This window comes from Streptomyces sp. NPDC058683, assembly GCF_042716195.1.
In the GTDB taxonomy this organism is placed as follows: Bacteria; Actinomycetota; Actinomycetes; order Streptomycetales; family Streptomycetaceae; genus Streptomyces.
Genome location: NZ_JBHXSK010000033.1, coordinates 1 through 111168 on the forward strand (window position 1 = coordinate 1; position 111168 = coordinate 111168).

At 70.4% G+C, this 111168-nt stretch carries 114 protein-coding genes, 1 rRNA gene and 2 pseudogenes (1 of these 117 only partly in view); 68 read left to right on the plus strand and 49 right to left on the minus strand.

The genetic code is table 11. The features are described from left to right. Positions 1 to 163 precede the first annotated feature (163 nt). A 5S ribosomal RNA gene (gene rrf / locus ACFWXC_RS31815) occupies positions 164 to 280 on the plus strand. A gap of 63 nt (positions 281 to 343) precedes the next feature. Here rrf and ACFWXC_RS31820 read toward each other — a convergent pair. Next, a complete protein-coding gene (locus ACFWXC_RS31820) occupies positions 344 to 895 on the minus strand; it encodes an isochorismatase family protein (RefSeq protein WP_384483884.1) in 552 nt (183 codons plus the stop codon). Between the two features lie 103 nt (positions 896 to 998). Here ACFWXC_RS31820 and ACFWXC_RS31825 point away from each other — a divergent pair, with 103 nt between their 5' ends. Then, complete coding sequence (locus ACFWXC_RS31825; protein ID WP_384484130.1) at positions 999 to 1568, plus strand: GNAT family N-acetyltransferase; 570 nt, start codon at positions 999 to 1001, stop codon at positions 1566 to 1568. Here ACFWXC_RS31825 and ACFWXC_RS31830 read toward each other — a convergent pair. From ACFWXC_RS31830 to ACFWXC_RS31870, 9 genes are all read right to left on the minus strand, one after another. Then, positions 1565 to 3091, minus strand: a complete 1527-nt coding sequence (locus ACFWXC_RS31830) for a type VI secretion protein (protein ID WP_384483886.1) — start codon at positions 3089 to 3091, stop codon at positions 1565 to 1567. The two genes, ACFWXC_RS31825 and ACFWXC_RS31830, sit on opposite strands and share 4 nt — an antisense overlap. A 13-nt stretch (positions 3092 to 3104) precedes the next feature. Continuing rightward, positions 3105 to 4523, minus strand: a complete 1419-nt coding sequence (locus ACFWXC_RS31835) for an ATP-binding protein (RefSeq protein WP_384483888.1) — start codon at positions 4521 to 4523, stop codon at positions 3105 to 3107. 14 nt (positions 4524 to 4537) lie between these two features. Next, positions 4538 to 6097, minus strand: coding sequence for an SCO6880 family protein (locus tag ACFWXC_RS31840; protein ID WP_384483890.1), 1560 nt, complete (start codon positions 6095 to 6097; stop codon positions 4538 to 4540). Continuing rightward, the gene (locus ACFWXC_RS31845; protein ID WP_384483892.1) at positions 6094 to 7452 is read right to left on the minus strand and encodes a hypothetical protein; all 1359 of its coding nucleotides are present in this window, start codon (positions 7450 to 7452) and stop codon (positions 6094 to 6096) included. Before ACFWXC_RS31845 ends, ACFWXC_RS31840 begins: the two co-directional genes overlap by 4 nt. Then, a complete protein-coding gene (locus ACFWXC_RS31850; RefSeq protein WP_384483894.1) occupies positions 7442 to 8281 on the minus strand; it encodes a hypothetical protein in 840 nt (279 codons plus the stop codon). The genes ACFWXC_RS31845 and ACFWXC_RS31850 overlap by 11 nt, the downstream gene beginning before the upstream one ends. A 141-nt stretch (positions 8282 to 8422) precedes the next feature. After that, entirely contained in the window at positions 8423 to 8731 is a 309-nt protein-coding gene (locus ACFWXC_RS31855) for a hypothetical protein (RefSeq protein WP_351328461.1), read from the minus strand. Positions 8732 to 9080: 349 nt separating this feature from the next. Continuing rightward, positions 9081 to 10391: a peptidase S8 gene (locus ACFWXC_RS31860; RefSeq protein ID WP_384483896.1), complete on the minus strand. Its 1311-nt coding sequence runs from the start codon at positions 10389 to 10391 to the stop codon at positions 9081 to 9083. 370 nt (positions 10392 to 10761) lie between these two features. Next, positions 10762 to 12129 carry a peptidase S8 gene (locus ACFWXC_RS31865; RefSeq protein WP_384483898.1) on the minus strand — a complete coding sequence of 456 codons (1368 nt, stop codon included), beginning with the start codon at positions 12127 to 12129 and terminating at the stop codon, positions 10762 to 10764. A 268-nt stretch (positions 12130 to 12397) separates the two neighbouring features. After that, positions 12398 to 13000, minus strand: coding sequence for a TetR/AcrR family transcriptional regulator (locus ACFWXC_RS31870; protein ID WP_384483900.1), 603 nt, complete (start codon positions 12998 to 13000; stop codon positions 12398 to 12400). 91 nt (positions 13001 to 13091) lie between these two features. Between ACFWXC_RS31870 and ACFWXC_RS31875 the strand changes: the two genes are divergently transcribed. The 5 genes from ACFWXC_RS31875 (at position 13092) to ACFWXC_RS31895 (ending at position 17766) form a co-directional block, all read left to right on the plus strand. Continuing rightward, the gene (locus ACFWXC_RS31875) at positions 13092 to 14000 is read left to right on the plus strand and encodes an oxidoreductase (RefSeq protein ID WP_384483902.1); all 909 of its coding nucleotides are present in this window, start codon (positions 13092 to 13094) and stop codon (positions 13998 to 14000) included. A gap of 130 nt (positions 14001 to 14130) precedes the next feature. Further along, on the plus strand, positions 14131 to 14892 hold the full coding sequence (locus ACFWXC_RS31880; RefSeq protein WP_384483904.1) for an SDR family oxidoreductase: 762 nt from the start codon (positions 14131 to 14133) through the stop codon (positions 14890 to 14892). Between the two features lie 124 nt (positions 14893 to 15016). Then, complete coding sequence (locus ACFWXC_RS31885) at positions 15017 to 15787, plus strand: trypsin-like serine peptidase (protein WP_384483906.1); 771 nt, start codon at positions 15017 to 15019, stop codon at positions 15785 to 15787. A 73-nt stretch (positions 15788 to 15860) separates the two neighbouring features. Then, on the plus strand, positions 15861 to 16880 hold the full coding sequence (locus ACFWXC_RS31890; RefSeq protein ID WP_384484132.1) for an NlpC/P60 family protein: 1020 nt from the start codon (positions 15861 to 15863) through the stop codon (positions 16878 to 16880). Positions 16881 to 17073: 193 nt separating this feature from the next. Continuing rightward, entirely contained in the window at positions 17074 to 17766 is a 693-nt protein-coding gene (locus tag ACFWXC_RS31895; protein WP_384483908.1) for a phosphatase PAP2 family protein, read from the plus strand. Between the two features lie 170 nt (positions 17767 to 17936). Here the strand turns inward: ACFWXC_RS31895 and ACFWXC_RS31900 are convergent, their stop codons facing one another. After that, positions 17937 to 19499: an FAD-binding oxidoreductase gene (locus ACFWXC_RS31900; RefSeq protein WP_384483910.1), complete on the minus strand. Its 1563-nt coding sequence runs from the start codon at positions 19497 to 19499 to the stop codon at positions 17937 to 17939. A gap of 364 nt (positions 19500 to 19863) precedes the next feature. Between ACFWXC_RS31900 and pstS the strand changes: the two genes are divergently transcribed. The 4 genes from pstS (at position 19864) to pstB (ending at position 24041) form a co-directional block, all read left to right on the plus strand. Then, complete coding sequence (gene pstS / locus ACFWXC_RS31905) at positions 19864 to 20994, plus strand: phosphate ABC transporter substrate-binding protein PstS (protein ID WP_384484134.1); 1131 nt, start codon at positions 19864 to 19866, stop codon at positions 20992 to 20994. 143 nt (positions 20995 to 21137) lie between these two features. Next, positions 21138 to 22145: a phosphate ABC transporter permease subunit PstC gene (pstC, locus tag ACFWXC_RS31910; protein WP_384483912.1), complete on the plus strand. Its 1008-nt coding sequence runs from the start codon at positions 21138 to 21140 to the stop codon at positions 22143 to 22145. Beyond that, positions 22142 to 23197 (plus strand): phosphate ABC transporter permease PstA, encoded by a 1056-nt coding sequence (gene pstA, locus ACFWXC_RS31915; RefSeq protein ID WP_384483914.1) that lies wholly within the window; start codon positions 22142 to 22144, stop codon positions 23195 to 23197. The genes pstC and pstA overlap by 4 nt, the downstream gene beginning before the upstream one ends. Positions 23198 to 23264: 67 nt before the next feature. Beyond that, a complete protein-coding gene (gene pstB, locus ACFWXC_RS31920; RefSeq protein WP_384483916.1) occupies positions 23265 to 24041 on the plus strand; it encodes a phosphate ABC transporter ATP-binding protein PstB in 777 nt (258 codons plus the stop codon). Between the two features lie 127 nt (positions 24042 to 24168). Here pstB and ACFWXC_RS31925 read toward each other — a convergent pair whose 3' ends face one another. The 3 genes from ACFWXC_RS31925 to ACFWXC_RS31935 form a co-directional block, all read right to left on the minus strand. Then, on the minus strand, positions 24169 to 25068 hold the full coding sequence (locus tag ACFWXC_RS31925) for a hypothetical protein (RefSeq protein ID WP_384483918.1): 900 nt from the start codon (positions 25066 to 25068) through the stop codon (positions 24169 to 24171). Between the two features lie 487 nt (positions 25069 to 25555). Next, positions 25556 to 26554 carry an anion permease gene (locus ACFWXC_RS31930; protein ID WP_384483920.1) on the minus strand — a complete coding sequence of 333 codons (999 nt, stop codon included), beginning with the start codon at positions 26552 to 26554 and terminating at the stop codon, positions 25556 to 25558. A 7-nt stretch (positions 26555 to 26561) separates the two neighbouring features. Continuing rightward, on the minus strand, positions 26562 to 27182 hold the full coding sequence (locus ACFWXC_RS31935; protein ID WP_351708843.1) for a DUF47 family protein: 621 nt from the start codon (positions 27180 to 27182) through the stop codon (positions 26562 to 26564). Between the two features lie 197 nt (positions 27183 to 27379). Between ACFWXC_RS31935 and ACFWXC_RS31940 the strand changes: the two genes are divergently transcribed. After that, on the plus strand, positions 27380 to 27718 hold the full coding sequence (locus ACFWXC_RS31940; protein ID WP_351708846.1) for a metal-sensitive transcriptional regulator: 339 nt from the start codon (positions 27380 to 27382) through the stop codon (positions 27716 to 27718). Between the two features lie 75 nt (positions 27719 to 27793). On the opposite strand, the gene ACFWXC_RS31945 is transcribed toward ACFWXC_RS31940, so the two are convergent. The 10 genes from ACFWXC_RS31945 to ACFWXC_RS31990 all read right to left on the minus strand — a co-directional run bounded on the left by ACFWXC_RS31945 (position 27794) and on the right by ACFWXC_RS31990 (position 37336). Continuing rightward, positions 27794 to 27961 (minus strand): hypothetical protein, encoded by a 168-nt coding sequence (locus ACFWXC_RS31945; protein WP_351747093.1) that lies wholly within the window; start codon positions 27959 to 27961, stop codon positions 27794 to 27796. 104 nt (positions 27962 to 28065) lie between these two features. Next, positions 28066 to 28920 carry a hypothetical protein gene (locus tag ACFWXC_RS31950; RefSeq protein WP_384483923.1) on the minus strand — a complete coding sequence of 285 codons (855 nt, stop codon included), beginning with the start codon at positions 28918 to 28920 and terminating at the stop codon, positions 28066 to 28068. 376 nt (positions 28921 to 29296) lie between these two features. Beyond that, positions 29297 to 30220, minus strand: a complete 924-nt coding sequence (locus tag ACFWXC_RS31955; protein ID WP_384483925.1) for a S41 family peptidase — start codon at positions 30218 to 30220, stop codon at positions 29297 to 29299. Positions 30221 to 30387: 167 nt separating this feature from the next. Then, positions 30388 to 30804, minus strand: coding sequence for an NUDIX hydrolase (locus ACFWXC_RS31960; protein ID WP_384483927.1), 417 nt, complete (start codon positions 30802 to 30804; stop codon positions 30388 to 30390). Beyond that, positions 30801 to 31823 carry a CHAD domain-containing protein gene (locus tag ACFWXC_RS31965; protein ID WP_384483929.1) on the minus strand — a complete coding sequence of 341 codons (1023 nt, stop codon included), beginning with the start codon at positions 31821 to 31823 and terminating at the stop codon, positions 30801 to 30803. The genes ACFWXC_RS31960 and ACFWXC_RS31965 overlap by 4 nt, the downstream gene beginning before the upstream one ends. Beyond that, positions 31804 to 34161 carry an RNA degradosome polyphosphate kinase gene (locus ACFWXC_RS31970; RefSeq protein WP_384483931.1) on the minus strand — a complete coding sequence of 786 codons (2358 nt, stop codon included), beginning with the start codon at positions 34159 to 34161 and terminating at the stop codon, positions 31804 to 31806. The genes ACFWXC_RS31965 and ACFWXC_RS31970 overlap by 20 nt, the downstream gene beginning before the upstream one ends. Before the next feature lie 196 nt (positions 34162 to 34357). Then, positions 34358 to 35149, minus strand: a complete 792-nt coding sequence (locus tag ACFWXC_RS31975; RefSeq protein ID WP_384483933.1) for a hypothetical protein — start codon at positions 35147 to 35149, stop codon at positions 34358 to 34360. Further along, positions 35149 to 36057 (minus strand): ABC transporter permease, encoded by a 909-nt coding sequence (locus ACFWXC_RS31980; protein ID WP_384483935.1) that lies wholly within the window; start codon positions 36055 to 36057, stop codon positions 35149 to 35151. The genes ACFWXC_RS31975 and ACFWXC_RS31980 overlap by 1 nt, the downstream gene beginning before the upstream one ends. Continuing rightward, positions 36054 to 36932, minus strand: a complete 879-nt coding sequence (locus ACFWXC_RS31985; protein WP_384483937.1) for an ABC transporter ATP-binding protein — start codon at positions 36930 to 36932, stop codon at positions 36054 to 36056. Before ACFWXC_RS31985 ends, ACFWXC_RS31980 begins: the two co-directional genes overlap by 4 nt. Further along, positions 36929 to 37336 carry a GntR family transcriptional regulator gene (locus tag ACFWXC_RS31990; protein WP_384483939.1) on the minus strand — a complete coding sequence of 136 codons (408 nt, stop codon included), beginning with the start codon at positions 37334 to 37336 and terminating at the stop codon, positions 36929 to 36931. Before ACFWXC_RS31990 ends, ACFWXC_RS31985 begins: the two co-directional genes overlap by 4 nt. A gap of 134 nt (positions 37337 to 37470) precedes the next feature. Between ACFWXC_RS31990 and ACFWXC_RS31995 the strand changes: the two genes are divergently transcribed. The 4 genes from ACFWXC_RS31995 to ACFWXC_RS32010 are packed head-to-tail and all read left to right on the plus strand — an operon-like array spanning position 37471 to position 41245. Next, positions 37471 to 38013 (plus strand): RNA polymerase sigma factor, encoded by a 543-nt coding sequence (locus ACFWXC_RS31995; RefSeq protein WP_351747072.1) that lies wholly within the window; start codon positions 37471 to 37473, stop codon positions 38011 to 38013. Beyond that, the gene (locus tag ACFWXC_RS32000) at positions 38010 to 38819 is read left to right on the plus strand and encodes a zf-HC2 domain-containing protein (protein ID WP_384483941.1); all 810 of its coding nucleotides are present in this window, start codon (positions 38010 to 38012) and stop codon (positions 38817 to 38819) included. The genes ACFWXC_RS31995 and ACFWXC_RS32000 overlap by 4 nt, the downstream gene beginning before the upstream one ends. Before the next feature lie 30 nt (positions 38820 to 38849). After that, the gene (locus tag ACFWXC_RS32005; RefSeq protein WP_384483943.1) at positions 38850 to 39713 is read left to right on the plus strand and encodes an ABC transporter ATP-binding protein; all 864 of its coding nucleotides are present in this window, start codon (positions 38850 to 38852) and stop codon (positions 39711 to 39713) included. Beyond that, the gene (locus ACFWXC_RS32010) at positions 39710 to 41245 is read left to right on the plus strand and encodes an ABC transporter permease (RefSeq protein ID WP_384483945.1); all 1536 of its coding nucleotides are present in this window, start codon (positions 39710 to 39712) and stop codon (positions 41243 to 41245) included. The genes ACFWXC_RS32005 and ACFWXC_RS32010 overlap by 4 nt, the downstream gene beginning before the upstream one ends. A gap of 87 nt (positions 41246 to 41332) precedes the next feature. Here the strand turns inward: ACFWXC_RS32010 and mshD are convergent, their stop codons facing one another. Beyond that, positions 41333 to 42262, minus strand: a complete 930-nt coding sequence (gene mshD / locus ACFWXC_RS32015) for a mycothiol synthase (RefSeq protein ID WP_384483947.1) — start codon at positions 42260 to 42262, stop codon at positions 41333 to 41335. Positions 42263 to 42431: 169 nt separating this feature from the next. Here mshD and ACFWXC_RS32020 point away from each other — a divergent pair, with 169 nt between their 5' ends. Together ACFWXC_RS32020 and ACFWXC_RS32025 are read left to right on the plus strand one after the other, a co-directional pair. Further along, positions 42432 to 44228, plus strand: coding sequence for a bifunctional metallophosphatase/5'-nucleotidase (locus ACFWXC_RS32020; protein WP_384483949.1), 1797 nt, complete (start codon positions 42432 to 42434; stop codon positions 44226 to 44228). A gap of 726 nt (positions 44229 to 44954) precedes the next feature. Then, positions 44955 to 46742: an ABC transporter ATP-binding protein gene (locus ACFWXC_RS32025; RefSeq protein WP_384483951.1), complete on the plus strand. Its 1788-nt coding sequence runs from the start codon at positions 44955 to 44957 to the stop codon at positions 46740 to 46742. Here ACFWXC_RS32025 and ACFWXC_RS32030 read toward each other — a convergent pair. From ACFWXC_RS32030 to ACFWXC_RS32045, 4 genes and pseudogenes are all read right to left on the minus strand, one after another. Beyond that, entirely contained in the window at positions 46732 to 47457 is a 726-nt protein-coding gene (locus tag ACFWXC_RS32030) for a response regulator transcription factor (protein ID WP_384483953.1), read from the minus strand. The two genes, ACFWXC_RS32025 and ACFWXC_RS32030, sit on opposite strands and share 11 nt — an antisense overlap. A 76-nt stretch (positions 47458 to 47533) precedes the next feature. Further along, positions 47534 to 48136, minus strand: a complete 603-nt coding sequence (locus ACFWXC_RS32035) for a PH domain-containing protein (RefSeq protein ID WP_384483955.1) — start codon at positions 48134 to 48136, stop codon at positions 47534 to 47536. Positions 48137 to 48209: 73 nt separating this feature from the next. After that, positions 48210 to 48728, minus strand: a pseudogene (locus ACFWXC_RS32040) (PH domain-containing protein); the annotation flags it as partial. A gap of 12 nt (positions 48729 to 48740) precedes the next feature. Further along, on the minus strand, positions 48741 to 48947 hold the full coding sequence (locus ACFWXC_RS32045) for a hypothetical protein (RefSeq protein ID WP_384483957.1): 207 nt from the start codon (positions 48945 to 48947) through the stop codon (positions 48741 to 48743). 200 nt (positions 48948 to 49147) lie between these two features. On the opposite strand from ACFWXC_RS32045, the gene ACFWXC_RS32050 reads away from it, so the two are divergent. From ACFWXC_RS32050 to ACFWXC_RS32065, 4 genes are all read left to right on the plus strand, one after another. Beyond that, entirely contained in the window at positions 49148 to 49438 is a 291-nt protein-coding gene (locus ACFWXC_RS32050) for a hypothetical protein (RefSeq protein ID WP_384483959.1), read from the plus strand. Next, positions 49435 to 49833: a hypothetical protein gene (locus ACFWXC_RS32055; RefSeq protein WP_384483961.1), complete on the plus strand. Its 399-nt coding sequence runs from the start codon at positions 49435 to 49437 to the stop codon at positions 49831 to 49833. Before ACFWXC_RS32050 ends, ACFWXC_RS32055 begins: the two co-directional genes overlap by 4 nt. A 182-nt stretch (positions 49834 to 50015) precedes the next feature. After that, positions 50016 to 50363, plus strand: a complete 348-nt coding sequence (locus ACFWXC_RS32060) for a DUF6247 family protein (protein WP_384483963.1) — start codon at positions 50016 to 50018, stop codon at positions 50361 to 50363. Further along, positions 50360 to 50722 carry a hypothetical protein gene (locus ACFWXC_RS32065; protein WP_384483965.1) on the plus strand — a complete coding sequence of 121 codons (363 nt, stop codon included), beginning with the start codon at positions 50360 to 50362 and terminating at the stop codon, positions 50720 to 50722. The genes ACFWXC_RS32060 and ACFWXC_RS32065 overlap by 4 nt, the downstream gene beginning before the upstream one ends. Here the strand turns inward: ACFWXC_RS32065 and ACFWXC_RS32070 are convergent. The 6 genes from ACFWXC_RS32070 to ACFWXC_RS32095 form a co-directional block, all read right to left on the minus strand. After that, positions 50697 to 52187 (minus strand): ATP-binding protein, encoded by a 1491-nt coding sequence (locus ACFWXC_RS32070; protein ID WP_384483967.1) that lies wholly within the window; start codon positions 52185 to 52187, stop codon positions 50697 to 50699. The genes ACFWXC_RS32065 and ACFWXC_RS32070 overlap by 26 nt on opposite strands. Then, positions 52184 to 52918 carry a response regulator transcription factor gene (locus ACFWXC_RS32075; RefSeq protein ID WP_384483969.1) on the minus strand — a complete coding sequence of 245 codons (735 nt, stop codon included), beginning with the start codon at positions 52916 to 52918 and terminating at the stop codon, positions 52184 to 52186. The genes ACFWXC_RS32070 and ACFWXC_RS32075 overlap by 4 nt, the downstream gene beginning before the upstream one ends. 118 nt (positions 52919 to 53036) lie before the next feature. Continuing rightward, complete coding sequence (locus ACFWXC_RS32080) at positions 53037 to 53264, minus strand: hypothetical protein (RefSeq protein ID WP_384483971.1); 228 nt, start codon at positions 53262 to 53264, stop codon at positions 53037 to 53039. Positions 53265 to 53305: 41 nt separating this feature from the next. Further along, complete coding sequence (locus ACFWXC_RS32085; protein ID WP_384483973.1) at positions 53306 to 54463, minus strand: S1C family serine protease; 1158 nt, start codon at positions 54461 to 54463, stop codon at positions 53306 to 53308. A 301-nt stretch (positions 54464 to 54764) separates the two neighbouring features. Then, on the minus strand, positions 54765 to 55787 hold the full coding sequence (locus ACFWXC_RS32090) for a LacI family DNA-binding transcriptional regulator (RefSeq protein WP_384483975.1): 1023 nt from the start codon (positions 55785 to 55787) through the stop codon (positions 54765 to 54767). A gap of 107 nt (positions 55788 to 55894) precedes the next feature. After that, positions 55895 to 56683, minus strand: coding sequence for a response regulator transcription factor (locus ACFWXC_RS32095; protein WP_384483977.1), 789 nt, complete (start codon positions 56681 to 56683; stop codon positions 55895 to 55897). A 179-nt stretch (positions 56684 to 56862) separates the two neighbouring features. Here ACFWXC_RS32095 and ACFWXC_RS32100 point away from each other — a divergent pair, with 179 nt between their 5' ends. The 8 genes from ACFWXC_RS32100 (at position 56863) to ACFWXC_RS32135 (ending at position 62092) form a co-directional block, all read left to right on the plus strand. Beyond that, positions 56863 to 57699, plus strand: coding sequence for an alpha/beta hydrolase (locus ACFWXC_RS32100; protein WP_384483979.1), 837 nt, complete (start codon positions 56863 to 56865; stop codon positions 57697 to 57699). Between the two features lie 89 nt (positions 57700 to 57788). Next, on the plus strand, positions 57789 to 58043 hold the full coding sequence (locus ACFWXC_RS32105; RefSeq protein WP_351708925.1) for a MoaD/ThiS family protein: 255 nt from the start codon (positions 57789 to 57791) through the stop codon (positions 58041 to 58043). 9 nt (positions 58044 to 58052) lie between these two features. Beyond that, positions 58053 to 59249: a hypothetical protein gene (locus tag ACFWXC_RS32110; protein ID WP_384483981.1), complete on the plus strand. Its 1197-nt coding sequence runs from the start codon at positions 58053 to 58055 to the stop codon at positions 59247 to 59249. 139 nt (positions 59250 to 59388) lie between these two features. Next, a complete protein-coding gene (locus ACFWXC_RS32115) occupies positions 59389 to 60126 on the plus strand; it encodes a DUF2993 domain-containing protein (RefSeq protein WP_384483983.1) in 738 nt (245 codons plus the stop codon). 213 nt (positions 60127 to 60339) lie between these two features. Then, positions 60340 to 60420, plus strand: a complete 81-nt coding sequence (locus ACFWXC_RS32120; protein ID WP_350751515.1) for an Ms5788A family Cys-rich leader peptide — start codon at positions 60340 to 60342, stop codon at positions 60418 to 60420. A 120-nt stretch (positions 60421 to 60540) separates the two neighbouring features. Further along, entirely contained in the window at positions 60541 to 61380 is an 840-nt protein-coding gene (locus ACFWXC_RS32125) for a sulfurtransferase (RefSeq protein ID WP_384483985.1), read from the plus strand. 73 nt (positions 61381 to 61453) lie between these two features. Beyond that, on the plus strand, positions 61454 to 61741 hold the full coding sequence (locus ACFWXC_RS32130; RefSeq protein WP_384483987.1) for a DUF1416 domain-containing protein: 288 nt from the start codon (positions 61454 to 61456) through the stop codon (positions 61739 to 61741). An 87-nt stretch (positions 61742 to 61828) separates the two neighbouring features. After that, complete coding sequence (locus tag ACFWXC_RS32135) at positions 61829 to 62092, plus strand: DUF3099 domain-containing protein (RefSeq protein ID WP_351708939.1); 264 nt, start codon at positions 61829 to 61831, stop codon at positions 62090 to 62092. Positions 62093 to 62109: 17 nt separating this feature from the next. On the opposite strand, the gene ACFWXC_RS32140 is transcribed toward ACFWXC_RS32135, so the two are convergent. Continuing rightward, positions 62110 to 62955 (minus strand): SDR family oxidoreductase, encoded by an 846-nt coding sequence (locus ACFWXC_RS32140; protein ID WP_384483990.1) that lies wholly within the window; start codon positions 62953 to 62955, stop codon positions 62110 to 62112. Between the two features lie 107 nt (positions 62956 to 63062). On the opposite strand from ACFWXC_RS32140, the gene ACFWXC_RS32145 reads away from it, so the two are divergent. Then, positions 63063 to 63455, plus strand: a complete 393-nt coding sequence (locus ACFWXC_RS32145) for a winged helix-turn-helix transcriptional regulator (protein WP_384483992.1) — start codon at positions 63063 to 63065, stop codon at positions 63453 to 63455. Here the strand turns inward: ACFWXC_RS32145 and ACFWXC_RS32150 are convergent. Together ACFWXC_RS32150 and ACFWXC_RS32155 are read right to left on the minus strand one after the other, a co-directional pair. Beyond that, positions 63452 to 63814, minus strand: a complete 363-nt coding sequence (locus tag ACFWXC_RS32150) for a DsrE family protein (protein WP_384483994.1) — start codon at positions 63812 to 63814, stop codon at positions 63452 to 63454. The two genes, ACFWXC_RS32145 and ACFWXC_RS32150, sit on opposite strands and share 4 nt — an antisense overlap. Positions 63815 to 63837: 23 nt before the next feature. Further along, positions 63838 to 64212 (minus strand): hypothetical protein, encoded by a 375-nt coding sequence (locus tag ACFWXC_RS32155; RefSeq protein WP_384483996.1) that lies wholly within the window; start codon positions 64210 to 64212, stop codon positions 63838 to 63840. A gap of 176 nt (positions 64213 to 64388) precedes the next feature. On the opposite strand from ACFWXC_RS32155, the gene ACFWXC_RS32160 reads away from it, so the two are divergent. Next, positions 64389 to 65231: a helix-turn-helix domain-containing protein gene (locus ACFWXC_RS32160; protein ID WP_384483998.1), complete on the plus strand. Its 843-nt coding sequence runs from the start codon at positions 64389 to 64391 to the stop codon at positions 65229 to 65231. Beyond that, complete coding sequence (locus ACFWXC_RS32165; protein ID WP_384484000.1) at positions 65213 to 65488, plus strand: DUF397 domain-containing protein; 276 nt, start codon at positions 65213 to 65215, stop codon at positions 65486 to 65488. Before ACFWXC_RS32160 ends, ACFWXC_RS32165 begins: the two co-directional genes overlap by 19 nt. Here ACFWXC_RS32165 and ACFWXC_RS32170 read toward each other — a convergent pair. Next, positions 65478 to 66026 carry a TetR/AcrR family transcriptional regulator gene (locus ACFWXC_RS32170; protein WP_384484002.1) on the minus strand — a complete coding sequence of 183 codons (549 nt, stop codon included), beginning with the start codon at positions 66024 to 66026 and terminating at the stop codon, positions 65478 to 65480. The genes ACFWXC_RS32165 and ACFWXC_RS32170 overlap by 11 nt on opposite strands. 126 nt (positions 66027 to 66152) lie before the next feature. On the opposite strand from ACFWXC_RS32170, the gene ACFWXC_RS32175 reads away from it, so the two are divergent. Continuing rightward, entirely contained in the window at positions 66153 to 66893 is a 741-nt protein-coding gene (locus ACFWXC_RS32175; RefSeq protein WP_384484004.1) for an SDR family oxidoreductase, read from the plus strand. A 19-nt stretch (positions 66894 to 66912) separates the two neighbouring features. On the opposite strand, the gene ACFWXC_RS32180 is transcribed toward ACFWXC_RS32175, so the two are convergent. Together ACFWXC_RS32180 and ACFWXC_RS32185 are read right to left on the minus strand one after the other, a co-directional pair. Beyond that, entirely contained in the window at positions 66913 to 68079 is a 1167-nt protein-coding gene (locus ACFWXC_RS32180) for a serine hydrolase domain-containing protein (protein WP_384484006.1), read from the minus strand. Between the two features lie 9 nt (positions 68080 to 68088). Then, the gene (locus tag ACFWXC_RS32185) at positions 68089 to 69033 is read right to left on the minus strand and encodes a LysR substrate-binding domain-containing protein (RefSeq protein WP_384484136.1); all 945 of its coding nucleotides are present in this window, start codon (positions 69031 to 69033) and stop codon (positions 68089 to 68091) included. Between the two features lie 98 nt (positions 69034 to 69131). Here ACFWXC_RS32185 and ACFWXC_RS32190 point away from each other — a divergent pair, with 98 nt between their 5' ends. The 9 genes from ACFWXC_RS32190 to ACFWXC_RS32230 all read left to right on the plus strand — a co-directional run bounded on the left by ACFWXC_RS32190 (position 69132) and on the right by ACFWXC_RS32230 (position 76833). Next, positions 69132 to 69617 carry a cupin domain-containing protein gene (locus ACFWXC_RS32190; protein ID WP_362561582.1) on the plus strand — a complete coding sequence of 162 codons (486 nt, stop codon included), beginning with the start codon at positions 69132 to 69134 and terminating at the stop codon, positions 69615 to 69617. Continuing rightward, the gene (locus tag ACFWXC_RS32195) at positions 69614 to 69973 is read left to right on the plus strand and encodes a DoxX family protein (protein WP_384484008.1); all 360 of its coding nucleotides are present in this window, start codon (positions 69614 to 69616) and stop codon (positions 69971 to 69973) included. The genes ACFWXC_RS32190 and ACFWXC_RS32195 overlap by 4 nt, the downstream gene beginning before the upstream one ends. Before the next feature lie 160 nt (positions 69974 to 70133). Further along, the gene (locus tag ACFWXC_RS32200; protein ID WP_384484010.1) at positions 70134 to 70826 is read left to right on the plus strand and encodes a hypothetical protein; all 693 of its coding nucleotides are present in this window, start codon (positions 70134 to 70136) and stop codon (positions 70824 to 70826) included. Next, on the plus strand, positions 70823 to 71659 hold the full coding sequence (locus ACFWXC_RS32205; protein WP_384484012.1) for a hypothetical protein: 837 nt from the start codon (positions 70823 to 70825) through the stop codon (positions 71657 to 71659). The genes ACFWXC_RS32200 and ACFWXC_RS32205 overlap by 4 nt, the downstream gene beginning before the upstream one ends. Next, positions 71656 to 72624: a hypothetical protein gene (locus ACFWXC_RS32210; RefSeq protein WP_384484014.1), complete on the plus strand. Its 969-nt coding sequence runs from the start codon at positions 71656 to 71658 to the stop codon at positions 72622 to 72624. Before ACFWXC_RS32205 ends, ACFWXC_RS32210 begins: the two co-directional genes overlap by 4 nt. 208 nt (positions 72625 to 72832) lie before the next feature. After that, a complete protein-coding gene (locus ACFWXC_RS32215; protein WP_362561570.1) occupies positions 72833 to 73408 on the plus strand; it encodes an FABP family protein in 576 nt (191 codons plus the stop codon). A gap of 29 nt (positions 73409 to 73437) precedes the next feature. Continuing rightward, entirely contained in the window at positions 73438 to 73899 is a 462-nt protein-coding gene (locus ACFWXC_RS32220; RefSeq protein ID WP_384484017.1) for a Fur family transcriptional regulator, read from the plus strand. Positions 73900 to 73909: 10 nt separating this feature from the next. Then, entirely contained in the window at positions 73910 to 74875 is a 966-nt protein-coding gene (locus ACFWXC_RS32225) for a YgfZ/GcvT domain-containing protein (protein ID WP_384484019.1), read from the plus strand. 158 nt (positions 74876 to 75033) lie between these two features. Then, positions 75034 to 76833: a helix-turn-helix domain-containing protein gene (locus ACFWXC_RS32230; RefSeq protein WP_384484021.1), complete on the plus strand. Its 1800-nt coding sequence runs from the start codon at positions 75034 to 75036 to the stop codon at positions 76831 to 76833. Here ACFWXC_RS32230 and dtd read toward each other — a convergent pair. Further along, positions 76811 to 77236, minus strand: coding sequence for a D-aminoacyl-tRNA deacylase (dtd, locus tag ACFWXC_RS32235; RefSeq protein WP_351708993.1), 426 nt, complete (start codon positions 77234 to 77236; stop codon positions 76811 to 76813). The genes ACFWXC_RS32230 and dtd overlap by 23 nt on opposite strands. Positions 77237 to 77394: 158 nt before the next feature. Between dtd and ACFWXC_RS32240 the strand changes: the two genes are divergently transcribed. The 3 genes from ACFWXC_RS32240 (at position 77395) to ACFWXC_RS32250 (ending at position 80622) form a co-directional block, all read left to right on the plus strand. Further along, positions 77395 to 77988 carry an aerial mycelium formation protein gene (locus tag ACFWXC_RS32240; RefSeq protein ID WP_384484024.1) on the plus strand — a complete coding sequence of 198 codons (594 nt, stop codon included), beginning with the start codon at positions 77395 to 77397 and terminating at the stop codon, positions 77986 to 77988. A 129-nt stretch (positions 77989 to 78117) separates the two neighbouring features. Continuing rightward, entirely contained in the window at positions 78118 to 79362 is a 1245-nt protein-coding gene (locus ACFWXC_RS32245) for a GNAT family N-acetyltransferase (protein WP_384484026.1), read from the plus strand. A 345-nt stretch (positions 79363 to 79707) separates the two neighbouring features. Next, positions 79708 to 80622, plus strand: a complete 915-nt coding sequence (locus ACFWXC_RS32250; RefSeq protein WP_384484028.1) for a GntR family transcriptional regulator — start codon at positions 79708 to 79710, stop codon at positions 80620 to 80622. A 3-nt stretch (positions 80623 to 80625) separates the two neighbouring features. On the opposite strand, the gene ACFWXC_RS32255 is transcribed toward ACFWXC_RS32250, so the two are convergent. Continuing rightward, complete coding sequence (locus ACFWXC_RS32255) at positions 80626 to 80817, minus strand: hypothetical protein (RefSeq protein WP_351746974.1); 192 nt, start codon at positions 80815 to 80817, stop codon at positions 80626 to 80628. 143 nt (positions 80818 to 80960) lie between these two features. Here ACFWXC_RS32255 and ACFWXC_RS32260 point away from each other — a divergent pair, with 143 nt between their 5' ends. The 8 genes from ACFWXC_RS32260 to ACFWXC_RS32295 all read left to right on the plus strand — a co-directional run bounded on the left by ACFWXC_RS32260 (position 80961) and on the right by ACFWXC_RS32295 (position 90087). Beyond that, positions 80961 to 81836 (plus strand): GntR family transcriptional regulator, encoded by an 876-nt coding sequence (locus tag ACFWXC_RS32260; protein WP_384484030.1) that lies wholly within the window; start codon positions 80961 to 80963, stop codon positions 81834 to 81836. 29 nt (positions 81837 to 81865) lie between these two features. Then, complete coding sequence (locus ACFWXC_RS32265; RefSeq protein ID WP_384484032.1) at positions 81866 to 82579, plus strand: HAD family hydrolase; 714 nt, start codon at positions 81866 to 81868, stop codon at positions 82577 to 82579. A gap of 317 nt (positions 82580 to 82896) precedes the next feature. Then, a complete protein-coding gene (locus ACFWXC_RS32270; protein WP_384484034.1) occupies positions 82897 to 83763 on the plus strand; it encodes a winged helix-turn-helix domain-containing protein in 867 nt (288 codons plus the stop codon). Positions 83764 to 84009: 246 nt separating this feature from the next. Beyond that, positions 84010 to 86229: a phosphotransferase gene (locus ACFWXC_RS32275; RefSeq protein WP_384484036.1), complete on the plus strand. Its 2220-nt coding sequence runs from the start codon at positions 84010 to 84012 to the stop codon at positions 86227 to 86229. Between the two features lie 24 nt (positions 86230 to 86253). Further along, a complete protein-coding gene (locus ACFWXC_RS32280) occupies positions 86254 to 86868 on the plus strand; it encodes a TetR family transcriptional regulator (RefSeq protein WP_384484038.1) in 615 nt (204 codons plus the stop codon). 40 nt (positions 86869 to 86908) lie between these two features. Next, on the plus strand, positions 86909 to 88912 hold the full coding sequence (locus ACFWXC_RS32285) for a HelD family protein (RefSeq protein WP_384484040.1): 2004 nt from the start codon (positions 86909 to 86911) through the stop codon (positions 88910 to 88912). Between the two features lie 15 nt (positions 88913 to 88927). After that, on the plus strand, positions 88928 to 89404 hold the full coding sequence (locus ACFWXC_RS32290; RefSeq protein WP_384484042.1) for an HAD domain-containing protein: 477 nt from the start codon (positions 88928 to 88930) through the stop codon (positions 89402 to 89404). Positions 89405 to 89532: 128 nt separating this feature from the next. Further along, positions 89533 to 90087, plus strand: a complete 555-nt coding sequence (locus ACFWXC_RS32295; protein WP_384484044.1) for a DUF6817 domain-containing protein — start codon at positions 89533 to 89535, stop codon at positions 90085 to 90087. Between the two features lie 13 nt (positions 90088 to 90100). Here the strand turns inward: ACFWXC_RS32295 and ACFWXC_RS32300 are convergent, their stop codons facing one another. Further along, a complete protein-coding gene (locus ACFWXC_RS32300) occupies positions 90101 to 92317 on the minus strand; it encodes an MMPL family transporter (protein ID WP_384484046.1) in 2217 nt (738 codons plus the stop codon). 49 nt (positions 92318 to 92366) lie between these two features. Beyond that, entirely contained in the window at positions 92367 to 93284 is a 918-nt protein-coding gene (locus tag ACFWXC_RS32305) for an oxidoreductase (RefSeq protein ID WP_384484048.1), read from the minus strand. 101 nt (positions 93285 to 93385) lie between these two features. Between ACFWXC_RS32305 and ACFWXC_RS32310 the strand changes: the two genes are divergently transcribed. Next, positions 93386 to 93994 carry a TetR/AcrR family transcriptional regulator gene (locus ACFWXC_RS32310; RefSeq protein ID WP_384484050.1) on the plus strand — a complete coding sequence of 203 codons (609 nt, stop codon included), beginning with the start codon at positions 93386 to 93388 and terminating at the stop codon, positions 93992 to 93994. Between the two features lie 106 nt (positions 93995 to 94100). Next, the gene (locus tag ACFWXC_RS32315) at positions 94101 to 94472 is read left to right on the plus strand and encodes a VOC family protein (RefSeq protein WP_384484052.1); all 372 of its coding nucleotides are present in this window, start codon (positions 94101 to 94103) and stop codon (positions 94470 to 94472) included. 151 nt (positions 94473 to 94623) lie between these two features. On the opposite strand, the gene ACFWXC_RS32320 is transcribed toward ACFWXC_RS32315, so the two are convergent. Further along, a complete protein-coding gene (locus tag ACFWXC_RS32320) occupies positions 94624 to 95313 on the minus strand; it encodes a TetR/AcrR family transcriptional regulator (protein WP_384484054.1) in 690 nt (229 codons plus the stop codon). 132 nt (positions 95314 to 95445) lie between these two features. Between ACFWXC_RS32320 and ACFWXC_RS32325 the strand changes: the two genes are divergently transcribed. The 9 genes and pseudogenes from ACFWXC_RS32325 (at position 95446) to ACFWXC_RS32365 (ending at position 105559) form a co-directional block, all read left to right on the plus strand. Next, positions 95446 to 96477 (plus strand): NAD(P)-dependent alcohol dehydrogenase, encoded by a 1032-nt coding sequence (locus ACFWXC_RS32325; protein WP_384484056.1) that lies wholly within the window; start codon positions 95446 to 95448, stop codon positions 96475 to 96477. Between the two features lie 66 nt (positions 96478 to 96543). Then, entirely contained in the window at positions 96544 to 97269 is a 726-nt protein-coding gene (locus ACFWXC_RS32330) for a class I SAM-dependent methyltransferase (protein WP_384484058.1), read from the plus strand. A gap of 265 nt (positions 97270 to 97534) precedes the next feature. Beyond that, the gene (locus ACFWXC_RS32335) at positions 97535 to 98335 is read left to right on the plus strand and encodes an aminoglycoside phosphotransferase family protein (protein ID WP_384484060.1); all 801 of its coding nucleotides are present in this window, start codon (positions 97535 to 97537) and stop codon (positions 98333 to 98335) included. A gap of 428 nt (positions 98336 to 98763) precedes the next feature. Further along, positions 98764 to 99582 (plus strand): TnsA-like heteromeric transposase endonuclease subunit, encoded by an 819-nt coding sequence (locus tag ACFWXC_RS32340; RefSeq protein WP_384484062.1) that lies wholly within the window; start codon positions 98764 to 98766, stop codon positions 99580 to 99582. Next, positions 99579 to 101876 (plus strand): transposase, encoded by a 2298-nt coding sequence (locus ACFWXC_RS32345; RefSeq protein ID WP_384484064.1) that lies wholly within the window; start codon positions 99579 to 99581, stop codon positions 101874 to 101876. Before ACFWXC_RS32340 ends, ACFWXC_RS32345 begins: the two co-directional genes overlap by 4 nt. A 1-nt stretch (position 101877) precedes the next feature. Next, a complete protein-coding gene (locus ACFWXC_RS32350; RefSeq protein ID WP_384484066.1) occupies positions 101878 to 103164 on the plus strand; it encodes an ATP-binding protein in 1287 nt (428 codons plus the stop codon). Next, complete coding sequence (locus tag ACFWXC_RS32355; RefSeq protein ID WP_384484068.1) at positions 103161 to 104390, plus strand: TniQ family protein; 1230 nt, start codon at positions 103161 to 103163, stop codon at positions 104388 to 104390. The genes ACFWXC_RS32350 and ACFWXC_RS32355 overlap by 4 nt, the downstream gene beginning before the upstream one ends. Positions 104391 to 104392: 2 nt before the next feature. Further along, positions 104393 to 104836 (plus strand): annotated as a pseudogene (locus tag ACFWXC_RS32360) (TniQ family protein); the annotation flags it as partial. A gap of 282 nt (positions 104837 to 105118) precedes the next feature. Next, positions 105119 to 105559, plus strand: coding sequence for a hypothetical protein (locus tag ACFWXC_RS32365; protein WP_384484144.1), 441 nt, complete (start codon positions 105119 to 105121; stop codon positions 105557 to 105559). A 171-nt stretch (positions 105560 to 105730) separates the two neighbouring features. Here ACFWXC_RS32365 and ACFWXC_RS32370 read toward each other — a convergent pair whose 3' ends face one another. The 3 genes from ACFWXC_RS32370 to ACFWXC_RS32380 are packed head-to-tail and all read right to left on the minus strand — an operon-like array spanning position 105731 to position 108312. Then, positions 105731 to 106162: a hypothetical protein gene (locus ACFWXC_RS32370; protein WP_384484070.1), complete on the minus strand. Its 432-nt coding sequence runs from the start codon at positions 106160 to 106162 to the stop codon at positions 105731 to 105733. Then, positions 106134 to 107303, minus strand: coding sequence for a cyclic GMP-AMP synthase DncV-like nucleotidyltransferase (locus tag ACFWXC_RS32375; RefSeq protein WP_384484072.1), 1170 nt, complete (start codon positions 107301 to 107303; stop codon positions 106134 to 106136). Before ACFWXC_RS32375 ends, ACFWXC_RS32370 begins: the two co-directional genes overlap by 29 nt. A gap of 1 nt (position 107304) precedes the next feature. Next, a complete protein-coding gene (locus ACFWXC_RS32380; protein ID WP_384484074.1) occupies positions 107305 to 108312 on the minus strand; it encodes a CBASS cGAMP-activated phospholipase in 1008 nt (335 codons plus the stop codon). Positions 108313 to 108468: 156 nt separating this feature from the next. On the opposite strand from ACFWXC_RS32380, the gene ACFWXC_RS32385 reads away from it, so the two are divergent. From ACFWXC_RS32385 to ACFWXC_RS32395, 3 genes are all read left to right on the plus strand, one after another. Continuing rightward, positions 108469 to 109494, plus strand: a complete 1026-nt coding sequence (locus ACFWXC_RS32385; RefSeq protein ID WP_384484076.1) for an ImmA/IrrE family metallo-endopeptidase — start codon at positions 108469 to 108471, stop codon at positions 109492 to 109494. 337 nt (positions 109495 to 109831) lie between these two features. Beyond that, complete coding sequence (locus ACFWXC_RS32390) at positions 109832 to 110737, plus strand: hypothetical protein (RefSeq protein WP_384484078.1); 906 nt, start codon at positions 109832 to 109834, stop codon at positions 110735 to 110737. Then, on the plus strand, positions 110737 to 111168 hold the beginning of the coding sequence (locus tag ACFWXC_RS32395; RefSeq protein WP_384484080.1) for a caspase family protein. It continues 4233 nt past the right edge of the window; only the first 432 of its 4665 coding nucleotides appear in the window; the start codon lies at positions 110737 to 110739; its stop codon lies off the right edge, out of view. The genes ACFWXC_RS32390 and ACFWXC_RS32395 overlap by 1 nt, the downstream gene beginning before the upstream one ends.

Below are 111168 nucleotides of genomic sequence, written 5' to 3' on the forward strand. Positions count from 1 at the left end.
GTTGATAGGCCGGATCTGGAAGCACCGTGAGGTGTGGAGGTGACCGGTACTAATAGGCCGAGGGCTTGTCCTCAGTTGCTCGCGTCCACTGTGTTGGTTCTGAAACCACGAACAGCCCCATGCCAGGTCACGGCATGGTGCGGCTGAAACAGTTTCATAGTGTTTCGGTGGTCATAGCGTGAGGGAAACGCCCGGTTACATTCCGAACCCGGAAGCTAAGCCTTACAGCGCCGATGGTACTGCAGGGGGGACCCTGTGGGAGAGTAGGACACCGCCGAACAAATTTTAGGAAAGGCCCACGCCATATGGCGTGGGCCTTTCTGCATTTACGGGCATGGTTCGGCTAGAACGTCACGTCCGCTGTGCCGACCGTGCCGCCCTTTCGGCCGGGGGCTTCCTGCCACTGCCAGTACAGGTTCGTGTGCGAGATGACCAGTTCCGGGGCCGGCGCGCCGTACGCGGTGAGGTCCTCCGTGGTGTGGGCGTCGCCGACCAGGGTCGCGTCGTACCCGCGGACCATCGCTCCGTGCAGGGTGGAGCGGATGCAGGCGTCGGTCTGGGCGCCCGTGACGACCACGCGGCCCACGCCGTGTTCGGCCAGGACGGACTCCAGCTCGGTGTCCTCGAAGGAGTCACCGTAGCGCTTGTGGATGAGGGGCTCGGTGGCCTCCTCGCGGGTGAGCTCCGGAACGTACTGCCAAGCGGCACTGTCCGGCTTCAGCTCGTCGCTGGCGTGCTGGACCCAGACCACCGGGACCGCCTCGGAACGGGCCTTGGCGATCAGGGTGTTGATGTTGGCGATGACCTCGTCGCGGTTGTGGGAGCTGTCCACCACCCCGTTCTGCACATCCACGATCAGCAGGGCGGTGTTCGGTCGGTTCGGCAGAGTCGTCATGGCGTCCACAGTAGGCGGGAGCACTGACAACAGGCCTTGTGTGAGCGTCGTAAACGAGGTGAGGGGGGCGGTCGGTGGCGGCTACCGTGGCCGTATGAGTGCGATGACCAGCGGTGATTACGTTGTTCGTGCGATACGGGCCGAGGAGTGGGAGGACGTGAAGCGGCTGCGGCTCGTCGCGTTGCGGGACCCGGTGGCGCGTATCGCGTTCCTGGAGAGCTATGAGGACGCCGCGGCCCGGCCGGACTCCTTCTATCAGGAGCGGGCCGCGCGGTCGGCCCAGGAGCCGAGCGGTGCGCGGCAGTTCATCGCCGAGACGGCGGACGGGGTGTGGGCCGGGAGTGTGACCGTGCTCGTCGAGGAGGCCGGGTCGACGGACTGGGCCGGAGCTCCGGTCGAGCGGCGGCAAGGGCATGTGGTCGGGGTGTTCGTGCGGCCCGAGCACCGGGGGAGCGGGCTGATCAAGGCGCTGTTCGACGCCGGTGTGGCGTGGGCGCGGGAACAGGGTGCCGAGCGGGTGCGGCTGCTGGTGCACGAGGAGAACGCGCGGGCCCAAGGGGCATACCGCAAGGCGGGGTTCGTGCCGAGCGGTGTCCTCGTGCCGTTCGTCAAGGACGAGGCGGAGAACGAGGTGGAGTTCGTTCTGGAGTGGCCGGCCCACGGGCGCGGTTAGACCGGCAGTTCCCGGTGTGGCCAGCGGGAGCGGGCCTGTTCGTGGGAGCGGAGCAGGGCGAGGGTCGGCAGGCCCCGGTCGACGCCGGTGGCGAGCAGGTCGGGGAGCTGGGGGAGTGGAGCCACTGCCGCGACGTCGTCCAGGACCAGGGTCAGTGGTGGGTCGAGCCGACCGGAGGATGACCGTTCGGCCATGCGCCGGCCGCGCTCGACCACGCTGGAGACGAGGGCCGTCAGGAGGGGCATCGCGCCGGGGTTGGTCCTGGGGTCCTCGATGGATTCACCGACCACATAAAGCGTGCCCCCTTCGGCCACGAAGGAATCCAGGGCGAGGGCGTCGGATCGGTTGGGTGTGCAGGCCTCGCGGATGTTGACCGTGAAGAGGGCGGCGAGTGCCCGGGCCGTCAGCTCCTGGGCGATGTCCCGGCGTTCGGGGTGCGAGGTGAGTGCGGCTTCGAGTTCGCCGGCCGCGCCGGGGGCCGCCTTCGGGTGGGTGCGGAGGGTGCGTACGGCGTCCTGGACGCCGGTGCCCTGGGCCCAGCGGTGGACGTGGCGGATCGTGCGGTTCTCCAGGGCGGCGGCGTGCAGGTAGCTGCGCAGGAGCGTTTCGGCCGTGTCGGTGACCGCCTGGTCGATCTTGGCGGTGGGTTTCACGGGGGTCAGGAGTGCCTGGGCGCGCAGGACCGCGGTCTGCTTGTCCTCGCAGTCGGCCGTGGGGGACCAGTGGAAGCGGGCCGGGGTGTCGCAGAGGTGGTTCGGGTCGTAGAGGAGGACCGGGCCGAGTTTGGCCCGGGCGTCCTTGGTGTCGGACCAGAGGGCGGGGTTCGAGGTGACGGTGAGGGTGGGGCCGGCCGCGTCGCGGATGGCCTGGGCCGCGGTGGTGTGGCGGGTGTCTCTGGGGGCGATGTGGATTTTCGTCCACCCGCCCACCTGGTCACCGTTGGCAGCGGGGTGGGCGTAGAAGCCGGCGGGGGCCACGACGGTGTGAACTCCGGCCGCGTGTTCGACTTCCGGTTCGGGGACCGTTGACTCGAGGACGGTCGTCTGCGGGGCGGTCGTCTCGTGGGCGGTCGGCGTCGGCGTCGGCCTCGGTTCCGGTTCTGTGCGTGGTTCCGGAACCGGCGTTGTCGTAGGCGCGTGCTTCTCCGCCGTCCGTCTTCTTCTCCCCGCGCGCCATCTCGCCACCGTCCCCATCACGAAGACCGTCAGGACCAGCAGGATCATCAGCTGGCCGATGAACAGGCCCCAGAACAGGCCCCATCCCGACAGCTGGGCCGCAGGTGTGTCCGGCCAGGCGCCCGTGATGTCGTGCGGTTCGCCGATGAGGTGGCGCATCGCGGGCGGGGTGTGGGACAGGTTGACGGTCGGCGGCCAGGTGCCGTGGGAGAACCAGGCCGCCAGGCCGGTCGCCGTCCACACCATGACCGTGATGCCGAGCAGGAACGCGAGTATGCCGACCAGCAGGCCGTCGGGGATGCCGCCGCCGCTCTGCTGTTCGCGCTCCTGCCGGGGGTCCGGTCTCACGATCGGGTCCTCCCTACGCCACCGTGGATTCCGAGTCGCCGAGGTGCTGTTCGACGAAGGCCGCCGCCCGTTCCTCCGCCTCCAGTTCGGCGGCGCGCAGGGCGTCGTCGGCGGCGGCGAGGTGGTCGGCGGACGACTCGGTCATCGCGCGGTCGGTGAAGACGAGCGGGCGTTCCGTCTCGGTGATCAGGTGTTTGACCACCTGGACGTTGCCGTTGACGTCCCAGACGGCGATGCCGGGGGTGAGGGTGGGGATGATCTCCACCGCCCAGCGTGGGAGGCCCAGCACCCGGCCGGTGGCGCGGGCCTCGTCCGCCTTCTGGGCGTAGATCGTCCGTGTCGACGCCATCTTCAGGATCGCCGCCGCCTCCTTCGCCGCCGCGCCGTCGACGACGTCGGAGAGGTGGTGGACGACCGCGACGAAGGAGAGGCCGAGGCGGCGGCCGAACTTCAGCAGGCGCTGGAAGAGCTGGGCCACGAAGGGGCTGTTGATGATGTGCCAGGCCTCCTCGACCAGGAAGATGCGCTTCTTCCGGTCGGGGCGGATCCAGGTGTGCTCCAGCCACACGCCGACGATCGCCATCAGGATGGGCATGGCGATGGAGTTGCGGTCGATGTGGGAGAGGTCGAAGACGATGAGGGGCGCGTCGAGGTCGATGCCGACCGTGGTCGGGCCGTCGAACATGCCGCGCAGGTCACCGTCGACCAGGCGGTCCAGGACCAGGGCGACGTCCAGGCCCCAGGCGCGTACGTCGTCTATGGCGACGTTCATCGCTTCCGCGGACTCCGGCTCGGGGTGCCGTAGCTGCTCGACGATGTCCGTCAGGACCGGCTGGCGGTCCAGGATCGTCTCGTTGACGTAGGAGTGGGCGACCTTCAGGGCGAAGCCCGAGCGTTCGTCGAGGCCGTGGCCCATCGCCACTTCGATGATGGTGCGGAGCAGCGCGAGCTGGCCCGTCGTCGTGATCGACGGGTCCAGGGGGTTCAGGCGGATGCCGTGGTTCAGGGCCGCCGTCGGGTCGAGCCGGATGGGTGTTATCCCCAGCTCTTCCGCGATGAGGTTCCACTCGCCGACGCCGTCCTCGCCCTGGGCGTCCAGGACGACGACCTGGCGGTCGCGGAAGCGCAGCTGCCGCAGGACGTAGGTCTTCTCCAGGGCCGACTTGCCGTTTCCGGACTCGCCGAGGACCAGCCAGTGCGGGGCCGGGAGCTGCTGGCCGTAGAGCTGGAACGGGTCGTAGATGTAGCCCTTGCCGGAGTACACCTCGCGGCCGATGATCACGCCCGAGTCGCCCAGGCCGGGGGCGGCCGTGGGGAGGTAGACCGCCTGGGCCTGGCCGGTGGAGGTGCGGACCGGGGAGCGGGTCGTCTCGACCTTCCCGAACAGGAAGGACGTGAAGGCTTCGGTGAGGACGGACAGCGGGTCCCTCATCAGCGCATCAGCCTCTACCTTCGGATTCCGGTGGCGAAGGGAAGTGTGTTCACGAAGGCGCGGTGGTGCTCACGGTCGCACCACTCCAGTTTCAGGTACGACTTTCCGGCGGACGCCCTTATCGTGCGCTTGTCGCGGTTGAGGGCTTCCGGGTTACGGGAGGAGACGGTGATGTAGCCGACCAGGTTGACGCCGGCCGCGCCGCTGGCCAGGTCCTCGCCGCGCTGGTCGAGGCGGTTGTGGGCGGCGATGTCGCGGGGGTCGACGGTCCGGTTCATCTTGGCGGCGCGGGATGCCTCCGCCTCGTCGTTGGTCTTCTCCGTGAGCATGCGCTCGATGGCGACCTCGGTGGGTTCGAGGTCCATGGTGACCGCCACCGTGCGGATGACGTCGGGGGTGTGGACGAGGAGGGGCGCGAGGAAGTTGACGCCGACGGGGGTCATCGGCCACTCCTTCACCCAGGCCGTGGCGTGGCACCAGGGCTCGCGGGTGCTCGACTCGCGGGTCTTCGCCTGGAGGAACGTCGGCTCCATGGCGTCCAGTTCGGCCGGCCAGGCGTTGCGCTGGGTCATCGCCTGGATGTGGTCGATGGGGTGGTCCGGGTCGTACATGGAGTGGATGAGGGAGGAGAGACGGCCCTGGCCGAGGGGCTGGCGGACGCGGATGTCCGCTTCCTGGAGGCGGGAGCAGATGTCGGTGAGCTCGCGGGCCATGACGACCGCGAGACCGGCGTCGCGGTCCAGCTTGCGGCCGGCCTGGGGACGGGCCGCGCGGGCCATCGCCTGGGCCTCGGCGGCCAGTTCGCGGGAGTAGTGCATGCAGGCGACGAGGTAGGCGCGGTGCTGCTCGCTGCTGGTGGACACCATGGACTGCAGCTGGTCGTACGACTGCGACAGCCAGCCCGGGGCCTTCTCGTCGCCGCGCTGGGCGACGTCCTTGGCGTGGGCGTCGGGGTCGGCGGGGAGGGTGCGGGCGAGCATCTGGAGGCGGGTGACGAAGCCGTCGCCGTTGGCCACGTGCTTGAGGAGGGTGCCGAAGCGGTCGACGAGGGCTTCCTGGTCCTCGGAGTCGCGCAGGCCGACGCCGGGTCCCTCGATCTCGATGGCGGCGGTGACGGTCTTGCGGTCGGCGTGGAGCAGGACGGCGATCTCGTCCGGGCCGAACGGGGCGGCGAGCCAGCTGATCCGGCCGATGCCGGGCGGCGGGCCGACCTCGACCTCGCGGCCGTCGATCCGGGTGCCGGCCTCGGCGGCGGTGGAGCGGTAGACCGTGCCCTGGCGCAGGGTGCGCTTGAAACTGCGGTTGATCTCGAACCACTTGTAGAACGTGCGGCGCTTGTACGGCACGTAGACCGCGGCCAGCGCGAGCAGTGGGAAGCCCATGAGGAGCACGATCCGCAGGGAGAGGACCGGGACGAGGAGCCCGCACATCATGCCGAGGAACGCGCCCGCGATGATCAGCACGATCTCGCCGGATTCACGGTTCCGGCCGACGATCGCGTTCGGCCGGGCGCGGCCGATCAGATACGTACGGCGGGGCGTGATCGGATGGGACAGATGGGACTCGGTCGTCAACGCCCTTCACCTCCCGAGCTGTTGTTGCGGGTGTTGCCGGCGTGCGGGGTGTTCATCGGGCTGGGCGCGCGGGGTGCGGGTGCGGCGGAGGGGACAGATCCGCCGCCACCACTGTTCGGGGTGCGCGTGCTGTGCGCGGCGACGCCGCCGGAGGCCGGGTTGGACGGGCGGGCACCGGAGGAGGCGGAACCGCCGCCCCCGCCCCCGCCGCCGTTGTTGTCGGCGCGGGCGCTGTGCGTCCTGATGCCCTGGGCGACCAGGTTGGCGGGGCTGCTGATGACGGCGGCGGCCTTGCCCTCGGCGCCCTGCATGATGCGGTTGTTGCGGCCGGCCGCGATCTCGTCGCCGAAGCCGGGGACGAAGCGGTAGATCATCGCGCTGGCGAAGATGGCGAGCAGGATGATGGCGAGGCCGGAGACGACGGCGGAGAAGGCGTCGGGGCCGCCGTCGGAGGACAGGGCGCCGGCGAGGCCGAGCACTATCACGATGACCGGTTTGACGAGGATGACGGCGATCATGATGCCGGCCCAGCGGCGGACGTGGCCCCACAGGTTCTTGTCGACGAGGCCGGCGTAGACGACGGTGCCGAGGAGGGCGCCGACGTAGAGCAGGGCGGCCCGGATGACGAGCTCCAGCCAGAGGACGCCGGCGGCGAGGATGCTGACCAGGGAGACGACGATCAGCATGATCGGGCCGCCGCCGATGTCGTCGCCCTTGCTGAGGGCGCCGGAGAAGGTACCGAAGAACGTGTCCGTCTGGTTGCCGGTGGTCTTGGCGAGGACGTCGGTGACGCCGTCGGCGGCCGATACGACGGTGTAGAGGATGAGGGGCGTGAAGGCGGACGCCAGCACCGTCAGCCAGAGGAAGCCGACGGCTTCGGAGATGGCGGTGCTGAGGGGGACCCCGCGTACGGCCCGCTTGGCCACGGCCAGCAGCCACAGGAGGAGGGTGAGGATCGTCGACGCGGCGAAGACGACGGCGTACTGCTGGAGGAACTTCTCGTTGGTGAAGTCGACGTTCGCGGTCTCCTTCACGGCGTCGCTGAGCTTGTCGACGGTCCAGGAGGCGGCCTTGGCACAGCCCTGGGCGAGCGAGGAGAGGGGGTCGAGGGTGGAGGTGAGGGGGTCGGTGGTGGAGCCGCCGGTGCTGCCGCCGGAGCCGCTTTCGCAGAGCTGCAGGGACGGACCGGTCATTCCCGCGCAGTTGCCGCCGCTCTCCGTGGGAGAGGGGCTAGCGGAAGGCGAGGCGCCCGGTGAGGGGTCCGCGAAGGCGCTGGTGGCCAGGAGGACGACGGAGGCCTGCACGGAGGCCACCAGGGCGGTGAGTTTGAGCGCGCGGTGCTGGCTAGCGAGCATAGGTGAACCCTCCGAACTCCTGGACCGCCTTGCTGATCTCGTCGGACCCGGACACGGGGTTGTCGCCGGTGACCGGGGTCGGGCCGGTCTTCTGGCTGGATTCCAGGACCTTCCAGTCCCCACCGCTCCAGTTGAGCTTCATGGTGACGGTGAACCAGTTGCTGGTCACGGGGCTGGTCGAGCCGGTGCCCGCGATGCCGAACAGACCGTTGCACCAGACCTCGACGGTGGCCGCGTCGTCGCTGTACGACGTGGCCTCGGTGCCGACCGGCAGCGTGCGGCTGACGAACGTGCTGCCGGAGGGCGCGGTGCCGTCGGCGGTGAGGCCGGCTTTCTTGAGGAAGTCGGCAGAGTAGTCGGAGTCGAATCCGGACTGCTGGCTGTTCATGGTGGCGGGGTCGGCGATGGTCTGCACGATCGCATGCCGCTTGGCCGTGTTGAACATGCTGTCGGAGCCGAGCACCGTCGCGTAGTTCGCCGCCGCGCTCTGCGCCCCCTGCGAGCTGTGTGCGAACCCGGTCGGGATTCCCTCTCCGCTCTTCGTCTCCACCGGCTTCGTGCCGCTCGCCGCCGTTGACGACGTTTTCGGCTGGCCCCCGCTGCCGCTGCCGCTTCCGGTGCCCGTGGCCGACGAGGAGTTGTCGTCCCCGCCCCTGTTCGCGAAGGCGATCGCTGCGATGAGGAGGACGACCACGCCGACGACGGTGACCAGGCTTCTGGAGGAGGAGCGGCCGCCGCGGCGGGACGCGCCGCCGTACGGGTCGCTCTCGGGCAGGCGGGTGCGGGTGTGGCCCGTATCCGGGTAGCCGGGCTCGTCTCCGAGGCTCATGCCGCGTACTCCCCCTCCACGTCGTACCGGAACGCGTAGTAGTACGACGGTAGCCGTGCTGGTTCCCGCGCGGGCGCGGTGTGGTGACTCGACATCAGGGAAACGCAACCTCGGAGCGGGGGAAAGGGAGGTGCAGATTGGCTAGACGGCCATGCCGTACACGATCGTGAACAGGGTGCCGAGTGAGCCGATGATGAAGACTCCGGTCAGTCCGGCGATGATGAGGCCCTTGCCCTGTTCGGCACTGAAGGTGTCGCGGAGGGCCGTGGCGCCGATGCGCTGTTTGGCGGCGCCCCAGACGGCGATGCCGAGGCAGAGCAGGATGGCGACGGCCATGACCACCTGGATCATCGTCTTCGCCTCGTTGCCCAGGCTGCCGAAGGGGCCCCAGTCCGGAGCGATCCCGCCGATGATGGTGTTGATGTCTCCCTTGTCGGCCGCATAGAACACGTAAGTCACCGCCCCTGGTGGGTAGTTCCGTTCGCCCCTGCCGGGTGCAGAGGTCACGCATCATTCTCGCCGAAAACGTCGCCGGAGTATGTCGACTTGACGTCATCGATTGGCGGGTTTCGTACGAAGGGCTCGTACGGTCACTCTGTGTATCACGGCAGGTCACGCCGGGCAATGAGGCCTGAGCGGAACCTGTCGTGTGGTTCCGTCGTTGACCCCTTCTATGACCTGGCACGTTTGATGGCGGCCGGTCGGGTGAGGGGTCGAGACGATGTTCTCACGGTAGTCATGGGGAAATGGCCAGTGGGCCCCGGCACCGGCCGGGGCCCACTGGCTTCCTGAGGTCGTGTCAGCCCGTGAAGGCCGTGGTGCCCTCCGGGGTGCCCCAGCCGGTCGGACCGTCGTAGCCGGTCGTGGCGGTGCAGTAGTACGAGGTGGTGCAGGTGCCGTTGTTGCCGCTGGTCACGTCGTTGAGGTACGAGGTGCCGGCGTAGCTGTACGGGAACTTGGCCGGGTAGGAGCCGCTGGACGGGGTGCCGGCCAGGGCGTAGACGCCGGCGATGATCGGCGCGGAGACGCTGGTGCCGCCGAAGGTGTACCAGCCGGCGGTGACGCCGTAGGAGTCGTAGACGGAGACGCCGGTCGCCGGGTCGGCCGCCGCGGAGACGTCCGAGATCATGCGCTTGGTGCAGGTGGTGTCGGTCTGCCAGGTGGGCTTGGCGTCGTAGGAGGAGCAGCCGGAGCCGGTGCCCTCGGTGCTCGACGTCTTCCACACCGTCTCGGTCCAGCCACGGGTGGTGGAGGAGGTGGCGAGCTTGGTGCCGCCGACGGAGGTGACGTACTTGGAGGCGGCCGGGTATTCGGCGCCGTAGCCGCTGTCACCGGCGGAGACGGTGATGGCGACACCGGTGTGGTTGAAGTACGAGGAGTCGTACGAGGTGTCGGACGAGGACTCGCTGCCGCCGTAGCTGTTGGAGACGAACTTGGCGCCCAGGGTGACCGCCTCGTTCACCGCGGTGCCCAGGTTGGCCATGGTGGCGCTGGTCGCCTCGACGAGCAGGATGTTGCAGTTCGGGCAGATCGCGGAGGCCATGTCGAGGTCGAGGGAGATCTCCTCGGACCAGCCGGCGTCGGACGAGGGCAGCGAGGTCGTCGAGCCGGTCTGGCTGACCTTCTTGAAGCAGCCGTTGGCCGTCGTGCAGGCGGAGAGGCCGTAGTACGAGCGGTAGGTCGCGAGGTCGGTCTCGGCGTTGGGGTCGTTGTACGCGTCGACGATCGCGATGGTCTCGCCCGAGCCGTTGGAGGCGGCTGCGGAGGTCAGGCCGTAGGCCGCCCGGAGGTTGGTCGGGCTGTAGCCGGAGGGGGTGGACGCGTCGGCGGCCTTGGGGGTGATGCCGGTCTTCGCGGCCTGCTGCTTCTGGGCGGCGGTGAGGCCGCCGGTGACGCGGTAGGAGTTGCAGGCGAGTTCGCCCGTGTGCTTGGGGGTGGCACAGGGGGTTGCGGCGTAGGTCACCTTGGCGGAGGAGACGGAAGGTGCCGCGTCGGCCTGGACGGCGGTGCCGAATCCGGTGAGCAGCAGTGCGGCCGTGGCCGCCGCCGCTGTGCCGAGTCGGCGCCAGCTACCGCGTATGGAGGGTCTGTTGGGGGGAGTGGAACGCATGCGTGCAGCCTCCTGAGTTCCGGTATGGGGGAGGAACAGGGGCGGTGCGGGTGCGATCTGGTGCGTGGTGGTGCGCGATGAGAATCCTTTGTTGAGTACGCGACAACAAGAGGCTTCAGGAATCATGACTTCCGCATTGCCGAACGGGGCGTTCGCGTGACCCGTCGATGGCCGCCCGTTGTCCTGTGGGTGACGGGTGGTTGACCCAACGCACAGGATTTTCACGGGCGTTGCCAAGGTGCCCGGGGCGCGAAAAACGGGTCACGGCCGGCTGCCGTGACCCGTTTTCCTTTCTGTGCCGCCGAGGGGACCCCACGTCCCCCTCACGGTGGCGGCTCCCCGTGACCCGACGGGGAGGTCCTGCCGGGGCCTAGCCGGTGAAGGCGTCGGTCCCTTCCGGGGTGCCCCAGCCGGTCGGGCCGTCGTAGCCCGACCTGGCGGTGCAGAAGTACGACGTGGAGCACGAGCCGTTGGATCCACTCGTCACGTCGTTCAGGGCGGAGGTGCCGGCCGCCGCGTACGGGTACTGGGCCGGGTAGTCGCTGCTGCCCGGGGTGCCGGCCAGGGCGTAGACCGAGGCGATGATCGGCGAGGAGGCGCTGGTGCCGCCGTAGGTGTTCCAGCCGGTGCCGTCGGAGCCGTAGCTGTCGTAGACGGAGACGCCGGTGGCCGGGTCGGCGACCGCGGAGACGTCGGCGATCATGCGCTTGGTGCAGGTGGTGTCGGTCTGCCAGGTGGGCTTGGCGTCGTAGGCGGAGCAGCCGGAGCCGGTGCCCTCGGTGGAGCTGGTCTTCCAGACGCTCTCGGTCCAGCCGCGGCTGGTGGAGGAGGTCTTGAGGGCGGTGCCGCCGACGGCGGTCACGTAGCGGGAGCCGGCCGGGTACTCGGCGCCGTAGCCCTCGTCACCGGCGCTCGCGGTGATGGCCACGCCCGCGTGCTTGTAGTACGAGGTGTCGTACGACGTGTCCGACGACGACTCGGCGCCGCCGTAGCTGTTGGAGACGAACTTGGCGCCCAGCTTGACGGCCTCGTTCACCGCGGTGCCCAGGTTGGCGTCGGAGGCCGACTTGGCCTCGACGAGCAGGATGTTGCAGTTCGGGCAGGTCGCGCTGACCATGTCGAGGTCCAGGGACTCCTCACCGGCCCAGCCGCTGTCGGCGGTGGGGAGGGAGGTGGTGGAGCCTGTCTGGCTGACCTTCTTGAAGCAGCCGTTGTCGGTGGTGCAGTTCGACAGGCCGTAGTACGACCGGTAGGTGGCCAGGTCCTCCTCGGCGTTCGGGTCGTCGTACGCGTCGACGATCGCGACCGTCTCGCCCGAGCCGTTCGAGGCGGCGGCGGAGGCCAGGCCGTAGGCCGACTGGAGGTCCGAAGGGCCGTATCCGGTGGGGGAGTCGGAGGCGGCGTCCGGCTTGACGGTCTTCGGCGTCACGCCCTTGAGCGCGGCCTGCTTCTCCATGAAGGCGGTGGTGCCGCCGGTGACCCGCAGGGCGTCGCACGCGGCGAAGCCCTTCTTCGGGGTGGCGCCGCAGCCGGCCTTCTCGTACTGGACATGGGCCTTGGCGACCTGGGCGGCGACGGCCTTGGCGCTGACCTTGTGGGTCGTGGTGGCGGTGGCCGCGGTGGCGTGCGCCGCGGTGCCGAGTCCGGCGACGAGCAGGGCGGCGGTGGCCGCGGCTGCCGAGCCGACGCGGCGCCATCTGCCGCGTATGTGGGGGGTGTCGGGGGTGGTCGTACGCAACGTACAGCCTCCTGGAAGAGGGGGGGGAGAGGCCTGCGGGTGGGGGCCACCGGTGTGATTGCCGGTGGGGGCGGCGGCCCGCGACGACCATCGCGTTGTTGGGTACGCGACAACAAGACGGGTTTCGGAATCCTGACTTCCGCGTTACTGAAGGGCGGCCTGGGGTTACTGATCATTGGGCCGCGGATGGCCGGAAGTTGGGGTTCGGTTGACCTGGGGGCGCCGGCGGCGGTGGGTCAATGCGCGTTGATCGGGGCGTACCGAGCGGTCAGCGGGGCTTCAGGCCGTGCAGCAGGAGATGGACGTGATCGTCCAGGCCGGCCAGTGCCTCGTCCGCCGGGAGCGTGCAGTTGGCGACCAGGGCGGCCAGGCCGTGGATGGTGGACGCGGCGACGAGCGTGATGCGCTCCGGGTCGCCGTCGACGATCTCGCCGCGCCGCTGCGCGTCGGCGAGCAGCCGCACGAAGGAGCCCAGGGAGCGGTCGACCGCCTCGGCCAGCGGCGTGGAGATGTCCGGGTCGTGCTTGCGGGAGAACATCAGCTCCAGCAGTTCCGGGTTCTCGACGGCGAAGGTCAGATAGGTCCGGGCGAGCGTGACGATGCGCGATTCCAGGGGGGCGTCCGGATCGTCCGCCGACTCCAGGCCCTGGTTGAGGCGGCCGTACCCGTTGAGCGCGAGCGCGTCCAGCAGGGCCTGCTTGTCCTTGAAGTGCCGGCCGGGGGCGGCGTGGCTCACCCCGATGTCGCGGGCCAGTTCGCGCAGGGACAGCGCGGCGGCACCTTTCTCGCGCAGGGTGCGTTCGGCGCTGGCGAGCAGGGCGGCGCGCAGGTCTCCGTGGTGGTAGGGGCGGCTTTGCGGCATGGGCGTCATCGTAACCCGGATGTTGGCGCCGTCAGCTTTGTTGGCGTTGCCATCTTTGTTGTCATTGACAGCATTGTAGGCGGCGCCTACATTGGCGGGCATGGCTGAGAAAACTGGCACATGGAACGCGTCCCGTCTCCCCGACCTCTCCGGCCGTACGGCCGTGGTCACCGGTGCCAACAGCGGCATCGGCTTCACCGCCGCGGACGCGCTGGCCCGGTCCGGCGCGCACGTGGTGTTCGCGGTACGGGACCCGGAGCGCGGGCGCGCGGCCGCGGCGAAGGTGTCCGGCAGCACGGAGGTGCGCCGCCTGGACCTGGCGGACCTGGCCTCGGTACGGGAGTTCGCGGCGGGCTGGGACCGGCCGCTGGACCTCCTGATCAACAACGCCGGCGTGATGATGCTCCCGGAGCAGTCCACCAAGGACGGCTTCGAGATGCAGTTCGGCACGAACCACCTGGGGCACTTCGCGCTGACGAACCTGCTGCTGCCGTATCTCACGGACCGGGTGGTGACGGTCTCCTCCGGGCTGCACCGCGGCGGCGACGGCGTGATCCACTTCGCCGACGTCAACCTGCGCGGCACCTACAGCCCGACCCGCGCCTACGCCCAGTCCAAACTGGCGAACCTCCTGTTCACCCTGGAGCTCCAGCGCCGTCTGACGGAGGCCGGCTCCCCGGTCCGCGCACTGGCCGCCCACCCCGGCTACGCGGCCACCAACCTCCAGAGCCACACCGCCAACCCGCTCGCCCGGCTCGGCATGCGCCTCGGCAACCTGCTCGTCGCCCAGGACGACCGCGGGGGCACCCTCCCCACGCTGTACGCGGCGACCCAGGACCTGCCCGGCGCCAGCTACGTCGGCCCGAGCGGCCTCGGCGAGATGCGGGGCGCACCGGCGCTGGCCGGCCGGAGCGCGGCGGCGAGCGACCCGGTGGCGGCCCGCAGGCTGTGGACGCTGTCGGAGGAGATGACGGGGGTGACCTGGCCGCTCGGGGTCGAAGCCGTGTGACCGGGACTCGGTGCACCACGGCCCGGCACACCTTCTTCCAGTACTTCTTCCAGTACCCGGACGCCCGTCGGTCCGTCCGCGCCCGCCGGATACGGTGAGCGGATACGACGGTTCTCCGGGAGGTGGCCGGATGAGCGGGGGCGTGGACTTCGCGCTCGACGGGCGTACGGCCCTGGTGACCGGCTCCGTGCGCGGACTGGGCCTGGAGATGGCCCGGGGACTGGCGGGCGCCGGTGCGCGGGTGATCCTCAACGGCCGTGACCCGGCGGCGCTGGAGGCGGCGGCCGGGGCGCTCCGCGACGAGGGGCTCGACGCGGTGGGCGCGGCGTTCGACGTGACCGACCGGGAGGCCGCCGAGGCCGCGGTGACCGGTCTCGGCGCGATCGACATCCTGGTCAACAACGTGGGCCACCGCGACCGGCGCGGGGTCCACGAGATGACCCCGGACGAGCTGTCCGCGCTGCTCGACGTCCACCTGACCTCGGCGTACGCGCTGAGCCAGACAGTCGCCCGGGGCCTGGCGGCCCGTGACACCCCGGGCCGCATCGTCAACGTCTCGTCGGTCGTCGGCCAGTTGGGCCGCACCGGGGACGTCGCCTACGCCACGGCGAAGGCGGGCCTCGACGGTCTGACCCGGGCCCTGGCGGCCGACCTCGGACCCAGCGGCACGACGGTGAACTCGGTGGCACCGGGCACGTTCGCGACGGACGTCAACGCGGAGCTGGCGCAGGACCCGGAGTGGGCGCGGTGGCTGCGCACCCGCACGGCCCTGGGCCGCTGGGGCCGCCCGGCCGAGATCGCCGGCATCGTCGTCTTCCTGGCGAGCGACGCGGCATCCTTCATCACGGGCCAGACGATCGCGGTGGACGGCGGGATGACTACGACGTTCTGAGCGGGGTGAGGGTTTTCTTGTCCTCCGGGTGACGGCGGCGGTGAGTGCGGTGAGGGCGGTTCACAGGTAAATCTCAGTGAAGCGGGGAACCGTTTCTCACCTTTGTGGGACACAGTGGGGCCCGATGAAGCGCACCTCACGCATCTCTTCGGCCTCGCGGCGTGTCGCGCTCGGCGCGGCGGTCGTGCTGGCCGCCACCTCGGCCTCCGTGGCGGCCGCCGATGACGGGCCCGGGCCGTTCGGGGTGACCGCGGTGGTCGGGCCGACCGCGGAGAGCGCGAGGGTCGGCGCGCTGTTCACCGCCGACGAGGCCGGGAGCCTGGCCGGCCACCACTTCTGCACCGCCTCCGTCGTGCACAGCCCGCAGCGGGACCTGATCGTCAGCGCCGCGCACTGCGTCGACGGGGACGACACCACGGGGCTCGTCTTCGTGCCGGGGTACCGGGACGGGCAGGCGCCGTACGGGGTGTGGAAGGTGGGCAGGCGGTATCTGCCCGACGGGTGGGCGAAGGGCCAGGACGAGGACAGTGACGTCGCCTTCGCCGTCGTGGACGAACTGGGCGGCAAGCGGGTCGAGGAGGTGACCGGCGCCAACCGGTTCGTCAGCGGCATGGCCACGGGGGCCACCGCCGTCACCGTCACCGGGTATCCCGACTCCCGTGAGGTGCCCATCAGTTGCACCAACAAGCCCGTCGCCCACAGCGCCACTCAGCAGCGCATCGACTGCCCCGAGTTCACGGGGGGCACCAGCGGGAGCCCCTGGGTGAACGGCGACCATCAGGTGGTCGGGGTGCTGGGCGGGCACGAGCAGGGCGGTTCGACCGCCGACACGTCCTACAGCGTCGTGCTCGGGAGCGAGGCCGGCGAGCTGTACCAGGACGCCGCAGGCAGGTGAGACGGCGTCATGTGCGCCGTCTTGCTGTGAAATAGCGCCACTCTCGGCCGAAATGGCGTTGAACAGCCCTGACATGGGGGAGGGTTGGGGCGTGCGGAAAGTATGGGTGATCGGCGGCGCGGCGGTCGGGCTCGGGCTGAGCTTCGTCATGCTGCTCGTCGTCGGGGTGTACGTCGTCGCCGGGAACCTGCTGGGCGGCGCCGGCGGTGCCGGCAAGGCGCTGGCCAAGGGAGCCGTGCCGGCCGCCTACTCCACGCTCGTGCAGAAGTGGGGCAACCTCTGCTCCGCCATCAACCCCGCCCTGCTCGCCGCCCAGCTGTACCAGGAGAGCGGGTTCAACCCGAAGGCGCAGAGCGCGGCGGCCGCGCAGGGGATAGCTCAGTTCATCCCGGGGACCTGGGCCACCCACGGCATCGACGGCGACGGCGACGGCGACCGCGACGTCTGGGACCCGAATGACGCGATTCCGTCGGCCGCCTCCTACGACTGCCAGCTCGCCTCGTACGTCAAGGACGTCCCCGGCGACATCTCCGACAACATGCTCGCCGCCTACAACGCGGGCGCGTACGCGGTCATCAAGTACAAGGGTGTGCCGCCGTACAAGGAGACCCAGAACTACGTCAAGACGATCACCACGCTCGAGGACAGCTTCGCCGCGCCCGTCAGCCGGCTCTCCCCGACCAAGCAGGCCGCCGGCGCCATCGAGTACGCCCAGAACAAGCTCGGCACCCCCTACCTCTGGGGCGGTAACGGCACAGCTCAGGACGGCGGCCGGTTCGACTGCTCGGGGCTGACCAAGGCGGCGTACGCGCACGTGGGGATCACGCTGCCGCGCGTCGCCAACGACCAGTACAACGCCGGTCCGCACCCCTCGCGCAAGGAACTGCTCCCGGGGGACCTGGTCTTCTTCTCCACCGACCTCACCAACTCCCGCGCCATCCACCACGTGGGGATCTATGTCGGTGGCGGGTACATGATCGACGCGCCGTACACCGGGGCGGTCATCCGGTTCGACCCCATCGACAGCGCCGACTACTTCGGAGCCACCCGGGTCACCGAGGATGGCGCGAAAGCGCTGCCCACCTCGGTGTGAACGGAGCGTATAACCCACCCCCTGAGCTGGGGCTTTGTGTCTCTCTTCGATAACGTCTGCGTGATCATTCGGTGGAACCTGGAACGTAGTGATGGGGACCGTGCGTTCCTGTTGACGAAGCCGACCACGGGGGTGGCAGCGAGCGGCGCACACGAGGTGCGTTCGGGACGACGACGAAGGGGCCGCAGGCACGATGGCTGTACTCGCCGAATCCGGATCCAACCCCGACGTCGACCTGCTCTACGACATCAACGGCCTGGCCAAGGACGCACCGCACTGGTTCGACCGGGCCGTGGAGTTCGTCGGGGAGTACGGGCTGCTGGTCGCGATGGTGCTGCTGGTGGTGTGGTGCTGGTGGTCCGTGCGGCGCCGCGGGGACGAGGACGCCGCGGCCACGACGGCCGCGCTGGTGTGGACGCCGCTCGCCGGCGCGATCGCCGTCCTCGTGAACATCCCCATCCGCGGGTTCGTCGAGCGGCCCCGGCCGTTCCTCACCCACCAGGGGCTCGACGTCCTGGTCTCCGGGAAGACCGACTACTCGTTCGTGAGCGACCACGCGACGATCACCATGGCCCTGGGGGTCGGACTCTTCATCGCGAACCGGAGGTTCGGGCTCGCGGGGATAGGGCTGGCGCTGGTCGAGGGGTTCTGCCGGGTGTACATGGGCGTGCACTACCCGACGGACGTGGTGGGCGGCTTCGCGCTGGGCACGGCGGTCGTCCTGCTCCTCTCCCCGTTGGCCACGGCTGTGCTGACTCCGGTGATGAAGGCGGTGGAGGGGTCGCCGAGGGTGGGGTGGATCGTGCGGGGGCGGTCGGTGACGGTGGGGTTGGTGCCGGGGTCACGTACGCCGATGGACCCGGAGGAACGCGACCTGGCAGCGTAGCCGGGGCGGGGGTTTCGCTTACCGGCGCTGGCAGGGTGCCGCCGCGCCCACCCGTGCCGCCGTGCGGCACGATTGCCCGCAGCTGAGTAGGGCGCGGCTGGGCAGCGCCCCGTAAGGGGCGCGGGGAACTGCGCGATCAGCCCCCACGCACCCGCGGACAAAACGACTCCCTACAACCCCTGCGGAGAAGAGAAGAACCGCTTCGGGTCGTACTGCGACTTCACCTTGCCCAGACGCGTCGCCGCATCCCCGTAGTACGCCTTCTTCCAGTCGGCCAGCGTCGGGTCCGTGTAGTTCTGGTACGCCGCGCCGGAGGCGTACGGCTTCATCGCCGCGTGCGCCCCGTTCAGCCACGTCTGGCCCGCACCGCCGGAGGCCCCCGCTCCCCACGACACTATGTACTGCGCCAGCATCCGCGACCGCCGGTGCACGAACGCCGTCGCGGTCGGGGAGACCCGGTTCACCGCACCGCCGAGCGCCGTGAAGGCGATGCTGCCGGCGCCGCCCCGCACCGCGCCGATCTGCCGCAGGGCCGTCTGGATGCCGGCCGCCGAGAGCGAGCGGTCGAAGAAGTCGGAGCGGGCCGCGTAGGTCTCCCGGCCCAGCTTGCCCGACGTGGAGCGGCCCGGCGTGGACCCGGGCAGGTGGCACTGGGGCTCGGTGGCGAAGGAGGAGCAGCCGGCGTAGCTCTCCATCGCCTCCTCGTAGCCGTGGCGGCGCAGCGAGACGGAGGAGGCGTTGGCGCCCGCCTTGTGGGCGAGGGCGTCCACCGCGTTCTGGAGTTCGCCGTACGTGCCCATCGAGAAGCAGGCGACGGAGACGCGCGGGCCGCTGCCCGAGTTCTCCAGGTGCAGGGAGGACCAGATCTCGTCCGGCTGGGAGGGGCCCCACTCCTGCCAGGCCTTGAGGACCTGCGCCGCCTTCGCCCAGGGCCAGGTCAGGTACGCGGTCACGGCCTGCGGGGTGGGGTGGGTCTTGAACTGGAGTTCGGTGACGACGCCGAAGTTGCCGTTGCCGGCTCCGCGCAGTGCCCAGAAGAGGTCCTTGTTGGTGCTCGCGTTGGCGACCACCTGCGTGCCGTCCGCCGTGATCAGCGTCGCCTGGGTGAGGCTGTCGCAGGTCAGGCCGTACGCGCGGGACGCGACCCCGTGGCCGCCGCCGAGGACCAGGCCGGAAACACCCACGGTGGGGCAGGAGCCCGCCGGGATGGTCACGCCCTTGGCCGCGAGGCCGCGGTAGACGTCGATCAGCTTGGAGCCGGCGCCGACGACCGCCGTGCCGCCGCTGACCCGGATGCGGTTGAGCTTGGAGACGTCGAGGATCAGGCGGCCGTCGCCCGAGGAGTAGCCGGCGTAGGAGTGGCCGCCGTTGCGGATCGAGATCTTCAGCCCGTGGGCCTGGGCGTACGACAGCGTGGTGCGGATGTCGTCGGCGTGGGCCACGTACGCCACCGCCGACGGCTTCAGTCCGTCGAAGCGGGTGTTGTAGAGCTGGTGGGCCGTCGTCCAGTTCGCGTCGCCGGGGCGGACCAGGGTGCCGTCCAGGGCATGGGCCAGGGCGGTCCAGTTGGCCGCGGCCGCTGCGCTGGTGGTCTTCAGCGGCGTACGAGAGGATGTGGACGCGAGTGGCGCGCCGGTCGTGTGGGATGCGGTGGTGCCGCCGGAGCTGCACCCCGTCAGTGCGGTCGCCGCGAGGGCGGCCGCCCCGCCCGATATGAAGGTACGCCGTTCCATGCCCGTGCCTTTCGTCGGCTTTCGTGGGACGAGACGGCGTCCGTCGCACACGGGTTCCCGTGCGGTGTAACGAACGCTGTGACGTCGTAACGACTGCGATGGCGAACGGCGAATAAATGTTCGCGTAACCCGGAGGTTGGAACCGGCGCGTGCCCTCACCGTAAGCGTTCCGTGACCTAACCGGGTTGACGGCAGGGGTTCACCCTCCGTTTACCTATGGCCATCGGCGGCTTCACCTGTTCTGCCTAATTTCGGCCGTACCCGATGCGGTGAGCGGTCCTAAATGCCCAGTCAGGAGGCCCTCACCCATCACGACTACTTCGCACGCCGCCGAAGGTGGCGCCTCTGGAAGGAACTCCCGAAAGTGAAGCTTCAGCGCAAGAACCGGCTGCGCGCCCTGTCTCTCGGTGCTGTCGCTGTCTCCGGCGCCCTGGCCCTGACGGCGTGCGGCTCGGACGACAACGGTGGCGGCAGCGGTTCGAGCACTCCCTCGTCCTCTGCGAACGCCAGCTCCATCAAGTGCGACGACGCCAAGGGCCAGCTGCTCGCCGACGGCTCCTCCGCGCAGAAGAACGCGATCGACGCCTGGGTGAAGACCTTCTCCCAGGAATGTGGTGTGCAGATCAATTACAAGGGCTCCGGCTCCGGCGCCGGTGTGACCGCCTTCACGCAGGGCCAGGTCGCCTTCGCCGGTTCCGACTCCGCGCTGAAGCCGGAAGAGGTCACCGCCTCCAAGAAGATCTGCTCCGGCGGCCAGGGCATCGACCTCCCGATGGTCGGCGGCGCGATCGCGATCGGTTACAACGTCCCGGGTGTCGACAACCTGGTTCTGGACGCGCCGACCCTCGCCAAGATCTTCGACAGCAAGATCACCAACTGGAACGACGCGGCGATCAAGAAGCTGAACCCCGACGCGAAGCTTCCCGACCTGAAGATCCAGGCGTTCCACCGCTCGGACGAGTCCGGTACGACGGACAACCTCACCAAGTACCTGATCGCCACCACCCCGAGCAACTGGAACTACTCCGGCGGCAAGGCCTGGCAGGCCAAGGGCGGCCAGTCCGCTCCGCAGTCCGCGGGCGTCGCCCAGCAGGTCAAGCAGACCTCCGGTGCCATCGGCTACTTCGAGCTCTCCTACGTCTCGGACGGCATCAAGGCCGCCTCCATCGACACGGGCGCCAGCAAGCCGGTCGCCCCGTCCACCGAGTCCGCCACCGCCGACATCGCGGCCGCCAAGGTCGTCGGCACCGGCAGCGACCTGGCGCTCCAGCTCGACTACAAGACCAAGGCCGAGGGCGCGTACCCGATCAGCCTGGTCACGTACGAGATCGTCTGCGACAAGGGCAACAAGGCCGACACCCTCCCGGCGACCAAGGCGTTCCTGCGCTACATCGCCTCCGAGGACGGCCAGAAGGTCCTCTCCACGATCGACTACGCCCCCGTCCCCGACGAGATCATCACCAAGGTCCGCTCCACCATCGAGGGCCTGAGCTAAAGATCCGCGAGTGCGGCCGAGTTCCGTAAGGAGCCCGGCCGCACCGTCCGGTGCACCGCCGCCCGGAGCCGTACGCCCACAAGCCGGGGCGTGCGGCTCCTCCGAGCCGCCCCTCAGGACGGCTCCGCAGACCGGAGAACCCGATGGACATATCTACGCAGACAACAGACGCATCTCCCCCCACCCCACAGCCTGGCGCGACCGAGCGGAAGCGCAACGCGCGCGGTACCACCCGGGCAGGTGACCGGGTCTTCCTCGGTCTCTCCCGTGGGTCCGGCATCCTGCTGCTGGTGATCATGGCCGCGATCGCGGTCTTCCTCACCTACCGTGCCTCCCTCGCGATCAGCCGCGACCACGGCAACTTCCTCACCACTTTCGAGTGGAACACCAACCTCGTCCCGCCGACCTTCGGCATCGCGGTCCTGGCCTTCGGCACGATCGTCTCCTCGATCATCGCCATGGCCATCGCCGTCCCGATCGCCGTCGCGATCGCGCTGTTCATCACGCACTACTCGCCGCGCAGGCTCGGCGGCACCATCGGCTATGTGATCGACCTGCTCGCCGCGGTGCCGTCCATCGTGTACGGCCTGTGGGGCGCGCTGGTCCTGGTACCGCACATGACCGGCCTGTTCGGCTGGCTCGACAAGTACTTCGGCTGGACCGGGATCTTCTCCTGGGACGGCGGTGCGCCGCGCACGATGCTCACCGTCGGCATCCTGCTCGCGATCATGATCCTGCCGGTCATCACCAACGTGAGCCGCGAGGTCTTCCGCCAGGTCCCGCAGATGCACGAGGAAGCGGCCCTGGCCCTCGGCGCCACGCGCTGGGAGGTCATCCGCATGTCGGTGCTGCCCTTCGGGCGCTCCGGCGTGATCTCCGCCTCGATGCTCGGCCTCGGCCGCGCGCTCGGCGAGACGATGGCCGTCGCCACCGTGCTCTCCCCGGACTTCGACATCCACGCCAGCCTGCTCAACCCGGGCGGCGGCACCTTCGCCCAGAACATCGCCAGCAAGTTCGGTGAGGCGACCCCGGACGCCCGTGACGCGCTCATCGCCTCCGGTCTGGTCCTCTTCGTCATCACCCTGCTGGTCAACGGCGCGGCCCGCATCATCATCCAGCGCCGCGCGGAGTACTCGGGGGCCAACGCATGAGCACCGCAGCAGTCGAGCGCCAGAGCACCCTGCGCGGCGCCAGCCTCCCCAAGTGGTCCCCCTACGCCATCGTCGGCGGGTCCATCGTGCTGGGCATCGTCATCGGCCTGGTCGGTGGCCTGGACAGCAAGATCCAGTGGGGCCTGATCGCCGGCCTCCTCTACGTCTTCGGCACCTACGGCATCGCCGCCAAGATCGAGGGCCGGCGCCAGGCCAAGGACCGCGTCGCCACCTCCCTGGTCTGGGTCGCCTTCGTCGTCGCCGTGATCCCGCTGGTCTCCCTGATCTGGGTGACCATCTCCCGCGGTGTCAAGGTCCTGGACCCCTACTTCCTCAGCCACTCCATGGGCGTCGTCCAGGACTCCGAGCCCGGCGGTGGTGCCTACGCCGCCATCATCGGCTCCCTGGAGCAGGTCGGTCTGGCCACCGTGATCGGTGCCCCGATCGGCATCCTCACCGCGGTCTACCTCGTCGAGTACGGGCGCGGTCGCCTCGCCAAGGCCGTCACCTTCTTCGTGGACGTGATGACGGGTATCCCGTCGATCGTCGCGGGTCTGTTCATCCTCAGCCTCATGCTGATCTTCGACATGCAGCCCTTCGGCTTCGCCGGATCCCTCGCCCTGGCCATCCTGATGATGCCGGTCGTGGTCCGCTCCACCGAGGAGATGCTCAAGCTCGTCCCCAACGAGCTGCGCGAGGCCTCGCTGGCCCTCGGCGTGCCGAAGTGGCGCACGATCCTGAAGGTGGTCCTGCCGACCTCCATCGGCGGTATCACGACCGGTGTCATGCTGGCCATCGCCCGTATCGCGGGCGAGACCGCCCCGGTGCTGCTGCTGGTGTTCGGCAACCCGTTCATCAACAACAACCCCTTCGAGGGTGCGCAGTCGTCGCTGCCGCTGTTCATCTACCAGCAGTACTCGAACAGCGCCGGCTCCAACGCGGCGTACGACCGTGCCTGGGCGGCATCGCTCACGCTGATCGCCTTTGTGATGATCCTGAACCTGGTGGCCCGCGGCATCGCCCGCTGGAAGGCCCCGAAGACCGGTCGCTAAGCATTGATGTGCGGCTACCGCCGCGTGGGGCCTACAGCGACCCCCAGACTTTGGAAGTGAAGAAGCAATGTCCAAGCGAATCGACGTAAGCGGGCTCACCGCCTACTACGGCTCCCACAAGGCCATCGAAGACATCTCGATGAACATCGAGCCGCGCACCGTCACGGCGTTCATCGGCCCCTCCGGCTGCGGCAAGTCGACGTTCCTGCGCACGCTCAACCGCATGCACGAGGTCACTCCCGGCGGCCGCGTCGAGGGCAAGGTCCTCCTGGACGACGAGAACCTCTACGGCGCCGGTATCGACCCCGTGTCGGTGCGCCGTGAGATCGGCATGGTGTTCCAGCGTCCGAACCCCTTCCCCACGATGTCGATCTTCGACAACGTGGCCGCGGGTCTGAAGCTGAACGGCAACTACAAGAAGAGCCAGCTCAACGACGTCGTCGAGAAGTCGCTCAAGGGCGCGAACCTCTGGAACGAGGTCAAGGACCGCCTGAACAGGCCGGGCTCCGGCCTCTCCGGTGGTCAGCAGCAGCGTCTGTGCATCGCCCGCGCGATCGCGGTCGAGCCGAAGGTGCTGCTCATGGACGAGCCCTGCTCCGCCCTCGACCCGATCTCCACCCTCGCCATCGAGGACCTGATCGGTGAGCTCAAGGAGCGCTTCACGATCGTCATCGTGACGCACAATATGCAGCAGGCCGCGCGTGTCTCCGACCGCACCGCCTTCTTCAACCTGGCCGCCGTCGGCCAGCCCGGCCGGCTGATCGAGATCGACGACACGGAGCGCATCTTCTCCAACCCGTCGGTCCAGGCGACCGAGGACTACATCTCCGGCCGCTTCGGCTGAGCCGGAACCGACCCCTCGCGGTGCTGCATGGCGGTGCCACCGCGAGGATGCAAAAGGGCCCGCCCCTGGCTCCCGGGGGCGGGCCCGTCCGCGTGTTCCGGCGGCGGGGCGGTGGTCACACCTTTGTTCACATCCTGTGGACGGGGAAGACGACCGGTTCCGCTCCCGACCCCAGCAGCTTGTCCACAGCCTGCTCGACCACCCGGGGGCCGGTCAGCCCCATGGTCTGCGCCAGCCGCCGCCAGGTCACCGCGTCCGGCCGGCCGCCGGTTTCGCCCGGGTACGGCCGCCCGGGCGCCGGCTCGGGGGCGCACTTGTGGGGCACCAGGGCGAGGGGCTCGTCCGCCGCGGCGAACCGGACCACCGCGGCCGCACTCCGGTCCACCGGCGCGATCTCCCCGTCCGGAAAGGTCGCCACGTCGCCCTCGAAGCCCAGCGCCGCCGCGCAGACCAGCGCCAGGGCGTCCGAGCAGTCGTGCACGACACACGTGCCGAACTCCCGGGCGACGCCCTCCTCGACCCGCGTCCCCTCGGCCGAGGTCAGCCCGGACACGAACGCCCAGTAGTCCCCGGCCGACCCGCACCCCACCAGGCAGACGGTGAAGTGCTCCAGCGGCGCGAGCAGCGCCTGCACGGCGTCCCCGGCGGGGCCGGGCGGCATCAACCGCACCGCCGACCCGCAGGAACACCGGAACGGTCCGCCGACGGACACCACCTCGACCACCGGGTCGCCGAGCTCCCGCCGGAGCGCGGCCAGCACGTCGAGGACGGCGGCGGTCGGCAGCTCCTGATCCACCAGCACCAGCTCGACGGGCGCCTCGTACGCCGCCCGGACCCAGTCCAGGTCCTGCGGGAGCGTGCCGAGCAGAGCGGGGGTGAGGCGTACGACGCCCTCCTCGCCGCCGGCCGGCTCGCGCACGGCCTTGCCCTCGGCGCCGACGAGCACGACGGTCGGCACCCGCTCCGCCGCGTCCGGCCGCCGCGCCATCGCCGCGGCCACGAAGTCTCCGAGGCCGTTGCCGGCCATGACATGAATCGTCCCTGCCCTCAGACCCACCGAAGCCTCACTGCTCCCGTTCCAAAGCCGCACAGGTCGCACGACTTCCCACCAGCCATGATCACACCGAACCCCCGAAGGAGAGCCCCACGACGGGGCGAGGGGCGCACGTCGGAGAGATGGGGGGGCCGGGGGGCCGGGGGGACGGGGGCAGGTCGGAGGGTGGGGCGAGGGAGACCCGAGCGCAGGGCGAGGGGCGCAGGTCGGAGGGCTGAGGGCGGGCAGGCCAGAGCGGAAGGTGAGGGGTGAGGTCGGCGGGCGCAGGGCGCAGGGCGCAGAGCGAGGGGCGAGGGGTGAGAGGTGGGGGCGAGGGAAACCCGAGCGCAGGGCCGAGGGGCGCAGGTCGGAGGGCGGAGGGCGAGGAGCGGGCACGCCGGAGCGCAGGGTGAGGGGGGAGGTCGGTGGGCGCGGGGTGTGGGCGCCGGGGAGTTGAGGGGCGGCGGGGCGGTGGTGGGCGCTACAGGAATGCCAGGTGTACGAGGCCGAAGGCCGCCGCTGCCACCAGGGCCGCCGCCGGCATCGTGATGAACCAGCCCAGGACGATGTTCTTGGCCACGCCCCAGCGGACCGCGTTCACGCGCTTCGTCGCGCCGACGCCCATGATGGCCGAGGTGATGACGTGGGTCGTGGAGATCGGCGCCTTGAAGAGGAACGCCGTGGTGAACATGATCGACGCACCCGTCGCCTCGGCCGCGAAGCCCTGCGGGGGGTCCAGCTCGATGATCTTGCGGCCCAGCGTGCGCATGATGCGCCAGCCGCCCGCGTAGGTGCCCAGGGAGAGCATCACCGCGCAGATGATCTTGACCCAGACCGGGATCGAGTCGCCGTACGACGCATGGCCGGAAATCACCAGTGCCATGAAGACGACGCCCATCGTCTTCTGGGCGTCCTGGAGGCCGTGACCGAGGGCCATGCCGGCCGCGGAGACGGTCTGCGCTATGCGGAAGCCGTGCTTCGCCTTGTGCGGGTTGGCCCGGCGGAACAGCCACATGATGGCCGTCATGACCAGGTAGCCGAGGATCAGGCCGACCACCGGCGACAGGAACATCGGGATGATGATCTTGTCGAGAACGCCGTTCCAGAGGACCTCCGTGCCGCCGGCCAGGGCCGCGCCCACCAGGCCGCCGAACAGTGCGTGGGAGGAGGACGAGGGCAGGCCGAAGTACCAGGTGACGAGGTTCCAGACGATCGCGCCGACCAGTGCCGCGAAGAGGATGCCCATGCCCTTGGAGCCCTCGGGCGTCTCGATCAGGCCCTCGCTGACGGTCTTGGCGACCCCGGTGCCGAAGAACGCGCCGGCCAGGTTCATCACCGCGGCCATGGCGAGCGCCGCCCGCGGGGTGAGCGCACGCGTCGACACGGACGTCGCGATCGCGTTCGCCGAGTCGTGGAAGCCGTTCGTGTACGTGAAGAAGAGCGCGACCAGGATGGTCACGACGAGCGCGAAGGTGTCCATCGACGCTTCAGGACTCCTTGACGGCGATGGTCTCCACCGTGTTCGCCACGTGCTCGAACGCGTCCGCCGCCTCTTCCAGGACGTCCACGATCTGCTTGAGCTTCAGCACCTCGATCGCGTCGTACTTGCCGTTGAAGAGGTGGGCGAGAAGCTTGCGGTGGATCTGGTCGGCCTGGTTCTCCAGGCGGTTGACCTCGATCCAGTACTCGGTGAGGTTCTCCATCGTGCGCAGGTTGGGCATCGCCTCGGCGGTCAGGTCGGCGGCCCGCGCCAGCACCTCGATCTGCTGCTCGACGCCCTTCGGCAGCTCCTCGACGTTGTAGAGGACGACCAGGTCGACGGCCTCCTCCATGAAGTCCATGATGTCGTCGAGGGAGGACGCGAGGGAGTAGATGTCCTCGCGGTCGAAGGGCGTGATGAACGAGGAGTTCAACTGGTGGAAGATCGCGTGCGTGGCGTCGTCACCCGCGTGTTCCGCTGCCCGCATACGCTCTGCGATCTCGGCCCGGGCAGACGCGTCCGCCCCGAGCAGTTCCATCAGGAGTTTCGAGCCCGTGACGATGTTGTCCGCGGACGCGGCGAACATGTCGTAGAAGCTCGTCTCCCTGGGGGTCAGACGAAAGCGCACGTGGGGTCCTCGGTATGCATGGGTTTCGGTCAGGCTGATGCTAGGCGCATCATCCGGCCACGGCTAATGGGCCGTCCTCCAGTGTCGCCCATCGGGCATGGTGATCAGTACGGGGGCGTCCCGAGGGCCCTATACCCAGCAAAGTTCGTTACCATATACCCACTAGGGGTATATGTATCGGCAATGCGGAGGACGCGATGACGACCACCGAGGCCGGCGCCACGAAGCCCTCCGGAAACGGGGCTCCGGCGACCACGCACGGTTACCACAAACAGAAGGACGAACACCTCAAACGGCTGCGCCGGATCGAGGGCCAGATCCGCGGGCTGCAGCGCATGGTCGACGAGGACACCTACTGCATCGACATACTCACCCAGGTCTCCGCCTCCACCAAGGCCCTGCAGTCCTTCGCCCTGCAACTCCTCGAGGAACACCTGCGGCACTGCGTCGCCGACGCCGCCGTCAAGGGTGGTACGGAGATCGACGCGAAGGTGGAAGAGGCCACCCAGGCCATCGCCCGGCTGCTGCGGACCTGAACCGGCGGACCTGAACCGGCGGACCTGAACCGGCGGACCCGGTCCGCGGACGCTGACGTGCGGACCTGGCCGAAGTCAGCCGTCCTCGCGCTCCTCGGCCACGCGCAGCACCTCGTCGATGCTCTCCAGGCTGAGCCGCTCCTCGGCGGCCGACGCCGCGATGATCAGCTCTCCGCACAGCTCGATCTCGGCGAGGGCCACGTGGTCCTGAACTGCCGTACCGCCGACCGGAGCCACGTGCATCACCTCTTCTCTGCCGTCACCGACTTCCTAGAGTAGGGAGCGGTCTACACAACGCGCATGGCACGGACGGGCTAGTTCACAGGTTGTACAGAGCCGTTCCCGGACTAGTGCGCTGGCTGGTTTTCGGCGATCCGGCCCGCGTAGATGTCCCGGGAACGCGGCAACTTTACGTCCACCGGAGTGCCGAAGTCGTACAGCAGGGTCGTCGAGGCGACCGCGACCGTGCCCTTGCTGCTGTCGTTGACGAAGCTGAACCGCTGCCGCAGCTTGCGGATCCGGCCCTGGTGGTCGAGATACGCGTCGAACGGAACCTCGGCCGTGGCGAACCCTTTCGCCGCGGCGGCGAGGGCCTGCCGGTTGCCGGCGGACGCGGCGCGGGCGGCGGCCGCGAGGTCGGCGGTGCCCCGGTAGTGCCGGACCTCGGCCCCGGCGACCTCGGTCTTGCCCAGGTAGTCCGCGGTGCGGGTGCCGAGGAGCAGCTCGGCCGCGGCGAACGGGTCGGTCACGCCGCCGGTGACCAGGTTGCCGTCGGAGAGGCTCGCGGTCTCCACGCGGACCCATTTGTCGGAGGGCACCCCGGCGCCCCTGTTCTTCATGAACAGCGCGCCCGGGGCGAGGAGTTCGGTGATCGGGCGGTGCTCGGGGGTGCCGGCGGGGTCCTGCGGGAGGACGACCGTGAGTTCGCCGAGCTGGTTGCGGTAGTCGTAGCGGCCCTTGCCGCGGATGGTGACCCGGGTGCCGCCGGTCGCCATCTCCATCGACGTCGTCGCTCTGGAGGTGGCGGCGGCGCGCAGGGTGTCCGCCGCGCGCTTGAGGACGGTGACCGTGTTGTCGCCGGGGTCGCCGCCCGCGCCTTCGGCGGTGGCGCCGCCGCAGGCGGTGGCGCATGCGCCGAGGCCGACCAAGAGTCCTACGGTGACGGCCGTTTTTCCAGCGCGCCTGTGCTGCCGCCGATCCATCGCCTGCCTACCCCCAGCCGGTACGTCCGTCACGGGCCCCCTGTCGTTCCGCTTAACGAGGGGTAGGTGGGGCCGTCACGCACACCAGCTCTTTACCGAGCGTGGGTAACGTTGTCAGGGTGGTGGAGAAGGACGGTTCCGAGCGGGGCTTGCAGGGGCAGAAGCACGATACGAGCCTGGTGGAGCACGGGCCGTTCTGCTACGCCCGGTGCACGTGCGGGTGGCGGGGACCGGCGCGCAGGGCGAGAAGCCTCGCGCGGACGGACGGGGCAGGACACAGAGCCGAGGGGTGAGCGGCGGCCGTACGGTGACTACGGCCCGGCGGTCCGCGCCATCGACGGACCTTTCCACGAGGGCCACCCCCTGACGGCCGGTCTCACCGACACGCGGCCTGCTTGACCAGCCACTTCTTCGCTGCCTGCAGAACCTGGTCGGTGTGGGTTCCGCTCCCGAGCCCCCGGGTGGGGATCTCCTCGTCGGGCGGGATCGGCCCGTCGTAGCTCCGGCCGGTACGGTCCGCGTCCCTGATCTCGGCGAGCCCCAGCACGGCGCCGTCGGACAGGCGATGGTCGTTCTTGCCGGTGGGGACGCCGAAGGTGTCCTCACCGAACGACCGCGTCCGCGGCCGTCCCCGGAAGGCGACCAGCACGGCCTCGCCCGAGCTGGCGGTTATCCCGTCGGTCAGGACCGCGACCGGGGCGTGGGCGTCGGCCACGGAAGTGCTGTCTCCCCAGGTGTGGGGTGTGCCGTTCTCGCGCGGGTTGCCGTTCCGGATCGTCCACGGAGAGGTCTTGCCGTCGGAATCCACGAACATGCCGACCTTGCCGTCCCCCAGGATCGGGCCCGCGACCGCGAGCATCGGCCACATGTTCCCGCCGTGGTTTTGGCGAAGGTCCACGACCCAGCCGCAGGCCCCCGTGCGGTCGGCCTTCGCCACCGCCGCGCGGCCTTGCCGCACGTACCGCTCGTACAACGCGTCAGATCCGTTGACAGCGGGGATCGAGACGTAACCGACGTGATCTCCCAGCGATCTGCCCTCCGGCCCCCGGAAGGAAGCGTCGGGCGAAGCCTTGAGCGCCTCTTCGACCTGCTGGGGGTCGAAGAAGGAACTGTGCCCATGGCCTACTTCCCGGAGGACGAAGCGAATCGTGTCGTAGGTGTCCGACGGCTTCTGTGCGTCCCCGGCCTGCGCGAAGGCCTGGCGGCGTGTCTTTTCCCAGTCGACCTCATGGCGGACGAGCGCGTTCCTCTCCATGATGTCCAGCACCCTCGTCAGGTAGGACCGGGCCGCGACCGACATGGCCGGACCCGCTGTCCTGTCCGAGCGGTCCGTGCATCCGGTCCCCGCGACAAGCACACCCACCAGTCCGGCGCACACGGCCAGACGCAGCGACGGTCCCCGTCTCATCCATCCCCCAGCCCCGCGACCATGGGCAACACTAACCCGGCCGTCAACCGCCCTGACGGCTAAGGGGTGTTGTGCAGCGAGGCCAGCAGTTCGTCCACCAACTCGGCGTCTCTCGGCTGGGTGAGCCGTTGCCGGGCCTCCGGCGGGCGGAGCCAGAGGATCCTGTCCACCTCGTGGTTCGGGGTGAAGTGACCCTCTGTTGCTTCTCCGGACCAGTAACGGACCTGCTTGGGGCGGTCGTTGGCGTAGTAGTGCGCCGTGGAGAGTTCGTTGCCGGGGAGAGCCGTGTAGCCGGTCTCCTCGGCCACCTCGCGCAGGGCGCCCGTGATCGCGTCCTCGCCGCGCTTGAGCTTGCCCTTCGGGTGGGACCAGTCGTCGTACTTGGGGCGGTGGACGAGGCAGACCTCCAGGTCCCCGTCCACCGGCGAGCGGCGCCACAGGATGCAGCCGGCCGCCAGGACCGGGGCGTCGTTCACACCGCCTCCAGCCGCTGTTTCTGCCACGCCTGCTGGAACGCGAACCGGGCCGCCTCCACCTCGTGCCGCTGGTCGGCGTGGAGGACGCCGAGGGCGTAGGCGGTCGCCGGGGCGATACGCGGGGTGCGGGCGGCGGCCGCGGCGGCCGCCGCCGCTTCGGAGGCGTCGCGGTGCCGGTTCAGGGCCTGGCCCGCCGAGAACAGCCGTACGTCCACGGGCGCGCCCTCGCCGCACAGCACCTCACGGGCGTAGCGGTGCAGGCGCAGCAGGAGGCGGACCTGGTGCCAGGGGCCGTCCTGGGGGTGCGGGGCCGGGTCCGGGGACAGGCCGTGGACCAGGGCCTCCGCGTTGTAGGGGTGGCCGGCGGTGACCAGAGGGAGGGCCGCGATGGCGTCGGTGAGGCGTTCCTCGGCCGCCGCGGCGAGCGGGCGCAGGACGGTGGTGGGCGCCGCGGGGGTGAGCGGGACCTCGCTGGCCAGCACCGCGACCTTGTCGGCGACCGCGTGGAAGCGGGAGGAGCCGAGCGCCTGGAGGGCCGTGGAGTGGGCCCTGGTCCGGGCGAGGGTGAGCTGGCGGTCGAGGAGGGCGCCCGCCTTGGCCGCGCCGACGGTGAGGTTGCCGCGTTCGGGCGTGGCCTCCGAAGTGGCCTGGCTCGGCAGGGTCGTCGAGCCGGAGAGCCGGTGGAGGGCCAGCAACAGGCGCTCCAGTCTTGCCTCGTAGGCGTGCTCAAGCCCCAACGTGCCCGACAGCCAAGCCAGTTCGGGGCGGATCTCCTCCGACCAGTCGGTCTCGAGCAGGGGGCGGAAGGTGTGCAGGCTGCCGCTGATGCGCCGGGCCGAGCGGCGCAGCGCGCGGGCCGCGTCGACGGACTCCTCCGCCGCGCTCGCCGTCCCGGTCTCCCGGTGCAGGCGCAGCGCGCGGAGGAACTCCGTGGCCTGGGCGCGCAGGTAGCCCGCGAGGGCGTCCCCGGTCACCACCAGGGCCGTCGGGTCCGTCGGTTCAAGGTGTTGCTGTGCCACGCCGGCGCCTCCGGGCGTCTATGAGCATCTCCTGGATGTTGCGCAGGGGCTGTCCGTCCGCGTCGGTCGCGTGCCGGGTCCACTCACCGTCCGCACCCAGGTGCCAGGAGGAGGTGGAGTCGGACATACCGGTTTCGAAGAGCCGGGTGAGCGCGGCCCGGTGGGCCGGGTCGGTGACCCGGACCAAGGCCTCTATCCGGCGGTCGAGGTTGCGGTGCATCATGTCGGCGCTGCCTATCCACACCTCGGGCTCGCCGCCGTTGCCGAAGGCGAAGACCCGGGAGTGTTCCAGGAAGCGGCCGAGGATCGAGCGGACCCGGACGTTCTCCGACAGGCCCGCGACGCCCGGCCGGATCGCGCAGATGCCGCGGACCCAGATGTCGACCGGTACGCCCGCCATGGACGCGCGGTACAGGGCGTCGATGATCGCTTCGTCGACCATCGAGTTGACCTTGATGCGGATGAACGCGGGACGGCCGGCCCGGTGGTGCTGTACTTCCTTGTTGATCCGCGCGATCAGTCCGTCGCGCAGCGACTTGGGTGCCACCAGCAGGCGGCGGTAGGTCTCCCGGCGCGAGTAGCCGGAGAGCCGGTTGAACAGGTCGGACAGGTCCGCGCCGACCTGGGTGTCGGCGGTGAGCAGGCCGAGGTCCTCGTAGAGCCGCGCCGTCTTCGGGTGGTAGTTGCCGGTGCCGACGTGGCTGTAGCGGCGGAGTGTCTCGCCCTCCTGGCGGACCACCAGGGACAGCTTGCAGTGCGTCTTCAGGCCGACCAGGCCGTAGACGACGTGGCAGCCGGCCTCTTCCAGGCGCTTGGCCCACTTGATGTTGGCGTGCTCGTCGAAGCGGGCCTTGATCTCGACCAGGACGAGGACCTGCTTGCCGGCCTCGGCGGCGTCGACGAGCGCGTTGACGATCGGGGAGTCGCCGGAGGTGCGGTACAGGGTCTGCTTGATGGCGAGGACGTCCGGGTCCTCGGCGGCCTGCTCGATGAAGGCCTGCACGGAGGTGGAGAAGCTGTCGTACGGGTGGTGCAGCAGGACGTCCCGCTCGCGCAGGGCCGCGAAGATGTCGGGCGCGGACGCCGACTCGACCTCGGCGAGATCGCGGTGGGTGCCCGCGATGAACTTGCGGTACTTCAGCTCCGGCCGGTCCAGACGGTGGATGCGGAACAGGCCGGTCAGGTCGAGCGGTCCGGGCAGCGGGTAGACCTCGGCCTCGGAGACCTTCAGCTCGCGGACCAGCAGGTCGAGGACCTCGCGGTCGATGGACTCCTCGACCTCCAGGCGCACCGGCGGCCCGAAGCGGCGGCGCATGAGTTCCTTCTCCAGGGCCTGGAGCAGGTTCTCGGCGTCGTCCTCCTCGACCTCCAGGTCCTCGTTCCGGGTGAGGCGGAAGGCGTGGTGCTCCACGACCTCCATGCCCGGGAAGAGCTCCTCCAGGTGGGCGCCGATGACGTCCTCGATGGGGACGTACCGGCCCGGGCTGCTCTCCAGGAAGCGGGACAGCGACGGCGGCACCTTGACCCGGGCGAAGTGCTTGTGGCCGCTGACGGGGTTGCGTACGACCACGGCCAGGTTCAGGGAGAGGCCGGAGATGTACGGGAAGGGGTGCGCCGGGTCGACCGCCAGCGGGGTCAGGACCGGGAAGATCTGGTGCCGGAAGAGCGTGAAGAGCCGCGCCTGCTCCTTCTCGGTCAGCTCGGCCCAGCGGACCAGGTGGATGCCCTCCTCCGCGAGCGAGGGGGCGATGTCCTCGTGGTAGCAGGCGGCGTGCCGGGCCATCAGCTCACGGGAGCGGGCCCAGATCATCTCCAGCACCTCGCGGGGCTGGAGGCCGGAGGCGGACCGCGTGGCCACGCCGGTGGCGATACGGCGCTTCAGCCCTGCCACCCGGACCATGAAGAACTCGTCCAGGTTGCTCGCGAAGATCGCCAGGAAGTTGGCCCGCTCCAGCAGTGGCGTGTTCGGGTCCTCGGCGAGTTCGAGCACCCGCTCGTTGAACGCGAGCCAGCTGCGCTCCCGGTCGAGGAAGCGTCCCTGGGGCAGTTGGGGCCCGTCGTACGGTGACTCCTCGTAGGCGTCGAGGTCGGCATCGATGTCGGGTTCGAGGTCGGAGACCGCGGCGGCCACGGTGTGCGGGCGGTGCGCGGCTATGGAGCCTACGGAGGGCTGTGCGTGCTGGACCTCGGCTGCCTGGGCGTTCTGCTGACTCATGACCCCATTCTTCCGCGCCCGGGGCGTGACAGGCGCGTCGGAACGTGCGGGCGGGAGCTGAACGACCCCGTTTCCCGCGAACCCGCGAAGGGGCGGCGAGGGCTCTGGCACGGCGGGCTTCATTGGCTGAGCGTCGCAAGACAGCCTGAACCAATGGTTACGAAGACATGGCGTATGGGATAGCTGCGGGAGGCTCGCGGACGTCGAAGATCAGGCCGCGGCGCCGTTCGGGATCACGAAAGCGACGTTCGTGTACGACCTTCCCACGGATCCCGTACGCCCTTCCGCCGACAGGGGGACGCACGGGTCCGACGGTTCCTCAGCGGGTCCGGTGGCGCAAGAGGGAAAACGCGCCGACGACGGCCGCCGCGGCGAGGGCGAGCACCATGGCGGTGGCCGTGAGGTGGAGGGCCCAGAAGCCGTGCAGGGGGCCGTCCAGCGGCTTCCACGCCGCACGCAGATACAGCCTGATCACCAGGGTCACGGCGGCGGCCACGGCCAGCGCGGGCAGGGTGCGGCGCAGGGCGATCCCGGCGAGCGCGCCGACGGCGAGGCCGAGCAGCAGCAGGGCCGGCAGCAGCGGGCCGCGGGGGATGAAGACGCGGTCCCAGGTCCAGTTGGTGACCAGGTCATCCTTGTCCGAGGTCCACACCCAGCCGAAGACAAGGGCCAGCAGTCCGCCCCCGGCGAGCAGCGGTACGGCGGCGGCGATCAGCTTCCCGGCCAGCCAGCGGGCCGGGGAGACCGACTGGGTCCAGGCCAGCTTGGCGGTCCCGGACTCCAGCTCCCGGCCGATCAGCGCGCCGCCCGCCCAGGCGGCGACGGCGACGGCGGAGTAGCCGAGGGCCTCGCCGAGGAAGTTGAAGACGTTGTTGGCGTCCGTGAACGCCGAGTAGCCGCAGGTGGGGAGGTTGCCGTCGGCGGAGTAGCGGAAGCCCAGGCAGGCCCGCTCGGCGGGCACCCTGGAGAAGTGCAGCCAGAGCAGCCAGCCCGTCACCAGCAGCCCGAACGCGGTCCAGACGAGCAGTGCCGGGCGGTGCAGCCGGCGCAGGGAGCGCTGGGCGGCCGCAGGACCGGGGGCGGTACCGGCCGCGGGGGACAGGGCGGTCATCAGGCGGTCGTCTTTCCGGTCAGGCGGCGCAGCGCCAGGAAGCAGCCCAGGGTCAGCAGCGCGGCCACGGCGAGGAGCAGGGCGGTGGTGGTCAGCTGGAGCGGCCAGTAGTGCGAGGCGGGGTGGTAGTCGCCGTAGGGGACGTCGGCGTGCTTGCCCGTCCGCACCGTCCAGGAGCTGTTGGGGAGGGCGAAGAAGGCCTTTCCGGTGCTGGTCCTCGTCGGCCACAGGAGGGGCATGAGCAGCTGGGCGGCGACCCAGACCACGCCGGTGACGAGCAGGCCGAGGCCCAGGGCGGGCAGCGTGCGGCGGGACAGCAGGCCCGCCAGCGCGCCCGCGGCCAGGCCGCACAGGGCCAGGGCGACGAGGGTGGGGCCGTTGGTGTGGAAGGTCCAGACGTCGTACCACTGCTTGGCGGTGTCGATACGGCCGTTGCCCGCGGCCCAGGCCAGATGGTGCAGCCAGACCAGCAGCGCGGTCCCGGCGGCGACGGCGGCGGCCGGTACCGCGAGCCGGACGGCCAGCCAGCGCACCGGGGTGCTGGACTGGGTCCAGGCCAGCCGGGCGGTGCCGGACTCCAGCTCCTTGCCGAACGCGCCGCCCGCCCAGCCGGCCGCCAGGAGGGGTACCGCGGCCACGGCCAGGGTGGCGTAGGTGTACCAGTCCTTGTAGCGCAGGATCGCGTTCTGGTCGTACGAACAGTTCCGCCAGTCCGTGCAGCTGTCGTACTGGTGCCAGGCGTCGGCCGCCGCGTCGGCCAGCGGGCCGTGCAGGAGCAGGAGCAGGGCGGCGGTCACGAGGACGAGGGCCGCCCAGACGGACAGCGCGGGGCGGTGCAGGCGCAGCAGCCAGCGGGTCAGGCGCGGCCGGCCCGGTGCGGTCGGTGCGGTCAGGGCGATGGTGGTCATACGGCGGCCTCCGCGGCGGTCAGGACCGGGGCTTCGGGGTTGCGGAGATGGGCGAGGACCAGCTCCTCCAGGGAGGGGGCGCCGGTGCGCCAGTCGGCGGGCAGCGGGCCCGCCGGGCGGATCAGGGCGCTGAGCTGCCGGCCGGTGGTCCGGGAGTCCACGACGGTGTGCGGGGCGAGGTCGGCGTCGGCGTCGGTGCCGATCCGGGTGTGGGCGGCGAGCAGGTCGTCGATCTCGCCGGCCAGCCGGACCCGGCCGCCGCCGATCAGCAGCAGGTGGTCGCAGGAGTCCTCCAGTTCGGCGACCACGTGCGAGGACATCGCGATGGTGGTGCCGTGCTGGGCGGCCTCCACCATCAGCAGGGCCATCAGCTCGTGCCGGGCCAGCGGGTCCAGGTCGGCCATCGGCTCGTCCAGGAGCAGCAGTTCGGGCCGCTTGCCGAGCGCCAGGGCGAGCGCGACCCGGGTGCGCTGGCCGCCGGAGAGCGAACGGATGCGGGACTTCGGGTCCAGACCGCCGCCGGCCACGACGTGCTCGGCGGCGCCCGCGTCCCAGCGCTCCGGGTTGAGGTCGGCGCCCATTTGGAGCGTCTCGGCGACCGTGAGCTGCGGGTACAGCGGCTTGTCCTGGGCGACGTAACCGACCCGGCCGCGTGCCTCGGCCGGGGTGGCGCCGAGGACGGTCAGCTCGCCCTCGGTCGGGCCCAGCAGACCGGCGGCGAGGGCGAGGAGCGTGGACTTGCCCGCCCCGTTGGGGCCCACCACGGCACACACCCGGCCGGCCGGCAGCCGGAAGCTGCACTCGCGCAGCGCCCAGCCCCCGCGCCGGCCGAAGCGCTTGCCGAGCGCGGACGCCGCTATCGCGGTGTCGGTCATGAACTCTCTCCTTGCAGGTGCTTTTCGTCGACGGCGAAGTGTGTTTCGAGTACGGCGGTGAAGAGTGCGGCCACGTCGTCCCGGTCCAGGCCGGACGCACGGGCCCGGACGGCCCAGTCGTCCAGCTCCCCGTGCAGGGGGGACTCGGCCGGTGCGGTGCCCAGGGCGCGTTTCACGAACGTGCCGAGGCCGCGCCGGGCCTCCACCAGGCCCTCCCGCTCCAGCTCCCGGTAGGCCTTGAGCACGGTGTTGGGGTTGATGGCGGTGGCCTCGACCACCTCGCGCGCGGTGGGCAGTTTGTCCCCCGGCCGCAGATGGCCCAGCCGCAGGGCCTGCTTGGTCTGCTGGACTATCTGGACGTAGGTGGCGACGCCGGAGCGCCGGTCGATGCGGTACTCGACCACCCGTACAACCACCCTTTCACTAATTGAGTAGTGAAAGGGTGGTGCAAGGGTGGGCCGAAAGTCAATCCCGGAAGATTTCCGGACCGGCCCCCGAGTCCGTGAACCGATCGGCCGGGCTCGTGCGATGAGGAGACGTGAGCGGAACGAGAAGCGACGGGGAGCTGCTGCGGGCGATCGCGGCGGACTCCGACCGGCGCGCCTTCGAGGAGCTGTACCGGCGGTACGCGCCGTGGCTGACCGCGCGGCTGCGCGGCCGGTGCGCGGATCCCGCGGTCGTCGACGACGTCGTGCAGGAGACGTTCCTCGCGGTCTGGCGGGGCAGCGCCCGCTACCACGAGGAGGGTGACGCCGCCGGCTGGCTGTGGCGGATCGGGTCACGGCGGCTGGTCGACGCGCTGCGCGGCGACGGCGCCCGGGGCCGGCTGCGGCAGGCGCTGGCGCGGCTGCGGCACCGGGACGAGGCCTCGGCGGAGGAACGCGTGCTCGCGGGGGTGGAGCACGGGGACCTCGCCGGGGCCCTGGTCCGGCTCTCGCCGGAGCTGCGGGCGGTGCTCCAGGCGACGGTGATCGACGGGCTGACCACCCGGGAGGCGGCCGTCCTGCTCGGCATCCCGCCGGGGACGGTCAAGACACGGGCGATGCGGGCCCGCAAGCAGCTGCGGGAGGAGTTGGCATGACCTGGCATGTTGCCGAAGAGGATCTACGGGCCTACGCGCGCGGCGAGCTGGCGGCGCCGCTGCTGTGGTCGGCCGACACCCACGTCGGCTCCTGCGCACTCTGCCGGGAGGTGCTCGCGTCGGTGTCCGACCCGGTCGCGCTGGACGCCGGCTGGGACCGCCTGGACGCCGAACTGGACGCGCCCCGGCCCAGGTTGGGCGAACGGCTGCTGACCCGCCTCGGGGTCGCCGAGCACACCGCACGGCTGCTCACCGCGACCCCGGTGCTGAGCCGTTCCTGGCTGGCGTCGGTCGTGTTCGTGCTGGCGGCGACGGTGCTGGTGGTGCACGAGGTGGACGCCCCGGCCCTGTTCCTGGCACTGGCCCCGCTGCTCCCGCTGGCCGCGGTGGCGCTGTCGTACGGACCGGCCCTCGACCCCGTCCACGAGATCGCCGCGGTCGCCCCGACGCACGGCTTCCGGCTGCTGATGATCCGCACGGTCGCCGCGCTGACCGCCTCCCTCGGTCTCAACTGCCTGGCCGCGCTGGCCCTCCCGGGCTACGGGCTGCTCGCCTTCGGCTGGCTGCTGCCGGCCCTCGCGCTCACCGCGGCCGGTCTCGCGCTCTCCGCCCGGCTGGGCCCGCTGCTGGGCCCCGGCCTGGTCGGCGGCGCCTGGACGCTGCTGATGGCGATGGCCGCGCTGCACCCCGCGGACACGCCGGTCGCGTTCACGACGGCGGGACAGTCGGTGGCCGCGGCACTGGCCGCGCTGGCGACCTTCCTGCTGCACCAGGCGCGCGACCGCTTCGACGCCAAGCCCTTCTGACCTGCTGATCCTGATCGCTGGAGCCCTTACGTGAACACCACTGTCTCCGCCGCAGGCCTCACCGTGCGCTACGGCGGCACCCGGGCCCTGGACGGCGTCTCCCTGCGCCTGACGGACGGCGTGACGGGCCTGCTGGGCCCGAACGGCGCCGGCAAGACCACCCTGCTGAAGGTCCTGGCCACGGCCGTGCCGCCGGACAGCGGCGGCTTCACGGTCCGCGGCGAGGACCCGTCGGCGCAGGCGGGCCGCCTGGCCGTCCGCCGCACGCTCGGCTACCTGCCCCAGACCCCCGGGTTCCACCCGGACTTCACGGCCTTCGAGTTCGTCGACTACGTGGCCGTACTCAAGGAGCTGACCGGCCGGGCCGAACGCCACCGCGAGGTGCGGCGCGTCTTGGACCAGGTCGGGCTCGCGGACGTACGCGGCCTGCGCATCAAGCGGCTGTCCGGCGGGATGCGCCAGCGGGTCGCCCTGGCGGCGGCCCTCGTCGGGGACCCCGGCTTCCTGGTCCTGGACGAGCCGACCGTCCACCTGGACCCCGAACAGCGCATGCGGTTCCGGGAGTTGATCGCGGAGGCGGGGGAGGGCCGCACGGTGCTGCTCTCCACCCACCAGACCGAGGACGTGGCGATGCTCTGCCATCACGTGATCGTCCTGGCGGGCGGCCGGGTCCGCTTCGACGGCACCCCCGCCGAGCTGACGGCGCGGGCGGCCGGCCGGGTGTGGAGCAGTACCGAACGCGCCCCGGGCGCCCGGGCGGGCTGGCGCACCGGCACCGGCGCCTTCCGCAACGTCGGCGACCCGCCGGCCCGCGCCGACCTGCTCGAACCGACCCTGGAGGACGGCTACCTGCTCGTTCTCGACGACGAGACCACGGAGGTGGCGGCGGCATGACGACGACGCTCGTGAAGCCGGAGGTGCCGGTGGCGCCCGAGAACAGCCGCCGCAGCGCGTCGGTGCTGGCCCTGGCGCTCTTCGAGGCCCGCCAACTGGCCCTGCAGATACCGATGCTGGTCTTCTCCCTTCTCTATCTCGTCTTCGTCGGCTACGAGTTGTTCGGCCGGGACGAGGGTATGGACGCCTACCCGGTCCTGCACGACGCCGACCGGGCCACCCAGGGCGGCCCGGTGCTGCTCTGCATCGCCCTGCTGGTGTGCGTGAACCGGGCGGTGCTGCTGAACCGGCGGCGCGGGCTGGAGGAGCAGTTCTCGGTGCTGGTCATGTCGGTGCCGCGGCGCACGCTGGCGCACGCCCTGTCGGTGGTGCCGTTCGCCGCGGGTGTGGCCCTGGTGGTGGGCGTCCAGTTCGGCTGGGCGGCGCTGCGGCCGGGCGCGGTCGGACACGGCTCGCTCGCCGAACTGGCCGTCGCCCCGCTGACGGTGCTGCTCTCCGGGGCGGTCGGGGTGCTCCTGGCCCGGGTCCTGCCGTACCCGGCGGTCCCGCTGCTGTTCGTGGTCCTCCTGGCGGTCGTGGTCAGCCTCGTCGGCGGGATCACGGGCGGTGTGCACGGCGTCCAGTGGCTCTGGCCGGCGGTGATCGAGAACGGCGGCACCCCCGTCCCGGGCGAACTGCTGGGCCGGCCGGCGGGCTGGCACGCGCTGTACCTGACCGGTCTGACGGTGCTGGCGGCGGGCGTCGCGGTGCTGGTGGCCGGCGGCCGGACGCGCGCGCTCAAGGCCGTGACGGTCCTGGCCCTGGCCGCCACGGTGGCCGGCGCGGCCGGGCAGGCCCCGGGCGACTCCGCCGCGCTGCGGGCCGCGCGCACGGCGGAGGCGGACAGCCCGCAGAAGTTCCAGGTGTGCGCCGAGCGCGACGGCTCCCGGTACTGCGCCTACCCCGACTGGAAGGGCTGGACGGTCGACTGGGCGGGAGTGGTGCACCGGGTGCGGTCGGAGGCGGGCGGCGAGGCCGCGACCACCCGTCTCACCGTCCGCCAGCGCATCGAGGCGGTCACCGACCTGACCACGGACGCCACCCTGCCGTCCAGTCCGACCCGGGGCACGGTCACGGTCGGCACCCAGTGGGGCGGCAACCGGGTCCCCGAGTTCGCGGTCGGGGTCGCCAGGGTCCTCGTGGCGGGCAGCGAACAGGCGTCCTTCGAGATGTGCGACGCCCGGGCGGTCACGACGATGTGGCTGGCCCTCGCCACCGACCCCACCCCGACGGACACCTTCCGCCGCCTCCGCATCGACGACAGCCTCACCGGCCCGGCCGCGGTCCTCACCTCGGACGGCGGCAGCATGAGCGTCTCGGCCCAGGAGACCCAGGTCGTACGCGAACTGCTCCGCGCACCGCACGACACGATCGCGGCCCGGGTGAAGGCCCACTGGGCGGAACTGACATCGGCACGGACGACCGCCGCGGAGGCGGCCCGGCTGCTCGGCGTGACGGTCCCGAAGGGGGCGGACGACTGCGGGGAGGGCTGACCGGGGTCCCCCTCCGACCGGCGGGAGGGCGGCCGGCTGGAGTCTCCCTCCCCGGCTGCCTGCCCTGCCTTCAGCCCTGCCCGGTCCTCACGTCTCCGTCCGGTACATCAGGTCCGTCTCGTGGGTCGTGAAGCCCAGGCGTTCGTAGACCGCCACCGCCGCCGTGTTGTCGGCGTCGACGTAGAGCATCGCCGTCGGCAGGCCCAGGTCGGACAGATGGCGCAGGCCGATGGTGGTGAGGGACTTGCCGAGGCCGCCGCCCTGGGCGGCGGGGGAGACGCCGAGCACGTAGACCTCGCCCAGGCCTTCCTGGGCGTGGACCTTCGTCCAGTGGAAGCCGACGAGTTCGCCCGCGCGCTCGGCCAGGAAGAAACCGGCCGGGTCGAACCAGGACTGGGACTTGCGGTCGTCCAGGTCGCGCTGGGTGAGCGAGCCCTGTTCGGGGTGGTGGGCGAAGGCGGCCGCGTTCACGGCGAGCCAGGCCGTGTCGTCCTGGCCCGGGACGAAGGCGCGGACCGTCACGCCCTCGGGGAGCTTCGGGTCGGGCAGGTCCAGGTCCGTCAACGGGCGGCGCATCTGGCGCAGTTCGCGGAACAGGGTGAGGCCGAGGACCTGGGCGAGGTGACGGGCCGCCGAGTGGCCGCCGTGGGCCCAGACGCGCAGCCGCTTGCCGGAGGCCGCGAGGAGGGCGGAGCCGAGGGCGCGGCCGTGGCCGTGGCCCCGGTGGGCGGGGTGGACGACGAGCTCCGCGGCCGGTGCCTCCACCGGGTCGGTGTCCTCCAGCTGGGCGTAGCCCACGAGTTCGTCGCCGACGGTGAGCAGCAGATGGGAGACGCCCTCGCGGGCGCCGCCGCGGATCTGAATGCGGCCCTGCTCGGACACCGGCTGCTGGCCGTCGGAACGGGCCGCCTCCGCCAGCAGCCCCAGCACGGCCTCGGCCTGGTCCGGGGCGAGCGCGGAGTAGGTGTCGATGGAGCGGGAGTACATGGGCGGCCGTGCGGTGTCGTCGCTGGTCATGCGTACGAGGGTACGGGTCCTGACGGACAAAGTGGGGGCAAGGGCGAAGGTAAAGGGCGGGGCAAAAGGCAACCAGGATGTAACCATGAACCCCCTGTTGCGCTACGCGCGTTGACCCTAGGCTGCGCCGGAATCGGGCCACTTCTCAGCAGACCCACAGGGGGGTTCCATGCAAGCGAAGCCCAGACCGTCCAGACGCCGTGCGTACGCGGTGCTCGCGTCCGCCGCCGGGCTCGCCACCGCCGCCGCGCTGGCCGGCGCGCTGCCGGCCGACGCGCACACCGGCAAGGGGCACGGGCACCACGGCTCCAGCCGCTACCAGGACGTCCAGCTCCTCTCCTTCAACGACCTGCACGGCAACCTGGAGCCGCCGGCCGGCTCCTCCGGCCGGGTCACCGAAACCCAGGCCGACGGGACGACCAAGACGATCGACGCGGGCGGTGTCGAGTACCTCGCGACCCACCTGCGCCAGGCCCGCAAGGGCAACCCGTACTCCGTCACGGCCGCCGGCGGTGACATGGTCGGCGCCTCCCCGCTGATCTCCGGGCTCTTCCACGACGAGCCCACCATCGAGGCGCTCAACAAGCTCGACCTGGACGTGACGACGGTCGGCAACCACGAGTTCGACGAGGGCGCCAGGGAGCTCGCGCGCCTCCAGAACGGCGGCTGCCACCCCACCGACGGGTGCTACACCGACAAGAAGTTCAAGGGCGCCGACTTCCCCTACCTGGCCGCCAACGTCCTCGACGACAAGACGGACAAGCCGATCCTGAAGCCGTACTGGGTCTGGAAGAAGAAGGACGTCAAGATCGGCTTCATCGGCGTCACCCTGGAGGGCACGCCCGGCATCGTCTCCGCCGACGGCGTCAAGGGGCTGGCCTTCAAGGACGAGGTCGAGACGATCAACAAGTACGCCAAGGTGCTCCAGCGCCAGGGCGTCCAGTCGATCGTGGCGCTGGTGCACGAGGGCGGCTTCCCGGCCTCGTCCAACTACAACTACGACTGCGACTCCGCGGGCGCCGGCAGCGGCATCTCCGGGCCGATCGTCGACATCGCGAAGAACGTGACGCCGGCCGTGGACGCGCTCGTCACCGGGCACACCCACACCGCGTACGTCTGCACGATCGACGACCCGGCCGGCAACCCCCGCATGGTCACCTCGGCCGCCTCCTTCGGCCGCCTCTACACCGACACCACCCTGACGTACGACCGCCGCACCGGCGACATCGCGCGGACGGCCGTGAAGTCGGCGAACCATGTGGTCACCCGGGACGTCGCCAAGGCGCCCGACCTGACCGCGCTGATCGGCAAGTGGAACACCCTCGCCGCCCCGATCGGCAACCGCGCCATCGGCTACATCTCCGCCGACGTCAACAGCACCGGCACCGAGTCCCCGATGGGCGACCTGATCGCCGACGCCCAGTTCGCGTACGGCAAGGAGCTGGACCCGGAGACCGACCTGGCCCTGATGAACCCGGGCGGGGTGCGGGCCGGACTGACGTACGCGGCCAAGGGGAGCGAGGGCGACGGCGTGGTGACCTACGCCGAGGGCTTCACGGTCCAGCCGTTCGCCAACACCGTCAACCTCCAGGACTTCACCGGGGCCCAGGTCATCCAGGTCCTCAAGGAGCAGGTGAGCGGCGGCAACGCGGCGGCCCCGAAGATCCTCCAGCCGTCGAAGAACCTCACCTACACCCTGGACCTCACGAAGACCGGCGCGGACCGGGTCGTCACCGACTCCATCCGCCTCAACGGCACCGCCATCGACCCGGCGGCCACCTACCGCGTCGCCACCAACTCCTTCCTCGCGGGCGGCGGCGACGGCTTCACCACCCTCGGCCAGGGCACCGGCGACCTGGTCGGCACCGACGACCTGTCGGCCCTGGCGGAGTACCTGACGGCCAACTCCTCGGCCACGGCCCCGATCGCGCCCCCGGCCACGGGCCGGATCACGATCGTGCAGTAGCCACCCCACACCAGCCCTCGGGCCCGGTGCGCGCACCCGCGTGCACCGGGCCCGTTCTGTTTTATAAAACCTGTGTGAGTTTATAAAACCTGTGTGAGGCGGTGTTTGGTTCCGCGTTGCTCCTGAAAATTCATCTCAGCCGCAATTCATCCAGGTCTAAGTGAAAATGGCTTTCTTCGGTTCGCGGATCACGTAATGTTTTCCATGTCGAAAGCGAACGGCGCAGACGACAGAACGAAGGAGAACAGCATGAGCTTCCACAAGATCGCCCCGGTCAAGAAGAACCACAAGCCCGCTCCGGCCCCCAAGAAGCCCGCGCCGAAGAAGCCGGCTCCGAAGCGTCGCCCGATCGGCGACCAGCGCTGACAAAGAATTTACAGACGTAATTCAAATCAATTCACAGGTCATTGCAGCAGGGCGGTAGAAGAACTGTTGCAGAACCACGACAGAGGCCCCGGCAGAGGCCACGACCGAGAGGAACAGCACCATGAGCTTCCACAAGATCGTCCCCGTCAAGAAGAACCACAAGCCGGCCCCGGCCCCCAAGAAGCCCGCGCCGAAGAAGCCGGCCCCCAAGCGCCGCCCGGTCGGCGACCAGCACTGAGGCACGCGGCGAGGCGGGGTCACCGGTCAAGCGTGGTCGCGACCGGTGGTCCCGCCTCGGCCATGTCCGCCCGGACCTGGCCCGGTACCCCCCACCGATACCTCTGAAGGGAGTTGTCGACCATGAGAGAAGCCCGGGTGGCCTTCCGCCGCTTCTGGCCGCTGACCCGCGGCGACCGCAGGTGGCTCGGCGCGATCATCGCCTGCGTGGTGGTGGCCGCGCTCGCCGAGACCGCCGCGATCCTGCTCTTCGCCGACCTCACCGACAACGCCCTCAAGGCCGGTTCGCTCTCCGCCTTCTGGGGTCCGGCCGGCGCCTGGCTGGGCGTCGCCGCACTCGGCGCGTTCGTCGGCTACCTCGGCAACTCACTGGCCACCTGGACCGCCGAGCGATTCGTGCTGCGCCTGCGCGCCAAGGTCTTCCGGCACGTCCAGGACCTGCCGCCGCACTTCTTCCAGCGGCACCGCCAGGGCGACCTGGTGGAGCGCCTCACCGGTGACGTCGAGGCCATCGAGCAGATGGTCGTCTCCGGTGTCGTCGGCACCGTCGCCGCCGCCTTCTCCGCCGTCTTCTACGCGGCCGCCGCCTTCTGGCTGCGCTGGGACCTGGCCCTGGTCACCTTCGTCCTCGCGCCCCTGTTCCTGCTCGCCGCCCGCCGCTTCTCCGGCCGGATCAGAACGGCCTCCCAGGACGAGCGGGTCGCCGACGGCGCCATCACCTCCGTGGTCGAGGAGTCCCTCGGCAACGTCGTCCTCACCCAGGCGTACAACCGCCGCCGGGACGAGGAGAAGCGCCTCGACGTCGAGGCCCGCGCCTGGATGCGGGCGAGCGTGCGCGGCGCGCGGCTCAGCGAGATGTACGCGCAGTTCGTCGAGGTCGTCGAGACCCTCTGCGTGCTCGCCGTGATCGGCCTGGGCGTCTGGGAGATCTCCGCCGACCGGATGACCCTCGGCCAGCTCCTCGCCTTCGCCGCCTTCCTCGGCTACCTGTACCCGCCGGTCCGCAACCTCGGCCAGCTCGGCCTCACCCTCACCGCGGCCACCGCGGGCGCGGAGCGCATCGGCGAGATCCTGGACGCCGAACCCGCCGTCACCGACCCCGCCCGGCCGGTCGGCCCCTGGCCGGTGCGCGGCTGGGTCAGCTTCCACAACGTCTCCTTCCGCTACCCGGAGTCCCGCCGCGCCTCCCTCCGCGACGTCGACTTCGCGGCAGGACCCGGCGAACTGGTCCTGGTCACCGGCAAGAGCGGCGCCGGCAAGTCCACCCTGTCCAAGCTCCTCACCCGCTTCTACGACCCCTCGGCCGGCGTGATCTGCCTGGACGGCGTCCCGCTCACCGACGTACCCCTGGAGTTCCTCCGCGAGAACGTCGCCCTGCTCCCGCAGCAGACGCTGATCCTCAACGGCACGGTCCGCGAGAACATCGGGTGCGGGCGGCCGGGCGCGACCGACACGGAGATCGAGCAGGCGGCCCGGGACGCCGCCGCGCACGACTTCGTCACCGCGCTCCCCGAGGGCTACGACACCCACATCGCCCCCGGCACGGCCGCCCTCTCCGGCGGTCAGCTCCAGCGGATCGCCATCGCCCGCGCGATGCTGCGCGCCGCCCCGGTCCTCGTCCTCGACGAGCCGACGGCGGGCCTCGACGCGATCGCCGCCCGCCAGGTGGTCACCCCGCTGCGCCGGCTGATGGCGGGCCGGACGACCATCATGATCACGCACGACCTCACCCTCGCCCCCGACGCCGACCGCATCCTGGTCGTCGACCACGGCCGCCTGGTGGAGGCGGGCACACACGCCGAACTCCTCGCCCGCGACGGCGCCTACGCCGCCCTGGCCCATCCGCTCCCCGAGGCCGTCGCGGCGGCGCCGGCGTCGGCCCCGGACGAGACGATGATCCTCAGGTGGTAGCACCGCTCCTGAGCGTGTACCCCGTCCCGCGCACGGTGTGGATGAGCCGCGGTTCGCCGCGGCTCTCCAGTTTCCGCCGCAGGTACATGATGTAGACGTCCAGCGTGTTGGAGGCCGGCTCGAACTCGAACCCCCACACGTCCCGCAGGATCCGCTCCCGGCTGAGCACCCGCCCCGGGTGCCGCAGCAGGAACTCCAGCAGCGCGTACTCGGTCCTGGTCAGATCCAGCGCCCGGTCCCCGCGGCGCACGGTCCGGCTCCGCAGATCCATCGAGACGTCGTCATGGTCGAGGAACCGGTTCCCGGCCGGGGCCGGCACCGTCTCCCGCCGCGGACTGCGCCGCAGCAACGCCCGTACCCGGGCGAGGAGTTCCTCGGGTGCGAAGGGCTTGGCCAGGTATCCGTCCGCGCCGTTGTCGAGGGCGACGATGCGGTCTCCCACCGCGTTCCGCCCGGTGATCATCAGGATCGGCACGGTGGACCCGGAGGCCCGGATCCGCCGGGTGGCCGCCAGCCCGTCCAGCTCCGGCATCTCGACGTCCATCAGCACCAGGTCCGGCTTGCACTCCGGGGCCCCGAGGAGATCGAGGGCCACTCTGCCGTCCCCGGCGAGGAGCGTCTCGTACCCCTCGAACCTGAGCAGCCGGCCGATCCCGTCCCGCACGGCCGCGTCGTCGTCGGCCAGCAAAATCTTCCTCGCCAGTTGACTCGCCATCCGACAAAAGTGTGACGAGGCGCTGTGAGAGACCTGGGCCAGGGATGTGCCTGGGCTACGGCTGCCGGGCGGGCGGTCACAGCGGGGCCAGGGCGAACACGGCCGCGATGATCAGCGCCACCAGTGCCAGGGTCACCACCACGGTCCACGTCTTGCGCCGCGCGATCCGCCGTACGATCCGTTCCTCGACGTCCGGGCGTCGCTCCCAGGCGAGGCTGCGGTACGGGGCGGCGGCCAGACAGAGGTCGGTGACCTCGGCGTACGGGTCGTCCAGTTGCCAGTCGTTGAGCTGCGGGAGCAGGAACCGGCGGCCCTCGAAGTCGTACAGGTAGGCGACCCACTCCGGATACGTCGACCCGGCGCCGTTGCCCTCGGCACGCTCCACCCGGATGTCGTACACCTCCCGCCAGGCCCAGGTCCGTGCGCGCAGGGCCCACTGCGCGGTGATGCCGTGGGCCGTCACCCGGGTGTGTGCCCGGTACTGGTTCAGCGGGACCATGACCAGGATCGTCACGAGCAGCAGCCCGATCCCCAGTGAGCCCCATCTGCGCAGCCCGCTGTCGGCCGTGTAGACCTGCACGAGCGCCACCGCGATGATCGCGCCCGTCGCCGCGAAGTACCGCCCCGGCAGCCTGCGCCGTCTCCGGTACACGCGCTCCACGCCTGTCGCCTCCCCCATCGAGGCCCCCCTCCTCAGACCCGCACCGAACTGGTGCGCGACTGAGGAGAGGATAAGACCGCCCGCTGTGACGTCAGTTGGGCCGCCCGGCCAGGGAGCGGGGCGGCCGGGTGCTCCAGTACCACTGGAGTACGAGGCTCAGCGCGACGCCCGAGGCCAGCGGCACGCACACGATCAGCAGGAAGGGATGGTCCGACCGGTCCGTGAACACCAGCGCCAGGGAGACCACGAACATCACCACCATCATGGCGACGGCTCCGTACACGCCCCACGACCGTGCCTTGCGCCGCACGGCTCCCCGCAGGATCCGCTCCTCGACGTCCGGACGCCGCTGCCAGCCGAGGCTGCGCTGCGGGTCGGCGGCCAGGCACAGCTCCGAGACCTCGGCGTAGGGGTCGGCCAGCTGCCAGTCGTCGAGGTGCCGGAGCAGGAAGCGGCGGCCGTCGAAGTCGTACAGGTAGGTGAGCCACTGGGGACCGTCCCCGCCGAAGCCGCGCGGAACCGGCTCGACCCGGATGTCGTACACCTCGGACCAGGCCCAGGTACGGGTCCGCAGCGGTCCCCGCGCGGTGATCCCGGCGCTCGTGACCCTGGTGTACGAGCGTTACTGCTCCAGCAGGACCCGCGCCAGTGTCACGGCGATCAGCAGCATGATGAACGGCGGCCCCCACCAGTCCCGGTCGCCGTCGTCGCCGAAGAAACGGCCGGTCTGCATGAGGGCGTTGAGCAGCACCACCCCCAGCAGGACGAAGTACGACCCGGGCGGTCTTCGCCGCTTCCGGTACTCCCGTTCGAATCCGCCCTCGTCCATGTCCCGAGCCCCTCCCCAGACGCACCGAACGGGTGCGCGACTGGGGAGAGGATAAGCCGCTGAGTTGTGTGGTCCCCGTGCAGGTCAGGAAGGGGGTGCCGAGGTCGGGTCGGGCTTGCGGTCGGGGGAGGGGTACCCCGAACGGGTGAGGCCGATGAAAGATGGCCCGGCCGGTTTCATGGGGTGGCTATGGTGGAGCCATGACGGACACCACCACGATCCAGGTCTCCCGGCAGGCCCGAGATCACCTCGCGCAGATCGCCAAGGAAAGAGGGCTCACTCTGGGGCAGCTCGTGGACGAACTGGCGGCCCAGCAGTCCACGGCTGAGCAGATCGCCGAGCGACTCGCCGCCGATCGCCAGGTGGTGCGGGACGTGATCGGACTCGATATCAGCGACGAGGACTTCGACCAGGCTCCTGACGTGCTCGGGAACATCCGTCGGATTGCCGCCGAGAAGGCGCGCGCGGCCAGGGGAGCCGCAGCAGCGTGATCATCCTCGACACCAGCGCGACCCGCGCATTGGCGGCCGGCCACAAGACGCTCAACCTCCTGGCCGCGAACATGGCACGCACCCCTGGCGATCTCCTGCGTATCCCCGCGACCTGCCTGATGCAGGCGGAGTCCGAGGACGAGGGCGTCGCACGCCGCGTCCTCGCGTTCTCGTCCGTCGAGGTCGATGAACTGAACACGGCCGCAGCAGTCACCGTCGGCACCATGATCCGAGACGGCTACGGCGGAGCCGACACCTGCCACGCCCTGTACGCAGCGCTGCCCCGTCCCGACTTCAACGGGATGTCGATCCTCCTGACCGACCGCGAAGACCGTTACCCGCCGGGCGTGGTGGCCGTCGACATCGACTCCCCGGGCATGCTCGGCTTCTACTGAACCTCCGGAGGGCAAGGGAGAGACCGGTCGGCGCACATTCGGGTGACATATGCCTGAAGGCCTGATGTTCGAGGTGCTGCCGCCCACACGCCGGATCCCGTGACCCCGACACGAACGACTGATCCACGGAGTGCGAGGCGGCTATGGTCGTAGACCTGAAGCGTCGAAGGAGGGCACCGGTCATGACCGCTCACGCCACGGAGAACGACCAGGTCATCCCGCCGATGCCGGAGCGGACGCCGAGGGCGTTGCGTGCAGCCATCGCCGAGCACACACCCGAGCTGCTGCCTGATTTCGATGGGCACTGGAAGCGGGCGATCGCCGACGCCTACAACCTTGGTCCCGGGCAGGCGTTCGTGGCCCGCTGGTGGATCGAGTACGCGATCGCCCGTGACCCCGAACTCGACGCTCATCTCCACGACCTGGAACTTCGTGCGGCGGAATCCACCGACATCGCCGAAGCCAGGGCCCTGCTCGAAGAGGCGGCGAAGATCCGACACCGGGCTCTGCGGACGGAGCCCGGGGAGTGACCGACGAGTTCACGGGGCCGCCATGGCAGATGGACTGGCGACTCGATGCTCTCGCTGCCTTCGACGTGCTGCCCGATCACATCCGTGAGACCGTCCTGGCCGCGCGTGCCGAACTGGTCACAGCGAAGGACCCGTACTTCCGAGGCATCGGATCCGATGCCGGCCTGCCCGACGGCATGTGGGTCGAACCGGCACGGTCCAGTCATCCCAAAGGCCCTCGCGTCTTCTACTTCGACGACGGAAGCGGCTGGCTGACCTACACCTTCGTACCGCGGGCGGCAGACCCACAGATCATGGTGGAACTGGTCTTCTGGGCTGGGAACCCAGACCCCCTTATCCGACCTCCGGCGGAACCGTAGGCGCTCCCGGCAGCCGTACCGTCGCCACCGTGCCGCCGCCGCTCGCGCGGGCCAGGGTGACGTCGCCGCCGGCCTGCTGGACCGTGCGGGCCACGATGGACAGGCCGAGGCCGGAGCCCGGCAGGGCCCTCGCGCTCGGGGAGCGCCAGAAGCGGTCGAAGACGTGGGGGAGTTCGTCCTCCGGGATGCCGGGGCCGTGGTCGCGGACCGTGAGGATGCCGCGGTCCAGGGCGACGTCGATCGTGCCGCCCTCGGGGCTGAACTTCACCGCGTTGTCGAGGATGTTGACGATCGCCCGCTCCAGGGCGGAGGGCTCGGCGCGCACGAACCACGGCCGTACGTCCGCCGTGATCTTCAGCTCCGGGCCGCGCAGCTGGGCGCGACGCAGGGCCGCCTCGACCGTGTCCTGCAACGCCACCACCTGCACGCGTTCGCCGCGCTGGCCCTCCGACCGGGACAGCTCCTGGAGGTCGCCGATCAGCGACGCCAGCTCCGTCATCTGCGCCTTCACCGAGGCGAGCAGCGCCTTGCGGTCCGCCGGGGGGATCGGGCGGCCCGTCTCCTCACTGCGGGTGAGGAGCTCGATGTTCGTACGGAGGGAGGTGAGGGGGGTACGGAGCTCGTGGCCGGCGTCGGCGATGAGTTGCTGTTGCAGTTCCCGGGAGTTCGCGAGTGACGTCGTCATCGAGTTGAACGAGCGCGAGAGGCGGGCGATCTCGTCGTCCGACTCGTTCTCCACCGGGATGCGGATGCTCAGGTCCTCGGTGCGGGCGACGTGCTCCACGGCTTCGGTGAGTTCGTCGACGGGACGGAGACCGGCGCGGGCGACGGCGAGGCCGGCGGCTCCGGCGCCGAGAACTCCTACGCCGGAGACGAGAAGGAGCAGCAGAGCCAGGTCGCTGAGCGTCTTCTGGGTGTTCTTGAGAGGAACAGCGGTCATGAGGGCGACATCGGGGTAGATCCGCGGCCCCGAGCCGATGCCCTGGTTGACGACGACCAGGGGGATCGTCAACACACGGACATCGTTTCCTGAGGTGTCCACGCCGTTGCGGTAATAGCCCTTGCCGCTCGCCGGGTTCTTTGCAACGGCCTTGTCCGAAGCCGCCGTCTTCATGGTGCCAGGGGAATCCGCAGAGACACAGAACGTACCGTCGGCCTTGACCAACTGCGTGTAGTAGGAGTCACGGAACCGCAGACCGCCCGAGTCCGGGACCGAGTCGGAGTCCGTCGTCGCTCCAGGTTCCTGCGGGCACGCGGCAAGCAGATCCACCACGTTGTCGATCTGCACCGGATGTTGTGCCGACTTCTTCAGGTCGGCGTCCAACTGCTCGTACAGCTTCCCCTGCACGATGAACCAGCACGTCACCGATACCGCCGCCACCGCGAACGCCACCGCCGCCGCGACCAGCATCGACAGGCGGGCGCGGATCGGGAGGTTGCGGAAGCGGCGGGCGAGCCTGTTCACTCCGCGCCGCCCTGGCGCAGGACGTACCCGACGCCGCGCACGGTGTGGACGAGGCGGGGTTCGCCGCCCGCCTCGGTCTTGCGGCGGAGGTACATGACGTAGACGTCGAGGGAGTTGGAGGAGGGCTCGAAGTCGAAGCCCCAGACGGCCTTGAGGATCTGCTCGCGGGTGAGGACCTGGCGCGGGTGGGCCATGAACATCTCCAGGAGCGTGAACTCGGTGCGGGTCAGCTCCACCTGGCGGCCGGCCCGGGTGACCTCGCGGGTCGCCAGGTCCATGCGCAGGTCGGCGAAGGTGAGCGCCTCGTCCTCCGCGCCCCCGTCGGTCACCGTGCCCGCGTAGGAGCTGCGGCGCAGCAGGGCACGGATGCGGGCGAAGAGTTCGTCGAGTTCGAACGGCTTGACCAGGTAGTCGTCGGCCCCGGCATCGAGCCCGGTGACGCGGTCGCCGACCGTGTCGCGGGCCGTCAGCATCAGGATCGGGGTCGTGTCGCCCGCCCCGCGGATCCGGCGGGCCGCGGTCATGCCGTCCATCCGCGGCATCTGGATGTCGAGGACGATCAGGTCCGGCTTGTAGGCCGTGGCCTTCTCCAGCGCGTCCGCCCCGTCGACCGCGACCTCGGTCTCGTACCCCTCGAAGGCCAGGCTGCGCTGGAGGGCTTCGCGTACGGCCGGCTCGTCGTCGACGATCAGGATGCGCTGGGGGTCACGGTCGCCTTCGGCGGGGCTCATCGCTCGCGGTTCCTCGGGGTGTGATGGATCGGGGTGCGGTGGGTCGTGGTGGGACGCCTCTCAGCCTCGCATGTTTCCGGGCTGTCGGGTATGCACGCCGGTGGGGTGGTACACACCCCTAGCCGCGTACCAGGGTCATGCGGCTCAGCGGCACCTTGCGCTGGTGCGGGCGGGCCGTGGACATGCGCAGCCCCATCAGCTGCGGGGCCGGCGCGACCTCCGGGGCGCGCGGGGCCGGGGCCACCGCCGCCTCGGTCGGTGCGTGGAGTTCGTACGCCACGTCGAGGGCCAGACCGAGAGAGGCCGGGGTGGTGCCGGTCGTCTTGTGCGAAACCTGCTTGATCATGACGTACTCCCTTGCGCTCGGTGTGCTCGTGGTGCCGTGCTTCAGCTGGTGGAGCCCGCCCGCAGCTTGGCCAGGTCGGACTTGACGGTGTTGATCGGGATGGCGAAGCCGAGGCCGACGCTGCCCGCGTCCGAGGAGGACGACGAGGAGTCCGAACTGGCCGAGTACATCGCCGAGTTGATGCCGATGATGTTGCCGCCGGCGTCGATCAGCGCGCCGCCGGAGTTGCCGGGGTTCAGCGAGGCGTCGGTCTGGATCGCCTTGTAGGTCGTCGTCGAGGAGCCCGTGTCGCCGTTGAACTGCTGGCCGCCGAAGGAGAACGGCCACTGGCCGTTGCCGCCGCCCTGGCTCTGCTGGTCCTGGCCCTCGTCGGTGGAGACGGTCACGTCCCGGTTGAGCGAGGAGACGATGCCGCTGGTGACGGTGCCGCTGAGGCCCTCGGGGGAGCCGATCGCGACGACCGTGTCGCCGACCTGGACGCCGTCGGAGTTGCCGAGGGTGGCGGGCGAGAGGCCGGACGCGTCCTGGAGCTTGACGAGGGCGAGGTCCTTGGCGCTGTCGGTGCCGACGACCTCGGCGGTGTAGGACTTGCCGGTGCTGGTCGTCGCCTTGATCGACTGGGCGCCGGAGATCACGTGGTTGTTGGTGACGATCTCGCCGTCGCTGCTGATGACGACGCCGGAGCCGGTGGAGGTGCCGTTGCTGAGGGTGGCGGTGATCTCGACGACGCTCGGGCTGACGGCGGCGGCGATCGTGGCGACGTCGCCCTTCTTGCTGGAGGGCACCACGCTGGTGGTGGTGGAGCTGGAGACGACGTCGTTCTTGCCGGTCAGCTCCTGGAAGGCGTACGCCGTGCCGCCGCCGACGGCCGCCGCGACGATCGCGACCGCGGCGAGCAGGGCTATCGGGCCCCGGCTGCGCTTCTGCTTCGCGTGGGCCGAGTGCTCCGGGTGCTCCGCCGTGTGCAGCGGCGGCTCCGCCGAGTACTCCGGGAGCTGCGCGGTCTCCGGCTCCACGGTGACCTGGGGGGCGGCCTGCTGCAGCGGCTGCTGCACCGGCTGGTGGGCCGGCGGGGGCGGCCACTCCGGGTTCACGGGGGTGGAGGCGTGCTGCTGCTGGGGGTACGCGCCCTGGTAGGCGTCACCCTGGGGACCCTGGGGGTTCTCGTACTCGCCGCTGCGGCGGAGGCTCTCGGTCATGACAAGAAGCTTGTCCCGTGACCATGAGAGCTTCCTGAGGGCCCGCTGAGAACGCCCCGAGAAGCGCGTTTGCCCGATATAAGGAACCTTCTCGCAGGTCGGGCGGGGTTCTCATGAGCCGTTCATAAAGGGTTTCCTGTGGGACCTGTGGGTCCTGTGGCCGCGGCCCGGTGGGGGCTGGTCGCGCCCGCGCGGCGGTAGCCGCATATCGAATACAGCCCCGCGCCCCTTCAGGGGCGCGGGGAACTGCGCGAGCAACCACGACGCACCCGCGGCCGAAGAACAACCGGCGCTCGCGGAGCTACCCGCAGCCGCAGGAACCCCGCACCACCAGCCGTGAAGGAAACGTCTTCAGGCGCTCCCTCCGCGATCCCCCCACCCGCAGCCCGTCGTCGAGGACCAGGTCCACCGCCGCCCGTGCCATCGCCGGGCGGTCCGATGCGATCGTGGTCAGCGGCGGATCCGCCAGCGCCGCCTCCTTGATGTCGTCGAAGCCGGCCACCGCCAGCTCCCCCGGCACGTCGATGCGCAGCTCGCGGGCCGCCCGCAGCAGGCCGATCGCCTGGTCGTCGGTGGAGCAGAAGAACGCCGGGGGCCGATCGGGCCCCGACAGGACCTCCAAGGCCACCCGGTACGCGTCGTACCGGTTGTACGGCGCCTCGAACAGCCGGCCCTCCGTGGTCAGGCCCGCCTCGTTCATGGCCCGCCGCCAGCCCTCGACGTGATCGGAGACCGGGTCGCCGACGGCCGGGGTCTCGGCGGTGCCGCCCATACAGGCCACGTATTCGTAGCCGTGCTCCAGCAGATGGCGTACGGCCAGCTGGGCGCCGCCCAGGTCGTCGGTCACCACCGCGACGTCGTCGATCGCCTCCGGGTGCTCGTGCAGCAGCACCACCCGGGCGTCCCAAGCCTCGATCTCCGCGGCGGCCTGGTCGTTCAGCGCGTGGGAGACGAGGATGAGGCCCGAGACCCGCATCCCGAGGAACGCGCGCAGATAGTGGACCTCGCGCTCGGCGACGTAGTCGGTGTTGCCGACCAGCGCCATCTTCCCGCGCTCGGACGCGGCCTGCTCCACCGCGTGCGCCAGCTCGCCGAAGAACGGCTGACGGGCGTCCGGGATGATCAGGCCTATGAGGTCCGTGCGCCGCGATGCCATCGCCTGGGCGACCCGGTCGGGCCGGTACCCCAGTTCCTTGATCGCGGCGAGGACACGCTCGCGCGTGGCCGGTGCGACCGGCCGGGGTCCGTTGTTGATGACATAACTGACAACGGCGGTGGAAGTACCCGCCAGCCGCGCCACATCATCCCGAGTCACCTTGGCCACGCGCGGAGTCTACGCGGATGGACCCGCTCTGGGCAGGGCGTATCGAAGCTTCGCTTGCGGAAGCAATGCCCTGTCCGGGCGACGGCCATGCCTCGCCCGGACCACCACTACGCCTCCGCGGGTACCTCGACCGCGTCCAGGGCCGCCGAAGCGTCCGCATCCTCCGGCTTTGGACCCTCCGTCCGTGCCCTGGACTCGTCGCTGACCCGCTCGCCCCGCTCGCCCTTCTCGGGGGTAACGAATCGATAACCGACGTTCCGGACGGTCCCGATCAAGGACTCGTGCTCCACGCCGAGCTTGGCACGCAGCCGCCGTACGTGTACGTCGACGGTCCGGGTGCCGCCGAAGTAGTCGTAACCCCAGACCTCCTGGAGCAGCTGTGCACGAGTGAACACCCGGCCGGGGTGCTGGGCCAGGTACTTGAGGAGCTCGAACTCCTTGAAGGTGAGGTCGAGGACCCGTCCCTTGAGCTTGGCGCTGTACGTCGCCTCGTCCACCGAGAGGTCGCCGTTGCGGATCTCCATGGGCGAGTCGTCGTTGACGATCTGCTGGCGGCCCATGGCGAGCCGCAGCCGGGCCTCGACCTCGGCCGGGCCGGCCGTGTCGAGGAGTACGTCGTCGATGCCCCAGTCGGCGGTGACGGCGGCGAGGCCGCCCTCGGTGACGACCAGGATCAGCGGACAGCCGGGGCCGGTGGAGCGGAGCAGCTGGCAGAGGCTGCGCACCTGCGGGAGGTCGCGGCGGCCGTCGATGAGGATGACGTCGGCGCCCGGGGTGTCGACGAGGGCGGGGCCCTCGGCCGGGGCGACCCGCACGTTGTGCAGAAGCAGCCCGAGGGCCGGCAGCACCTCCGTCGAAGGCTGGAGGGCGTTGGTCAGGAGCAGCAGAGAACTCATATGTCTGGTTCCTCCTCGGTCCCTGCGAGGACTGTGTGCAATGACACTGCGCTGCGCTCCCGAGCCTCCGTACATCCGCGGTCACCTGGAGTTTCCCGCTTCGTATACAGAGCTTCCGAAAGCACAAAAGGACCCGGTGGCGGCGCTGCCCGAGTCCTCTGCCCAGCAGAATAGCCCACATGAGCATCGGTCCGGCAGGTCGTGTGGCACGTTCCATCGTTCGTCCGACATATGAGACGAGCAGAAACGCCTCTATGCGGACGTTTCTGCGCACGGACGACGGGGTTTCCATCGATTCCGTATACGATCCCGCCTCCGTCGTATACGACGGCTCCCGGTCACTCTCCCGTGACCTGGTGTTCGTCCTGGCTCACGGGTTCACCGGCGACGTGGACCGGCCGCACGTACGACGGGTGGTGGCCGCCCTGACGGATTACGCTCCGGTGGTCAGCTTCTCCTTCCGGGGCCACGGCCGCTCCGGCGGGCGCACCACCGTCGGCGACCGCGAGGTCCTCGACCTGGCGGCGGCGGTGCGCTGGGCGCGCCGCTTCGGGCACACCCGCGTGGTGACCGTCGGCTTTTCTATGGGCGGCTCGGTGGTGCTGCGGCACGCGGCGCTGAACGCCGGGGTGGACGCCGTGGTCTCGGTGTCGTCCCCCGCCCGCTGGTACTACCGGGGCACCGCCCCCATGCGCCGCGTCCACTGGCTGGTCACCAGACCGGCGGGCCGGCTGGTCGGCCGCTACGGCTTCCGCACCCGTATCCACTACCGCGACTGGAACCCGGTGCCGCTGTCCCCGGTGGAGGCGGTGCCGAAGATCGCCCCCACCCCGCTGCTGATCGTGCACGGCGACAGCGACGGCTACTTCCCGGTCGACCACCCCAGGATGCTCGCGGACGCCGCCGGCGGCGCGGCCGAGCTCTGGCTGGAGCCCGGCATGGGCCACGCCGAACACGCCGCGGACGACCGGCTGCTGGCCAGGATCGGCGACTGGGCGGCTTCCCGGGCGGGCTAGCCTGAGCCCGTACAACAGCCACACAGGTACACAGCCACACAGTTACACAGCCGACCGAATTGTTCTTGCTGAGTCTCTTGAGGAACCTGATGCCCAAGGTCACGGTGCGCTACTGGGCCGCCGCGAAGGCCGCGGCCGGGATCGCCGAGGAGCCGTACGACGCGGACACCCTCGCCGAGGCGCTGGACGCGGTGCGTGCGCGACACCCCGGGGAACTCGCGCACGTCCTGCGGCGATGCTCCTTCCTCGTCGACGGTGACCCCGTGGGGACGCGCGAGCATGAGACGGTACGGCTGGCCGAGGGCGGCACGGTCGAGGTGCTCCCGCCGTTCGCAGGAGGGTGAGCGAGACCGATGACCAACCAGCCGTACGAGGACTACGACCCGTACCAGCAGCCCCCCGCCCAGCCCCAGTGGGGGTACGAGGAGCAGCAGTACGCCACCCAGCAGTGGCAGGGGCAGACCTGGGAGACGCAGACGCACGCGCCGGTGCAGGCGGCACAGCCGCAGGCCCCGGCCGCGGAGGCGGCGTACATGCCCCAGCAGACGTACGCACCGGCACAGCAGCAGGCACAGCAGCAGGCACAGCAGCAGGCACAGCAGCAGGCACAGCCGCACGCACAGCAGCCGCAGCCGCAGCAGCAGGCGCACGCACAGCAGCAGCCTGCCTACACGCAGCAGCCGCAGCAGGCACCGCAGCCGCCGCAGTCGGCGCACACGCCGGCCCCGGCGCCCGCGCCCGGCTCCGGCCCCGCTGAGACCGGCTCCGGCTACGGTCCCGCGACCCTCGCCGGCAACGCGCGCATCACCGACGCGCAGCGGGCCCGCCTGGAGGGCCGCTCGCCGATCATCGAGCCGGGCATGCAGCCGGCGCTGCTGACCGGCCTGCTGGGCCTGCTGCTGGCGGTGGCGGCCCCGATCTCCTCGTACGCCCTGGTGGTCCCCCTGGTGATCCTCCAGGCGGTGACGGCGGCGGGCTGGTTCCGGCTGAACGGCATGTGGCCGGCCCGCCAGGGCATCGCCCTCGCCTTCCTGGGCGCGCTGGCGGCGGACGCCGCGGTGCTGGTGGCGGGCCGCGACCAGGCCCCGGCGGCGATCCTGGGCCCGCTGGGCATCTGGGTCCTGCTCTCCCTGGTCCTCCAGCTCCGCTCGCACGCGGACCCCGACACCCGTATGTACGGCCTGATGGCCACGGTCGCCGCCTCCGCGCTGGCGATCATCGCGACGGGCTTCCTGGGCGCGGACCCGGACGCGGCGTCGGTGGGCGCGGCGGCGGTCGCGGTGGCGGTGGTGGCGCGGGCGCTGCCGCTGCCGACGGTGGCGTCGGTGATCGTGTCGGTGCTGGCCGCGGCCGGGGCGGGCATCGCGGTGGGCGGCATGACCGGGGTGGGCACCAAGGGCGCGCTGATCGGGGCGGGGGCCGCGGTGTGCGCGCTGGCCGGGCACCGGGCGGCGAGCTACGACTACCCGTCGAAGTTCGTCCACTTCACGGCGGGCGTGGCGCTGCCGCTGGCCGCGGCGGCACCGGCGGTGTGGATTCTGGGGCGCTGATCGCGGCGGCCCGTCAAGGGCACGCGGTCGCCCGCACTGTCACAGGTGGTCGACAATCTCCGGTGGGATCGCTCCCACGGGGCTAGCGTGAGATCACCGACGTGCACAGCCGACTCGCCGACCCGGGGGACCCCATCTCATGCGCGCCCTGCGAATATTCCTGATCGTCGTCGTCATCCTCGGCGTGCTCTTCGTGGTCGTCGACCGCGTCGCCGTGCACTTCGCCGAGGGCGAGGCCGCCGGGAAGCTGAAGACGACGGAGGGCCTCGCGAGCACCCCGGACGTCTCCATCAAGGGCTTCCCGTTCCTCACCCAGGTCGCCGGCGGCACGCTGGACGACGTGGAGGTCGGCATCAAGGACTACGACGCCACCACCGGCACCGCCGGCAAGACGATCCGTATCGAGGACCTCAAGGCCGACATGAAGGGCGTCACCTTCACCGGCGACTACAGCTCCGCCACCGCGCAGACCGCCACCGGTACCGCGCTCATCTCCTACAGCGAGCTGCTGAAGAACGCGGACGCGCAGCCCAGCGACCTCGGCCTCGGCTTCACCGGCAAGGTCATCGGTCTCGCCGACGGCGGCAACGGCAAGATCAAGGTCACCCTCGACGTCACCGTCCCCGGCGTGGACGCCCACCAGAAGGTGACGGTCCTGAGCACGGTGACCGTCAAGAACAACACCGTGCAGGTGCACGCCGACAACCTGCCCAAGCTCCCCGGGGCCGGCCTCGCGGAGGACCGGTTCCGGCAGGCCTCCGACTTCCAGCAGGCGATCAGCCAGCTCCCCGGCGGTATCCAGCTGGACAAGGTGGAGGCGGCGGCGGACGGTGTGGAGATCGGGGTGAAGGGTTCGAACGTCCGGCTGGCCGGGTAGAAGGCGCCACGGCGGCGGCCGACACGGCAGACGGAACCCGTCCATCTGTCGAGACGGCGGTGTCCGTACCGTAGATATGACAACGGGTGGGGCGGGACGGCTGCCGCCCGATCACGCCCCGGGCTCCCATCCCGTCCCATAATCCGGACGATCGTGTCTCATCATGCGACATGCCGGTGACATGTCCGGTCATCCGTCCCTACGATCGAGCCCATGAAGCGTCAGGCGGATCTCACGAAGCGGCGGGCAGTCGACCTGTGCCGCGTCGCCGCCATGCTCTGTCGCCCCTTCTGACGGTGGAGGCCCCTGCCTCCGCATCCCCCCGCCCTCCCCTGCCGAGGGCATCCGTGCGCGTCCGCGCGCACCCACCCGCACTCGCACGCCCCGCCGCAACTGCCCCGGAGGAGAAAGAGCATGAGCCGCAGCGACGTCCTGGTCGACGCCGACTGGGTCCAGGACAACCTGGACAACGCCGACATCGCGATCGTGGAGGTGGACGAGGACACGTCCGCCTACGAGAAGAACCACATCCGAGGCGCGATCCGGATCGACTGGACCAAGGACCTGCAGGACCCGGTCCGCCGCGACTTCATCGACCAGGAGGGCTTCGAGAAGCTCCTGTCGGCGAAGGGCATCGCCAACGACACGCTGGTGATCCTGTACGGCGGCAACAACAACTGGTTCGCGTCCTACGCCTACTGGTACTTCAAGCTCTACGGCCACGACAACGTCAAGCTCCTCGACGGCGGCCGCAAGAAGTGGGAGCTGGACGCCCGCGAGCTGGTCGAGGAGGTGCCCGAGCGCGCCGAGACCTCCTACCAGGCGAAGCCGCAGAACACCGCGATCCGCGCCTTCCGTGACGACGTCGTCGCCGCGATCGGCTCGCAGAACCTCGTCGACGTCCGTTCCCCCGACGAGTTCTCCGGCAAGCTGCTCGCCCCGGCCCACCTGCCGCAGGAGCAGTCGCAGCGCCCGGGCCACGTCCCGTCCGCGCGCAACATCCCGTGGTCGAAGAACGCCAACGACGACGGCACCTTCAAGTCGGACGACGAGCTCAAGGAGCTCTACGCCGAGGAGCAGGTGGACCTCGCCAAGGACACCATCGCCTACTGCCGTATCGGCGAGCGCTCGGCCCTGACCTGGTTCGTCCTGCACGAGCTGCTCGGTGTCGAGAACGTCAAGAACTACGACGGCTCCTGGACCGAGTACGGCAGCCTCGTCGGCGTCCCGATCGAGCTCGGCGCCAACAAGTAGGACCCCGCAGGACCCCGCAACACCCCCGGCAAGTCCCCAGACCGACCTTTCAAGACCTCAACAGGAGTACGACATGTGTGGAGCGAAGGCCGGCGGCCCGGACAGCTCGACGATCAAGCCCGGTGAGACCACGATCCAGGGTCAGGTGACCCGCGACGGCGAGCCGGTGACGGGCTACGTCCGCCTCCTCGACTCGACCGGCGAGTTCACCGCGGAGGTCCCGACCTCCGCCACCGGACAGTTCCGCTTCTACGCGGCGGAGGGCACCTGGACCGTCCGAGCCCTCGTCCCCGGCGCCACCGCCGACCGCACGGTCGTCGCCCAGCAGGGCGGCCTGGCCGAGGTCGCGATCACGGTCTGACCAGCTGAACGCAAGGGCCGCACCCCGGGTCGAAGACCCGAGGCGCGGCCCTTCGCCGTATCCAGACCCCGGACCTACCCTTGAGTCATGCTCGCCCGGCGTCGTCGCGTGTACTTCGTCATGATGGGGATCTGTATCGGTCTCTTCGTCCTGGCCTGGGGAGTCGTGCGTATCTGGTCCGTCCCCGCCGCCGTGGGGATGTGTGTGGTGGCCATGGTCATCCCGCCCGTCGCCGCGATGGTCGCGAACCGGCGGGGCCCCGACGACCGCTGGTGGGACGACCCCTCCGGTGACCCCAAGTCCGACGAGTGGTGGGACGAGCTGGACGGGAAGAAGCGCCCCCGGCCCTGAGTCCCGACGTGCCCGGCCTATCGGAACGCCCCGACGTTGCGCTGGGCCCACGCGGCGAAGGTCCGGGGCGGACGGCCGAGCACTCCCTCGATGTCCGGGCTCAGCCGCAGCTCGCCCGCGTTGGGCTCGCCGAGGACGGCCAGCGTCGTCTCCACCACCGGCTCCGGCATGAACGCGGCCATCCGGGCGTGCGCCGCGGCCCGGGTCAGCTCCACGAACCGCACCGGCTCGCCGAGCGCCGCACCGATGGCCGCCGCCTGCTCCCGGGGCGTGACGGCCGCCGGGCCGTTCAACTCGTAGACCCGGCCCGCGTGTTCGTCCTTGCGCAGGGCCACCGCGGCGACCTCCGCGATGTCCGCCGGATCGACCACCGGGATCCCGACGTCACCGAACGGCGCGGCGACCGTCCGCTCGGCGCGCACCGACTCCGCCCAGGCGTAGGCGTTGGAGGCGAAGCCGCCGGGCCTGAGGATCGTCCAGGCCAGGCCCGATCCGCGTACCGCGTCCTCGACCGCCCGCATCGCTCCGCCGTGCGAGGGCGACTCCGGCCGGGTCACCACGCCCTGCGAGGAGAGCAGCACCACCCGCGCCACCCCGGCGTCCTTGGCCACCGCCAGCACGGCCCGCGCGTCGAGCCCGTGGCCGCCCGTGCCGCCGTCGTGCAGGAACAGCGCCTCCGCACCGTCGAGCGCCGGCCGCAGACTCTCCGGCTCGGCCAGGTCGGCCCGCACCTGTACGACCCCCGCCGGCAGGTCCACGGGGGCGATCCCCCGCGACACCGCCGTCACCCGTTCCCCGGCCGCCGCCAGGGCCGCCACCAGCGACCTGCCCACGTTCCCGGTCGCACCCGTCACCACGATCATGCTCAACTCCCGTATTTTCCGGTGGTCTTCCGCGATGACAGCGACGCTAACAGTGCCGGTATAGTAGGTACCTAGAGGAAAGTGACTACCTCAGAGGGGTGTGGCTCATGACGACCGCGACGCGACGGCCCGCGCCCGACCCCCTGTCCGACCCCGAGCTGGCCTGCCCGGTCTCCCCGGTCGTGGACATCGTGTTCAGCCGGTGGACGACACCGATCCTCTGGTCCCTGCACACCTTCGGCCGCCAGCGGTTCGTCCAGCTGGAGCGCCGGATCAAGGGCATCACGCCGAAGGTGCTCACCCAGCGGCTGCGCCAGCTGGAGCGCGACGGCCTGGTGGTGCGCACCTACCACCCCGAGGTGCCGCCGCGCGTCGAGTACGAGATCAGCGACCTCGGCACCACCCTCGCCCCGCTCTTCGCCCACCTCGCCGACTGGGCCGGCACCCACCTCGACGACGTCGAGACGGCCCGGCAGCGCTACGACGAGGCACAGAGCTAGTAGACGAGCGCCTGCGTCCCGTCCGTCATCGCCTCCTGCACGAAGACCTGCGCACCCGCGATCCGTACGCCCTCGATGACGTCCTTCTCCGTGATGTCCCGGCGGGCCGCGCACTGCGTGCAGAGCGTGAGCGTGCCGCCCGCCAGGATCGAGTCGACCAGGTCCGGCAGCGGAGCGGCATGCGGCAACTCGAACTCGGCGGCCCGCCCCGGCAGCGCGAACCACGCGGACTCGCCGGTCAGCCACATCGACACCTCGACGCCACTCGCGACGGCCACCGCCGCCACCGTGAACGCCTGCGAGCACCGCTCCGGGGCGTCCGCCCCGGCCGTCACCTTGATCACGAGCTTCTTCGCCATGCCTGCAGGGTAATCGGGCCGCGTCATGGCTGGTGCTCCGCGCGCTGGTGCTGGCGCAGCAGCACGTTCGCGTCGGTGGCCGCGCTGTGGTCGTACGCGACCAGCGCGGTCTCTCTTCGATCGCCGAGGTCCGCGCACTCGGCGCAGCCGGGGACGGGCCGGGGTGGTCGGCTCAGGTCGTCGGGGGACGGCGGTACGGCCCAGGTACTTCGGTCGTTCGCCGCGCGCACGCCGGCACTGAGCCGCTCTCTGTCGGTAGCGGGGCGTAGCGTCGCCGGGTCGGCCTGCCACTCCCTGCCGCCGCCGACGGGACGCAGTATCGCGTACGGCCCCGACTGGTCCCGGTACTCGCCGACCTGGTCGGTGGCGGTGTCGTAGAACAAGGTTCCGGGCTCCATGGCATTTGCTCCTTTCGTCCAACATCTATACGAAATGCGTGAGTTGGACTACTCTGGGTACCGAGGCTGCTACGAGCATGGCCCGGAGGTGGCGTCGGCACGCCGATGGCGAGCGGTTCTTCCCCGTCTGGCGGCGCTAATTCCACAAATTCCATGGCGTACCAGGGAGGGGTGCGGTGCCGCAGAGGCGCGTGGTGACGGGGCGTAGTCAGGAGCCCAGGCAACGGTTCGCGGAGGAATTAAGGCACCTGAGGACCGAGAAGGGGGTGAGCCTGAGGGAGCTGGCCGAGGAACTGGGCTGGGACGCCTCCAACTTCGGCAAGATGGAGAGCGGGCGGAGCCTGGGGAGCCCGGAGGTCGTGGAGGCGCTGGACCAGTACTACGGGACGCCGGGGTTGTTGCTGGCCATGTGGGAGTTGGCGGTGGGGGATCCGTCGCAGTTCAAGGAGCAGTACCGGCGGTACATGGTGCTGGAGGCCGAGGCGGTGAGCCTGTGGCAATACTCCGTGAGCAGGCCCCCAGGGTTGCTTCAGACGGACGGCTACGCACGTGAGGCGCTAACGGCTGGGGGTCTGATGGACGAAGAACTGGACCAGCAGGTCGAGGCGCGAATCGGGCGTCGAAGTGTGCTGCAGGGGTCAGACGCGCCGCACTTCCGAGTCATCCTCTTCGAGGCGGTGCTGCGCAACTCGCTCCGCGATCGCCGGGATTGGCGCGTGCAACTGGAGTACCTGGCGGAGGCTGCGGGGCGCCCGAACATCACCCTTCACGTGCTGCCGTTCGGTACGGGCCTGCACGGCTTGGACAGCACCGACACTATGTTCCTCCGGCTGTCGGACGGCCGTACCGTTGCGTACGCCGAAAACGACGTACGGGGCGAACTCATCGAAGAATCCAGCAAGGTTGAGCGCCTGCACCGCACATATGATGACGTACGTGACCTGGCTCTGACGCCTGCGGAGTCGCGGACGTTCATCTTGCGAATGTTGGAGGAAGTGCCGTGCGAGCCATCGACCTGAGCAGCATGACGTGGCGCAAGAGCAGCTACAGCAACTCTGACGGTGGCAACTGCATCGAAGTCTCCGACGACCTCCTCCGTACCGCCACCTGGTACAAGAGCAGTTACAGCAACACGGACGGCGGCGAATGCCTCGAAGTCGCCGCCGGCCTCCCCTCCCTCGTCCCCGTCCGTGACAGCAAGGACCCCTCTCGCGGCGCCCTCCTCTTCGGCGCCTCCGCCTGGGCGGCCTTCGTCGACGGAGTCGTCACGCGCTGACCCTCAGGCCGTCCAAGGTCAGGTCGAGCAGGCGCTCGGCCCGGTCGCGTTGTTCGGGCTTCGCCGAGGTGACGGCGATGCCTTCGAGGGCCGCAGCCAGGTCCGCGGGGCTGATGTCGGTCCGGATCGCGCCCGCGGCCACGCACGCGTCCATCAGGGCGCTGATGGCGGCCTGGACCATCTCCCGGCTCTGGCCGTAGGGGCTGTTTCCCGTCGCGGCGATGGCGCGCAGGGCGTCGATCATGCCGTACTTCGTGGTGACGTAGTCCAGGAAGAGGCGGGTCCAGGCGTGCAGGGCCGCGTAGGGCGGCTGCGCCGCGAGCAGGCCGGGGACGGCGTCGCAGAGCTGGGCCACCTCGTTGCGGTAGACGGCCTCGATCAGGGCCTCGCGGGTGGCGAAGTTGCGGTAGAGGGTCGCGCTGCCCACGCCCGCCTCCTTGGCGATGCGCTCCAGGTGCACGTCCAGGCCCTCGTCGGCGAACATCCGCACCGCGGCCGCGAGGATCTTGTCTCTGTTGCGCTGTGCGTCAGCCCGCACCGGGATCTCCTTCGACTTGCTAAGTGGGGGCGTGTCCGTTTACCGTCGGGATAAGTGGTGGCGCCTCCACTTTCATCGTAGGCCATGCTCTGGCCTGCGCACATCCCCCTTGGAAGGGCGTTGATCATGTCAGCAGGGATCGAGGGCAAGGTCGTAGCGATCACAGGTGCGAGCAGCGGTATCGGCGCGGCGACGGCGAGCTACCTCGCCGAGAAGGGCGCACGGCTCGTGCTCGGGGCCCGGCGGGAGGACCGGCTGGCCGCGGTGGTGGAGGAGATCACGGCGAAGGGCGGCTCGGCCGTCGGGGTCGTCGTCGACGTGACGCGCCGGGCGGACCTGGGGCGGCTCACGGACACGGCGGTCGAGCGGTTCGGGCGCCTGGACGTCCTGGTCTCCAACGCCGGGACGATGGCGGTGTCGCCGTTCGACGAACTGCGCCAGGACGACTGGGACGCGATGGTCGCGACGCACATCACCGGCCTGCTGAACGGTATCGGGGCGGCGCTCCCGGTCTTCCGGCGGCAGCGTGCCGGCCAGTTCGTCAACGTCGCCTCCACCGCGGCCAACGTCGTGAAGTCCCCGATGGGCGTCTATGCGGCCACCAAGACGGCGGTGAAGGTGCTGACCGAGGGGCTGCGGCAGGAGTCGGGACCCGACCTGCGGGTCACCCTGGTCTCGCCCGGGTTCACCGACACCGAGGGGGTGGGCAAGGCAGGGAGTGCCGAGGCGGCGGCAGCGCTGGTCCGGCAGCGCGACGAGATCGCCATGCCGCCCTCCGCCGTCGCGTCCGCGATCGGTTACGCGATCGAGCAGCCCGCCGGTGTCGACATCAGCGAGATCGTCGTCCGGCCCACCGTGCAGGCCTGACGCCCGACGGCGCCTGTCCTCAAGAGGTGCCTGAACTCCCGGCGCACAGTGCGTGGTCGATCAGGGCGCTCGCCGCGTTCTCCTGGGCCAGGATGTGGTCCGGGGTGTCGCCGCGGGCCTCGGACATGGAGACCACGGCGCTGCGCCCGCCGTCCTCGGTGACGCCGTTGAGGGTGATGTAGCCGCCGTCCCCGCCCTCGTGGCTCCAGTAGCTTCCGCCGCAGCTCAGGGGGCGTTCGACGAGGCCGAGCCCGTACCGGCCGCCGGGCCACAGTTGTTGGACCTCGGCGTTCACCGGGACCGTCCGCTTCATCTCGGCCAGTTGGCGTGCCGGGAGGAGGCGGCCGGAGAGCAGCGCGCGGAGGAGGCGGTTCTCGTCGCGTGTGGTCGTGACCCAGGAGAGGTTCTCGGGGTCCACCGGGATCTGGTCGGTGACGTCCACCCGGGAGCCGGGGCCGAAGAACTGGTAGGCCCGGGCGTGCGGCCGGGGCAGGGTGGGCGAGGTGCCCAGCCAGCGGGTCCGGTCGAGGCCGAGCGGGCGCAGGACGCGGTCCTCGACCTCCTGGTGGGCGGGGTGGCCGGTGGCCTTCTGGATGATCAGGGAGAGAAGCACGTAGCCGGTGTTGGAGTAGGCCCAGCCCTTGCCGGGCGGGAAGTCGGGCGCGTGGGCCATGGCGCGGGCGACCAACTGCTCGGGGCGGTGGACGTCGTGGCGCTGCTGGTAGTACTCCTCCGGCGTGGTGTATCCGGGCAGGTCGTCGTGGATGCCGCTGGTGTGCTGCAGCAGTTGGCGGACGGTGATCCGGCGGCCGTCGTTGCCGTTGCCGCGGACGACTCCCGGCAGCCAGTGGTCGACCGTGTCGTCCAGGGACAGCCCGCCCTCGGCCTCCAGCTGGAGGACCACGGTGGCGACCAGCGTCTTGGCCGTGCTGGCCATGCGGAAGTAGCCGTCGGCGGCGACGGGGCGGCCGGTGTCCAGGTCGGCGGTGCCGCTGGTGGCGACCGACTGCCGGCCGTCGGGCGCGATCACGCGGGCCTGCACACCGCTGACGCCGAGGGCGTGGATCGCGTCGGCGTCCCGCTGTAACCGGCCCACCGGGGAGGCGGTGGCGGTGGTCATCCCGGTGGACAGCAGAGCGGCGACACCGAGCGCCATGGCGAGGTACTTGCGCGGAGTCGAAATCATGACTGAACGCTAGGTTTGCCCCTCCTGGGGCGCGATCCGGTCCACCCCAGGATCCAAGTGGGGGATATCCCCCCGGTCCCGGTCCCGGTCGCGGTCGTGGTCGCGGTTGCGATAGGCATCGATCGCCACCCGCACGAACGGCCGGAGCAACGGATTGGCGTCTCCCTCGACCCACGCCACCACCACCCGGCTCGGCCGCATGTCCACGACCGGCACCGTCACGAGCCCGGCGCCCGGCTCGTGGTCGGTCGTCGTCATGCCCACCGTGCCGTTCCACAGCACCGCCTGCCGGCACTCCTGGATCGCCCGCACCACCGGCCCCTCCCGCACCGCCCCGCCGTTCCAGTACGACTGCCAGCGGCCGTCCGTACCCTCCGGGAACCGGAACCACTGCCGGTCGGCGAGGTCGGCCAGCGTCAGGCTCTCCCGGCGGGCCAGCGGATCGTCGGCGCGCAGCAGCGCACCCACCGGGTCGGCCCGCAACTCCCGTACCACCAGGCCGGTTTCGTCGAAGGGCGCGCGGGTCAGGGCGATGTCCACGAGCCCGGCGTGCAGCCCGCAGGTGGGGTCGGTGAGGTCGGTCTCGCGGATCCGGATCCCGACGCCGGGGTGGCGTTCGCGGTAGGCGCGGGCCAGCCGGCGCACGCCGGGATCCGTGCTGTCGCCGAGGAGGCCGACGGTGAGGGTCGTGGCGCCCGCCGCCGTGGCGACCCGTACGCGCAGCCGGTCGGCCCGGTCGAGAAGCGCACGGGCCTCGTCGAGGAGCACGGTTCCGACGGGGGTGAGCGCGACACCGGCCGAGGACCGCTCGAAGAGCGCCGCGCCGATCTCGCCCTCCAGCCCCTTGATCGCACGGCTCAGCGGGGGCTGGCTCATGTGGAGCCGTGCGGCGGCCCGGCCGAAGTGGAGTTCCTCGGCGACGGCCACGAAATAACGCAGCGTCCGCAGCTCGATCCGCTCCGTCCGCTCCATACAGCCACGATACCGATCGGGTATCGAGGCGGCGGAACAGGTCTTGGACAGCCGTACCGCCCCGGCCGTGGAATCGAGGCATGACGACCCACGACCACCCCCACGACCACCACGATGAGCCCGCCGTATCCGTCGTCGGCCCGGACGACGGCGAGGTGCTCGTCCTCGGCACCACCCGGATGCGCGTCCTGGAGGACGGCCGTACCACCGGCCACCGGCTCGGCATCGCCGAGTCCGTGCTCGCGCCGCACACCCCCGGCCCGCCGCAGCACCGGCACGCCGGGCACGACGAGGGTTTCTACGTCATCTCCGGATCCGTGCGGTTCACGGTCGGGGAGGACGACTACGACGCCACCGCGGGCACCCTGGTGATGGTGCCGCCCGGCGCCCCGCACACCTTCGCCAACGTCACCGACGCACCGGCGGTCATGCTCAGCACGTTCACCCCCGACCTGTACGTGCAGTACTTCCGCGAGCTGCGGGACCTGTTCGCGACCGGAGCGGCACCGACCGCGCGGGCGAACGTCGAGGTGATGAGCCGGTACGCCACCGAGCCCGCCTCATGAGCGTCGCGTACTGGACCGTCGCCGGCCTTCTCGCCCTCTTCTACCTCTACGCGGGCGGGCTGAAGGTCGTCCGGAGCCGGGAGCGGCTGCGGCCGATGATGGCGTGGGTGGACAGCATGCCGATGCCGGCCGTGCGGGCGATCGGGACCGTCGAACTGCTCGGCGCGCTGGGCCTGGTGCTCCCGCGTCTGACCGGTGTCGCGACCTGGCCGGCGGTCGCCGCCGCGGCCGGGTTCGTGGTCCTCCAGGTCGGTGCGATCCGGGTCCACCTGAAGACGGGGGACCGTCAGGTCGCCCTCAACGTCACGGTGTTGCTCGCGGCGGCGGTGACCGGCTGGCTGGCGTCGGTGTCCTGATCGTAATTAATCGTTGTACAACTCAGTGAGTCGACCATGAGTCTCCTGTGGCGCGCGGATCAAGGAATCCGCGCTCCCGTTTTCACAGGGGGATCCATTGGACGCCTCAGAAACACCTCCAGAAACACCTCCCGGAAGACCGGGAAGACGCCGTACCGGCGTGCTGATCGCCACCGCCGCCGTGCTCGGCGTCGTCGCCGGCACCTGCGTGGGCTACCTGGTCCAGGCCGACCGCGAGCCCACGGCCCTGCCGTCCCTCTCCCAGCCGTCCCTCGCGCAGGCGAAGGGCGCGGGCCCCGAGCCGCTGTCGGCCGCCCAGGACCGGCAGGTCAAGGTGGACGGCGACCTGCGCAAGCTGCTGCTGAGCAAGCCGAGCGGGGCGCGCAAGGCGCGGTACGCGACGGGCAGCGACGGGTGGCTGGACCTCGCCGGGTACGCGGAGACGTACAAGTCACCGGCAGGTGCCTTCCGCGACCTGGTCGGCGACAAGGAGTTCCGCCGGGCGGCCGTCACCGACTGGCAGGAGAGCGGCGCCTTCAACGTCGAGATCCGGCTGGTCCAGTACCGCCAGGAGGAGACGGGCACGGAGGCCGCCGACGCGGCGGACGACGCCTACTACTACGCCCAGCCGGACGGTGACTACAGCACCGACAGCTGGCCGATACCCGGCACGGGCGACGGCATGGCGTACGTCCACAAGAAGCCCGACACGTCCTATGGCGTGGGCGTGTACTCCGCCGAGGCGCACGCGTGGCGCGGGGACATCGCCATGGAGATCTGGATCTACGACACGAAGCCGATCCCGAAGACCAAGGTGCTGGATCTGGCCAAGCGGCAGATGGAGCGGCTGTGACCGAGAACCCGGAACCGTCCGTGAGCCCTGAGCAGACACCTGTCGAGCCGGTGCCCGCCGAGTCGGGCGCTGCCGAGCCGCCGCTTGTCGAGAAGCGGCCGCGTGACCGTCGTCGTATCGCTGTCGTCGGCGCCGCCGGGGTCCTGGCCGCCGCGGTGCTGGCCGGGGCCGCCTGCACCGTCGTCACCGTCCAGGGCGCGGACCGCGACCCCGGTGCTCCCGTCTGGAGCCTGCCGAAGGCGGCCGAGGAGACGAAGGCGGCCGGCGGCAGCGGTCTCCGGGAAATGCTGCTGCCGTACGACGGCGGCACGTACGGGCGGGGCCCGGACATGGCGGAGTTCGGGTCGGACGTCGCGTTGTCCGGCGAGCAGGCGACCCTGCTGCGCAAGGAGTCGGTCAAGGACCTGCCGCGTTCGCAGCGGCAGCAGCTGGAGCGGCAGATCGACCGGAATCCGGTCAAGGGCATGGCGATGCGCAGCTATGTGCACACGGCCGGGACGCCGGGCTACGAGTACACGATGGAGATCGTGCTGGCGCAGATGGGGAACCAGCGGACGGTCCGTTCCATGGCGGCCGTCCAGAAGGAGCTCATCGACGCGCTGAAGGTGTTCCGGAAGGGCCCGGAGATCGAGGGTTACAAGGACTCGGCCTCGTGCTTCCTGCCGCCGGCCGACTCGGCCGAGAAGCTCGACACGATGTTCTGCACCGGCTTCGTGGGCGACGTCCTGGTCACCGCCACGGCGACCGCGGGCAAACCGCTGGACACGAAGAGCGCGGCGGCCATGCTCCGCACACAGCTCGACCGCATCAAGGAGCCGGGGGCGTCGGTATGACCACGAACGAGTCGCAACAGGTCGTACCGGAGGCGGAGGAGACCGCCGCACCGGAGACCGAGGAGATCTCGGCACGGCCGGGAACCGTCGTCGTGGCTGATCAGCGCGGCGGCGGAGCGAACGGCGGAGCCGGGACCGAAGGCGCGGGTGTGGAGATCGAAGGTGTCGGTGCGGGCGGTGACGGGGGTGGCGGCGGGCGTCGGGCGGTGAAGCTCGGGGGTGTCCTCCGCTGGGTCTCCGCGGTCGTCGTCTTCGCGGTCGTCGGGGCCGGTACGGCCTACGGCGTCACCCGGGCCGACCGGACCGACGTACCCGGGCTCGGCACGCACTCCGACGGACGCTGGACGTACCCCACCCTCGTGCGGCCGCCGCTGCCGTCCGGGAAGCCGGGACCGAACGACGATGCCCGCAACCCGGCCGGGACCCACTTCGCCGACCTGCGGAAACTGGTCCTCCCCGCGCCGGCGGGCGCCACCGCCGACGCGGCGCTCAAGGGGACGGACGGCTGGCTGGCGGCAGGGACGTTCCTCAAGGAGTTCGCCCTCGCCTCAGAACGCGAGGAGATCGGACAGCTGCTCACCGACAACGGGCTGCGGCACATCGCGGCCCGCGGCTGGACGACCGCCGACGGCACGCACACCCGCGTCTACCTGCTGCAGTTCGACACCGCGGCGGTCGCCGACCACCTGCTCAGCGACGAGCTGACGGGGTACGAGGCGCCGAAGTACCGGATACGGGGCGGCGACGTCTACGAGCGCGACCTGGACTTCCCGGTGGCCGCCCACCTCGATGACGTGCACACGGCGCCGATCCGCGAGGTCAAGCCGTACGGTGCCGAGCAGGTCCGGGAGGCCTACCTCGCCTCCGGCGACGCCCTGGCCGTGATCGTCCAGTCCAGGAAGGGCCGGGCACTCGCCGTCCCCTTCCAGCAGACGGTGACCCTCCAGGGCGAACTGCTCGACTGACCTCGCCAAGAGCCCCGGGCCCCGGCCGCGTAAGCTGGGGCCCGGCTCTTGTACGTACGCCCACCCCCGCTCAAGGAGCACCCGTGGAGATCTTCTTCGAAACCCTGCTGGTCCTGGTCTGCGTCGGCGTCATCGCCTTCGCCGGACTGACCGTGAAGAAGCTGTACCAGGGCCAGCGCTGATCCTCACCGCCTAGGAAACCGCCGTCATGATCGAGATTCCGTCCGACCTGCACAAGGACCTGGTTCCGCTCGCCTTCCTGCTGGGCAAGTGGGCCGGCGCGGGCGTCCACGACTTCCCGGGCTCGGAGAAGTGCAACTTCGGCCAGGAGGCCACTTTCAGCCACGACGGGCGTGACTTCCTGGAGTACCACTCCCAGACGTGGGTGCTGGACAACGACGGGAACAAGGTCCGCCCGCTGGAGACCGAGCACGGTTTCTGGCGCATCGACGCCAACCGCAGGGTCGAGGTCACGATGACCCGCGACGACGGTGTGATCGAGATCTGGTACGGCGAGATGGCCGACAAGAAGCCCCAGATCGACCTGGTCACGGACGCCGTGGCCCGGACCGCCGCCTCCGCCCCGTACACCGGTGGCAAGCGCCTGTACGGCTACGTCAAGAGCGATCTGATGTGGGTGGGGGAGAAGCAGACCCCCGAGGTCGAGCTCCGCCCGTACATGTCCGCGCACCTGAAGAAGGTCGTCACCCCGGAGGAGGTCGAGCGCTGGGCCAAGGCCCTTCCCGCCGATATGCCGGACGACGGCATCGCCTTCTTCAAGTAGTTCCCGCAGAGTAGTTCTAGACTTTCGGTGTGGTGAGCACCGACTGGAAGAGCGACCTAAGGCAGCGCGGCTACCGGCTGACGCCGCAGCGGCAACTCGTGCTCGAAGCCGTGGACACCCTTGAGCACGCGACCCCCGACGACATCCTCGGTGAGGTGAGGAAGACCGCGTCGGGGGTCAACATCTCCACGGTGTACCGGACCCTGGAGCTCCTGGAGGAGCTGGGGCTGGTCAGCCACGCCCACCTCGGGCACGGGGCACCGACGTACCACCTCGCCGACCGGCACCATCACATCCACCTGGTCTGCCGCGACTGCGACAACGTGATCGAGGCGGATGTGGCGGTCGCCGCGGAGTTCACCGCCAAGCTGCGGCGGGAGTTCGGTTTCGAGACCGACATGAAGCACTTCGCGATCTTCGGCCGCTGCCAGGACTGCACGCGCAAGAGAGCCAAGGCCGCAGCCGTCCAGACTTCAATTACCGAGTCGTAGGCTTACTCATATGAAGAGCCCCCTGCTGACCCTGCCCGGCGCCGTGCCCGCCGAGGGCGTGGACGAAGGTGTCGCCGCCCACTACGGCGACCTGTTCCGCGAGCAGCGCGCCCTCGCCGACGGCGCCGGTTTCGTGGACCTCTCCCATCGGGGGGTGGTGGCCGTCACCGGTGAGGACCGGCTGAGCTGGCTGCACCTCCTGCTCACCCAGCACGTCAGTGAGCTGCCCGTCGGCGAGGCCACCGAGGCGCTGGTCCTCTCCGCGCACGGCCACATCGAGCACGCGCTGTACCTGGTCGACGACGGCACGACGGTCTGGGCCCATGTGGAGCCCGGCACCGCTCAGGCGCTGATCGCCTACCTGGAGTCGATGAAGTTCTTCTACCGGGTGGAAGTCGCCGACCGGACGGGCGAGTTCGCGGTCGTGCACCTGCCGGCCGGCTCGATCGCCGAGCCCCCGGAGGGTGCCGTCGTACGCGAGACGGCGTACGGCCGTGATCTCTTCCTGCCCCGCGCGGACCTGGAGTCGTACGCGGAGAAGGCGGGCCCGGCGGCCGGGCTCCTCGCGTACGAGGCCCTCCGGGTGGAGAACCACCGGCCCCGCCTCGGCTTCGAGACCGACCACCGCACCATCCCGCACGAGCTGGGCTGGATCGGCACCGCGGTGCATCTGCAGAAGGGCTGCTACCGGGGCCAGGAGACCGTGGCCCGGGTGGAGAACCTCGGCAAGCCGCCCCGTCGCCTGGTCTTCCTGCACCTGGACGGCAGCGACGTGCACCTGCCGCCGCACGGCACGGAGATCCGGCTGGCCGACGACGGCGAGGACGGCCGCAGGATCGGCGTCGTGACGACGTCGGCACGCCACCACGAACTGGGTCCGGTGGCCCTGGCACTGGTCAAGCGCAACGTCCCGGTGGACGCCCGGCTGATCGCGGGAGACACGGCCGCGGCACAGGAAGTGATCGTCGAACCGTAGGAAGCCGGGATTCCGGGTCTTCCCGGGATTCTCCGGATTCCGGGAAGCGCCCTGCGGGATATGCCGTTGACACTCATAATTGGCAACGGGCAGCGACTTCCTGAACACGGTGTGCACGTGTTCGACCCGCCGGTCGGCGTGCCCCCGGGGGAGGCGTCTTGACACCGCAGGAGGAGTTCGCCGAGGCGCTGCGCGTGCGCCGGGAGGCCGCCGAACTCTCCCTCGCCGAGCTGGCCAGACGGGTCCACTACAGCAAGAGCTACCTCAGCCGGGTGGAGAACGGCCTGCGGCCGCCCGGCCGGCTGCTCGCCGAGCGCTGTGACGCCGCCCTGCGGGCCGACGGCGCCCTGCTCGCCCTGCTGCCGCCCGGACCCGAACAGCACGAGAGACGGGACGACGGACGGGACGGGACCGACCGGCCCGTACGCCGGCCGCGCCCCGACCCGGCCCCGCCCGTCCGGCCTGGCCCCAGCGGCTACGGCGCCGAGTTCGACCAGCACATCCGGCGCGGCGACACCCGCCACCTCCTCGGCGAGATGTACGAGGCGGGCCGGCACTACCAGGCCGCCTACGAGGCCGCCGGCGGCGACGAACAGGCCCGTGCCCACGCCGTCGTCCGCAGTGCCCGCCGCTGGTCGGACCCCGGTCAGGTCGACCGCGACCTGCTCTTCCGCATCGACGCCTGCCTGGACGCGCTGGCGGACCGCGAGGACGCGCCCGCCGTGGGACTGCGCCTCCAGCTCACCGCCCACCGGGCCAAGAAGCTCGCCATGGCCATCGGCTACGACACCGCGATGACCGGCGCCGAACCCCGCACCGGCGCCCGGCTGGCCCGCCAGACCCTCGCGGAGCTGCGCGAACTCGGCCGCCGCGCCCCCGGCCTGATCGGCGAGGAGGCCCACTGCGAGGTACTGACCGAGACCCGCTGGGCCCTGTACGACTTCGCACCGGCCCGCGAACTGCTCGCCCTCTCCATCGAACTCCGCGACCTCGCCGTGCGCTCCCACTCCGCCTACTTCCAGGGCGAGGCCCTGGTCGCCCTCGCCATCGACCAGCTCCGCACCGGCCGGGTGGCCGCCGGCGAGGCGACCATCAACCTCCACCGTGAGTACGCCGCCCGGCACCGCAGCCGGCTCGCCTACTGGCAGCAGCGCACCCTGGACGCGCTGATGAGCCTGTGGCGCGGTGAGTTCGCCGCCGCCGCGCAGTGGATCCTCGGGGAGGCCGGGCAGGTGGCGGCCGCGATGGAGGCCGGGCTGTCGATGCCCGCCGACACCCTCGGCCAGACCGTCCTCGGCCAGGAGTTCTGGCTCTGGCACGAACAGGGCCGGCTGGCCGAGCTGTTCGCCTCCCCGCGCATGGCCGGCGTCCAGCAGCACGGCTACTTCCCGGTGTGGCGGGCGGGCCTGGCCCTGGCCCTGTGCGAGGCCGGACGGTACGAACAGGCCGTGGACCAGTTACGGGCGTTCGCCGCCGACACCGACGGGTTCACCCTGTTCCCGCCGAGCGGCTGGGCCCTGCCCACCGCGGCGGTCCTCGCCCAGGTCTGCGCCGCACTGGCGGAGCGCACCGACCGCCAGGGCGAACTGTCCGCGTACGTACCGCCGTTGCGGGCCCTCCTCGACGCGCACGGCGACGAGGTGGTCCTGGCCGGCTGGCCCACCGTCCTGCTGGGCCCCGCCGCCCGCTTCAGCGCCCTGCTCGCCCTGGTCGCCGGCGAACCGGAGACGGCCCTCGGGCACCTGGGCCGGGCCGTACGCCTCGCCCGGCGCTCTCCGGCCCAGATGGCCCGGCTCCGCCTCGACGAGGCCCGCGTCCGGATCCGCACCGGCTCCCCGGCCGCCCGGGCCACCGCCCACGACCTGGCCAGGACCGCGCTGGGCACGGCGGAGGAACTCGGCATGGCGGGCCTGGCCCGCGACTGCCGGGAGCTGCTCACATCTCCAGCAGAACGGTGAACGGCCCGTCGTTCGTCAGCGACACCCGCATCTGCGCCCCGAACCGCCCGGTGGCCACCGTCGCCCCCAGGGCCCGCAACTGCGCCACCACCTCGTCCACCAGCGGCTCGGCCACATCGCCCGGCGCCGCCGCGTTCCACGTCGGCCGCCGCCCCTTGCGCGCATCGCCGTACAGCGTGAACTGGCTGATCACCAGCAACGGCGCGTCGATGTCACTGCACGACCTCTCCTCGGCCAGCATCCGGACCGACCAGAGTTTCCGGGCCAGTTGGGCCGCCTTCTCCTTGGTGTCGTCGTGGGTCACGCCCACGAGCACACACAGCCCCTCGCCCTCGATCGCGCCGACCGTCTCGCCGTCCACGACGACACTGGCGCCGTCCACCCGCTGAACCACAGCTCGCATGCGGACCATCATGCCCGGTGCCCCGGCGGCCCCCGCGAGGGGTCCATTATTGATCCTTAACCTCACATCTAGGGCCGTTCGGGGGCACTCGGTCACATTGCGGCCACTTGGGGTGGCACCATGCTTCCACACGCCGGTCGAGGGGACGGTAGAGGCGTATGAGCACACCGAGTACCGGGCGACTGAAGATGCAGGGCGCGCAGGGCGCGCAGAGCCTGCCCCGGCCGCCCGTACAACGCGGCGAGGGCATCGCACTGCCCGCGGAGCCGCCGCAGCACGACCTGGCCCGCCTGAGCCTGCCCGAACTGCGCGTCCTGCGCCGGGACGCGCAGCGCGACGAGGCCGACCTCAGCTACGTACGACGGCTGCTCCAGGGCCGTATCGACATCCTGCGGGCGGAACTGGCCCGCCGCTCCCCGGCGGGCGCGGCCGCCGTCGTGGACCGCCTTCCGGAGATCCTGACCGACGCACCGGCCCGCCACCGCTCCTCGGCGCGCCACGTCACCCTGGGCACCCCGCACAACGAGGAGTACGGCCGCCTGGCCGCCGACATGCTGGCAGAGGTCGAGCTGTCCGACCTGGCGGCCCGCACGGACCCGGAACTGACGACGGCGATGGGGAGGCTGGTCCGCTACGAGCAGGAGGTGTCGAGACGGCGACAGCGACTGCAGCGGACGGCCGACGACTCCAGCGGGGAGATCGCCAGGCGCTACCGGGAGGGCGAGGCCCAGGTCGACGATCTCCTGATGTAGGGCTCGATTTCCTGGGGGCGCGGGGCTGTACCGATGTGCGGCTGCCGCCGGGTGGGCGCGGCCGGCCCCCACCGGGCCCGCAGCCGAAATTCACTCGGCACCCCCGAAGCGAACACCTACGGTGAACGTATGACCGACGCCGTCGAAGTCCGCCCCATCACCGAACCCGAGCTGGAGGACTGGCACCGGGCCCTGAGGACCGGCTTCCTGCAGCCGCCCGCCCTCACGGCCGACCAACTCGACGCCCGCCGCAGGCAGTTCGTGCCGGGCAGGCTCCTCGGCGCCTTCGACGGCTCCCGCTGCGTGGCCACGTTCCGCTCCTTCGCCCAGGAAGTGACCACCGTCGGCGGAGCGGCCGTCCCCGCCGACGCCGTCTCCAACGTCACGGTCACCGCCACCCACCGCCGCCGCGGCCTGCTCACCCGCATGATGAGCCAGGACCTCGCCGCGGCGAAGGAGCGCGGAGACGTGGTCGCGACCCTGATGGCCGCCGAGTACCGGATCTACGGCCGGTACGGCTTCGGTCCGGCGACCACGATGACGGAGTGGACGGTCGACGCCACGCGGACCGGCCTGGACCCCCGCTGGGCGCGCCCCGAGGACGGCGGCCGGATCGACCTCGTCGACGCCGACGACATCCTCAAGATCGGCCCCGAACTGCACGAACGCATCCGCCGTGCGCAGCCCGGCGCGGTCAGCCGTGACTGGCTGTGGTGGCGGTCGAACACCGGCAAGATCCGCTTCGGCACCGACTGGACCGAGCCGTTCTACGCGGTGTACCGGTCGGCGGACGGCGAGGTGGAGGGCATCGCGTCGTACGAGGCGGACAACCACTGGCAGGACAAGCAGCCCTGCAACACCGCCGACGTGAACTGGCTGCTCGGCGCGACCCCCGCGGCCGAGCGCGCCCTGTGGCACTACCTCTGCTCGATCGACTGGATCACCAAGGTGAAGAGCGGCTTCCGGTCGCCGGACGACCTGCTGCCGCACTACCTGCCCGACCCGCGCGCCGCGCGGATCACCACCCAGGCGGACTGGCTGTGGGTGCGGATCCTGGACGTCGTACGGGCCCTGGAGGCGCGGACCTATGACGTGCAGGGGGCGCTCGTCCTTGAGGTGGTGGACCGGCAGGGGCTGGCCGGCGGCCGGTTCCGGCTGGACGCCTCCCCCGAAGGGGCGTCCTGCACCCCGACCGCCGAAGCCCCGGACCTCACCCTCGACATCGCCGAGCTGGCGAGTGTCTGGCTCGGTGACCGGTCCGTGGTGCGGCTGCACGCCCTCGGCCGGGTCCAGGAAGCGCGAGTGGGCGCCGCCCGGAAGGCCGACGCCCTGCTGCGCACATCCGGGCGTCCCTGGTGCCCGGACATCTTCTGAGACGGTCTCCCTTCTTCCGGCGACGGTGCCTGAATCACCTTGTTCAGATGTGCTCATCCGTAGCGAGCTGTGAAGTTGTGGCTGTGCGGTTCTGCGGATGTTCAGTTGTCGGTGTTCAGTTGTGACTGTGCTCAGGTGCTGTGCGTTGGTCGTGCGCCTCGGCGGTCGCCCTGGTGACCGGGCTCCCGGCTCCCCTCCGGAAGGGAACCCTGTCGGCCAACCACCGAGGAAGTGTGACCATGTTGCAGAAGTTGGTGGCCAACTTCACTGTACTTATCTCCACTTGGAAGCGACTCATAACCACCTTCCCGGGAACTGCCGAAAGATGGCGGGAAGTTGTACTGTTTGTCCGTGGACCCGGAACGCGCCTCCGCCAGAGAGCGGGAGAGGCCACAGCGGCCTCTGGCGTCACACCGAACGGTGGCCGACGCGCTGCGCACCCAGATCAGGTCAGGGGTGCTGCGGCCGGGCCAGCGCATGCCCACACAGGCCAAGCTGGCCGACGAGTTCGGCGTCGAGCGCGGGGCCGTGCGGCAGGCGCTGCGCATCCTCCAGTCGGAGCATCTGCTCACCAACGCGTCGAAGGGCGCGCCGGCGACGGTCGCCCCTGATCCGGGGCCGATCCGGCTGGCCATGGGCCCGGAGGCGCCGCCGCAGCCCACCATGGTGGCCCTCACCTCCCGGATAGAGGAGGCCTTCGCGGCCCCGCAGGTGCGGATCGACGCGCTCTGCCTGACCTCGGTCTCGCTCAACCTCGCGCTCGGCGAGCCGCTGCGGCTCATCCACGCGGGGCGCCTGGAACCGGCCAAGATCGACGTCCGGGTGCTGCTGCCGAGCCGGAACATCGACCTCGCGTTCCCGACGGCGCTGGACGCCTCGGACGAGGAGGCGGTGCACAACCGCTGGCTGGCCCAGCGCAACGCCCAGGGCCAGGTGCTCCGGCACAACCTGCTGGCGCTGCGCGCGACGCACGGCATCGACGTCCAGGTCACCTTCCGGGCCCTGCCGTTCACCCCGCCGGTCAAGTTGTACCTGCTCAACGGGGTGGAGGCGTTGCTCGCGTACTACACGCTGGGGCGCCACGAGCGGGAGATCGGCCACGAGCACCTGCAGACGTACGACGCCGAGGGCACGCGGTCGATGCTCTTCGCGTTCGAGCAGGGCGCGGGGCTGCGGGACACCGCGTTCGTGGACCAGTCCACACGGTGGTTCGACGCCCTGTGGGAGACGATCAGTTCGGAGTTGCAGCTGACGGCCTAGCCCTCACAGCGCGGGACCGGTGAGCAGCAGGGCGAGCAGGACCGCGCCGACGGAGCTGACCGCCGGGCTCTTGGCCTTGATCCCCACGGTGAGCAACAGCAGACCGATAATGCCAGTGGCACCGTACTTCGACTGGACCATCTGTTCGAAGCCGAAGACGAAGGCGGCGGAGAGAAGTGCGAGGGCGGCAGGCATGGCGGTTCCCCCATCGTCGGGAAGCAAAGCTTCCACCAACTCGACCAAGTTGGTTACCAACTATGCTTAAGTTGTCCCCAGTTGGTTGGGACTTATAAACAACTTTCAAACAACTCCCGCCAAATAAATCGAAGTTGTAGCGTTTGGTCGTGACTCAGGAGAACGTGGCAGTGAACGGCGCAAGCAGACTCACTCACCAGGAGATCGCCGACATCCTGCGGAAGCGCATCCGCAGCGGTGACCTCAAGGCGGGCGACCGGCTTCCCACACAGGCCGAGTTGGCCGACGAGTTCGGCGTGGAGCGGGGCACCGTGCGCCAGGCCGTGCGGGTACTGCAGGACGACGGTCTCCTCAGCAACGTCACCAAGGGCAGCCCGCCGCGGATCGCCGTACCCGGCCCGCGGCCCCATGACGAGCCCCAGCCGACGATGGTCGGCCTCGGCCCCCGCATGACGGAGGCGTTCGCCGCCCCGCACGTCCGCATCGACGCCGCCTGCCTCACCGCCCAGAGCCTGCTGCCGGCGCTCGCCGAGCCCCTGCGCCTGATCCACGAGGGCCGGATCCGCCCCGAGAGCATCGACGTCCGCGTCCTGCTCCCCGGCCGCGACATCAACCTCGCCTTCCCGGTCCCGGTCGAGGGCGACGACGACGTCGTCCACAACCGCTGGCTCGCCATGCGCAACGCCCAGGGCCAGGTCCTCCAGTACAACCTCCAGTCCCTGCGTTCCACCCACAAGATCGAGGTCAACGTCACCTTCCGGGCCCTGCCGTTCACCCCGCCGGCCAAGCTGTATCTGCTCAACGACGCGGAGGCGCTGTTCGGGTACTACATGGTCATGCGCCGCGAGGAGCTCACCGACAGCGGAATGCTGGACATGTACGACGCCGTCGGCTCCGAGTCACTGCTCTTCTCCTTCGAGAAGCGGGCAGGTCACCGGGACGCCGCGTTCGTGGAGCAATCGCAGAAGTGGTTCGACGCCCTCTGGGAAACCATCACCACGGACCTGACACTCTCCTAGTGACTTCTGATACGACGCAGACTGAACCAGTGACGGAAGAGACGGCGCGCGAGACCGAGCAGCTGCGAGATCTGATCACGCGTGCCCAAGTGGTCCTCTGGGACTTCGACGGGCCGATCTGCCGGCTGTTCGCCGGCCACTCCGCGGACCGGGTGGCCGCGGACCTGGTGCGCTGGCTGGAGGGCCGCGGCCTGCGGGGCCTGGTCACCGGTACCGAACGCGACTCCCTCGACCCGCACCTCGTGCTGCGCGCGGTGGACCGCAGGCGCCGTGGCAGTGACCTGGTCGCCGAGTTGGAGGAACGTCTCACCCACGAGGAGCTGCTGGCCACGTCGACCGCGATGCCCACGGCGTACGCGGACATCCTCATACAGACCTGGCGGGCGCACGGCGCCCGGATGGCGATCACCACCAACAACTCCCCGCGGGTGGTCCGGGCCTACCTGGAGGAGCGCGAGCTCATCTCCTGCTTCCACCCGCACCTCTACGGCCGCACCGAGGACCTCCAGCACCTCAAGCCCCACCCGCACTGCCTCAACCGCGCCCTCAACGCGATGGGCGCCGCCCCCGACGCGGCCCTGATGATCGGCGACTCCCCCTCGGACCTCGAGGCGGCCCGGAGGGCCGGGGTGCCGTTCCTGGGCTACGCGCGTAACGAACGGAAAGCCAAGCTTTTGACCGAGGCCGGGGCGGAGTGCGTCGTGGGCTCGCTGGAGCCTCTGCTGGCGATACTGCGGGACTAGCCGCCCGTTCGCGTGCCCGCAGCCGGCGCCTGCGGATCCACGCCGCCAGAGACACCAGTAAACCCGTTGCCCACAAGCCCAGTTGAATCAGGTCGTCGACCTGTACGCCGATCCCGAACACCTGGATGGTCATGGCTTTCCACCCCCCTTTGACCCCGCAGCTGTCCGTCAACCTCTCAAGTTCCGGAGTTGACTGAGAAGTTGACTGCCTACCGCAGAAATGCCCAGGCAACTAGATCCAGTAACCGGTAAGTTGACTGACAAGTTGCATGACTGGAAGTTGTTTGCCGGGGACCCGCACGAGGTACGTACGGCATGTGACCAACCGGACGAAAGACGGCGGTGCGTTCCAGCGGGTCTCGGAGGAGCTCCGGGTCCGGCTCTCCGACGGCGGCTATCCGCTGAACTCCTTCCTGCCGTCCCAGGAGACGCTCGCGCAGGAGTTCGGCGTCTCCCGCGACACCGTGCAGCGGGCCCTGCGCGAGCTGGGCAGCGAGGGGTGGATCGAGGGCGGCCGGGGCAAGCGCTCCAGGGTCGTCATGCGGCAGCACATACAGTCCTCGGCACCCCGGGCCAGCCGGTCCCGGCACCATCCGATGACGCTGGGGCCGCTGATCGGCGAGGCCTTCGAGCGGGACGACGTCACCCTGGACATCTCCACCCTGACCTCGGAGAGCCTGGACGCCCACATCCGTATCCAGGCCGAGCGGATCCGGGCGGGCGACATCTCGCCCCGGCGGATCCACCTGCGGATGCTGCTGCCGTCCGAGACCCAGGACATGCCGTACCCCCGGGCGAGGGACAACAAGGACGACCCGCGCCTGCCGGCGCGGCTGCGCGCCATCACCGAGGTCCACACCGCGTCCCTGCGCACGGTCCTCGACCAGCTGCACACCGAGAACCTGGTGCCGGACGTGCGGCTGGAGGTCCGCCGCACCGAGCTCACCCCGACCTTCAAGCTGTACGTCATCAACCACGACGAGGTGCTGCACGGCTTCTACGAGCCGATCCTGCGCACGGTGATCCTGGCGGACGGGACGGAAGTGGAGGCCGTGGACGTCCTGGGCTTCGGCGCCACCCTCACCCACCATGTCGGCGACTCGGACCCCAAGTCACCCGGTTCGGTCTTCGTCGCCAACACGACCAGGTGGTTCAACGCGGTCTGGGAGCTGCTCACCGTCTGACCCGGTCCGCCGTGCGCTAGCATGCGGCCAACCGTCTGAGCAACAGCTCGGGTTCACGCGTATGAGTGCGTGTGTCAGGCACGGCGAAAGAACCGGCCTGGGCCGACCGAGGACCGGCAGACGAGTGCCCACCACCACCCGACGGGGTCACTCGGCCAGGCCTCCAGTCGTGTCGCGCGTTGTCCGGCATTACCGTTTCCCTGCCCAATTCCTCGCGATCTTGCGCGCACGACCCCGGAGCGGCCAGTGGGTGTACCGCCTGTCCCCCCTGACGTCGTGAACGGGGGAGACAACGGCAGACCGCTGCCCGTCGACGAGTACGACGCGTTCCTGCGGGACGCGGCGACCCGGGGGCTCGCGAGCAGCGGCTTCCACAACCAGAACTACGTCCTGCCGCTGACCGAGCCGATGGCCCGGCACCTGGGCCGCGCGCCCGGCACCGCCGTGACCGTCCGGGTGCGCAGGTCCGACGCGCTGCCCGTGGTGATCAGGACCTGGCAGAACGAGGCCGCGATCCTGCGGGCGATCCAGGGCGTGCTGCCCAACGTGCCCGCGTGCCTCTTCGAGGGGAATCGCTTCACCATCCACAGCTATGTGGAAGGAGTCCCGCTCTCCGCCGTCTGCCCGAACGACAAGCCGGTCGATCACCTGCTGCTGAAGGACCTGGTGGAGCTGTTCGCCCAGATGACGCAGGTCCGCGGGAGCGCGCTGCCGCCGCTGCCGTCGATCTGGCCCCGGAACCACGTGGACAGCCAGGGGTTCCTGCGGACCCTGGCCCGGATGGCCGACCTCCAGATCCGCGAGGCCAACTGGCCCGCGTTCGGGGGGCTGTTCGCGGCCCTGGGCATCCCCGAGGACGCCCTGCTCCGGTTCGCCGACCGGGTGCCCTGGATGGCCCGGCGTCCCTACAGCCTGCTCCACGCCGACCTGCACCGCGACAACCTGATCATGTCGTACGACGGTCCCGCGCCCCTCATCTGCGTCGACTGGGAGCTGGCGAGCTACGGCGACCCCCTGCACGACCTCGCCACCCACCTGGTCCGGATGCGGTACCCGGACCACCAGTGGGACGAGGCCGTCGACGCGTGGGCGGCGGCCATGCAGGCGGTGCGGCCCGCCGCCGTGCACGGGACGGCCAAGGACCTGCGGCACTACGTGGACTTCGAGCGGGCGCAGTCCGTCTACCCCGACGTGATGCGGGCCGCCCAGTCCCTGGAGGAGTCCCTCGACCAGAAGAGCCTGGACCGGGCGACGGCGGCCGTCCGCCGCGCGCTGACGGCGGGCGCCGAACCGCTGCGGCTGCGTACGGTGCCCGGCGACCGGGAGATCGAGCGGATCCTCGCCCGCTGGGCGACCTCCCCGGCCGTCGACGGCACCCGGCGCGGCCGGATCACCGGTGTCATCGAGTGGAAGCCGGACCGGCGGGTCCCCGAGCACCCCCGCTTTCCGTACCACGCGGTGTCCGCCGCCCTACTCCTCGAAGGCGCGGCACCGGCCCGCCAGGTGTTCAAGGGCACCGCGCACCTCAACTCGGTGATCCGGGTGCCGGGCATCGAACGTCCCGTGGTGGTCCGCCGCAAGGTGCCCCACGTGCTGCGCCGTGAGCGCAGCTACCTCAGCGAGCACGCGGTGCTGCGGGCGATCGAGCGTTCCCGTGCGGCGGTGGCCGCCCCCCGGGTCCTGGCCCTCGGGGAGAGCCACTCGCACTACCTCTTCGCGCACTCCCGGGACCGCTTCGCCATCCACACCTACGAGGGCCCGGCCGACATCGACCGCAGACCCGACCACCCGGTGCACGGCCTGCGCCCGCACGAGGCCGACCGGCTCGTCGACCAGCTGGCCGAGCTCACCCAGGTCGACTACACCGAGGTCGATCCGGTCGCGAGCCAGCCGTACTTCTACGAGTGGCTCAGCGACCAGCTCTTCGCCCTCGTCGCCGGCCTCCCCAAGGAGTCCCAGCAGCTGGCCCGCTTCCTCGGCCTGCCCGACGCCGCCCGGCTGCGCGAGATCCTCGCCCGGCACCGGCTCAGCTCCCGCGCCCCCGCCCTGCTGCACGGCGACCTCAACCCCTGGAACCTGGTGCGCCGCGACGACCCGCTCGCGCTGACCATCATCGACTGGGAGATGGCCCTGGTCGGCGACCCGCTCTACGACCTGGTCCGGCACATGCATCTGACGCCGACCCGGCCGGAGATCCGCGACCGGATGTTCCGCCGCTGGGAGCGCCTGCTGCCGGAGAGGTTCACCGTGGACTGGCAGCGGGACTGGCGGGTGTACCGGTGGACCGAGATCGTCCGCTCGGCCTACGTCGACCTGGACCGCCTGGTCACCGGGGCGGGCCTGGACGCGCCGAACGTGCGCCGCGCGGTGGACACGTACACCATGACCCTGGCCGCGGCCACCGCCTCCCTGGGGCTCACGGTCCCCTACCGCGCCAACCCCTACCTCACCCGCACCCTCGCCTGACGCCCGCTGCGTAGGCTCGGTCCCATGGGTGAGACGGGCCTGCGCGCGCGCAAGAAGCGGCGGATGTACGAGGACGTGTCGGACATCGCCGTACGGCTGTTCCTGGCGAAGGGGTTCGACGCGGTGCCGGTCGCCGAGGTGGCCGCCGCGGCCGGCATCTCCAAGCCGACGCTGTTCCGGTACTTCCCGGTCAAGGAGGACCTGGTGCTGCACCGGATCGCCGACCACGAGACGGAGGCCGCGCGGCTGGTCGCCGGGGCGGACTCGCCCGTCGGCGTCCTGCGGCAGCGCTTCCTCGACGGCCTCCGGCGCAACGACCCGGTCACCGGGCTCAACGACCACCCGCAGGTCCTCGCCTTCCACACCCTCCTCAACAGCACGGCCACCCTGGTCGCCCGCCAGCACACCTATCTGGAGCGGTCCGAGGCCGCGCTCGCCGAGGCCCTCGGCGGCACCCTGGACGCCCGGCTGGCCGCCGGCCAGATCATCGCCGTACAGCGGATCCTCGCGCAGGACAACTGGCGGCGGATCGTGGCGGGGGAGCGGCTGGAGGAGGTGCGGGAGGACGCGGTGCGGGCGGCGGAGCGGGCCTTCGAGCGGCTGGAGCGGGCGCTGCCGGAGCTCGGCGATCCCGGTTAAAAATTTAACCGGGTTACGTTTTCTCGTCTACGCTGTCCCCATGCAGCGGGAACTCGACCTCGAACGTGCCCACCACGACACCTGCCGGGCCGCCCTCGCCCGCATGGTCGAAGGCGCCGCCGAGCACGTCGTCACCGGCGAGGACGTCTCCGCCTCCGGAGCCGACGCCGAGGTCCTCGGCTACCGGCTGCGCAGCCGCGCCAAGGAGATGCGCGAGCTGCCCCAGGGCCCGCTGTTCTTCGGCAAGCTGGACTTCGAGTCCGGCGAGCACGCCGGGCAGAGCTACCGCATCGGCCGGCTGCGGATCAGCGCGGAGCCGACCGCCCCGCCCCTGGTCGTCGACTGGCGGGCGCCCGTCTCCCGCGCCTTCTACCAGGCCGGACCCGACGAACCGCAGGGCGTCGCGGTACGGCGCCGGTTCGGCTGGGCACCGGGCAGCCGCGGCGACTCCGCCGACCTCACCGGATGGGAGGACGAGCGGCTGACCGCGGGCGAGCGGGGCCCCGGCGCGCTCCTCGCCCAGGAGATCGAACGGCCCCGCGTCGGCCCCATGCGGGACATCGCCGCCACCATCCAGCCCGACCAGGACGACCTGGTCCGCGCCGACCTCACCGCCTCCGTCTGCGTCCAGGGCGCCCCGGGCACCGGCAAGACCGCCGTCGGCCTGCACCGCGCCGCCTACCTCCTCTACACCCACCCCCAGCGCATCCGCCGCTCGGGCCTGCTGATCATCGGCCCCAACCGCACCTTCCTCTCCTACATCTCCGAGGTCCTGCCGGCCCTGGGCGAGACCGGCGTACGCCAGACCACCCTCCCCGACGAGATCGCCCGCCACCCGGCCACCGGCACCGACTCCGCCCGCGCCGCCGCGCTCAAGCACGACCCCCGGATGGCCGAGGTCCTGCGCCGCGCCCTGTACGCCCACGTGTCCGCCGAGGCCGTCCACCCGCTCTCCCTCGCCGACGGCACCTACACCTGGCGGGTGTCCGCCGCCGCGCTGACGGAGATCGTCGCGGCGGTACGGCGCGAGGAGCCGCCGTACGCCGTCGGGCGCGAGCGGGTGCGGGGGCGGGCGATGCGGGCCGTACAGCTCCAGGCCGAACGGCGGGCCGGGCCGCAGCCGGCCGCCTGGACCCGCCGCCTCGAACGGTCGCGGGCGATGAGCGCCTGCCTCGACACCCTCTGGCCGAAGGTGCGCCCGGAGGAGGTGCTGGCCGCACTCCTCACCGACGCCGAGGTGCTGGCGCGGGCGGCCGCGGGACTCCTCGGCCCCGCCGAACAGCAGGCCCTGCGCTGGCCCCGGCCGCCGCGCTCCCACAAGTCCGCCCGCTGGTCACCCGCCGACCTGGTCCTCCTCGACGAGCTCGCCGGGCTGGTCGAACACCCCGAGGGCTACGGCCATATCGTCGTCGACGAGGCCCAGGACCTCTCTCCGATGGAGTGCCGGGCGATCGCCCGCCGGGCCGTCTTCGGCTCGCTCACCGTCCTCGGCGACCTGGCCCAGGCCACCACGCCCTGGTCCGCGCGGAGCTGGGACACCGTACTGCGGCATCTGGGCAAGCCGGACGCGACGGTCGTCCCGCTCACCACCGGGTTCCGGGTCCCGGCAGCGGTCGTGGACCTGACGAACCGGCTGCTGGAGCATCTGGGCACGGACGTGCCCCCGGCCCGGTCCTACCGCGCGGACGGCGAGCTGACCCTCCGGCCGACGCGGGACGTGCCGGCCGCCACGGTCGCCGCGGTCCGCGAGGCCCTGACCCGCGAGGGGTCGGTGGGCGTCGTGGCGGCGGACGCGCAGGTGGCGGACGTACGCGCCGCGCTCACCGCCGCGGGCATCGACCCGGCGGAGGCGGACCGGCTCGGCGCCAGGGTGGCCGTGGTCCCGGCGAGCCTGGTCAAGGGCCTGGAGTACGACCACGTGGTCGCGGTGGAACCGGCGGCGGTGGCGGAGGGCGAGGAACGCGGGCTGCACCGGCTGTACGTGGTGCTGACCCGGGCGGTGTCGAGGCTGGACGTCGTGCACGCGAGGCCGCTGCCGTTCTGAGGGATCCTGTCCCCGATGCTTCTCTTCCTGGACATCGACGGTCCCCTCATCCCCTTCGGCGCCCCGGAGGGCCACGCCTACCCGGTCTACGAGACCGACCACCCCTCCTCCAACCCCCTGCTCACCCGTATCGATCCGGCACTGGGCCCCCGCCTCGCCGCACTCGGCTGCCGACTCGTCTGGGCCACCACCTGGATGGACGACGCCAACACCACCGTCGCCCCCTGGCTGGGCCTGCCCCCGCTGCCCGTCGTGCGGTGGCCGGACGAGGACGAGCCGCCCGCCCTGCTGCACTGGAAGACGCGGCCGCTGGTGGAGTGGGCGGGGGAGCGGCCGTTCATCTGGATCGACGACGAGATCACCGAGGCGGACCGCGCCTGGGTCGCCACCCACCATCCCGGCCCGGCCCTGCTCCACCGGGTCGCCCACGAGTTCGGCCTGACGGACGCGGACTTCAGGGCCATGGAAACCTGGCTGGCGGGTCTTCCCTGACGGCCTGTCGGCCTGATGGCCTGACCGCCTGCCTGTCGGCCGGGACCGCACCGTCGGAAGGGGCACCCCGAGGACGACCGGGGCACCGGCAGGGGTGCCGGCCCCCGTGCGGGGGAAGGATCCCGGCCGTGCCGAATCTCCCTGCCGCCGCCACCGCCCAGGCCGTCGCCCTCCTGGGCGATCTCGGTGCCGCCGAGATCAGCCACCCCGGAGGGACTCTCCTCGCGCACCTCCAGCGCGTCGAGGAGCAACTCGCCGTATGGGGTGCCCGGCCCGCCCTTCGGCTCGCGGGCCTCTGCCACGCGTTCTACGGCACCGACGGCTTCCCCACCGCACTGCTGCCCCTGAGCCGCCGTGCCGAACTCGTCGCGGTGATCGGCGCGGAGGCCGAAGCCCTGGTGTACCTCTACGGCTCGTGCGACCGGAAGGCCACCTACCCGGCGCTCGCGCAGGCCGACGCCGCCGTCCACGACCGGTTCACCGGCCGCGCCCGCGTCCCCGGCCCCGGGCCGTGCCGGGACTTCGCCGAACTGACGGCCGCCAACGAACTCGACCTCGCCGTCATCGACCCGTCCTTCCGCGAGCGGTGGGGCGCCGGCCTGCTCGCGCTCTTCACCCGCTTCCGCCCCCTGCTGAGCCAACCGGCCTGGGAGTCCTGCCGGAGCGTGCTCGGGGAGAGGTGAGCGCGGGCCCGGCTCAGCAGCTCCGGACGGGCACCTTCTCCGGCTGCGCGCCGCGCCGTGGCAGCGAGTCGCCTTCGATGTCCACGTTCGGCACCGCGCGGTCCAGCCACGTGGGCAGGGCCCAGGCATGGCGTCCGAGCAGGCTCAGGACCGCGGGGACGATCGTGAGGCGGACCACGAAGGCGTCGATGAGGACGCCGACGGTCAGGGCGAAGCCGATCGACTTGACGGTCGGGTCGTGGTTGAAGATGAAGCCGCCGAAGACGGCCGCCATGATGAGGGCCGCCGCGGTGACGACCCGGCCGCTGCGCTCCACGCCGTGCTCGACCGCGGCCCGCGCGTCCCGGTGGTGGTGGAAGTGCTCCCGCATCCGGCTGACCAGGAACACCTCGTAGTCCATCGCGAGACCGAACAGGACGCCGATCAGCAGGACGGGCACGAAGCTCGCGATCGGGGCCGCCGCCGCGACCTGGAACAGTCCGGAGAGGTGACCGTCCTGGAAGACCCACACGACCGCGCCGAGGCTCGCCGCGATGGACAGCAGGAAGCCGAGAACGGCCTTGAGGGGCACCAGGACCGAGCGGAAGGCCAGCAGCAGGAGGAGCAGCGCGAGCACCACGATGATCGTGACGAACAGCGGCAGCGCCGAGGCCAGCTTCGCCGACACGTCGATCCCGGCGGCGGTGGCGCCCGCGACATAGGCCGTGCCGCCCGCGTCGGTCACCGGGGTCACCGCGTCGTCGCGCAGCCGGTGCACGAGGTCGGTGGTCTGCCGGTCGTCGGGGCCGGTCCTCGGCACGACGCCGAGCACGGTGATCGTGCCGTCCCCGGTGGCCCTGGGCGGGGCCACGGTCGCGATGTCCGGGTCCTCGCCGACGGTCCCGGCGACCTGCCCGACGACCCTCTCGCGCTGCGCGGCGGGTATGCGGGTGCCGTCCACGACGACCACGAGGGTCGCGTTGAAGCCCGGGCCGAAGCCCTTGGTGAGCAGGTCGTAGCTCTTGTGCTGGGTGCTCGCGGTGGGCTGGGTCTCGTTGCTCGGCAGGCCGAGCCGCAGTCCGGTGGCGGGCAGGGCGAGGGCGAGCAGGCCGAGGACGCTCACGATCAGGACCGGGACGGGGAAGCGCGTCATGAGACGGCCCCAGGCCAGACCCCAGGCACCAGGTTTCCGCTCGCGGCCGGGCGCGGCCGTCTTCGTTCCGCCGGCCCCCGGCCGCGCGCTCTTCGGGCGCAGGCGTTCGCCGAGGAGGCCCAGCAGCGCCGGTACGAGGGTGAGGGCCACCAGGACCGCGAGCAGTACGGTGCCGGCGGCGGCCAGGCCCATCACGGTGAGGAAGGGGATGCCGGTCGTGGCGAGCGCGGCGAGCGCGATGATGACCGTCACGCCCGCGAAGGTCACGGCGCTGCCCGCCGTCCCGGTGGCGCGGGCGATCGAGTCGGGCACGTCCTGCTCGGGATCGGCGAGCTGTTCGCGGTGGCGGGAGACGATGAACAGGGCGTAGTCGATGCCGACCGCCAGGCCGATCATCAGCGCGAGGACGGTCGCGGTGCTCGTCATCTCGATGAAGCGGGACAGGAACTGGACGGTCATCACGCCGACCCCGACGCCGACCAGGGCGGTCACCAGGGGCAGCCCGGCCGCCACGAGGGAGCCGAGGGCGAGCGCCAGCACCACGAAGGCCACGACCACGCCGACGACCTCGGCGGGGCCGCCGACCTCGGCCGGCGGAGTGGACACGGTGCCGCCCAGCTCGACCTCCAGGCCCGCCTTCCTGGCCGGGTCCAGGGCGTCGTCGAGCCGGTCCTTGGCGGACTGGGGCACGCTGTCGGCCGGCTTGCCGAACAGCGCGTCGGCGTAACCGATGGTGCCGTCCTGCGACACGGCGCCGGTCTGCGCGGGATCGGAGACGTTGACGACCCCCGGCACCGCGGCGACCTCCTCAAGGGTCGTGGCGATGGCGCGCCGCTCCTTGTCGCCGGAGAGTTCCGCGCCCTCGGGCGCGGCGAACACGACCCGGGCCGTACCGCCGGCCGCTTGCGGGAACTTCGCCTTCAGCAGGTCCTGGGCCTGCTGGGACTCGATGCCCGGCACCGAGAACTCCGTCGTCACCTTTCCGCCGAGGGCGGTGCCCAGACCGGCGGCCACCGCGAGGAGCAGTACCCACACCGCGAGCACCCGGCCCCGGCGGCGCGCCGCCCAACGTCCCAGCGCGTACAAGCGTTTCGCCACGGCAGTTCTCTTTCCTTCGTGTTTCGGTCGTTTTTCGGGGCCCGGAAACCTACGCTCCGGTGACGGCGGCGGGCTGCGGGAAGGTGACGCCGGTCAGTTCCTCGGAGACCGTCCACAGGCGCCGGGCCGTCGCCGGGTCGCTGGCCGCCCGGGAGCGGCCGACCAGGGTCGGGGCACCGCGTACCTCGCCGAAGCCGTCCGGGCCGACGTAGCTCGCGCCGGGGAGGTCCTGGACGGCGGCGTACAGGGTCGGCAGTGCGCCGGCCCTGCTGTCCTGGGCCATGACCCGCAGGACGGCACGGCTCAGCGCGCTGCCGTCGTGGCGCTGCAGGTTCGTGGTGGCCCAGCCGGGGTGCGCGGCCAGGGCGCGCACGGGCGAGTGCGAGGCGGCGAGGCGGCGCTGGAGTTCCAGCGTGAACAGCAGGTTGGCCAGCTTGGACTGGCTGTATGCCGTCCTCGGCCGGTACTCGCCGGTGAGGTTGAGGTTGTCGAAGCGGATGCGCGGGGTGTCCGGCTTCTTGTGCGCCTCGGACGACACGGTCACCACCCGGTCGGTGATGTGCGGCAGCAGCAGGTTGGTCAGCGCGAAGTGGCCCAGGTGATTGGTTCCGAACTGCGTCTCGAAGCCGTCCCTGGTGCTGGACTCCGGGGTGTTCATGACGCCGGCGTTGTTGACGAGCAGGTCCAGATCGCCCTGCCAGGCGGCGGCGAACTCGCGCACCGAGGCGAGGTCGGCCAGGTCGAGCCGGCGTACCTCCACGCTGCCGTGCACGCCCGTGGCGGCCGCCTCGCCGCGCTCGGGGTCCCGTACCGCGAGCACCACGTGGGCGCCCGCGGCGGCCAGTGCCTCGACGGTGGCGATGCCGATACCGCTGTTGCCGCCGGTGACGACGGCGGTGCGACCGCTCTGGTCCGGGATGTCGGTGACGGTCCACTTGCCGGGTGCGGCACTGGGTGCAGTAGTCATGAGCGGCAATTGTGGGCGGTGCCCACATTGCTGTCAATGCCAACAATGGTGACGTCGTCAACAATGTGGGCGTCGCGAACATGGCCGATAGACTGACCGCCATGCAGACCCGTCCACGCCCCTATCACCACGGAGACCTGCGCGCCGCCCTGCTGGCCCGCGCCGAGGAGACGCTCCGGGAGAGAGGATCCGCCGCCCTGTCGCTGCGCGAACTCGCCCGCGACCTCGGTGTCAGCCACAACGCGCCGAGCCGCCACTTCAAGGACAGGCAGGCGCTGCTGGACGCGCTCGCGCTGGGCGGCTACGAACGGATGACCGAGGCGATGCTGGCGTCGCAGGCCGACGCGGGGGAGTCGTGCCGCAAGCGGCTGGAGGCGGTGGTCCGCGCGTATGTGGGCTTCTGTCTGGACAACGCCGCACTGCTCGACCTGATGTACTCGATCAAGCACGACCCGCAGGCGTCCGCCGCTCTGCTGGAGGCCACCGGGCGCTGGTCCGAGCTCATCGACGGGCTGATGCTGGAGGGGCAGCGGCAGGGTGAGGTGCGCGAGGGGCCCCTGGAGTGGATCGGCGTCCCGGTCTTCGCGACGCTGCACGGTTACGCCGACCTGGCCGCGACCGGCATGCTCGCTCCGCAGATCGCGGAACAGGGGCTGGACGAGGTGATCGCGTTCATCCTGCGGGGCTGCGCACCGGACCCGCGGCCCTGACCGGACGTCCGGTCCTCCCGCCCGCTGCCGTCCCTTTCCGGATGGCCGTAGGCGGCCGCCCCTAGGCTGTTCCTCGCGGAAGTCCACTGGCCGGCCCGGAGGCGCCATGTCCCTGCAGATGAAGCTGGTTGCGATAACGCTCGACTGCCCCGACCCGCCGGCTCTGGCGGCGTTCTACCAGCAGGCCACCGGTCTCGAACCGCACCCGAAGTCGGACGCCGACTTCGCGGGCCTCAACGGCGAGCACGGCCTCTTCATCGGTTTTCAGCGGGTCGACGACTACCGGGCGCCGCGCTGGCCCGAACAGACCGTTCCCCAGCAACTGCACCTCTGCTTCGACGTCGTGGATCTGGACGAAGCCGAGGCCCGGCTGCTGGAGCTGGGCGCGGGCAAGCCGGAACACCAGCCGCACGATGCCGCCAGGGCGCGGGTCCTCACCGATCCGGTCGGCCACCCCTTCTGCATCTGCCTGGGCTGACCGGGTGTCCTGTCCCGGCGCCGGCGGGCGGCACGGCGTCGGCATGCCCAGCGGGGAGTGAGCGCGAGGGGCCCGTTCGGGACACGCCCGGGTCGGGCCGCCGGCCGTGTCCCGGACGGTGCGGCGGGCACGCCGTCAACCCGTCAACCCGTCAGCCCGGCTGCTCACCGGAGGCCGGCCCGGCTGCTTGCTGGAGGCCGTCGAGGATGAGGTCCAGTCCGAACGCGAACTCGTCGCCGTAGGAGTACCCGGGACGCATGACGTGAGCGGTCGCGATCTCGGTCAGGTACGGGTACTCGCTGTCGCCGAAGCCGCTCATGATGGAATCCGCCAGTTCGGCGGTCTCCTCGGGGGAGTCGAAGGGCAGGGTCTTCTCCTGCAGCGCGAACCCGTAGATGTAGCTGTCGAGAACCGACACGGCGTGAGCGGTCAGGGTGAGGGAGAGCCCGCCCTGACGCAGGCAGCCCAGAACGGCGTCGTGGTGACGGAGAGTCGCCGGGCCCGGAGTGGACCGTGACTCCATCAGCCCGATCGCCCAGCGGTGGCGGGCCAGCACGAGTCGCATCGAGATCGCCCGCTGCCGCATCGTCTGTCGCCAGTCGCCACCCGGCGTGGGCAGTTCGACCTCGCCGAAGACCAGGTCGACCATGCCGTCGAACAGGTCCTCCTTGCCGGCCACGTGGTTGTACAGGGACATCGCCTCGACTCCGACGGCCTCGCCGAGCCTGCGCATGCTGAGTGTCTCCAGGCCGCCGGTGTCGGCGAGTTCGACGGCGGCGTGCAGCACCGACTGCCGGGTGAGCGTCTCGCGGGTCGGCCGCGGCGCGGTACGGCGTGGCACGGACGGTCACTTCCTCTCGTGGTCTTCCAGCGTTGACGAGCTTACGCCGTAAGTGCTGTACTTACGGCGTAAGTTTCGTGCTTACGGTGTAAGTGCGTAAGCGCTCGGGAGACGGAATCGGGAGCAGCCACGATGCGGAACGCGAGCGAGCCGACCACCACCGCCGGTGAGACCAGGACGATGGCGGCCGTCGTGCAGGAGCGCTACGGCGCCGAGCCGGAAGCCGTGCTGCGCACGACGAGGCTCGCCCGGCCCGGCATCGGACCCGGCGAGGTGTTGGTGCGGGTGCGCGCCTCCAGCGTGGACCGGGGCACCTGGCACCTGATGGCCGGCCTGCCGTACGCGATCCGGCCCGTGAGCGGGCTGCGCGGGCCGAAGCTCCCCAATCCCGGCCGCAACATCGCCGGTGTCGTGGAGGCGGTCGGCCCCGAAGCGACCGGGTTCGCGCCCGGTGACGAGGTCTACGGCACGGCAGTCGCCGCGTTCGCCGAATACGCCGCCGCCCGTCCCGACAGGATCGCCCCCAAGCCGACCGGACTCACCTTCGAGGAGGCGGCGACGGTCCCCGTCAGCGCGCTCACCGCACTGCAGGCGGTTCGCGACAGGGGTTGTGTCCAGGAGGGCCAGCAGGTCCTGGTCACGGGAGCCGCCGGCGGCGTGGGCACCTTCGCGGTCCAGCTCGCCCACGCCTTCGGTGCCCGGGTCACGGCCGTCGCGAGCACGCCCAAGCTCGACGCCGTACGGGCACTGGGCGCCGACCACGTGATCGACTACACCCGCGAGGACTTCCTGGCCGGACCGCGGCGTTACGACGCCATCATCGACATAGCGGGCAATCGCGGTCTCCGGGATCTGCGCCGCGCCCTCACGCCCCGCGGCAGACTGGTCATCACCGGCGGCGAGACGAACGGCCGCTGGCTCGGCGGCACGGACCGGCAGCTCCGCGCCCAGCTGCTGTCCCCGTTCACCGGCCGGCACCTCGGCACCTTCATCTCCTCCGAGCACGCCGATGGGCTGCACGACCTGACCGGTCTCATCGACGCGGGCACGCTCATCCCTGTCGTGGACCGCGTCTACCCCCTCGCCGAGACCGCCGCAGCCGTCCGACACCTGCTCGACGGCCACACCACGGGCAAGCTGGCACTCACCCTGCCCACGGAGTGACAACACCGCCAGCAGCCGCGGAAATCGACTGGGCAGGCAACCCGGCCTCCCCGTACGTTCGGCCGCATGACGGACGAGTGCTTCGGACATCCACGGCTCGCCGCGATCTACGACCCACTCGACCCCGATCGCGTCGATCTCGACGCCTACGTGCGGATGACGGAGGAGTTCGGGGCACGTCGGGTGCTGGACATCGGCTGTGGGACAGGGGTGTTCGCACTCCTGCTGGCTGAACGCGGGGTCGAGGTCGTCGGCGTCGATCCCGCCCAGGCATCCATCGACGTGGCCCTCGGCAAGCCGGGCAGCGAGCGGGTGCGCTGGATCTGTGGCGACGCGACGACGCTCCCGCCGCTGCGGGTCGACCTGGCGACCATGACGGCGAACGTCGCCCAAGCCATGGTCGAGCCACAGACGTGGCGGAAGACCCTGCGAGGAGCCTGCGAAGCACTGAGACCCGGTGGGCGTCTGGTGTTCGAGACCAGGGATCCGGCCGGGCGCGCCTGGGAGCAGTGGAACCGTGAGGCTTCGTACAGGGTCACGGAGATCCCGGGCGTCGGCGCTGTCGAGAGCTGGGTCCAGGTGATCGAGGTGAACGAGCCGCTGGTGACGTTCCGCTGGACCTACGTGTTCGCTGCGGACGGGCAGGTGCTCACGTCGGACTCCACCCTGCGCATCCGTGAGCGGCAGGAGGTCGAGACCGAGCTGGCCGCGCAGGGGTACGTGGTGGAAGACGTACGCGACGCTCCTGACAGGCCAGGCAGGGAGTTCGTCTTCGTCGCACGGCGCCCGTAGGACAACCTGCGAGAGACCTCACTGCGCGGATCGACCGGGCTGTCTGGTATCCGATCCCCACCTCGCCCCCGGCGCTGCTGCCCTGCCCTGCCATCAGGGCGCCGACGAGTGCCGCCGATCTTGATGCCGCCGCCGATCAACAGGAACGCAACCGCCGTGCCTTGCTGGACGCTGCGTTCCATGCCGTCCCTGGTCTTGTGCCGCCTCGCGCCGGAGCTTCGGGGCCTCGCCCGTGCGGGGTCGATGTGGCGCTAGCGTGATCGGCATGACGGCTGAGGGTGAGGCGCTGGTCGGCGGCATGGTGAACGTAGGAGCGGTCTTTCGCCGTGGTGCGCTGGTGGAGCGGCCGGCGCCGCGCAACGTGCACGCCCTGCATGCCTACCTCCTTGCGCTGAAGGAGCACGGCTTCGACGCGGCGCCGACCCCTGTCGGCCTCACCGAGGACGGCCGGGAACAGCTGACCTTCATCCCCGGCGACGTGGCTCTGCCGCCGTTCCCGGACTGGGCGATGACGAAGACCGCCCTGGAATCGGTGGGGAGTCTGCTGCGGCGCCTGCATGAGACCAGCGCGGCCGTCGCGGTCGACACCCGTGCCGGGTGGCCCGGGGACCTGGCGGATCCGGAGGGGGGAACGATGCTGTGCCACAACGACGTGTGCCCGGAGAACGTCGTCTTCTGCGACGGCCGTGCCGCTGCCCTGATCGATTTCGACATGGCAGCCCCGGGCCGTCCCCTCTGGGACGTCGCCATGACCGCCCGCTACTGGGTGCCCCTGGTCGATCCCTCGTCCGCAGCCGCCTTCTACCCCTCCGGGCTGGATGCGCCCGCGCGGCTGCGGATCCTTGCCGACGGCTACGGCCTCTCGCCGCAGGACCGCGCCGAGCTGCTCGGCGTCATCGAGCAGGCCACCGAGGTCTGCCGGGCCTTCGTCGCCCGCCGCGTGGCCGACGGTGACCCCGTCTATCTCCAGGCGCTGGCCGAGCGCGGTGGATGGGAACGCTGGGATCGCCTGCAGACCTGGCTGGCGGAGCGCCGCGAGATGTTCACGGCCGCCCTGCTGAACTGACCGGCCCGGACCTTCGAGGACAAAGTCGCCGGGCGTTCTATGTGCCGCGTCCGGCTTCGGTGGCCTGGAAGCGACAGAGGTCCGGTCAGCGCCGGCAGGCGTTCTGCTGCGGTTCCCGGAGACCGAGCAGTCGTTGTCCCGCACCGGCAGCCTGACCCGGTTCACGGGCTCCCCGCCGACTGAGTTCACGGGCCAGTCACCTTCGCTGGGAAGGGACAAACGGGATACTCGGTTCTTATGGGCCTGAGCCTGAGCACGATAGTTGTCGTTAACCTCCCACCCCGACCTGGCCTTTCTTGAAGCGCTGAGCACGATATCTGTCGCCGAATTCGCACCGTTGTTGACGTGTTCCATGCTTTTCGCAGGCAAGTTGTCGCCAACTTCGAAGATCGCTCCTTCGGCGCAATGCCTGCGGCTTACCTGGGACTATGAGCGATACCCGGGGCTCCTTGTGGTCTCACAGCTGTACGTGGACGGATCTGCTGGTCCCTGTCTCGCTGGACGCGGGGCGGGGCGGCCTGGATCTGTCCGATGGCTGGCCGGACCGATGGACGGCGACGTGGAAGTACGCCGGGGACGAGATTGCAGGGCTGGTCCGGCACCTGGGGCAGGTGCCAGTGGCGAGCCGTGGGCCGATGCGGGGGTTCACCTGGCGGCGGGAGCAGCGGCACAGGCCCGGTCTGGAGTCCCTGGTGTCAACGGGGCGCCTGCATGGGTTCGAGAGCCTCGAAGAGGATCAGCTGCTGGTAGCTCTGGACTTTGCCGGTGATCTGTTGGAAGTGCTGTCGCAGCCGTTGCGTATCCGGTTCCGTACGGCGGAGAAGTGGCGCAACCACACCCCGGACTTCTTCGCAGTCACGCGGGTGGGGACCTGGCTGATCGACGTGCGGCCGCGAGACCTGATCGAGTCCGAGGACCTGGAGTCGTTCGCGGCCGCGGAGGACGTGGCGTTGCTCTGCGGGTGGCACTACGCGGTCGCGGCCGAGTGGCGTCCGCATGTGCGGTCCACGCTCGGCGCGTTGTACGGGAAGCGCCGTCCGACACGCGACGTGCTCGGCATTCAGGTCGATCTGCTTGCTCATGCCGAAGAGGGCGTCACATTCGGAGAGTTGGCGGCCGCGCAGACGTACTGGCCGGTGGCACGGGCCCAGTTGCTGCACCTGTTGTGGCATCGCAGGCTCGGGATCGACCTTGCTCAGCCGTTGACGGACAGTTCGCGGGTGGTGCTGGCGGGAGGCGTCTCATGATGGGGGCGGCGGCACTGGATCTCTCGCCCGGCGCGGGCGTGGTGCTCGACGAGGTGGAGTGGCTGGTCGAACGGCAGGAGCCGCATTTGGGGCGGGTCCACCTGGTGCGTGCGGACGGCGAGCGCCAGCGGGCGAGCTTCCGCTTCCTGGTCAACCACCCGCGTTGTCGGCCGTCGTCGCGTACAGCGGCGGAGGGCGCCAACCGTGGTCGGCAGCTGGCTTCGTGGAGTGATGTGAAGCCGGAGAAGCGGCCCTTGATGGAACAGCGCTTCGCGCATCTGATGGAGGTCAACTGCGGTTTCCGCAGTGGTGATCCGTTCCGTCCCGAGCCGGGGGAGCCGCACCCTGGGTACGACCCGGACCGTACGACGCTGACTGAGCGGCGGGCGGCGAAGGCCGCTGAGTTGTCGGCGCTGAGGCCCGAAGAGGCCAAGCTGCTTCTGGGCGTCGCGCACGTCGGGGTGCGCACGCTGGAGCGCTGGGAGCGCAGACGCAGGAAGTACGGGATCGTGGGCTGCGCCGATCACCGGTGGCTGCGGGTGAGCGGGGGACACCCGAGCGTCAGCGAGGAGGTCCGCGAGGCGATCTTCGCGGTCAGGGCGGAGACGCAGCACCACCGGTCCCGGGTGAGCGCACGCACCCGCGAGATCATGATCCGTCGCTATGTGCGGGAGACCTTCGAGAACAAAGGCGAGGACGGGGACGAGAGCGAGAAGATCGAGGTCCCTAGCTACCACACGCTGCTGCGGGTGTGGAAGGAGTGGTTCGGGCCGGGCGGCGCCCGACAGAAGTACGAGCGCTCGGCCGAACTGCCCACCAAGAACGGGCATGTGCTCGTGACCCGCCCCGGCCAGGTCGTCGCGCTGGACACGACGATCCTGCCGGTGATGGTCCGCGAGAACGTTTTCGGTGACCCGATCACCGTCCACCTCACTTTGGCGCTGGACGTCTACACCCACTCCATCTGCGCGTTCCGGCTCACGCTGGTGTCGGACTCCTCGGTGGACGTCGCGATGGTGCTGCGTGACGTCATGCTGCCGTTGCCCATGCGGGAGGAGTGGGGCGAGGACATGGAGTGGCCCTATCCGGGGCTGCCGGCCGCCATGGTCTCCGAGTTCGCCGGGTACGAGGTGGCCGGGCTGCCGTTCTTCACCCCCGAGACCGTCACCTCCGACCACGGTTCCGTCTACCGCAATCACCATCTGGTGGATGTCCAAGAGGCGATGGGCTGCCGGATTCTTCCGGCGCGCGTGCTGCGCCCGCAGGACAAGAGCGCGGTGGAGCGCGTCTTCGGCAGTATCCGCTCGCTGGTGTTCGAGAAGCTGGCCGGTTACACGGGGGTTGACGTCTCCGATCGCGGCGCGGACCCGGAGGGCGACGTGGTGCTGACCCTGGCCGAGATGGAACACTTCATCGCGACCTGGGTCGTGAAGGTCTGGCAGAACCGCAGGCTCGGGGAGTTCGCGCCCAGCTGGGATCCCGGCGGTGACCACAGCCCCAACACCCTGTTCGCCGCCTCCTTCGCCCAGGAGGGCTTCGACCTGGACGTTCCCTCCCCGGAGACGTACTACCGCTTCCTGCCGGAGCACCACGTGAAGCGGATCCACCGGCGGGGCGTGAAGGTCAAGGGGCTCTGGTACGACGCCGCGTTACTGCACCAACCCGACATGAACTCCGCGCGCGGGGGCCGCTACAAGCAGCACTGGGTCATCCACCGCGAACCCCGCGACCGGCGGGTGGTGTACTTCCAGGATCCCGACACCCATGAATGGCACGAACTGCGCTGGACGGGCCTGCCGCCCGAGGGCGAGATGCCGGCCTTCGGTGACGCCCGGGTCGAGGAACTCCTCACCCGCGTACGGGAAGCAGGCCTCAAGCCGCGCTCTGACAGCGAGCTCGTCCCCAAACTCCTGGAGATGCTGGGGGCCGTCGATCCGGTCGCGAAGTGGCCGTCCCAGCTGACCAAATCCCAGCGGACGCAGCACGCGCGGGAGATCACCCAGGCCCAGGCGGCAGCCGCGGACCGACCGCAACAGCCGCCGAAGCCGAACAAGCCACCGCGCCTGGCTGCCGTCGGCGCACCGGATGCGGAGCCGCCGTGGCGGGAACGGGCCCGGGAGGCCACCGAGAGCCTGGACGCGCACCGGCGCCGACGGCGTGAGACGGCCAAGCCAGCGCAGCAGCCGTCGGCACCCGCCCCGCTGGGATCGAGCCGCCGCGGCCGCAACCTCTTCGTCATCGCTGGCGATGACGGATCCGACGAACCGGACCTGCAGCCGACGGAGGAGACGTGAGATGAGCAACCTGCCCCCGGAGCCGCCGAACGCTCCCGTGCCGTTCCTGCGCTTCGGCCCGAGGCCGGACCGGACCCGGCATGAGGGCTGGCAGGAGTTCCGCCGGACACGGGATCTGTTTGTGCCGGTCAGGAAGATCTCCATGGCCGAGTACGGGCTGATGAGCCCGCGCAAGAAGTCCTTGTATGACCTGCACCGCGCGGCCACGCACGTCAACATGCAGATGCTGGACACCCCGATGAGCGAGGTGGTCACCACGCTGATGCGTTCGCGGATCCAGAACAATGCGATGCGTATCGGCCCGAGCACCCTGGACGGGCTGATGATCAACGGCGGGGGGTACCAGGGCAAGACGGAGACCGCCTGCCGGACCGCCGCCGAGTTCGAGGACACCTGGCGTGACCTGTTCGAGCAGTACCCCGAGTGCTACTTCGATCCAATGCCCGGCACCCGAGACCTGATCGCGCCGGTCGCTTACTGCCAGACCCCGGTGAAGGCCACCCCGATCGGCTTGTGCGAGGCAATTCTCGACTACTACGGCGCCCCCTACGGCAAGAACCTGCGTGGCATGATCCGCAACGCCCGCGAATCGATCAAGGCGCACGCCACCACCGTCCTGATCATCGACGACATCACCCGTCTGAAGATGCACCGGGAGGACGACCAGGACACCCTCGACCTGATCCGCGGCCTGATGGACTTGGACGTCACGCTCGTCCTCATCGGCGTGAACATCCCCCGTTCCGGCCTGCTCAGGGAAGGCTGGCACGACCCCCGCACCAACCAGTGGGTCTACGCACCACTGAAGAAGGGCAAGAGCTACAACCCCGACGCCTCCACCCAGACCGAGCGACGCTTCGACCTCGTCACACTCGCCCCCTTCGACTACAGCAGCGACGCGGGCATCGCGGCTTTCGTCGCCCACCTCGAAGGCGTCGAGAACCAGATCCGGCTCTTCAACGCCGGCCCCGGCACGCTGTCCGAAGGCCGGATGCCCGAGTACCTCTACCGCCGCACCCACGGCATCGTCGGCCTCCTGCGGCGCCTGATCGAGGACGGACTGACCAAGGCCATCGAAAGCGGCCTGGAGGACCTGACTATCGACCTCCTCGACGAGATCACCATCAATCTGGGCAACGTCCCCGGCAAGGATGACGGGCGGGACGCCGAAGCCGGCGAGATCCCCGACATCGACACTTCTCCGAAGCGGAAACCGGGCCCGAAGCCCAGGAAGGGACGCAACAGCGTCTACGACGACCGAGGCACACCTCCGGCGGCTGAAGCATGACTAGCCGCGCGCTGTCGCGCAGCCTTGATCCGCTCGACGACGAGACCATCGTCGGCTTTCTCCTCCGCCTCGCTTGCCATAACGGCACGAACCCCGCTCAAATCGCCGCTCGTATGGGGCTGATGGACGAGGCAGGCAACGCTCCCGGCGTCGTTTCGCCCTGGCTGATTGCGGATATGGACAAGCCACGTCTTGTCCGGGCGGCACGTGCGACACACCTGACGGTGGCGGAGGCCAGCAAGCTGCTGATCGCCCCCATGGGACATAAATACGGCCTCGTGAGCCGCCGATACCAGCCGTGGACGAGCCCACAGCAGCTGGCCCGCCCCAACCGCTGGGTCTTCATCCGGACCTCTCAGTACTGCCCGCAGTGCCTCGCGGGTGACGACGACACGCTGGGACGCCTGTACGGAGGTGCCTGGAAACGGGCCTGGCGGCTGCCGGTGGTCTTCGCGTGTTCGCGGCATCAGCAACTCCTGAGCCGTACCTGTCCCAAGTGCCGAACCGCCGGCCAGTTCGCCCCCACAGGCATGATCGCTCGCCCAGGCACTGAAGATCTTCATCCAGCCCAGTGCCGAGCAGTGTCTCCCGCCCCGCACACGGGCCGGGGGCGACGCTCGGTCTGCGGGACCGACCTCGCGCGTATCCGCCCTCCTCGCCTGCTGGTCGACGCAGACTCCATCGGTGTGCTGCTGGCCCTCCAGCAACGCCTCGATGCGCTGTTGTCAGCCGACGGGCCACAGAAGGTCAACAGCTGCGGCCAGCTCGTGCCGGTCGCCCAGTACTTCATCGACCTGCGCGTCGTGGCCACCCTGGTCCTGGCTTCCTGGCCGGAGGCCAGCGGCTTCGCGGCGACACCCACCCTGGCTCAGGCAATTGGGCGAGAAGCAGACCAGCGATTGCGCGACAGCCGACGTCGCACATCAGGCGCATCGAAAAGACCGTACGGGATCAACTCGCTGCTCGCGCCTATGGAATCCCCCCTGACCATGGGTGCGGTACTGGGGATCGCCGAACGCATGCTTGATGGCCGAGAGAAACAGTGGACTCGAAGGGCCGTAGGCCCGCTCTACGGCGGCGCCCTGACGCTGCACCGAGACACCTTCCAGAAACTCGCCCGCCTTCCCGGCACTTCATCCGAGTTGCAGGAAGTTCTCGGAGTGGCGGAGGAGGCAACGGACAGTTCGAACGCCGAGATCTACATTCGCGGTCCGCGAAACGGCTGATCATGCGCCCCCTGCCACGCAGCCTCGACCCGTTGCCCGACGAGACCCTCACTGGATTCGTACTCCGGCTCTCCCACAGGCTGGGTACGACACCCGGAGAGATCGCCATCCGTACCGGCTTGCCCTCTCGACTGCCTCTGAGCTTCCTGTACCACTTGGACGACGAATACCTCACGGGTTTCGCTCTCGCCACACAGCTGACGCCTGCCGAAGTCAACGGCATGCTCCTAGCCCCACTCGGAGACCGCTACGGGCCGCTGAACCCCGCGCTCACCCCACGCCGTACCCCAGCGCGGATGATCTACGACAACCCGTGGGTTCTGACCCGCTCCACGCGCTACTGCCCGCACTGTCTCGCTGGGGACGGTACCGCCATCCAGGATCTCCACGGTGGCGCATGGAGGCGGCTTTGGCGTCTCCCCGTGACATTCCTCTGCCTCAGGCACCAACGCCTCCTCCAGCACCAATGCCCTGGCTGCAAAGCACCCGCCCAGTTCGCCCCCGCGGCAGACGCCATCGCGCGGCTGACCGATGACACACTCCACCCATGGCAGTGCCGCTTCGCTGCGCGTCCAGTACCACTACAGCAGCCCGAAGCAGTCTGCGCAGCCGATCTGACCCGGCCTGATCTGTTTCCCGTAACACCCGACGCGGTCACGATGCCCGTGCTCCTACAAGTCCAGCGACAGCTCATTAACTTGCTTGTCGCGAGCGGACCCGAGACCGCGATGAGCGCCGGCGCGCCGGTCTCCGTCCTCCACTACTTCGCCGACCTGCGCGCCGCGGTCGCCATGATCTTTCGGTCCTGGCCCGTCGCCCGCGAGTACGTCAGCACACCCTGCCTGGCCGACGCCCTCGATGCGGAGTACGCCTCCCGCGCCGCGCAGGCCGAGCCGCTGCTCAACACCCCGGGCAAGAAGAAGACCTCCAAGCCTTACACCGTGCCGCCGACAGAGTGCCTCGCCATCGGCGCGGCACTCGACATCGCGACGAACCTGCTCGACGCACACGATCCGGGAGACGCCCGGAGTCGGTTGGCACCGCTCGTTCAACGGCTGAGGGAGGTGGACCTCGCACTGAGCACCTGGCTTCGCCGCCCGTCTTGGATCTCGGTCTCGCTGAGGCAAGCGGTCATGGATCTTCCGATGGGCAGAAGGGGCGCAGCATGATCGCTCAACTCGTGACGCACCACGCTGGGCTCATCGGCTGCGGCTTTCCCAGGTGCATGGCCTGACTATCCCCTCCCACGACCGGGAGAAGGTCGTGGGATTCGGGAGTGGCAGAGCCACATCGCCCGCATTTCCGCCTGGGCGGAGGGAAAGATCATGGCCGCGAATCTGTCATCGGATCCGGTTCGCGGGTGACGGTACTGGGTGTTGGTCGCCGGTGCCGGTCCAGTAGCCAAGGGCCAGCCAGAGTTCGTAGTGCAGGAGCCACGCTGAGGTCCACGGCAAGATCGTGTCCGCGAGGAACATGTGGTCCTTCCACTCCCCGGGCAAATGCAGACATAGGTCGCCGTCGGGGTAGACGTGCGGTAGGGCGGTGGCGTCCGGATGCAGTGCAAGGGGTGGGTCGGTGACGGTGACTCGTGGCCTGCGCCGATGGCGGTAGACGATCCGAACTCTGTAGCTCCTACTCATAGGGGTCGGTTGAAGGGTGACCGTGCAGAGGAGTTCACCGCCCCGCACGGTCCCTTGGGTGTCGGGGACGACGGCCTTGATCGCGGCCAGCTGGCGGCCGAGGTTAACCGCGCGCGCCGGGATGCTGGCCATAGTTGGTGTTCGGCTTCCTGCGGGGACCTGTGGCGGTCGCGGAGAGCAGCCCGGTGGCAGTCATTCGCTGGCCGGTGGGGGCTTTCATGCGGGCGCCGTAGCTCGCGAAGGAGTGCATCACGGGGCCGGGCGCGAAGGACTTGATGAGCTGGGAGTAGACCACGTGCAGGCCCTTGGACTCCGTCAGTGCCAGGTTGTCCATGATCGTGGTGATCTCGCCGAACCAAGTGAGGAAGGCCTGGCGCCGCTCAGGGTATTCGTTCCACTTGTCGGTGAAGTTTTCCTCCTCGTGGGCAGGGTTGGGAACCCACCATTGACCGTCGCGCTTCTCGATGAAGTGAGGCATGGCGGCGAGTACGTTGCGTACGGCGGTGAACAGGTCGTCCTCGCCGCGGTAGGCGCGGCCGGCGAGCGTGGTCAGGAGGATGGACGGCGGTCGGTTGTCGGTGTCCTCAGCGAAGAAGAGCATGCAGTGCCACTTGAGGATCTGTACGAGTCGCTGCAGGGTGCTGCGGATGTGGTGTTCGGGGACCTTCGCGACGCTGGCGACGAGCCGCTTTTCGAGGAGGGCGCGGGAGAGTTCCGAGCGGGCGTGGAACCAGTCCGCGTAGCCGAGGGGATTGCTGTGCTGCCACTTGTGGAGCTTCTTGTCCGTCAGGAGGATTCCGGTGGGCGGGTGTTCCTCGTCGGGGATGGCGGGCAGGACGTCGAGGTGGAAGCCGGGGTACCCGAGGGTCCAGCAGCGGCGGCGGGCTTCGAGGCTTTCGGGGCCGTCGGTGTGGCCTTGGCGCTGCTTCCAGCGCCGGTAGGCCACCAGTTGGTCACCGACTCGCTGCTTGAGTTCCTCTTTCGTCGTGCTGTCCCGCTGCAGAGGGAGTCGACAGACGAGGTCGATGTCGTACTCGCCGGTCTCGGTGTTGGGGCGGACCACGGTGCCGAGGAGGAAGGAGCCCTGGGAGTGGATCTCCCATCCGGGGCTGCCGTTCTCGGCGAGCCAGGTTCCGACTTCTCCGTACCGCTCGATGGCGGTGTCGTGGAGGTCAGGGGCGATGTCGAGGACTTCCACGGCGCCGTCGAGCAGCATGGAAAGCATCTGCTCGGCGGAGTCGGTGTTGTCCTGCGTCTGGTGGTACGCGTTCACGTCATTCCTTACGAGCAGAGTGGAGAGGGACGAAAGCCGGCGCGAGGTGATCGCAGAAAGTGCGGTGGACGGCCGGGGAGACGTCGCGGCTGACATGTCCGGCCCATCCCGAGAGGGTTGTGGTGTCCACGTCGTCCAGAGCGAGGGCGCCGGTGGGGACCGTCGGGTTGAGACGGAGCACGTCGTCTTTGCCGACGAAGTGGCGTACCTGCTTCGCGGCGCTCTCGCTCTGCGCCCGCATGAGGACCTCGACCGCGTCGCGGGCCCAGGGCAGCAGACCGCCGCGGTCGAGACGGCGGTGGCGGTGGCGGACGTCGGTCGTGGTCCCGAGGCTGAACACCCGGATCGTGTCGAGGGGCACAGACAGGGGGCCCACGGCCTCGGTCAGCGCGACCATGGCTGGGTTGTTCGCCCAGACGCCGCCGTCGACGAGCCGTGCTCCATCCAGAGGCATCCCGGGCAGGTAGGTCGGCGCGGCAGAGGTGGCCAACGCGACGTTGACGGCCTTCTCGCGCCAGTCGCGCTTGAGACCGTGCAGATGCGGGGTCCGGAAGAGGTAGACGTCGTCGGCGGCGACGTTGTAGGAGGTGATGACCAGGCGTTTGGTGCTCTCTCCGAAGGTCCGTTCGCCGAAGACTTCGGTGAGGGCTGCGCGCAGCGGCTCCGCGCTGTACTTCGCGCGCATCAGGTGCTTCAGGCCCCGCAGGCGGCTACGGTCCCGGAAGATGCGCGGCCCATGATCGGTGTAGAACTCCAGGATCTGCTGCGGAGACAGCCCGAGTCCTAGGCCCAGCGCGATGATTCCCCCTGTCGAGGTGCCAGCGATCAGGTCGAAGTGGTCGGCGATGCGGACACCGAGATCCTCTTCGAGGCGAGCCAGGACCGCGGCGGAGAACATGCCGCGGAAGCCGCCGCCGTCGAGGGCCAATATCTGGAAACGCTCCGTCACTTCAACTGCCCCCGCGCCATGGGTTCGAGGAAGCTCCGTCTGTCGCAGCCGGATCTCCACTATCGAGAGTACTTATTATCACGGCATGCGTTTCCGTGCGTGTTTCCACGCAGAAGTCGTAAGGTTGGTGTTGGCCACGCACCCTGGAGCGTGCGTGGTTTCTGTGTTCCGTCAAGATGTGGAGATCAAAGTCAGGCAGGCCAGGCAAGGGGAAAGATGAGCACGCAGGCGTTCGAGCGCTCTCGGCTGCGGACCGCCCGCGAACTGGCAGGGTTGAGCCAGACGCAGCTCGCCCGCGCGAGCGGGCTCACTCCTGCCGCGATCAGCCAGTTTGAGAGCGGCGCGGCACGACCCAGCCCGGATACGAGCAGTGTCATGGCCTCGGTACTTGGGGTGCCCCAGGAGTTCTTCCACGAAGCGATGGTCGAAAGCCATGAGGGCTTCTTCCGGTCGCTGCGCCGGACCTCGGTGTCCGACCGCCGCCGTGCGCGGGCCATCGCTCACGTGGCTCACGACCTGGCCGTCCATGCCTCATCTGCGCAGCGGTTCTGCGCCGGCGACGTGCCGATGCTCCCCGTGAGCGGACTGCAGGCGGAACGGGCGGAGGTCGAAGAGGTTGCGGCTCAGGTACGGAAGATGTGGGGATTGCCTTCCGGACCGGTCTCCGACGTCGTTGGACTTCTTGAGGCGCGTGGTATCGCGGTGATCCGTCTCCCCCTCGACAACACGGATGTAGACGCCTTCTCCCTCCCTTTTCCTGACCACCCGGTTGTCGTCCTGGGTACCGACAAGGACGACCGAGCCCGGTCCCGCTTCGACAGCGCACACGAACTCGCCCATCTAGTGCTGCACGGCGAGCAGATCTGGGGCGTAAAGGAGGTCGAGACCCAGGCCCACCAGTTCGCGGCGGCCTTCCTTATGCCCGCCGAAGACATCCACGACCAATTGCCGACCACTGTCGACTGGCCAGCCCTCTTCGCGCTCAAACGGCAGTGGCAGGTGTCCCTGGCCGCTCTGCTCATGCGCGCCCGGACCCTTGGGCGCATGAATGAGAACACCTATCTAACCGCCATCAAGGCGGCGTCTGCCCGGGGATGGCGCCGCGTTGAACCGGTCCCTCTTGGTCGGCCAGAGCAGCCGACAAGGCTCCTCGCTTACCTTGCCTCTGCCGACAGCGCCCCGGCGCGGGCCATCCTGCCGTCCCAGATCGTGGAAAGCCTCCAGACCGCGTCAGCGGCATGACCCCACCGGCTCGTACGCGCAAGATGTCTGTACGCAGCCCCGCAACGCTGTCCCCACGTAAGGGGGGCGTCGAACTTCGCGGGCTGGCGCGCTGCCCGTTAATGCACCTCTGGCCGCGCTGTCCGCATGAGTCCAAGCACCGGCCGGACCCCGCTTCTCACGAGGGCCGGGCCCAGCCGTCTCCCCTACGCCGAGGACCGGGTGCGGCGGTGCGCGATCTCGCGATGGCCCACCGCTGGACGCGGCCGGCGCCCGTCGAGGCGGCGGCCGCCCTCGGCTTCGAGCTGCCGAGCTGACCGTCCCCGCGTAATCTTGTTCCCTCACTCTGGGAGGGCCATTGAGCAAGGTCGTCTTCGTGCACGGCGTCGGCAAGCAGTACCTGAGCGAGGACTCCTTGGCACGGGACGTCGTTCCCGAACTCCAGGGTGGCACACGCCTGGCGGGCGGCCCGGTGCCCTCGTCCGACGACGTGGGGGTGGCCTTCTACGGTGATCTGTTCCGGCCACGCGGCACCCGCGCGGGGGCCGAACCCCCGTACGACGAGGGCGATGTCGACAACGACGCGGAGTTCGCCCTCCTGATGGAGTGGTGGGCCGAGGCGGCGCGCACCGACCCCTCGGTCCCGGATCCGGCAGCCACCGGTACGCGGGGCCCCGTGGGCTGGACCGCCTCCCGGGCCCTGCGGCTCAACGCCGTGCGAGCAGCCCTGGACGCCCTCACGGGCGCCCAGTACCTGCGCGGGGTCCTTGACCGCGCGCTGATCGGCAGCCTCAAGCAGATGACCGGCTACTTCGGCGACGAGGAGATCCGGCGTGCGGCGCAGGACCGGCTGGCCGCGCGGATCACCCCGAGGACACGGGTCGTCGTGGCCCATTCGCTCGGGTCGGTCATTGCCTACGAGACGCTCTGCGACCCGCGGCGCAACGGCGACTGGGACATCCGCATGCTCGTCACCCTGGGATCGCCGCTGGGCATGCGCGCCCTCGTCCTCGACCGGCTCGAACCGGCGCCCGAGAACCGCCGGGCCGTGTGGCCGAAGCCGGTGCGGGCGTGGACCAACATCGCCGACGACACCGACATCGTCGCCGTCGTACGCGAACTCGGCCCGGCCTTCGGCGACGGCGTGCGGGACGTGGCGGTGAACAACGGCAGCCACATGCACGACGCCACGCGGTACCTGACCGCCGTCGAGACGGGGCAGGCCATCTTGACGGGCCTGCTGCCGGGGGCCGGGGCCGTCTGATGCTGTACCTCGTCGCGGCGGGCACCCGTCACTACCGGGAAGCCCCCGAACTCCCCCTGGCCCACGAGGACGTCGACCGGGCGACCGATGTGTTCGTGTCGATGGGCTACGAGCGTGTCCTGACGGCCGTCTCCTACGACCCGGACTGCGAGTCCTTCGAGAACGCCCTGGCCGACTGGTGCCATACCCCCGGACTGACCGCTGAGGACGTCGTGGTCGTGTACTACGCCGGGCACGGGGACCGCTCCCCGGCCGGCCAGTACCGTCTGGCCTGCGCTGACAGCGAGCCGGGGCGACCACGCTCGTGGCTGTCACTGCCCAACCTGGCCGAAATCCTGGCCACGTCACCGGTCCGCAACGTCCTGTTCGTGGTGGACGCCTGTCACGCGGCGGCAGCCACGGCGGAGATCGGCACCGTCACCAACACCATC

Coding starts and splice junctions, on each gene's coding strand:
- ACFWXC_RS32150 (WP_384483994.1), bottom strand. CDS start 63,814: ATGGCGAAGAAGCTCGTGATCAAGGTGACGGCCGGGGCGGACGCCCCG.
- ACFWXC_RS32035 (WP_384483955.1), bottom strand. CDS start 48,136: ATGGGGGAGGCGACAGGCGTGGAGCGCGTGTACCGGAGACGGCGCAGG.
- ACFWXC_RS32175 (WP_384484004.1), top strand. CDS start 66,153: ATGTCAGCAGGGATCGAGGGCAAGGTCGTAGCGATCACAGGTGCGAGC.
- ACFWXC_RS32365 (WP_384484144.1), top strand. CDS start 105,119: ATGAGCGCCGGCGCGCCGGTCTCCGTCCTCCACTACTTCGCCGACCTG.
- ACFWXC_RS31850 (WP_384483894.1), bottom strand. CDS start 8,281: ATGAGCCTCGGAGACGAGCCCGGCTACCCGGATACGGGCCACACCCGC.
- ACFWXC_RS32285 (WP_384484040.1), top strand. CDS start 86,909: ATGCAGCGGGAACTCGACCTCGAACGTGCCCACCACGACACCTGCCGG.
- ACFWXC_RS32030 (WP_384483953.1), bottom strand. CDS start 47,457: ATGGCGAGTCAACTGGCGAGGAAGATTTTGCTGGCCGACGACGACGCG.
- ACFWXC_RS31930 (WP_384483920.1), bottom strand. CDS start 26,554: ATGGACACCTTCGCGCTCGTCGTGACCATCCTGGTCGCGCTCTTCTTC.
- ACFWXC_RS31900 (WP_384483910.1), bottom strand. CDS start 19,499: ATGGAACGGCGTACCTTCATATCGGGCGGGGCGGCCGCCCTCGCGGCG.
- ACFWXC_RS32240 (WP_384484024.1), top strand. CDS start 77,395: ATGAGCACACCGAGTACCGGGCGACTGAAGATGCAGGGCGCGCAGGGC.
- ACFWXC_RS31845 (WP_384483892.1), bottom strand. CDS start 7,452: ATGCTCGCTAGCCAGCACCGCGCGCTCAAACTCACCGCCCTGGTGGCC.
- ACFWXC_RS32000 (WP_384483941.1), top strand. CDS start 38,010: ATGACCTGGCATGTTGCCGAAGAGGATCTACGGGCCTACGCGCGCGGC.
- ACFWXC_RS32130 (WP_384483987.1), top strand. CDS start 61,454: ATGTGTGGAGCGAAGGCCGGCGGCCCGGACAGCTCGACGATCAAGCCC.
- ACFWXC_RS32155 (WP_384483996.1), bottom strand. CDS start 64,212: ATGGAGCCCGGAACCTTGTTCTACGACACCGCCACCGACCAGGTCGGC.
- ACFWXC_RS32025 (WP_384483951.1), top strand. CDS start 44,955: ATGAGAGAAGCCCGGGTGGCCTTCCGCCGCTTCTGGCCGCTGACCCGC.
- ACFWXC_RS32385 (WP_384484076.1), top strand. CDS start 108,469: ATGAGCACGCAGGCGTTCGAGCGCTCTCGGCTGCGGACCGCCCGCGAA.
- ACFWXC_RS31940 (WP_351708846.1), top strand. CDS start 27,380: ATGACGACCACCGAGGCCGGCGCCACGAAGCCCTCCGGAAACGGGGCT.
- ACFWXC_RS31895 (WP_384483908.1), top strand. CDS start 17,074: ATGGCTGTACTCGCCGAATCCGGATCCAACCCCGACGTCGACCTGCTC.
- ACFWXC_RS32145 (WP_384483992.1), top strand. CDS start 63,063: ATGACGACCGCGACGCGACGGCCCGCGCCCGACCCCCTGTCCGACCCC.
- ACFWXC_RS31880 (WP_384483904.1), top strand. CDS start 14,131: ATGAGCGGGGGCGTGGACTTCGCGCTCGACGGGCGTACGGCCCTGGTG.
- ACFWXC_RS31985 (WP_384483937.1), bottom strand. CDS start 36,932: ATGACCGACACCGCGATAGCGGCGTCCGCGCTCGGCAAGCGCTTCGGC.
- ACFWXC_RS32305 (WP_384484048.1), bottom strand. CDS start 93,284: ATGACTACTGCACCCAGTGCCGCACCCGGCAAGTGGACCGTCACCGAC.
- pstB (WP_384483916.1), top strand. CDS start 23,265: ATGTCCAAGCGAATCGACGTAAGCGGGCTCACCGCCTACTACGGCTCC.
- ACFWXC_RS32255 (WP_351746974.1), bottom strand. CDS start 80,817: ATGCCTGCCGCCCTCGCACTTCTCTCCGCCGCCTTCGTCTTCGGCTTC.
- ACFWXC_RS31955 (WP_384483925.1), bottom strand. CDS start 30,220: ATGTCGGTCGCGGCCCGGTCCTACCTGACGAGGGTGCTGGACATCATG.
- ACFWXC_RS32225 (WP_384484019.1), top strand. CDS start 73,910: ATGAAGAGCCCCCTGCTGACCCTGCCCGGCGCCGTGCCCGCCGAGGGC.
- ACFWXC_RS32370 (WP_384484070.1), bottom strand. CDS start 106,162: ATGGCCAGCATCCCGGCGCGCGCGGTTAACCTCGGCCGCCAGCTGGCC.
- ACFWXC_RS31820 (WP_384483884.1), bottom strand. CDS start 895: ATGACGACTCTGCCGAACCGACCGAACACCGCCCTGCTGATCGTGGAT.
- ACFWXC_RS31890 (WP_384484132.1), top strand. CDS start 15,861: ATGGGGGAGGGTTGGGGCGTGCGGAAAGTATGGGTGATCGGCGGCGCG.
- ACFWXC_RS32340 (WP_384484062.1), top strand. CDS start 98,764: ATGAGCGATACCCGGGGCTCCTTGTGGTCTCACAGCTGTACGTGGACG.
- ACFWXC_RS32100 (WP_384483979.1), top strand. CDS start 56,863: ATGAGCATCGGTCCGGCAGGTCGTGTGGCACGTTCCATCGTTCGTCCG.
- ACFWXC_RS32280 (WP_384484038.1), top strand. CDS start 86,254: ATGGGTGAGACGGGCCTGCGCGCGCGCAAGAAGCGGCGGATGTACGAG.
- ACFWXC_RS31885 (WP_384483906.1), top strand. CDS start 15,017: ATGAAGCGCACCTCACGCATCTCTTCGGCCTCGCGGCGTGTCGCGCTC.
- ACFWXC_RS32010 (WP_384483945.1), top strand. CDS start 39,710: ATGACGACGACGCTCGTGAAGCCGGAGGTGCCGGTGGCGCCCGAGAAC.
- ACFWXC_RS32355 (WP_384484068.1), top strand. CDS start 103,161: ATGACTAGCCGCGCGCTGTCGCGCAGCCTTGATCCGCTCGACGACGAG.
- ACFWXC_RS32350 (WP_384484066.1), top strand. CDS start 101,878: ATGAGCAACCTGCCCCCGGAGCCGCCGAACGCTCCCGTGCCGTTCCTG.
- ACFWXC_RS31980 (WP_384483935.1), bottom strand. CDS start 36,057: ATGACCACCATCGCCCTGACCGCACCGACCGCACCGGGCCGGCCGCGC.
- ACFWXC_RS32050 (WP_384483959.1), top strand. CDS start 49,148: ATGACGGACACCACCACGATCCAGGTCTCCCGGCAGGCCCGAGATCAC.
- ACFWXC_RS32110 (WP_384483981.1), top strand. CDS start 58,053: ATGACCAACCAGCCGTACGAGGACTACGACCCGTACCAGCAGCCCCCC.
- dtd (WP_351708993.1), bottom strand. CDS start 77,236: ATGCGAGCTGTGGTTCAGCGGGTGGACGGCGCCAGTGTCGTCGTGGAC.
- ACFWXC_RS32085 (WP_384483973.1), bottom strand. CDS start 54,463: ATGACCGAGAGCCTCCGCCGCAGCGGCGAGTACGAGAACCCCCAGGGT.
- ACFWXC_RS32095 (WP_384483977.1), bottom strand. CDS start 56,683: ATGAGTTCTCTGCTGCTCCTGACCAACGCCCTCCAGCCTTCGACGGAG.
- ACFWXC_RS31875 (WP_384483902.1), top strand. CDS start 13,092: ATGGCTGAGAAAACTGGCACATGGAACGCGTCCCGTCTCCCCGACCTC.
- ACFWXC_RS31970 (WP_384483931.1), bottom strand. CDS start 34,161: ATGAAGCCCGCCGTGCCAGAGCCCTCGCCGCCCCTTCGCGGGTTCGCG.
- ACFWXC_RS32140 (WP_384483990.1), bottom strand. CDS start 62,955: ATGATCGTGGTGACGGGTGCGACCGGGAACGTGGGCAGGTCGCTGGTG.
- mshD (WP_384483947.1), bottom strand. CDS start 42,262: ATGACCAGCGACGACACCGCACGGCCGCCCATGTACTCCCGCTCCATC.
- ACFWXC_RS31860 (WP_384483896.1), bottom strand. CDS start 10,391: ATGCGTTCCACTCCCCCCAACAGACCCTCCATACGCGGTAGCTGGCGC.
- ACFWXC_RS32190 (WP_362561582.1), top strand. CDS start 69,132: ATGACGACCCACGACCACCCCCACGACCACCACGATGAGCCCGCCGTA.
- ACFWXC_RS32020 (WP_384483949.1), top strand. CDS start 42,432: ATGCAAGCGAAGCCCAGACCGTCCAGACGCCGTGCGTACGCGGTGCTC.
- ACFWXC_RS31870 (WP_384483900.1), bottom strand. CDS start 13,000: ATGACGCCCATGCCGCAAAGCCGCCCCTACCACCACGGAGACCTGCGC.
- pstC (WP_384483912.1), top strand. CDS start 21,138: ATGGACATATCTACGCAGACAACAGACGCATCTCCCCCCACCCCACAG.
- ACFWXC_RS32120 (WP_350751515.1), top strand. CDS start 60,340: ATGAAGCGTCAGGCGGATCTCACGAAGCGGCGGGCAGTCGACCTGTGC.
- ACFWXC_RS32245 (WP_384484026.1), top strand. CDS start 78,118: ATGACCGACGCCGTCGAAGTCCGCCCCATCACCGAACCCGAGCTGGAG.
- ACFWXC_RS31925 (WP_384483918.1), bottom strand. CDS start 25,068: ATGGCCGGCAACGGCCTCGGAGACTTCGTGGCCGCGGCGATGGCGCGG.
- ACFWXC_RS32135 (WP_351708939.1), top strand. CDS start 61,829: ATGCTCGCCCGGCGTCGTCGCGTGTACTTCGTCATGATGGGGATCTGT.
- ACFWXC_RS31950 (WP_384483923.1), bottom strand. CDS start 28,920: ATGGATCGGCGGCAGCACAGGCGCGCTGGAAAAACGGCCGTCACCGTA.
- ACFWXC_RS32290 (WP_384484042.1), top strand. CDS start 88,928: ATGCTTCTCTTCCTGGACATCGACGGTCCCCTCATCCCCTTCGGCGCC.
- ACFWXC_RS31975 (WP_384483933.1), bottom strand. CDS start 35,149: ATGACCGCCCTGTCCCCCGCGGCCGGTACCGCCCCCGGTCCTGCGGCC.
- ACFWXC_RS32195 (WP_384484008.1), top strand. CDS start 69,614: ATGAGCGTCGCGTACTGGACCGTCGCCGGCCTTCTCGCCCTCTTCTAC.
- ACFWXC_RS32125 (WP_384483985.1), top strand. CDS start 60,541: ATGAGCCGCAGCGACGTCCTGGTCGACGCCGACTGGGTCCAGGACAAC.
- ACFWXC_RS32080 (WP_384483971.1), bottom strand. CDS start 53,264: ATGATCAAGCAGGTTTCGCACAAGACGACCGGCACCACCCCGGCCTCT.
- ACFWXC_RS32335 (WP_384484060.1), top strand. CDS start 97,535: ATGACGGCTGAGGGTGAGGCGCTGGTCGGCGGCATGGTGAACGTAGGA.
- ACFWXC_RS32210 (WP_384484014.1), top strand. CDS start 71,656: ATGACCACGAACGAGTCGCAACAGGTCGTACCGGAGGCGGAGGAGACC.
- ACFWXC_RS32310 (WP_384484050.1), top strand. CDS start 93,386: ATGCAGACCCGTCCACGCCCCTATCACCACGGAGACCTGCGCGCCGCC.
- ACFWXC_RS32325 (WP_384484056.1), top strand. CDS start 95,446: ATGCGGAACGCGAGCGAGCCGACCACCACCGCCGGTGAGACCAGGACG.
- pstA (WP_384483914.1), top strand. CDS start 22,142: ATGAGCACCGCAGCAGTCGAGCGCCAGAGCACCCTGCGCGGCGCCAGC.
- ACFWXC_RS31825 (WP_384484130.1), top strand. CDS start 999: ATGACCAGCGGTGATTACGTTGTTCGTGCGATACGGGCCGAGGAGTGG.
- ACFWXC_RS32215 (WP_362561570.1), top strand. CDS start 72,833: ATGATCGAGATTCCGTCCGACCTGCACAAGGACCTGGTTCCGCTCGCC.
- ACFWXC_RS32315 (WP_384484052.1), top strand. CDS start 94,101: ATGTCCCTGCAGATGAAGCTGGTTGCGATAACGCTCGACTGCCCCGAC.
- ACFWXC_RS32060 (WP_384483963.1), top strand. CDS start 50,016: ATGACCGCTCACGCCACGGAGAACGACCAGGTCATCCCGCCGATGCCG.
- ACFWXC_RS32075 (WP_384483969.1), bottom strand. CDS start 52,918: ATGAGCCCCGCCGAAGGCGACCGTGACCCCCAGCGCATCCTGATCGTC.
- ACFWXC_RS32105 (WP_351708925.1), top strand. CDS start 57,789: ATGCCCAAGGTCACGGTGCGCTACTGGGCCGCCGCGAAGGCCGCGGCC.
- ACFWXC_RS32345 (WP_384484064.1), top strand. CDS start 99,579: ATGATGGGGGCGGCGGCACTGGATCTCTCGCCCGGCGCGGGCGTGGTG.
- ACFWXC_RS31835 (WP_384483888.1), bottom strand. CDS start 4,523: ATGAGGGACCCGCTGTCCGTCCTCACCGAAGCCTTCACGTCCTTCCTG.
- ACFWXC_RS31945 (WP_351747093.1), bottom strand. CDS start 27,961: ATGCACGTGGCTCCGGTCGGCGGTACGGCAGTTCAGGACCACGTGGCC.
- ACFWXC_RS32115 (WP_384483983.1), top strand. CDS start 59,389: ATGCGCGCCCTGCGAATATTCCTGATCGTCGTCGTCATCCTCGGCGTG.
- ACFWXC_RS32180 (WP_384484006.1), bottom strand. CDS start 68,079: ATGATTTCGACTCCGCGCAAGTACCTCGCCATGGCGCTCGGTGTCGCC.
- ACFWXC_RS32330 (WP_384484058.1), top strand. CDS start 96,544: ATGACGGACGAGTGCTTCGGACATCCACGGCTCGCCGCGATCTACGAC.
- ACFWXC_RS32045 (WP_384483957.1), bottom strand. CDS start 48,947: ATGGACGAGGGCGGATTCGAACGGGAGTACCGGAAGCGGCGAAGACCG.